This window comes from Rhodobacter sp. SY28-1, assembly GCF_005222785.1.
Lineage (GTDB): Bacteria > Pseudomonadota > Alphaproteobacteria > Rhodobacterales > Rhodobacteraceae > Tabrizicola.
The window spans coordinates 390,375-502,379 of sequence record NZ_STGH01000003.1 but is presented as its reverse complement, the minus strand read 5'-3'; the positions used below and the strand labels follow the sequence as shown (position 1 = coordinate 502,379).

At 65.7% G+C, this 112,005-nt stretch carries 112 protein-coding genes (2 of these 112 running past the window's edge); 62 read left to right on the top strand and 50 right to left on the bottom strand.

Annotated elements, in window-relative coordinates:
* The 3 genes from E8M84_RS16605 to pdxA form a co-directional block, all read left to right on the top strand.
* Positions 1-113, top strand: the 3' end of a protein-coding gene (locus E8M84_RS16605; protein WP_137112320.1) for an LPS-assembly protein LptD. The gene continues 2,026 nt to the left of window position 1, outside the view; 113 of the gene's 2,139 nt are visible here — the last part of the coding sequence; the start codon falls outside the window, past its left edge; its stop codon occupies positions 111-113.
* Between the two features lie 71 nt (positions 114-184).
* Positions 185-1,387: a peptidylprolyl isomerase gene (locus E8M84_RS16600; RefSeq protein WP_137112319.1), complete on the top strand. Its 1,203-nt coding sequence runs from the start codon at positions 185-187 to the stop codon at positions 1,385-1,387.
* Complete coding sequence (pdxA, locus tag E8M84_RS16595) at positions 1,384-2,340, top strand: 4-hydroxythreonine-4-phosphate dehydrogenase PdxA (RefSeq protein WP_137112318.1); 957 nt, start codon at positions 1,384-1,386, stop codon at positions 2,338-2,340. Before E8M84_RS16600 ends, pdxA begins: the two co-directional genes overlap by 4 nt.
* On the opposite strand, the gene E8M84_RS16590 is transcribed toward pdxA, so the two are convergent.
* The 3 genes from E8M84_RS16590 to E8M84_RS16580 all read right to left on the bottom strand — a co-directional run bounded on the left by E8M84_RS16590 (position 2,337) and on the right by E8M84_RS16580 (position 4,518).
* Positions 2,337-2,879, bottom strand: coding sequence for an RSP_2648 family PIN domain-containing protein (locus tag E8M84_RS16590; protein WP_137112317.1), 543 nt, complete (start codon positions 2,877-2,879; stop codon positions 2,337-2,339). The two genes, pdxA and E8M84_RS16590, sit on opposite strands and share 4 nt — an antisense overlap.
* Positions 2,876-4,093, bottom strand: a complete 1,218-nt coding sequence (locus E8M84_RS16585) for an RSP_2647 family RNA methyltransferase (RefSeq protein WP_137112792.1) — start codon at positions 4,091-4,093, stop codon at positions 2,876-2,878. The genes E8M84_RS16590 and E8M84_RS16585 overlap by 4 nt, the downstream gene beginning before the upstream one ends.
* Before the next feature lie 143 nt (positions 4,094-4,236).
* Positions 4,237-4,518 carry a hypothetical protein gene (locus E8M84_RS16580; RefSeq protein WP_137112316.1) on the bottom strand — a complete coding sequence of 94 codons (282 nt, stop codon included), beginning with the start codon at positions 4,516-4,518 and terminating at the stop codon, positions 4,237-4,239.
* A gap of 236 nt (positions 4,519-4,754) precedes the next feature.
* On the opposite strand from E8M84_RS16580, the gene edd reads away from it, so the two are divergent.
* Together edd and E8M84_RS16570 are read left to right on the top strand one after the other, a co-directional pair.
* Positions 4,755-6,560: a phosphogluconate dehydratase gene (gene edd, locus E8M84_RS16575; RefSeq protein WP_137112315.1), complete on the top strand. Its 1,806-nt coding sequence runs from the start codon at positions 4,755-4,757 to the stop codon at positions 6,558-6,560.
* 48 nt (positions 6,561-6,608) lie between these two features.
* Positions 6,609-7,250: a bifunctional 4-hydroxy-2-oxoglutarate aldolase/2-dehydro-3-deoxy-phosphogluconate aldolase gene (locus E8M84_RS16570; RefSeq protein ID WP_137112314.1), complete on the top strand. Its 642-nt coding sequence runs from the start codon at positions 6,609-6,611 to the stop codon at positions 7,248-7,250.
* Here the strand turns inward: E8M84_RS16570 and E8M84_RS16565 are convergent.
* Positions 7,240-7,515: a hypothetical protein gene (locus E8M84_RS16565; protein ID WP_137112313.1), complete on the bottom strand. Its 276-nt coding sequence runs from the start codon at positions 7,513-7,515 to the stop codon at positions 7,240-7,242. The two genes, E8M84_RS16570 and E8M84_RS16565, sit on opposite strands and share 11 nt — an antisense overlap.
* Positions 7,502-10,285 (bottom strand): glutamine-synthetase adenylyltransferase, encoded by a 2,784-nt coding sequence (locus tag E8M84_RS16560; RefSeq protein WP_137112312.1) that lies wholly within the window; start codon positions 10,283-10,285, stop codon positions 7,502-7,504. Before E8M84_RS16560 ends, E8M84_RS16565 begins: the two co-directional genes overlap by 14 nt.
* Before the next feature lie 98 nt (positions 10,286-10,383).
* Here E8M84_RS16560 and E8M84_RS16555 point away from each other — a divergent pair, with 98 nt between their 5' ends.
* The 4 genes from E8M84_RS16555 (at position 10,384) to E8M84_RS16540 (ending at position 12,813) form a co-directional block, all read left to right on the top strand.
* Positions 10,384-10,851 (top strand): YbaK/EbsC family protein, encoded by a 468-nt coding sequence (locus E8M84_RS16555; RefSeq protein WP_137112311.1) that lies wholly within the window; start codon positions 10,384-10,386, stop codon positions 10,849-10,851.
* A 120-nt stretch (positions 10,852-10,971) separates the two neighbouring features.
* Complete coding sequence (locus tag E8M84_RS16550; protein WP_137112310.1) at positions 10,972-11,457, top strand: DUF2852 domain-containing protein; 486 nt, start codon at positions 10,972-10,974, stop codon at positions 11,455-11,457.
* Positions 11,458-11,592: 135 nt separating this feature from the next.
* A complete protein-coding gene (locus E8M84_RS16545) occupies positions 11,593-12,420 on the top strand; it encodes an arginyltransferase (RefSeq protein WP_137112309.1) in 828 nt (275 codons plus the stop codon).
* Positions 12,421-12,813: a VOC family protein gene (locus tag E8M84_RS16540; protein ID WP_137112308.1), complete on the top strand. Its 393-nt coding sequence runs from the start codon at positions 12,421-12,423 to the stop codon at positions 12,811-12,813.
* Here the strand turns inward: E8M84_RS16540 and E8M84_RS16535 are convergent.
* From E8M84_RS16535 to E8M84_RS16520, 4 genes are read right to left on the bottom strand one after another with little or no spacing between them, the layout of a single operon-like run.
* On the bottom strand, positions 12,797-13,243 hold the full coding sequence (locus E8M84_RS16535; RefSeq protein WP_137112307.1) for a DMT family transporter: 447 nt from the start codon (positions 13,241-13,243) through the stop codon (positions 12,797-12,799). The genes E8M84_RS16540 and E8M84_RS16535 overlap by 17 nt on opposite strands.
* Entirely contained in the window at positions 13,236-13,448 is a 213-nt protein-coding gene (locus tag E8M84_RS16530; RefSeq protein ID WP_137112306.1) for a 4-oxalocrotonate tautomerase family protein, read from the bottom strand. Before E8M84_RS16530 ends, E8M84_RS16535 begins: the two co-directional genes overlap by 8 nt.
* Before the next feature lies 1 nt (position 13,449).
* Positions 13,450-13,830, bottom strand: a complete 381-nt coding sequence (locus E8M84_RS16525) for a nuclear transport factor 2 family protein (protein ID WP_137112305.1) — start codon at positions 13,828-13,830, stop codon at positions 13,450-13,452.
* Positions 13,830-14,438: a glutathione binding-like protein gene (locus E8M84_RS16520; RefSeq protein WP_137112304.1), complete on the bottom strand. Its 609-nt coding sequence runs from the start codon at positions 14,436-14,438 to the stop codon at positions 13,830-13,832. The genes E8M84_RS16525 and E8M84_RS16520 overlap by 1 nt, the downstream gene beginning before the upstream one ends.
* 85 nt (positions 14,439-14,523) lie before the next feature.
* Between E8M84_RS16520 and E8M84_RS16515 the strand changes: the two genes are divergently transcribed.
* From E8M84_RS16515 to E8M84_RS16505, 3 genes are all read left to right on the top strand, one after another.
* Positions 14,524-14,910, top strand: coding sequence for a helix-turn-helix domain-containing protein (locus tag E8M84_RS16515; protein ID WP_240790429.1), 387 nt, complete (start codon positions 14,524-14,526; stop codon positions 14,908-14,910).
* Between the two features lie 111 nt (positions 14,911-15,021).
* The gene (locus E8M84_RS16510) at positions 15,022-15,624 is read left to right on the top strand and encodes a TRAP transporter small permease subunit (protein ID WP_137112303.1); all 603 of its coding nucleotides are present in this window, start codon (positions 15,022-15,024) and stop codon (positions 15,622-15,624) included.
* Positions 15,621-17,405, top strand: coding sequence for a TRAP transporter large permease subunit (locus E8M84_RS16505; protein WP_137112302.1), 1,785 nt, complete (start codon positions 15,621-15,623; stop codon positions 17,403-17,405). Before E8M84_RS16510 ends, E8M84_RS16505 begins: the two co-directional genes overlap by 4 nt.
* Positions 17,406-17,458: 53 nt before the next feature.
* Here the strand turns inward: E8M84_RS16505 and E8M84_RS16500 are convergent, their stop codons facing one another.
* Positions 17,459-18,565: a TRAP transporter substrate-binding protein gene (locus E8M84_RS16500; protein ID WP_137112301.1), complete on the bottom strand. Its 1,107-nt coding sequence runs from the start codon at positions 18,563-18,565 to the stop codon at positions 17,459-17,461.
* A 207-nt stretch (positions 18,566-18,772) separates the two neighbouring features.
* Here E8M84_RS16500 and E8M84_RS16495 point away from each other — a divergent pair, with 207 nt between their 5' ends.
* The 6 genes from E8M84_RS16495 to E8M84_RS16470 all read left to right on the top strand — a co-directional run bounded on the left by E8M84_RS16495 (position 18,773) and on the right by E8M84_RS16470 (position 24,292).
* Entirely contained in the window at positions 18,773-19,183 is a 411-nt protein-coding gene (locus E8M84_RS16495; protein WP_137112300.1) for a VOC family protein, read from the top strand.
* A gap of 96 nt (positions 19,184-19,279) precedes the next feature.
* Positions 19,280-20,194: a sodium:calcium antiporter gene (locus tag E8M84_RS16490; RefSeq protein ID WP_137112299.1), complete on the top strand. Its 915-nt coding sequence runs from the start codon at positions 19,280-19,282 to the stop codon at positions 20,192-20,194.
* A 318-nt stretch (positions 20,195-20,512) separates the two neighbouring features.
* A complete protein-coding gene (locus tag E8M84_RS16485; RefSeq protein ID WP_137112298.1) occupies positions 20,513-22,267 on the top strand; it encodes an acetolactate synthase 3 large subunit in 1,755 nt (584 codons plus the stop codon).
* Between the two features lie 70 nt (positions 22,268-22,337).
* Positions 22,338-23,339, top strand: a complete 1,002-nt coding sequence (locus tag E8M84_RS16480) for an acyltransferase family protein (protein WP_137112297.1) — start codon at positions 22,338-22,340, stop codon at positions 23,337-23,339.
* A gap of 33 nt (positions 23,340-23,372) precedes the next feature.
* Positions 23,373-23,933, top strand: a complete 561-nt coding sequence (gene ilvN, locus E8M84_RS16475; protein ID WP_137112296.1) for an acetolactate synthase small subunit — start codon at positions 23,373-23,375, stop codon at positions 23,931-23,933.
* Positions 23,934-23,938: 5 nt separating this feature from the next.
* Positions 23,939-24,292, top strand: a complete 354-nt coding sequence (locus E8M84_RS16470; RefSeq protein ID WP_137112295.1) for a hypothetical protein — start codon at positions 23,939-23,941, stop codon at positions 24,290-24,292.
* A gap of 64 nt (positions 24,293-24,356) precedes the next feature.
* Here E8M84_RS16470 and E8M84_RS16465 read toward each other — a convergent pair whose 3' ends face one another.
* The 3 genes from E8M84_RS16465 to E8M84_RS16455 all read right to left on the bottom strand — a co-directional run bounded on the left by E8M84_RS16465 (position 24,357) and on the right by E8M84_RS16455 (position 27,637).
* Positions 24,357-25,130, bottom strand: coding sequence for an enoyl-CoA hydratase-related protein (locus E8M84_RS16465; RefSeq protein WP_137112294.1), 774 nt, complete (start codon positions 25,128-25,130; stop codon positions 24,357-24,359).
* Between the two features lie 63 nt (positions 25,131-25,193).
* The gene (locus tag E8M84_RS16460) at positions 25,194-25,670 is read right to left on the bottom strand and encodes a cytochrome c-type biogenesis protein (RefSeq protein ID WP_137112293.1); all 477 of its coding nucleotides are present in this window, start codon (positions 25,668-25,670) and stop codon (positions 25,194-25,196) included.
* Complete coding sequence (locus E8M84_RS16455) at positions 25,667-27,637, bottom strand: heme lyase CcmF/NrfE family subunit (protein WP_137112292.1); 1,971 nt, start codon at positions 27,635-27,637, stop codon at positions 25,667-25,669. The genes E8M84_RS16460 and E8M84_RS16455 overlap by 4 nt, the downstream gene beginning before the upstream one ends.
* A gap of 176 nt (positions 27,638-27,813) precedes the next feature.
* Here E8M84_RS16455 and rocF point away from each other — a divergent pair, with 176 nt between their 5' ends.
* Positions 27,814-28,737, top strand: coding sequence for an arginase (gene rocF / locus E8M84_RS16450; RefSeq protein ID WP_137112291.1), 924 nt, complete (start codon positions 27,814-27,816; stop codon positions 28,735-28,737).
* A 308-nt stretch (positions 28,738-29,045) separates the two neighbouring features.
* Here rocF and E8M84_RS16445 read toward each other — a convergent pair whose 3' ends face one another.
* Positions 29,046-29,315, bottom strand: coding sequence for an usg protein (locus E8M84_RS16445; RefSeq protein ID WP_137112290.1), 270 nt, complete (start codon positions 29,313-29,315; stop codon positions 29,046-29,048).
* A gap of 192 nt (positions 29,316-29,507) precedes the next feature.
* On the opposite strand from E8M84_RS16445, the gene gyrA reads away from it, so the two are divergent.
* The 5 genes from gyrA to gluQRS all read left to right on the top strand — a co-directional run bounded on the left by gyrA (position 29,508) and on the right by gluQRS (position 35,225).
* Positions 29,508-32,222 (top strand): DNA gyrase subunit A, encoded by a 2,715-nt coding sequence (gene gyrA / locus E8M84_RS16440; protein WP_137112289.1) that lies wholly within the window; start codon positions 29,508-29,510, stop codon positions 32,220-32,222.
* Positions 32,212-32,502 (top strand): hypothetical protein, encoded by a 291-nt coding sequence (locus E8M84_RS21545; RefSeq protein WP_170971970.1) that lies wholly within the window; start codon positions 32,212-32,214, stop codon positions 32,500-32,502. Before gyrA ends, E8M84_RS21545 begins: the two co-directional genes overlap by 11 nt.
* Positions 32,503-32,615: 113 nt before the next feature.
* Complete coding sequence (locus tag E8M84_RS16430; RefSeq protein ID WP_137112287.1) at positions 32,616-32,993, top strand: DoxX family protein; 378 nt, start codon at positions 32,616-32,618, stop codon at positions 32,991-32,993.
* Between the two features lie 64 nt (positions 32,994-33,057).
* Positions 33,058-34,389 (top strand): methylenetetrahydrofolate--tRNA-(uracil(54)-C(5))-methyltransferase (FADH(2)-oxidizing) TrmFO, encoded by a 1,332-nt coding sequence (trmFO, locus tag E8M84_RS16425; RefSeq protein WP_137112286.1) that lies wholly within the window; start codon positions 33,058-33,060, stop codon positions 34,387-34,389.
* Entirely contained in the window at positions 34,377-35,225 is an 849-nt protein-coding gene (gene gluQRS, locus E8M84_RS16420; RefSeq protein ID WP_137112285.1) for a tRNA glutamyl-Q(34) synthetase GluQRS, read from the top strand. The genes trmFO and gluQRS overlap by 13 nt, the downstream gene beginning before the upstream one ends.
* Positions 35,226-35,260: 35 nt before the next feature.
* Here gluQRS and hisI read toward each other — a convergent pair whose 3' ends face one another.
* Positions 35,261-35,632, bottom strand: a complete 372-nt coding sequence (hisI, locus tag E8M84_RS16415; protein WP_137112284.1) for a phosphoribosyl-AMP cyclohydrolase — start codon at positions 35,630-35,632, stop codon at positions 35,261-35,263.
* A gap of 61 nt (positions 35,633-35,693) precedes the next feature.
* On the opposite strand from hisI, the gene E8M84_RS16410 reads away from it, so the two are divergent.
* Positions 35,694-36,137 (top strand): iron-sulfur cluster assembly scaffold protein, encoded by a 444-nt coding sequence (locus E8M84_RS16410; RefSeq protein ID WP_137112283.1) that lies wholly within the window; start codon positions 35,694-35,696, stop codon positions 36,135-36,137.
* Positions 36,138-36,271: 134 nt separating this feature from the next.
* On the opposite strand, the gene E8M84_RS21810 is transcribed toward E8M84_RS16410, so the two are convergent.
* The 5 genes from E8M84_RS21810 to E8M84_RS16390 all read right to left on the bottom strand — a co-directional run bounded on the left by E8M84_RS21810 (position 36,272) and on the right by E8M84_RS16390 (position 41,843).
* A complete protein-coding gene (locus E8M84_RS21810) occupies positions 36,272-36,394 on the bottom strand; it encodes a hypothetical protein (RefSeq protein WP_276607129.1) in 123 nt (40 codons plus the stop codon).
* A 109-nt stretch (positions 36,395-36,503) separates the two neighbouring features.
* The gene (gene recG / locus E8M84_RS16405; RefSeq protein ID WP_137112282.1) at positions 36,504-38,588 is read right to left on the bottom strand and encodes an ATP-dependent DNA helicase RecG; all 2,085 of its coding nucleotides are present in this window, start codon (positions 38,586-38,588) and stop codon (positions 36,504-36,506) included.
* Positions 38,585-40,702: an NAD-dependent DNA ligase LigA gene (ligA, locus tag E8M84_RS16400; RefSeq protein ID WP_137112281.1), complete on the bottom strand. Its 2,118-nt coding sequence runs from the start codon at positions 40,700-40,702 to the stop codon at positions 38,585-38,587. The genes recG and ligA overlap by 4 nt, the downstream gene beginning before the upstream one ends.
* A gap of 58 nt (positions 40,703-40,760) precedes the next feature.
* Complete coding sequence (gene ctrA / locus E8M84_RS16395; RefSeq protein WP_137112280.1) at positions 40,761-41,468, bottom strand: response regulator transcription factor CtrA; 708 nt, start codon at positions 41,466-41,468, stop codon at positions 40,761-40,763.
* Positions 41,469-41,564: 96 nt separating this feature from the next.
* Positions 41,565-41,843: a DUF1153 domain-containing protein gene (locus E8M84_RS16390; RefSeq protein ID WP_137112790.1), complete on the bottom strand. Its 279-nt coding sequence runs from the start codon at positions 41,841-41,843 to the stop codon at positions 41,565-41,567.
* Positions 41,844-41,967: 124 nt separating this feature from the next.
* Here E8M84_RS16390 and mnmA point away from each other — a divergent pair, with 124 nt between their 5' ends.
* Together mnmA and E8M84_RS16380 are read left to right on the top strand one after the other, a co-directional pair.
* Positions 41,968-43,104 (top strand): tRNA 2-thiouridine(34) synthase MnmA, encoded by a 1,137-nt coding sequence (mnmA, locus tag E8M84_RS16385; protein WP_137112279.1) that lies wholly within the window; start codon positions 41,968-41,970, stop codon positions 43,102-43,104.
* Positions 43,105-43,108: 4 nt separating this feature from the next.
* Positions 43,109-43,603 carry a DUF2059 domain-containing protein gene (locus tag E8M84_RS16380; protein ID WP_137112278.1) on the top strand — a complete coding sequence of 165 codons (495 nt, stop codon included), beginning with the start codon at positions 43,109-43,111 and terminating at the stop codon, positions 43,601-43,603.
* On the opposite strand, the gene lpxB is transcribed toward E8M84_RS16380, so the two are convergent.
* The 12 genes from lpxB to pyrH all read right to left on the bottom strand — a co-directional run bounded on the left by lpxB (position 43,563) and on the right by pyrH (position 55,596).
* A complete protein-coding gene (lpxB, locus tag E8M84_RS16375; RefSeq protein ID WP_137112789.1) occupies positions 43,563-44,681 on the bottom strand; it encodes a lipid-A-disaccharide synthase in 1,119 nt (372 codons plus the stop codon). The two genes, E8M84_RS16380 and lpxB, sit on opposite strands and share 41 nt — an antisense overlap.
* Before the next feature lie 91 nt (positions 44,682-44,772).
* Complete coding sequence (locus E8M84_RS16370) at positions 44,773-45,576, bottom strand: LpxI family protein (protein WP_276607128.1); 804 nt, start codon at positions 45,574-45,576, stop codon at positions 44,773-44,775.
* Positions 45,573-46,379, bottom strand: a complete 807-nt coding sequence (lpxA, locus tag E8M84_RS16365; RefSeq protein WP_137112277.1) for an acyl-ACP--UDP-N-acetylglucosamine O-acyltransferase — start codon at positions 46,377-46,379, stop codon at positions 45,573-45,575. Before lpxA ends, E8M84_RS16370 begins: the two co-directional genes overlap by 4 nt.
* An 8-nt stretch (positions 46,380-46,387) precedes the next feature.
* Entirely contained in the window at positions 46,388-46,849 is a 462-nt protein-coding gene (fabZ, locus tag E8M84_RS16360; protein WP_137112276.1) for a 3-hydroxyacyl-ACP dehydratase FabZ, read from the bottom strand.
* 76 nt (positions 46,850-46,925) lie between these two features.
* Positions 46,926-47,387 carry an OmpH family outer membrane protein gene (locus E8M84_RS16355; RefSeq protein ID WP_170971969.1) on the bottom strand — a complete coding sequence of 154 codons (462 nt, stop codon included), beginning with the start codon at positions 47,385-47,387 and terminating at the stop codon, positions 46,926-46,928.
* Positions 47,388-47,488: 101 nt separating this feature from the next.
* The gene (gene bamA, locus E8M84_RS16350) at positions 47,489-49,831 is read right to left on the bottom strand and encodes an outer membrane protein assembly factor BamA (protein WP_394347428.1); all 2,343 of its coding nucleotides are present in this window, start codon (positions 49,829-49,831) and stop codon (positions 47,489-47,491) included.
* Positions 49,832-49,993: 162 nt separating this feature from the next.
* Complete coding sequence (gene rseP / locus E8M84_RS16345; protein WP_137112273.1) at positions 49,994-51,322, bottom strand: RIP metalloprotease RseP; 1,329 nt, start codon at positions 51,320-51,322, stop codon at positions 49,994-49,996.
* Positions 51,322-52,506 carry a 1-deoxy-D-xylulose-5-phosphate reductoisomerase gene (gene dxr / locus E8M84_RS16340; protein WP_137112272.1) on the bottom strand — a complete coding sequence of 395 codons (1,185 nt, stop codon included), beginning with the start codon at positions 52,504-52,506 and terminating at the stop codon, positions 51,322-51,324. The genes rseP and dxr overlap by 1 nt, the downstream gene beginning before the upstream one ends.
* A gap of 4 nt (positions 52,507-52,510) precedes the next feature.
* Positions 52,511-53,317, bottom strand: a complete 807-nt coding sequence (locus E8M84_RS16335; RefSeq protein WP_137112787.1) for a phosphatidate cytidylyltransferase — start codon at positions 53,315-53,317, stop codon at positions 52,511-52,513.
* A complete protein-coding gene (gene uppS / locus E8M84_RS16330) occupies positions 53,317-53,991 on the bottom strand; it encodes a polyprenyl diphosphate synthase (RefSeq protein WP_137112786.1) in 675 nt (224 codons plus the stop codon). Before uppS ends, E8M84_RS16335 begins: the two co-directional genes overlap by 1 nt.
* 82 nt (positions 53,992-54,073) lie before the next feature.
* Positions 54,074-54,640, bottom strand: coding sequence for a ribosome recycling factor (gene frr, locus E8M84_RS16325; protein ID WP_137112271.1), 567 nt, complete (start codon positions 54,638-54,640; stop codon positions 54,074-54,076).
* A gap of 233 nt (positions 54,641-54,873) precedes the next feature.
* Positions 54,874-55,596, bottom strand: coding sequence for a UMP kinase (pyrH, locus tag E8M84_RS16320; protein ID WP_137112270.1), 723 nt, complete (start codon positions 55,594-55,596; stop codon positions 54,874-54,876).
* A 92-nt stretch (positions 55,597-55,688) separates the two neighbouring features.
* Between pyrH and miaA the strand changes: the two genes are divergently transcribed.
* From miaA to E8M84_RS16290, 6 genes are all read left to right on the top strand, one after another.
* Positions 55,689-56,555 (top strand): tRNA (adenosine(37)-N6)-dimethylallyltransferase MiaA, encoded by an 867-nt coding sequence (gene miaA / locus E8M84_RS16315; protein ID WP_240790428.1) that lies wholly within the window; start codon positions 55,689-55,691, stop codon positions 56,553-56,555.
* Positions 56,556-56,757: 202 nt separating this feature from the next.
* Positions 56,758-57,531: an AraC family transcriptional regulator gene (locus tag E8M84_RS16310; protein ID WP_240790427.1), complete on the top strand. Its 774-nt coding sequence runs from the start codon at positions 56,758-56,760 to the stop codon at positions 57,529-57,531.
* Between the two features lie 227 nt (positions 57,532-57,758).
* Complete coding sequence (locus E8M84_RS16305) at positions 57,759-59,393, top strand: ABC transporter substrate-binding protein (protein WP_240790426.1); 1,635 nt, start codon at positions 57,759-57,761, stop codon at positions 59,391-59,393.
* A gap of 85 nt (positions 59,394-59,478) precedes the next feature.
* Positions 59,479-60,567 carry an ABC transporter permease gene (locus E8M84_RS16300; protein WP_137112267.1) on the top strand — a complete coding sequence of 363 codons (1,089 nt, stop codon included), beginning with the start codon at positions 59,479-59,481 and terminating at the stop codon, positions 60,565-60,567.
* A 13-nt stretch (positions 60,568-60,580) separates the two neighbouring features.
* On the top strand, positions 60,581-61,990 hold the full coding sequence (locus E8M84_RS16295) for an ABC transporter permease (protein WP_137112266.1): 1,410 nt from the start codon (positions 60,581-60,583) through the stop codon (positions 61,988-61,990).
* 4 nt (positions 61,991-61,994) lie between these two features.
* Entirely contained in the window at positions 61,995-64,094 is a 2,100-nt protein-coding gene (locus tag E8M84_RS16290; RefSeq protein ID WP_137112265.1) for an ABC transporter ATP-binding protein, read from the top strand.
* Between the two features lie 35 nt (positions 64,095-64,129).
* On the opposite strand, the gene E8M84_RS16285 is transcribed toward E8M84_RS16290, so the two are convergent.
* Positions 64,130-64,741: a lytic transglycosylase domain-containing protein gene (locus E8M84_RS16285; protein WP_137112264.1), complete on the bottom strand. Its 612-nt coding sequence runs from the start codon at positions 64,739-64,741 to the stop codon at positions 64,130-64,132.
* Between the two features lie 210 nt (positions 64,742-64,951).
* Here E8M84_RS16285 and ssb point away from each other — a divergent pair, with 210 nt between their 5' ends.
* The 8 genes from ssb (at position 64,952) to E8M84_RS16245 (ending at position 70,883) form a co-directional block, all read left to right on the top strand.
* Positions 64,952-65,488 (top strand): single-stranded DNA-binding protein, encoded by a 537-nt coding sequence (gene ssb / locus E8M84_RS16280; protein WP_137112263.1) that lies wholly within the window; start codon positions 64,952-64,954, stop codon positions 65,486-65,488.
* 93 nt (positions 65,489-65,581) lie between these two features.
* Complete coding sequence (locus E8M84_RS16275; RefSeq protein ID WP_137112262.1) at positions 65,582-65,959, top strand: SUF system Fe-S cluster assembly protein; 378 nt, start codon at positions 65,582-65,584, stop codon at positions 65,957-65,959.
* Between the two features lie 90 nt (positions 65,960-66,049).
* Positions 66,050-66,670, top strand: coding sequence for a SatD family protein (locus E8M84_RS16270; RefSeq protein ID WP_137112261.1), 621 nt, complete (start codon positions 66,050-66,052; stop codon positions 66,668-66,670).
* Positions 66,663-67,478, top strand: coding sequence for a DUF3307 domain-containing protein (locus tag E8M84_RS16265; protein ID WP_137112260.1), 816 nt, complete (start codon positions 66,663-66,665; stop codon positions 67,476-67,478). Before E8M84_RS16270 ends, E8M84_RS16265 begins: the two co-directional genes overlap by 8 nt.
* A gap of 23 nt (positions 67,479-67,501) precedes the next feature.
* Positions 67,502-67,861 carry an iron-sulfur cluster assembly accessory protein gene (locus tag E8M84_RS16260; RefSeq protein ID WP_137112259.1) on the top strand — a complete coding sequence of 120 codons (360 nt, stop codon included), beginning with the start codon at positions 67,502-67,504 and terminating at the stop codon, positions 67,859-67,861.
* Between the two features lie 114 nt (positions 67,862-67,975).
* Complete coding sequence (gene tpiA, locus E8M84_RS16255) at positions 67,976-68,719, top strand: triose-phosphate isomerase (RefSeq protein WP_137112258.1); 744 nt, start codon at positions 67,976-67,978, stop codon at positions 68,717-68,719.
* A gap of 59 nt (positions 68,720-68,778) precedes the next feature.
* Positions 68,779-69,708, top strand: coding sequence for a DMT family transporter (locus E8M84_RS16250; protein ID WP_137112257.1), 930 nt, complete (start codon positions 68,779-68,781; stop codon positions 69,706-69,708).
* On the top strand, positions 69,708-70,883 hold the full coding sequence (locus E8M84_RS16245) for a cytochrome P450 (protein WP_137112256.1): 1,176 nt from the start codon (positions 69,708-69,710) through the stop codon (positions 70,881-70,883). The genes E8M84_RS16250 and E8M84_RS16245 overlap by 1 nt, the downstream gene beginning before the upstream one ends.
* Before the next feature lie 134 nt (positions 70,884-71,017).
* On the opposite strand, the gene E8M84_RS16240 is transcribed toward E8M84_RS16245, so the two are convergent.
* Positions 71,018-71,479 carry an Lrp/AsnC family transcriptional regulator gene (locus tag E8M84_RS16240; protein WP_137112255.1) on the bottom strand — a complete coding sequence of 154 codons (462 nt, stop codon included), beginning with the start codon at positions 71,477-71,479 and terminating at the stop codon, positions 71,018-71,020.
* A 143-nt stretch (positions 71,480-71,622) separates the two neighbouring features.
* On the opposite strand from E8M84_RS16240, the gene E8M84_RS16235 reads away from it, so the two are divergent.
* The 5 genes from E8M84_RS16235 (at position 71,623) to E8M84_RS16215 (ending at position 75,648) form a co-directional block, all read left to right on the top strand.
* A complete protein-coding gene (locus tag E8M84_RS16235) occupies positions 71,623-71,928 on the top strand; it encodes a DUF2849 domain-containing protein (RefSeq protein ID WP_137112254.1) in 306 nt (101 codons plus the stop codon).
* 7 nt (positions 71,929-71,935) lie between these two features.
* Positions 71,936-73,606, top strand: coding sequence for a nitrite/sulfite reductase (locus E8M84_RS16230; protein ID WP_137112253.1), 1,671 nt, complete (start codon positions 71,936-71,938; stop codon positions 73,604-73,606).
* A complete protein-coding gene (locus E8M84_RS16225; RefSeq protein ID WP_137112252.1) occupies positions 73,596-74,348 on the top strand; it encodes a phosphoadenylyl-sulfate reductase in 753 nt (250 codons plus the stop codon). Before E8M84_RS16230 ends, E8M84_RS16225 begins: the two co-directional genes overlap by 11 nt.
* The gene (locus tag E8M84_RS16220) at positions 74,345-74,749 is read left to right on the top strand and encodes a DUF934 domain-containing protein (RefSeq protein ID WP_137112251.1); all 405 of its coding nucleotides are present in this window, start codon (positions 74,345-74,347) and stop codon (positions 74,747-74,749) included. The genes E8M84_RS16225 and E8M84_RS16220 overlap by 4 nt, the downstream gene beginning before the upstream one ends.
* Before the next feature lie 77 nt (positions 74,750-74,826).
* Positions 74,827-75,648: a ferredoxin--NADP reductase gene (locus tag E8M84_RS16215; RefSeq protein WP_137112250.1), complete on the top strand. Its 822-nt coding sequence runs from the start codon at positions 74,827-74,829 to the stop codon at positions 75,646-75,648.
* A 197-nt stretch (positions 75,649-75,845) separates the two neighbouring features.
* Here E8M84_RS16215 and E8M84_RS16210 read toward each other — a convergent pair whose 3' ends face one another.
* Entirely contained in the window at positions 75,846-76,340 is a 495-nt protein-coding gene (locus E8M84_RS16210) for a hypothetical protein (RefSeq protein WP_137112249.1), read from the bottom strand.
* Between the two features lie 208 nt (positions 76,341-76,548).
* Here E8M84_RS16210 and infC point away from each other — a divergent pair, with 208 nt between their 5' ends.
* Complete coding sequence (gene infC, locus E8M84_RS16205) at positions 76,549-77,088, top strand: translation initiation factor IF-3 (RefSeq protein WP_137112248.1); 540 nt, start codon at positions 76,549-76,551, stop codon at positions 77,086-77,088.
* A 40-nt stretch (positions 77,089-77,128) separates the two neighbouring features.
* Here the strand turns inward: infC and E8M84_RS16200 are convergent, their stop codons facing one another.
* The 6 genes from E8M84_RS16200 to E8M84_RS16170 form a co-directional block, all read right to left on the bottom strand.
* Positions 77,129-78,133, bottom strand: a complete 1,005-nt coding sequence (locus tag E8M84_RS16200) for a molybdopterin-binding protein (protein WP_137112247.1) — start codon at positions 78,131-78,133, stop codon at positions 77,129-77,131.
* A complete protein-coding gene (locus tag E8M84_RS16195) occupies positions 78,133-79,119 on the bottom strand; it encodes an XdhC family protein (protein ID WP_137112246.1) in 987 nt (328 codons plus the stop codon). The genes E8M84_RS16200 and E8M84_RS16195 overlap by 1 nt, the downstream gene beginning before the upstream one ends.
* Positions 79,120-79,211: 92 nt before the next feature.
* On the bottom strand, positions 79,212-81,542 hold the full coding sequence (locus E8M84_RS16190; protein ID WP_240790425.1) for an OmpA family protein: 2,331 nt from the start codon (positions 81,540-81,542) through the stop codon (positions 79,212-79,214).
* A gap of 148 nt (positions 81,543-81,690) precedes the next feature.
* Positions 81,691-82,941, bottom strand: coding sequence for a VWA domain-containing protein (locus E8M84_RS16180; protein WP_137112244.1), 1,251 nt, complete (start codon positions 82,939-82,941; stop codon positions 81,691-81,693).
* On the bottom strand, positions 82,941-83,846 hold the full coding sequence (locus E8M84_RS16175) for a MoxR family ATPase (protein ID WP_240790424.1): 906 nt from the start codon (positions 83,844-83,846) through the stop codon (positions 82,941-82,943). The genes E8M84_RS16180 and E8M84_RS16175 overlap by 1 nt, the downstream gene beginning before the upstream one ends.
* On the bottom strand, positions 83,843-84,778 hold the full coding sequence (locus E8M84_RS16170; RefSeq protein ID WP_346763695.1) for a LysR substrate-binding domain-containing protein: 936 nt from the start codon (positions 84,776-84,778) through the stop codon (positions 83,843-83,845). Before E8M84_RS16170 ends, E8M84_RS16175 begins: the two co-directional genes overlap by 4 nt.
* Before the next feature lie 91 nt (positions 84,779-84,869).
* Here E8M84_RS16170 and E8M84_RS16165 point away from each other — a divergent pair, with 91 nt between their 5' ends.
* From E8M84_RS16165 to E8M84_RS16155, 3 genes are all read left to right on the top strand, one after another.
* On the top strand, positions 84,870-86,090 hold the full coding sequence (locus E8M84_RS16165; protein ID WP_137112241.1) for an acyl-CoA dehydrogenase: 1,221 nt from the start codon (positions 84,870-84,872) through the stop codon (positions 86,088-86,090).
* A gap of 105 nt (positions 86,091-86,195) precedes the next feature.
* On the top strand, positions 86,196-87,233 hold the full coding sequence (locus E8M84_RS16160) for a glycosyltransferase family 2 protein (RefSeq protein ID WP_137112240.1): 1,038 nt from the start codon (positions 86,196-86,198) through the stop codon (positions 87,231-87,233).
* A gap of 182 nt (positions 87,234-87,415) precedes the next feature.
* On the top strand, positions 87,416-88,309 hold the full coding sequence (locus tag E8M84_RS16155; protein ID WP_137112239.1) for a phosphoadenosine phosphosulfate reductase: 894 nt from the start codon (positions 87,416-87,418) through the stop codon (positions 88,307-88,309).
* On the opposite strand, the gene E8M84_RS16150 is transcribed toward E8M84_RS16155, so the two are convergent.
* Positions 88,306-88,713 (bottom strand): lysozyme inhibitor LprI family protein, encoded by a 408-nt coding sequence (locus E8M84_RS16150; RefSeq protein WP_240790423.1) that lies wholly within the window; start codon positions 88,711-88,713, stop codon positions 88,306-88,308. The genes E8M84_RS16155 and E8M84_RS16150 overlap by 4 nt on opposite strands.
* 88 nt (positions 88,714-88,801) lie before the next feature.
* On the opposite strand from E8M84_RS16150, the gene pyrC reads away from it, so the two are divergent.
* The 3 genes from pyrC to E8M84_RS16135 all read left to right on the top strand — a co-directional run bounded on the left by pyrC (position 88,802) and on the right by E8M84_RS16135 (position 92,335).
* Positions 88,802-89,842, top strand: coding sequence for a dihydroorotase (gene pyrC, locus E8M84_RS16145; RefSeq protein WP_137112238.1), 1,041 nt, complete (start codon positions 88,802-88,804; stop codon positions 89,840-89,842).
* Positions 89,843-89,929: 87 nt separating this feature from the next.
* Positions 89,930-90,607, top strand: a complete 678-nt coding sequence (locus E8M84_RS16140) for an orotate phosphoribosyltransferase (protein WP_137112237.1) — start codon at positions 89,930-89,932, stop codon at positions 90,605-90,607.
* A 219-nt stretch (positions 90,608-90,826) separates the two neighbouring features.
* A complete protein-coding gene (locus E8M84_RS16135; RefSeq protein ID WP_394347427.1) occupies positions 90,827-92,335 on the top strand; it encodes a replicative DNA helicase in 1,509 nt (502 codons plus the stop codon).
* Between the two features lie 152 nt (positions 92,336-92,487).
* On the opposite strand, the gene E8M84_RS16130 is transcribed toward E8M84_RS16135, so the two are convergent.
* On the bottom strand, positions 92,488-94,383 hold the full coding sequence (locus tag E8M84_RS16130) for a cation-translocating P-type ATPase (protein ID WP_137112236.1): 1,896 nt from the start codon (positions 94,381-94,383) through the stop codon (positions 92,488-92,490).
* A 112-nt stretch (positions 94,384-94,495) separates the two neighbouring features.
* Here E8M84_RS16130 and alr point away from each other — a divergent pair, with 112 nt between their 5' ends.
* The 9 genes from alr (at position 94,496) to E8M84_RS16085 (ending at position 102,365) form a co-directional block, all read left to right on the top strand.
* Complete coding sequence (gene alr, locus E8M84_RS16125; RefSeq protein ID WP_137112235.1) at positions 94,496-95,545, top strand: alanine racemase; 1,050 nt, start codon at positions 94,496-94,498, stop codon at positions 95,543-95,545.
* On the top strand, positions 95,542-96,318 hold the full coding sequence (locus E8M84_RS16120; RefSeq protein ID WP_137112234.1) for an ABC transporter permease: 777 nt from the start codon (positions 95,542-95,544) through the stop codon (positions 96,316-96,318). The genes alr and E8M84_RS16120 overlap by 4 nt, the downstream gene beginning before the upstream one ends.
* Positions 96,315-97,061: an ABC transporter ATP-binding protein gene (locus E8M84_RS16115; RefSeq protein WP_137112233.1), complete on the top strand. Its 747-nt coding sequence runs from the start codon at positions 96,315-96,317 to the stop codon at positions 97,059-97,061. The genes E8M84_RS16120 and E8M84_RS16115 overlap by 4 nt, the downstream gene beginning before the upstream one ends.
* A 97-nt stretch (positions 97,062-97,158) precedes the next feature.
* Complete coding sequence (locus tag E8M84_RS16110; RefSeq protein WP_137112232.1) at positions 97,159-97,584, top strand: paraquat-inducible protein A; 426 nt, start codon at positions 97,159-97,161, stop codon at positions 97,582-97,584.
* A 112-nt stretch (positions 97,585-97,696) separates the two neighbouring features.
* Positions 97,697-99,052: a DNA repair protein RadA gene (gene radA, locus E8M84_RS16105; RefSeq protein ID WP_137112231.1), complete on the top strand. Its 1,356-nt coding sequence runs from the start codon at positions 97,697-97,699 to the stop codon at positions 99,050-99,052.
* 34 nt (positions 99,053-99,086) lie between these two features.
* Positions 99,087-99,722: a CvpA family protein gene (locus E8M84_RS16100; RefSeq protein WP_137112230.1), complete on the top strand. Its 636-nt coding sequence runs from the start codon at positions 99,087-99,089 to the stop codon at positions 99,720-99,722.
* A gap of 83 nt (positions 99,723-99,805) precedes the next feature.
* Entirely contained in the window at positions 99,806-101,269 is a 1,464-nt protein-coding gene (gene purF, locus E8M84_RS16095) for an amidophosphoribosyltransferase (protein ID WP_137112229.1), read from the top strand.
* On the top strand, positions 101,266-101,634 hold the full coding sequence (locus E8M84_RS16090; RefSeq protein ID WP_137112228.1) for an iron chaperone: 369 nt from the start codon (positions 101,266-101,268) through the stop codon (positions 101,632-101,634). Before purF ends, E8M84_RS16090 begins: the two co-directional genes overlap by 4 nt.
* 74 nt (positions 101,635-101,708) lie before the next feature.
* Positions 101,709-102,365, top strand: coding sequence for an SDR family oxidoreductase (locus E8M84_RS16085; protein WP_137112227.1), 657 nt, complete (start codon positions 101,709-101,711; stop codon positions 102,363-102,365).
* Positions 102,366-102,423: 58 nt separating this feature from the next.
* Here E8M84_RS16085 and E8M84_RS16080 read toward each other — a convergent pair whose 3' ends face one another.
* From E8M84_RS16080 to E8M84_RS16050, 7 genes are all read right to left on the bottom strand, one after another.
* Positions 102,424-103,530, bottom strand: a complete 1,107-nt coding sequence (locus tag E8M84_RS16080; RefSeq protein ID WP_137112226.1) for a cystathionine gamma-lyase — start codon at positions 103,528-103,530, stop codon at positions 102,424-102,426.
* 112 nt (positions 103,531-103,642) lie between these two features.
* Positions 103,643-104,542: an NAD(P)-dependent oxidoreductase gene (locus E8M84_RS16075; protein ID WP_137112225.1), complete on the bottom strand. Its 900-nt coding sequence runs from the start codon at positions 104,540-104,542 to the stop codon at positions 103,643-103,645.
* 29 nt (positions 104,543-104,571) lie between these two features.
* Positions 104,572-106,134 (bottom strand): trimethylamine methyltransferase family protein, encoded by a 1,563-nt coding sequence (locus E8M84_RS16070; RefSeq protein WP_137112224.1) that lies wholly within the window; start codon positions 106,132-106,134, stop codon positions 104,572-104,574.
* Complete coding sequence (locus tag E8M84_RS16065) at positions 106,131-106,961, bottom strand: oxaloacetate decarboxylase (protein ID WP_137112223.1); 831 nt, start codon at positions 106,959-106,961, stop codon at positions 106,131-106,133. The genes E8M84_RS16070 and E8M84_RS16065 overlap by 4 nt, the downstream gene beginning before the upstream one ends.
* The gene (locus tag E8M84_RS16060; RefSeq protein WP_137112222.1) at positions 106,958-109,393 is read right to left on the bottom strand and encodes an FAD-dependent oxidoreductase; all 2,436 of its coding nucleotides are present in this window, start codon (positions 109,391-109,393) and stop codon (positions 106,958-106,960) included. Before E8M84_RS16060 ends, E8M84_RS16065 begins: the two co-directional genes overlap by 4 nt.
* Positions 109,390-110,427: a zinc-binding dehydrogenase gene (locus tag E8M84_RS16055; RefSeq protein ID WP_137112221.1), complete on the bottom strand. Its 1,038-nt coding sequence runs from the start codon at positions 110,425-110,427 to the stop codon at positions 109,390-109,392. The genes E8M84_RS16060 and E8M84_RS16055 overlap by 4 nt, the downstream gene beginning before the upstream one ends.
* A protein-coding gene (locus E8M84_RS16050; RefSeq protein ID WP_137112220.1) for an FAD-dependent oxidoreductase crosses the window boundary here: on the bottom strand, positions 110,424-112,005 show its 3' portion. The gene runs 845 nt beyond the window's last position; only the last 1,582 of its 2,427 coding nucleotides appear in the window; its start codon lies off the right edge, out of view; it ends in the stop codon at positions 110,424-110,426. The genes E8M84_RS16055 and E8M84_RS16050 overlap by 4 nt, the downstream gene beginning before the upstream one ends.

The following is a 112,005-nucleotide window of genomic DNA, read 5'->3' as shown; positions in this document are numbered from 1 at the left end:
GCTTCACGTCATCCACTAGTGTAAACCCGACCACGGATTTCGGCCTGTCGCTGGATCTTGTCGGGTTCGGCAGCGGTGTGACCGGCGGGCCGGCACGGACCTGCAGGCAGTAGACAAGGTTGGGACGGGACAGCAGAAGCGGCGGGCCAAAGACCCGCGGGATTGAGGAAGAGCGGCGGAAACGATGAGAGTCTCGGTTCTGAAACGACAGGCGACAGCGGTCGCTCTGGCACTTGCCCTGGCCGCACCGGTTCTGGCGCAAGACCTGTTCACGCCCCGGCTTTATGTCAACGACCGGGTCATCACCAATTACGAAGTCGAACAGCGCGCCTTGTTCCTCCGCGTGCTGCGCGCCCCCGGCAACCCTGAGGAAGAAGCGCTGAAGGCGCTGACCGAAGACCGTCTGCGACAGACCGAAGCGGAACGGCTTGGCCTGAGACTGACCGAGGAAGAGCTGACCAGCGGCCTGACCGAATTCGCCTCGCGGGCGAACCTCACGGTCGAACAGTTCGTCGAAGAACTCGGCAAGGCCGGGATCGCCCCGGAAACCTTCCGCGATTTCGTCGCCGCGGGGCTTCTGTGGCGTCAGGCCGTGCGGGCACGGTTCCTGGGTCAGGTTCCGATCAGCGAAAACGACATCGACCGCGCGCTCGAGGCTTCGGCCCGTCCCCGCGCCCTGCAGGTTCTGGCCAGCGAACTGGTCATCCCTGCCCCCGAAGGCCAGGAAGAGGCCGCGATGGAACAGGCGCAGGAACTGTCCGACACGCTCAGCGGCGAGGCCGCCTTTGCCTCTGCTGCCCGGCGCTATTCGGCCGCTCCTACCGCGGGTGCGGGCGGGCGGCTTGACTGGCTGCCGCTGGCAAACCTGCCCGCGGCCATCGGCCAGAAGATCCTTGCGCTTGACGCGGGCGAGGTCTCCGACCCGATCGCCGTTCCCGGCGCGGTAGTCCTGTTCCTGTTGCGCGACGTGGCCATGGACACCAAGGCCGAACCGATCGCCGTCAACGTCGAATGGGCCGAATTCCTGGTGCCGAACGACGCCGCCGCAATCGCTCAGATCCTCGCCGAAAGCGACGAATGCAATGACCTTTACGGCCAGGCCAGTGGCCTGCCCGAGGATCGGCTGACCGTAACGAAATCGGCGCTTGAGGCGGTTCCTGGCGATGTCGCGCTGGAACTTGCCCGGCTGGACCCCGGCGAAGCCTCGACCGCGCTGACCCGTGGCGGCTTCCGGCGGCTTCTGATGCTTTGCGGTCGAGAACAGGTGCTTGAACCGGCCCCGACCCGCGACCAGATCCGCGAGCAGGTGATCAACCAGAAGCTTGAAGGCATGGCAGAAGGCTATCTGGAAGAACTGCGCTCGGCCGCCTTCATCCGCGAGCCGTGAGCGACACCATCCTCGTGACCTGCGGCGATCCGGCAGGGATCGGCCCGGAAATCGCCGCCAAAGCCTGGGCTGCGGGTGAGCGGTTCGTGTGGATCGGGGACCCCCGGCATCTGCCTGCAGGGACAGCATGGCACGAGGTGGCGGAAGGCGAAGGTCCGGGCGACGGCGCACTGGCGGTCCTGCGCCACGATTTCCCGGCTGCGGCCATCCCCGGCACACCCGATCCCGCCAATGCCGCCGGCGTCATCGCGGTCATCGAACGCGCCGTGCGTCTGGTTCAGGCAGGCAGGGCGGCGGCGGTCTGCACCGCCCCCTTGAACAAGAAGGCGCTGAAGGATGGGGCCGGGTTCGCCTTTCCGGGCCATACCGAATTCCTTGCCCATCTGGCCGGGGTTGACCGCGTGGTCATGATGCTCGCCTGCCCCGGCGTGCGCGTGGTGCCCGCGACCATCCATATCCCTCTGTCCGAAGTGCCGACCGCGCTGACCAGAACCCTGCTGGAGGAAACGATCCGCATCACCCATGCCGGGCTGGTCCGCGATTTCGGCATCGCCAATCCCCGGATCGCCGTGGCCGGTCTGAACCCGCATGCCGGCGAAGGCGGCGCGATGGGCTGGGAGGACGAGCGCATGATCCGCCCGCTTGTCGCGGGACTTGCGGCGGAAGGCATGGCGGTGACCGGCCCCTGGCCTGCCGACACGATGTTCCACGCCAAGGCGCGCGCGGGCTATGACGTGGCGGTTTGCGCCTACCACGATCAGGCGCTGATCCCGATCAAGACCATCGACTTTGCCGGGGGGGTCAACGTGACGCTGGGCCTGCCCTTCGTCCGCACGTCACCAGACCACGGAACCGCCTACGACATCGCCGGGCAGGGACTTGCCGATCCGTCCAGTCTCATCGCGGCCCTGCGGCAGGCGCGCGAGATGGTCGCGGCCCGACGCGCCCTCTAGGCACCAAGCGCCTTTCCCAGCCGATAGAGCCGCGCCCGCTTCAGCAGGCCCTTCAGCGCGACCGGCTGACCCGAGATCGCCTCGGCCTTGGCGCGCACCGCCTCGACGATCCGCACCATGACCTCGGGGTGCCGCGACTGCAGTTCCCACAGAAACCCATCCGGGTCGCGGCGGGAAATCCCTTCGGCGGCAAGCACATGGCCCGGGAAATCCTGCGCGTTGAAGGTGACGATGACATCCGCCCCGCTGGCGATGGCGCTGGCAAGGACATGGCGGTCGTTCGGATCGGGCAGGATCAACCGTGCCTCGATCTCGGGGTGATCCCGCACCCAGCCGAGGGGAAAGGCCGCGCGAAAGCCAGCAGCCTCGCCCTCGGCCAAGACCGGGGCATCCGTGCCGAGCTTTGCCGTGGCCAACACCCATTCGCGCAGGATGCGGTCCGAATAGACCGGCTGGTAAAGCCTCGCTTCGCCCGCGCCCTGCAGGATTTCGCGCAGGACAGTGGGATAAAGGACGCAGGCGTCAAGGACCGCCTTCATCCGTCCAGCCGGAATGCCAGCGCCTTGAGATATGAGCTTTCCGCCAGTTGTGGGAGCACCGGATGATCCGGCCCGGCAAAGCCCGTATGGATGATCTGCGCCCGGCGCCCACCCCGCCCGATACCCCGAGCGCTGGCGTTGCGGAAGGCCTGCAGGTCGGCGGCGTGCGAACAGGAGCAGAGGACCAGATACCCGCCCGGCGCCACCAGCGGGGCGGCCAGTCGCGCAATCCGCTCATAGGCGCGCAGACCCGCCTCCAACGCCGGTTTCGCGGGCGCAAATGCAGGCGGATCGCAGATCACCAGGTCGAACCGCGCACCCTCGGCCCCCAGCGCCTCCAGCACCTCAAAGGCGTCGCCCTGCCGTGTCGCGAAACGCTCGCCAAAGCCCGAGGCCTTGGCCCCCTGCCCCGCCAGGTCCAGCGCCGCGGCCGAGGCATCGACCGCCAGCGCGCTTTCCGCACCCCCCGCCAGTGCCGCAAGGGCGAAGCCGCCGACATGCGAAAAGACATCCAGCACCCGCGCGCCCTTTGCCAGCCGGGCGGCGAAGGCATGGTTCTCGCGCTGGTCGAAGAAGAGACCGGTCTTCTGGCCCCCCATCAGGTCGGCCATGTAGGTCGCCCCGTTCATCGGCACCGACAGCGGGCCGTTGACCGCAGGCCCGTGAACCACGCCCATCTCCTCGGCCAGACCCTCCAGCCCCCGCGCGCGACCCGAGCCGTTCTTGATTACTGTCGTCACACCAGTCACCGAGACCAACGCGGCAACCAGAGGCTCAAGCAGCGCCTCGGCCCAGGCCGCATTGGGCTGGATCACGGCCACATCGCCAAAGCGGTCGATCACCACACCCGGCAGGCCATCCGCCTCGGCATGGATCAGGCGGTAGAACGGCTGCGGATAAAGCCGCGCCCGATGCGCCAGAGCCCGACCTATCCGCGCCGCGAACCAGTCCCGGTCCACCACCGCCTCGGGATCGCGGTCCAGCATCCGCGCGATGATCTTCGACCGGGTATTGACCGTGACCAGACCCAATGGCCGACGTTCGCCATCCTCAAGAACCGCCAGCGCCCCCGGAGCTAGTCCCTGCGTCCGTCGGTCGGTCACCAGTTCGTCGGCATAGACCCAGGGGAAACCGTGCCGGATTGCCCGGGCCTCGGCCTTGGGCTTCATCCGCACGACCGGAGGGCCCTTCGGCGGGGTTTCCTGCTCTGTCATGTGATGCTCTCCGCCAGTTTCCGCGCTCATGCGCCCGATTAGCGGTTTTCCCGGATGGCGGAAAGGCAATCCGTCAGTCCAGAAGCATCAGCCCGCCCCGGCGGTTGGCCGGAACGGGCTGTTGATGGCAATGATGGTGCGGGTTACTTCGAGGTCACGTCGCAGGGTTGTGCCGCGCCATCCTTGGCCAGAACCAGTGCACGGTCCATAACCCGCTTGCCGCCCAGGGCGTTCTGCCAGCTGGTCGCCTGAACGGTCGCCACGTCCGAACCCGCGCCACAGGTGTCAATGGCGAAAAGCTCGGCACGGTTCGGGGCTTTGGCAGGGACAGCCTCCGGGTTGGCAGTCGGGGTCGAGGCGAAGACCATTGCGGAAAACAGCACGGTCGCAATCGAGGCGGGGACGAGGATCGTCGTTTGTTTCATCCTGATTTCTCCAGCAAGCAGGGGTGGTATGCGTTCGTGCCACCTTTGTTTGTTGGCTTTAGGGCTTGCTGCGGCAAAGATTCGGACGACATTCTGTCATTCTCATGCTGGGACGTGCGCCCAAGCGCCAATTGCCGCTTGAGTTGTGGAATTGGTGTCGATTCTAGGCCAATTCCCCATTGTTAGCGCTAACAGGTGGTGCTATAGCCACTCCATCGCAAAGCCAAGAGGAAGCCATGCCGCTCCACCCCGTCGTCGCCCGTGTCACCGACCGCATCCGCGCCCGTTCGACCGACGCGCGCGGAGCCTATCTTGACCGGATGGCAAGGGCGGTCTCGGCTGGACCGGTCCGCGCCCATCTCAGCTGCGGCAACCAGGCGCACGCCTACGCCGCGATGGGGACGGACAAGGACGCTCTGGTGGCGGCGAAGGTCCCGAACCTGGGGATCATCACCGCCTACAACGACATGCTTTCCGCCCATCAGCCGTTCGAGCGGTATCCCGACCTGATCCGCACTGCCGCCGCCAAGGCCGGGGTGACCGTCCAGGTCGCGGGCGGCGTTCCGGCCATGTGCGACGGGGTCACCCAGGGCCAGCCGGGAATGGAGCTGTCGCTTTTCTCCCGTGACGTGATCGCGCTCGCCGCCGGTGTCGCGATGTCGCACAACTGCTTTGATGCGGCACTGTATCTGGGCGTCTGCGACAAGATCGTGCCCGGCCTGATCATGGCCGCGGCCACCTTCGGCCATGTGCCTGCGGTCTTCGTTCCGGCCGGTCCGATGACCAGCGGCATTCCGAACGACCAGAAATCCAAGGTCCGCAACGCCTTTGCCGAAGGTCGCGCCACGCGCGAAGAACTGATGGCCGCCGAAATGGCCAGCTATCATGGCCCCGGCACCTGCACCTTCTACGGCACCGCGAACACCAACCAGATGCTGATGGAGTTCATGGGCCTCCACCTGCCCGGCGCAAGCTTCGTCAACCCCGGCACCCCCCTGCGCGACGCGCTGACCACCGCCGCCGTCGAACGCGCCGCCGCGATCACCGCGCTTGGAAACGACTTCCGCCCGGCGGGCGAGATCCTGGACGAACGTGCCTATGTGAACGGCATCGTGGGCCTGATGGCAACCGGAGGTTCGACCAACCTGGTGCTGCACCTGCCCGCCATGGCGCGTGCCTCGGGCGTGCTCCTCGACCTGCAGGACTTCGCCGACCTGTCCGAAGCCGTGCCGCTGCTCGCAAAGGTCTATCCGAACGGGCTGGCCGACGTGAACCACTTCCACGCAGCGGGCGGGCTGCAATTCCTGATCGGGCAACTCCTTGACGCAGGGCTTCTGCATCCTGACGCCAAGACCATCGCAGGCGATGGCCTGGCCTCCTACCGGCAGGAACCGATCCTCGACGCCGGCCGCCTGGCCTGGCGTGACGGTCCGCAGTCCAGCCTCAACGACAGGATCGTCCGCCCGGCCTCTGACCCCTTTGCGCCACAGGGCGGGCTGAAACAGCTGACCGGAAATCTGGGACGCGGGGTGATCAAGATCTCGGCCGTGGCACCCGAGCGCCACATCATCGAAGCCCCGGCCCGCATCTTCCACAACCAGAACGACGTGAAGGCCGCCTTCAAGGCTGGCGAGTTCACCTCGGATACCGTTGTCGTCGTCCGCTTCCAGGGGCCGCAGGCCAACGGGATGCCGGAACTGCACTCGCTGACTCCCACCCTGTCGGTCCTGCAGGATCGCGGGCTGAAGGTCGCGCTGGTAACCGACGGGCGGATGTCGGGCGCTTCCGGCAAGGTCCCGGCCGCAATCCACGTCGCGCCCGAAGCAGCGGCGGGTGGCCCGCTGGCCCGTCTCCGCGATGGCGACATCGTCCGGCTGGATGCGGTCGAAGGCACGCTTTCGGTGCTGGCCCCGGATTTCGACCAGCGCCTCGCCGTCACGGCCGACCTGTCGGACAACGAACACGGCATCGGCCGCGAACTTTTCGCCGCCTTCCGTCGCCATGTCGGGTCCGCCGATACCGGCGCCGCACTCGTTCTGTGACATTCGTAGGGTGGGCAGCATGCCCACCACCGCCTGAAGGAAATCGACATGACCCCTGCCCAGCAATCCCAGAAAGCCGCCGAGATCTGCCGCCTTGCCCCCGTGGTGCCGGTCCTGGTGATCGACGATATCGCCCATGCCCGCCCCCTGGCCGAGGCGCTGGTGGCCGGGGGACTGCCCGCGCTGGAAGTAACCCTGCGCACGCCGGTTGCGCTGGACGCGATCCGCGCCATGGCCGAAGTGCCGGGCGGCGTCGTGGGCGCCGGGACGCTGATGACCCCCGCCGACGTGAAAGCCGCCAAGGCCGCGGGTGCCACCTTCGGCGTCTCGCCGGGCGCGACCAACCGGATCATCGCGGCGTGCGAGGATGAGGGCCTGCCGCTTCTGCCCGGTGCAGCGACCGCGACCGAGATCATGCTGCTTCTGGAGAAGGGCTTTACCGTCCAGAAATTCTTCCCCGCCGAACAGGCCGGAGGCGCGGCCTATCTGAAGTCGATCGGATCACCGATCCCGCAGGTGAAGTTCTGCCCCACGGGCGGCATCAGCCTGAAGATCGCGCCGGATTACCTGAGCCTGAAGAACATCCTCTGCGTCGGCGGCAGCTGGGTCGCCCCGAAAGAGGCGATGGCGAAAGGCGACTGGGCCGAAGTGACCCGGCTCGCCCGCGAGGCCGCAGCCCTCAGCCGATAAGGCCCTGCCGCCCGATCCGGCCGCCCCTCCGCCGCGGGGCTGCCGGTTCGGCCAAAGCCTCGTGCAACACCGTTGACATCGGATGGTCGGGCGCGGTTCGCGCATAGGTGTCGATCAGGACCCGCGCGGCATCGGGCACCGACCGCCCGACCGGGATGGATAGCGCCCAGTCCATGAAGATCGACCGGCATTCGCCCGCCGTGATGCCGTCGATCCGGTAGCTTTCCCGCACCAGCCCCTTCGGGTCCGCCTCAGCCAGCTCCATCCCCTGTCCCTCCGTCCTGTCCGACCAGCCGGTCCACCGCCGCCTGAGCCGCCTCCACCGCCTGCGCCAGCATCCCCGCCAGCGCACCCGCATCCTCCGCGCCCACCTCGCGCAGGATGAAACTGCGGCCGCCCTCTCCGATGCTGTCGAAGTCCAGCGCTCGTTCGCTCAACAACCGCGCCGCCGCATGCAGCCGCCAGAACAGCCTGTAGGCTGCGCTCAGCGCCTGCACGTCCGAATCCGGCATGACGTCGCCCGCTGCCGCCAGTTGCCGCTCGACACTGCGCGCCGGATTGCCGGTCAGAAGCGCGCAGGTCTGGGCGACCAGCTCGACGTCCATCATCCGCCCCGGCCCGTTCTTCGCCTCCCACGCGCCCTGCGCGGGCTTTGCGGCCTGCAACCGGGCCCGCATCTCGGCGACATCGCTGCGGACGCCTGCACCCTTGCCCTTTGCCGCCAGCAGACTGCGCCGGAAGGTCTCCACATCCGCGGCCAGCGTCGGTTCGCCCGCCAGCACCCGCGCCCGGGTCAATGCCAGATGCTCCCAGGTCCAGGCCTCGGTTTCCTGATAGGTGGTGAAGCTTTGCAGGCTGGTCGCCACCGGGCCCGCCCGCCCCGAAGGCCGCAGTCGCATGTCGACCTCATAAAGCCGCCCCTCCGGCATCTGCGCCGTCAGCGCCGTGACCAGCGCCTGCGTCAGCCGCGAATAGTAGGGCCGCGTTGCCAGCGGCCGCGCCCCGTCCGAGGTCTCCACTCCCTCCGCGTCGTAGATCACGATCAGGTCCAGGTCCGAGCCCGCATTCAGCCGCGCGGCCCCCATCGAGCCCATGCCCAGGACCACAGCCCCCCGCCCGGGCATTGCCCCATGCTTGCGCGCGAAATCCGTGGTGACCTCAGTCCAGATGACACCCACCACCGCCTCAGCCAGATCGGCGTACTGCTTGCCCGCCTCGAACCCGTCGATCAGCCCGCGCAGATGGTGCACCCCCACGCGGAAATGCCATTCCTTCATCCAGCGCCGCGCCATATCCAGCCGCGCCTCGTAGTCCGATGCCAATCCCAGACGGGCCGACAGGTCGGCGCGCAGACCCGCCATCCCCGGCCAGTCGCCCCAGAAGCTGCCGCCGATCACCCCGTCCAGGACGCTGGCGTTGCGGGACAAATAGCGCGCCAAACCCGGGGCCGATCCGGCAATGTCGACGATCAGCTCGATCAGCGTCGGGTTCGCCTCGAACAGCGCGAAGATCTTCACCCCGGCAGGAAGCCCGGCAAGAAACCCGTCCAGCGCCACCAGCGCCTCGTCGGGGTTCGCCGCCCGGGCCAGTTCGCGCAACATGCGCGGCCGCAGCCTGCGGAAGATCGCCTGTGCCCGGTCGGATCGCAGCGCCGGATAGCTCTCCCAACGCCGGGTGATCTCACGCGCCGCATCGGACAGGTCCGGACCGGCTTCCGTCTCGCCGGGCGAGAAGAACCCTTCGGTCAGCCGATCGGTCCGCTGCAGGCGGTCCAGAAGGTCCCGGCGGAAATCGGCTTCGCCTTGACCGCAGAAGGCCGCGATCCGCGCCACGCCCTCGGGCGACGTCGGCATGGAATGGGTCTGCGCATCGTTCACCATCTGCAACCGGTGCTCGACCTCGCGGTGCGCCCGGTAGAGGTCGGTCAGTTCCCCGGCCACTTCCGGCGGCACCCAGCCCTTGGCCGCCAGCGCGGCAAGCCCCCCCACGGTCGTCCGGTCGCGCAGCGACGGATCGCGCCCTCCGGCGATCAGCTGGCGGGTCTGGGTGAAGAACTCGATCTCGCGGATGCCCCCCGCGCCCAGCTTCATGTTGTGCCCCTCGACCGTGATCGGCCCATGCAGGCCCCGGTGGTCTCGGATGCGCAGCCGCATGTCGTGGGCGTCCTGGATCGCCACGAAATCCAGATGCTTGCGCCAGACGAAGGGGGTGAGCGTCTTCAGGAACCTCTCCCCCGCCACCAGATCGCCGCCACAAGGCCGCGCCTTGATATAGGCCGCCCGCTCCCAGGTCCGCCCCTCCGCTTCGTAATAGGCCTCGGCCGCGGCCATCGACAGGCAGACCGGCGTCACGCTGGCATCGGGGCGCAGCCGCAGGTCGGACCGGAAGACATAGCCATCCGTCGCATCCGACAGGATCGCCGTCATCCGCCGGGTGACCTTGATGAACGATGCCCGCGCCTCCTGCTCCTCGCCCGGATAGCGGGTCTCGTCAAACAGGCAGATCAGGTCGATGTCCGAGGAATAGTTGAGCTCCCCTGCCCCCATTTTCCCCATCGCCAGCGCCACCATCCCGCCCGCGGTGGCCGCGTCGTCGGGCGTGGCTCCGGGCAGCTTGCCCCGCCGGATTTCCTCGGCGACCAGCGTGGTCAGCGACAGATGCACCGCCTTGTCCGCCAGCCGGGTCAGCGCCCCGGTCACCTCGTCCAGCGACCAGACCCCGCCCAGATCGCAAAGCGCCGCCAGCAGGGCCACCCGGCGCTTGGCCTCGCGCAACGCAAGCGGCAGGTCTTCGGCGGACAGGCCGTCAGGCGCGGACAGGGCCGTCTCCAGCGCCGCATCCGGTGCCTCGACCGCTGCGCGCAACCAGTCCCCCTCGCGCAGCATCAGGCCGCGCAAGTAGGGGCTGCAGCCTGCGGTGGCCGACAGAAGCTCCATCACTTCGGGCGCGAAGCCCTCAAGGTCGGCGCGCAGTCCGGCAGCGGCGGCGGGGTCGAAGGCGATCGGCAGGCGGGTGATGCGGGCGGCAAGGGTCATGGCGCGACCTTGCGGCGGCAGCGCGGGACGGTCAACACCCGCACCTGATTGACCAGAGGCAATGCGCCCGGTTAGCTCGCGACAAACAGGAGGCGCTGATGTCGAAATCCCTGGCCCGCGTGGTGGCGGCCCTGCAGTCCGCCGGGATCACCTCGCTCCCGGTCGAGGCAAAGGGCGAGATCCGCACTGCCGAAGCTGCCGCATCCGATGCCGGAGTCGCGGTCGACCAGATCGTAAAGTCGATCCTGTTCCAGGGGACCAGCGGCGGGCTGTTCCTGTTCCTGACCGCCGGCGGCAACCGGGTGGACACCGCCAAAGCCACCGCCCTGGCCGGTGAACCTCTGTCCCGCGCCGAGGTAGAGGTAGTCCGCCGCATCACCGGCTTCGCCATCGGCGGGGTCGCGCCGCTTGGCCACCTCACCCCCTCGCCCACCTTCCTCGACCCCCGGCTCCTGGACTTTCAGCAGGTCTGGGCCGCCGCCGGCACGCCGCGCCACATGTTCCGGACCACGCCTCAAGACCTCGTCCGCGCCACCGGGGCGACCATCGCCGATTTCACCGGATAGGCGGAAAGAAGCCTACGCCTTGCCAATGTGAAAATTCTTTACATACCCTCTTGCAGACGTGCCAGACTGAGGCCATCTTCCCCCATGTGAAAGACATTCACATAGATTGGAGACCCGCCGATGACCACCACCAACTACACCGCCCGGCCTGGCGGGTTTCGCAGCGCCCTTCACCGCGGCGAAGACTGGCTTGACGCCAAGGGCAAATGGGCCTGGATCGCCGCAATGGTCCTGGGCTTCGTCATCTTCTGGCCCTTGGGCCTTGCCCTTCTGGCCTACATGATCTGGGGAAAGAAAATGTTCGCACGTTCCTGCGGCCACCGCCGCGCCCATGGCCACGACCATGACCACCACTGGGGCCGCCACGCCATGCGCGCCGCCCAACCCACGGGCAACCGCGCCTTCGACAGCTACAAGGCGGAAACGCTGCGGCGCCTGGAAGAAGAGCAGGAGGCGTTCGAGGCCTTCCTGCAGCGCCTGCGCACCTCGAAGGACAAGACCGAATTCGACGCCTTCATGGAAGACCGCGCCCGCGCAAATTTGGCCCAGGACGCGACCGAAGCGCCTGCGAAGCCTGAAGGCGACGCCCGCCCCGGCGAATACTGATCCGACTTTCCTGATGCAATTCCGCCCCATCCCGCAGACTGCGGGGTGGGGCTTTTGCCATCCCCTCACACGCCCCTTGGCGGAACGCGGCTTGCTTGCTAGCATCGCCCCCAATCCGATCCTGATGAATGTCTGATGCGCCACTCGCTACCCCTGACGCCCCAGTTCTATGTGACGGCGCCGCAGCCCTGCCCCTACCTTCCGGGCCGGATGGAGCGGAAGTTGTTCACCGCGCTGCAAGGCGAACACGCGCAAAAGCTGAACGACACCCTGTCCAAGCAGGGCTTCCGCCGCAGCCAGAACGTCCTCTATCGCCCCTCCTGCGCCGAATGTTCAGCCTGCCTCTCCGCCCGCATCCGTGTGGCCGACTTCCAGCCGTCCCGCACGCAGAAGCGCATCCTGAAGCGGGTCAACCACCTGCGCCGCAACGCGACCAGCCCCTGGGCCACCGAAGACCAGTTCGCCCTCTTCCGCCGCTATCTCGACCATCGCCACGCCGACGGCGGCATGGCCGACATGGACATCTTCGAGTTTGCCGCGATGATCGAGGAAACCCCGATCAAAAGCCGCGTGATAGAATACACCCGCCCGCCGCAAGAAGGTGAAGGTGGACGCCCGCTCGTGGCCGTCTGCCTGACCGACGTCTTCGATGACGGGCTGTCGATGGTCTACAGCTTCTACGACCCCGACTACACTCACCTCAGCCTCGGCACCCATGTCATCCTTGACCATATCGCCATCGCGCGCGAGGCGGGGCTGCCGTATGTCTATCTCGGCTACTGGGTCCCCGGCAGCCGCAAGATGGGCTACAAGGCGGGGTTCTCGGCGCTGGAAATCTACAAGGGCGGAGAATGGGTCCCCGTGGGCGACGCGGCCGACCATGGCGCCGACCTGCATCCCCTGTCGGTTGACCCGATTGCCGAACAGGTCGCCCGGATCAGCCTGCCGGACACCCGGTTGTAAGTGCCCGCCCGCATTTCCGCCCTTGCCCTTGTGGTGCCGGACTATGACGCGGCCATTGCCTTCTATGTTGGCAAGCTTGGCTTTCGCCTGACCGAAGACATCGACCAGGGCCGCAAGCGCTGGGTCACGGTCGAACCTCCGGGCGGCGGCACCCGCCTTGTCCTGGCCCGCGCGGAAGGCGACTCCCAGACAGCTGCCATCGGCAACCAGGCCGGCGGCCGCGTGTTCCTGTTCCTGTCGACTGACGATTTCACCCGCGACCACGCTGCCATGCTGGCTGCCGGGGTGACCTTCGAGGAAGAGCCGCGCCACGAAGCCTATGGTAGTGTCGTCGTGTGGCGCGACCCGTTCGGCAACCGCTGGGACCTGATCGGCCCTAGCCGCGCTGGCTGAGATAGACCCCGACCGCCATCAGCCCCAATCCCGCCAACCGGGTCAGACTGACAGGTCGGGCGGCAAGCCCCATCAGGCCCGTCGCGTCGATTACCGCGGCGCTGACCAGCTGGCCCAGCAGCACGAACAGGATTGCATTCGCCAATCCGAAGCGCGGGGCAACGAAGGTGATCGACAGGATGTAGAAGGCGACCAGACACCCGGCCAGGAACAGCACGGGTGGCTGCCCCGGTAGCCGGGCCAGGGTTCCTGCCCCGCCCGTGACCATCAGCACGCCAAGTGCTGTGCCGAAGGCCACCGCGAACAGCACCACTCCGGCCGCGACGGGCGACCCGATCCGCTGCCCCAGATTGGCGTTGAGCGCGGCGAGAAGCGGGATCCCCACCCCCGCCGCGACCATCAGGGCCGCATCACGCGCGCCCTCACCCATGCGCCTTGACCTTCGCCCGGTACTCCTCGACCGGCAGGCCGCCGATCCCCCAGTCCTCCAGCGCGACCTCGTCGATCACGACAAAGGTCGTCGCAGGTGACTTGTCCAGCACCCTGACCAACAGGTCGGTGACCCCGGCGATCAACTCGGCCTTCTGCGCCGGGGTCGCCCCCTCGCGGGTGATCTTGATGTTCACGTAGGGCATCTCAACCCTCCTCTACATAGTGGAATACTTTCGAGATGATCAGCCAGCGCCCGTCGAGCTTGATGAGCGTCAGGAAGTCGGTGAAGAACCGGTCGCCGATCGTGCAGTGCAGCATGGCCCGGGCGGTCACCGGCCCGGCGAACTCGATCGAGACGATCTCGTCGCGCCGCACCTCGCCCTTCGAGGCGGGCGATATGCGTGCATCCACCACCAGGAAGTAGGTGGCCATGTCGCGGAAGAGGAGGGTGCCGTCCGTCACGCAGACGTATTGCGCCTGAGGATGGAAGACTTGCGCCAGCCGCTTGCTGTCCGCGAAGTGCAGGCCGTCGAAGTAGACGGCCAACACCGCGGCGACATCCTGGAAATCGCCAGAGATCGCCATCACGCCGCCAGCCCTTCCGCCGTCAGCACGCGCTGCACCGCCGGTCGTGCGCCCACGCGGGCCATGAACCCCGACAGCAGCGGCCAACGCGACAGCGCGATCCCGTTGAAATTGGCCCAGTTCGCGACCACGAAGGCATAGGCATCCGCGATGGTGAAATCCTCGCCCGTCAGATGTGGCCGGCCGTCCGAAAGCTTTGCCTCAAGCCAGTCCAGCTTGCCTGCCACGGCCTGCCGGGCAGCCTCTTTCTGCGCATCGGTCGAGGCGGCGTTGAACAGCGGTCCGAAGGCGATGTGCAGTTCGGTCCCGGTGAAGTTCAACACCTCGTTCACCCGCGCCCGGGCCATCGAGCCGGCTGTGGGCGCCAACCCCAGATTCGCCGCCCGATCCCCCAGGAACTGCAGGATCGCCGGACCCTCGGTCAGCACTTCACCCTCGACCTCCAGCGCCGGGACCTTGCCCTTCGGGTTGATGTCGCGGTAGTTCGCGCCGCTCGCCGTCTCGCCGTTTGCGGTATCGACCATCTCCACCGCGTAGTCCCCGCCGATCTCGGCCAGGATGATATGCGAGGCCATCGAGCAGGCACCCGGCTTGATATAAAGTTTCATCGTCGTCTCCTTTGGTTGTCGGACGGGCATTGGCTAGCCGATCAGATCACCTTTGGTAACGGGGTAACTTGCGGTAACGGCCAGAATGGAGTATCTCCTTGGTAACCTGCCCAAAGGTCCGACGATGACGCTGAAACGCCGCAAGAACCGCACCCCGCACCCGATGTGCCCGCTGTCCGACTGCATGGCCTTCATCGGCGGGGCCTGGACGCCAAACATCATCTGGTATCTCTCCTCGGGTCCCCGGCGGTTTTCCGAACTCCGCGCAGACATCCCGCTCGTCTCGGCCAAGGTCCTGACCCAGCGCCTGCGCGAGCTGGAAGAGCGGGGCATCCTGTCGCGCAGCGTGATGGACACGTCGCCCCCATCCGTCGAATACACGCTGACAGCCCTGGGATTGGAGTTCATGCCCGTGATCCAGGCCATCGCCGAGGTCGGCCAGCGGCTGAAAGACAAGGCCGCCGCCGCCTGACCCTACGGAATTCGGCTGACCGGCGGTTGAGTTCCTGGCACGACAGTCTAGATTGAACCCCTATTCATCGGCACGCCGGGCAAACCGGCGGCTGTACAGGGGGGGTTCTGGATGCAGGCATTGCTTGCCATCTCGCGCGGCATTGACCGCGCGAATGCCTTTATCGGAAAAGCCGTGATCTGGTTGATCCTGCTGGCGGTACTGGTCAGCGCTGGAAATGCGGTCAGCCGCAAGCTGTTCAACCTGTCCTCGAACGCCTGGCTGGAACTGCAATGGTATCTCTTCGGCGCCGCCTTCATGGGGGCCGCCGCCTATACGCTGCAACAGAACGAACACATCCGGATCGACGTCTTCTACGCCAGCCGCAGCCGGAAGACCCAGCACTGGATCGACCTTCTCGGTCACATCTTCTTCCTTCTACCCTTCGTGGCGCTTATGGCCTGGCTCTTGTGGCCGTACACCGTGCAGGCCTTCTTTTCGGGGCAGATTTCCACCAACGCGGGCGGCCTCATCATCTGGCCGGCACGCGCCATCCTGCTTGCAGGCTTTGTCATGCTGGTCTTCCAGGCCCTGGCCGAGATCATCAAGAAGATCGCCGTGATGCGCGGCTTGATGGAAGATCCCCACCCCTTCGTCTCGGCCCAGGAACAGGCCCTGCACGAAGTCGAGGAACTGGCCGCCGAAGTCCAAGCCGTCGCGGAGGCCAAGAAATGATCGAGCTCATCGCCCACAACATGGCTCCGATCATCTTCGTGAGCCTCGTCTTCTTCCTCCTCTATGGCTATCCGGTCAGCTTCGCGCTGGCCGCCAACGGGCTGATCTTCTTCGTCATCGGCGTGTGGCTCGCTCCCTATTCCAATGGCGAGATCACATTGGACTGGCCGCTTCTCGGCACCATGCCACAACGATTGTGGGGGGTCCTGTCGAACGAGACATTGCTGGCCATCCCCTTCTTCACTTTCATGGGCATCATCCTTGAACGATCCGGAATGGCCGAGGACCTTTTGGACACCATCGGCCAGCTGTTCGGCCCGATCCGCGGCGGGCTTGCCTTTGCCGTGGTCCTCGTCGGCGCACTGCTGGCCGCCACCACCGGCGTCGTCGCGGCATCCGTCATCGCGATGGGCCTGATCTCGCTGCCGATCATGCTGCGCTACGGCTATGACCGCCGCACGGCGACCGGGGTCATCGCCGCCTCGGGAACGCTCGCCCAGATCATTCCGCCGAGCCTCGTCCTGATCGTGCTGGCCGACCAGCTCGGCCGGTCGGTCGGCGACATGTACAAGGGCGCGCTGATCCCCGGGCTGATCCTGACCGGCATGTATCTGGGCTACATCTGCATGCTCGCGATCTTCCAGCCGCACAAGGTCCCTGCCCTGCCGCCCGAGGCACGGACACTCGGCGGAGGTGTAACCTCGCTGCTGGTCGCGCTCTCCGTGGGGGTCGGCATCAGCTATGCCGCGCATCTCTGGCTGTATGACAGCTGGGGCGCAAATGCCGACATCGCCGGAGCGACAGTCGGCACGATCGTCATCTATGTCTACGCCCTGATCGACCGTTACATGGGCCTGAACCTCCTCTCGCGCCTGGCGCAGCAGGTAATCATGGTGCTGATCCCGCCGCTGGCGCTGATCTTCCTTGTGCTCGGCACCATATTCATCGGCCTCGCCACACCCACCGAGGGCGGAGCGATGGGCGCGGTCGGCGCGATGATCCTTGCCTTCGCCAAGGGCCGCTTCAAGTTCCCGGTCCTGCAGTCCGCCCTGATCGCCACCACCCGCCTGTCGGCCTTCGTCATGTTCGTCCTGATCGGCGCGCGGATGTTCAGCCTGACCTTCTACGGCGTGAACGGGCACATCTGGGTCGAGGAACTGCTGACCGCCGTGCCAGGGGGACAATACGGCTTCCTTCTGGTCGTGAACGTCATCATCTTCATCCTGGGCTTCTTCCTCGACTTCTTCGAGATCGCCTTCGTCCTGATCCCGCTCTTGATCGCACCCGCCCAGACACTGGGGATCGACCTGATCTGGCTGGGCGTCATCATCGGGGTGAACCTGCAGACCAGCTTCCTCACGCCGCCCTTCGGCTTTGCGCTCTTCTACCTGCGCTCGGTCGCGGCCAAGGTGCCCTATCTCGACAAGGTGACCGGCAAGAAGATGGACGGGATCAAGACCGGCGAGATCTACAAGGGGGCCATCCCCTTCATCATCATCCAGGTGGTGATGATCTTTGCGGTCGTGTTCTTCCCGCAGATGGTGATGCACTACAAAGGTGTGGTGGTCGATCCCTCGACCATCGAGATCAAGGTGCCGACCCTGACCCCCCTCGCACCGGGCGCCTCTGGCGGGGCAACACCGGCTCCAGGTGGCCTCCCCGGACTGCCGGGCGCCCCGCAGCTTGGCGCGCCGAGCTTGGGCGGAACCCCACCTGCCAGTGGCGCTGCGCCTGCCCCGGGCGGCCTGCCCAAGCTTGGCGCCCCGGTGATAAACCCCTGACAGCAAAAGGCCCCGGAGTTTCCTCCGGGGCCTTTCTGTTCGATCCTCCAGGATCAGAGCTTGCCAGCCTGCTGCTGCGACATCATGAAGACGTCATAGTTGTACTCGGCAATCTGGGCGTTCAGGTAGGCGTCGCGACGGAACGCATCCTGGCTGTCCTTGATCTTCTTGAAGGTCGCGTTGGTGGCCGAAACCTCGTCGTAGGTCGACTTGGCGGCATCGAACGCGGCCGACAGAACGTCCTGCGGCAGCGGACGCAGTTGCGCGCCGTTGGCCACAAGCGATTTCAGCGCCGTCGGGTTCTTCCAGTCGTAGTTCGACAGCATGTCGTTGTTCGCCACCACGCAACCCGCCCGCAGGATGGACTGGTAGGCCGGGGTCAGCTCGTTCCACTTCGCCAGGTTGATCATCGTGGCGATGGCCGGGCCACCTTCCCACCAGCCGGGATAGTAGTAGTAGGGCGCGACCTTGTAGAAGCCGAGCTTCTCGTCGTCATACGGCCCGACCCATTCCGCCGCGTCGATGGTTCCCTTCTCCAGCGACGGATAGATGTCGCCGCCCGCGATCTGCTGCGGCACGACGCCCAGCTTCTCGATGACCTTGCCCGCAAAGCCCCCGATCCGCATCTTCAGGCCCTGCAGGTCTGCGACCGAGTTGATCTCCTTGCGGTACCAGCCCGCCATCTGGACGCCGGTGTTGCCGGCCGGGAAGGCGATCAGGTTCTGCGTGGCGTAGAACTCGTTCATCATGTCGATGCCACCGCCCTGGTAGAACCAGGCGTTCATCATCCGGGCGTTCAGACCAAAGGGCACCGCTGCGCCAAGCGCATAGGTCGGGTCCTTGCCCCAGAAGTAGTAGGGCACCGTATGGCAAGCCTCGACCGTCCCGGCCGACACGGCATCCGCCGCTTCCAGGCCCGGCACCAGTTCGCCTGCGGGGAAGACCTGCAGGGTAAACTTGCCGTCGGTCGCTTCCGAGACGAATTTCGACATCACGTCCGCAGCGCCGAAGATGGTGTCCAGCGACTTCGGGAAGGACGAGGTGACCCGCCAGGTCACGGTGGGCATTTCCTGGGCGATCGCGGGCGCAGCCAGCGTGGCCGCCCCGGCAGCCGCGACACCGCCGATCGAAGCCTTGGTCAGAAACGAACGTCTATCCATGCAGTTCTCCTCCACTGTGTTGCCCCGTTTCGCATCCCTTTCGGGTTGTCGGGATGACCGTGAGATAGACCCTATTTCCCGTCCCGCAAGATAGGAACCCCAAACCTGTCGCCACCCGCGAAAACTTACCCAAGGTCACCTTCTGCGGATGACCGCTTGGCATTCCGCCGCCGCACTGCACAATGTCGATGCCGAAACGGAGGCCCCATGTTCAGCTATGTCTCGCTTGGCACCCGCGACCTTGCGCGCGCCCTGCCCTTCTACGACGCGGTCCTCGCCCCCTTGGGCCACACACGAATCGAGGACTACGACCCCGAGGACCGCTCTGCCGCCTGGGGCCTTGACGATCCCGGGCCGCATCTGTGGGTCACCCAGCCCTTCGACGGCGCTCCGGCCACGCCGGGCAACGGGACCATGGTCAGCTTTCTGGCCCCCAGCCGGGCGGCGGTCGACGCCTTCCACGCCGCGGCCCTTGCCCATGGCGGCACGGATGAGGGCGCGCCGGGCCTGCGCCCGCAGTATGGCTCAAACTTCTATGCGGCCTATGTCCGCGACCCGGACGGCAACAAGCTGAACGCGGTCTGTTACCTGGCCGACACGGCAGCCGCCGCCCCCTAGGCAATTCCGCGCCCCACTTGCCGAAATCAGCCAGCTCGCCCCTTGCATTCCCCTGATTTCACCCAACCTTCCGCAAAAAGCAAAAGGGTGTGCCTCTTGACCTATTTCATGTTTGTCGTTGGCCTCGTCATCCTCGTGGCGGGGGGAGAGTTCCTGGTGCGCGGAGCCTCCGCAATCGCCCGCGCCTTCCACCTGTCGCCCCTCTTGATCGGCCTCACCATCGTCGGCTTCGGCACCTCGGCGCCCGAACTGATCGTCTCGGTCCAGGCCGCGCTGGCCGGGCAACCCGGCATCGCCATCGGTAACGTGATCGGGTCGAATATCTCCAACATCCTGCTGATCCTCGGCGTTTCGGCCCTGATCGCCCCCCTCATCATCCCCGGCCGCAAGCTCTGGCGCGACCTGGGCTTCATGCTGGGCGCAACGGCGATCGTCTGGACCATGCTCCTGAACGGGCAGATCACCCGAACCGACGGGCTGATCCTTATCGCCGGTCTTGTCGCCTTCCTGACCACGGCCTTCATCTCCGGCAGCGGCCACCCACCCGAGTCGGGAACCGAAACCTTCGGCCCGAACTGGAAGCCGTGGATCATGACCGGCGCCGGACTTGTGGGTCTTGTGATCGGTGCGCGCCTCCTCGTCGACAGCGCCACCTCCATCGCCCGCGACTTCGGGATTTCCGAAGCGGTCATCGGCCTGACCATCGTCGCTGTCGGCACTTCGCTGCCGGAGATGGCGACCAGCGTCATCGCTGCCTTCCGCAAGCACACCGAGATTTCGGTCGGCAACATCGTGGGGTCTAACATCTTCAACCTCTTCGGCATCCTCGGGATCACGGCTCTGGTCGCCCCGATCCCGGCCGAAGCCCGCTTTGCCGCCATCGACATGTGGTGGGTGACAGCCTCGTCCGTCGGCCTTGCCGTCGTGGCCTTCGCGCTGGGTGGCCTGCCGCGGATTGCCGGGGCGGGGCTCCTTGTCGCTTATGGGGCCTATCTGTTCTTCATCGGCTGATCCCCTTCGGCCCGGCTTTGCCGCACAAACCCGGGCCGATCCGCACTCTGTTCGGAAAATTGCGCAACGCGACAGACTGCCGCAAGAAAAGTTCAAAATCCGCGCCGCAATGCGACATTTTCGTATTGCAAATCCGGTTGACGCCCGGCATATCCCCGCCTACTGTTCCGACCGAACGTGAAGGGGATGGGCCAATGGCCAGACTTCTTGTCATCGTAGGAAGGACGCGCATGGGCCGGTAACGGTTGACCATAGTGGTTCCCATGCGCCCCCGAAGGAAACTCCGGGGGCTTTTTGTTGCGCTAAGGAGACGCGAAAATGTCGAAGCAGATGACCGGTGCGAAGATGGTGATCCAGGCCCTGAAGGATCAGGGTGTCGAGGTCGTCTTCGGCTATCCCGGCGGTGCCGTGCTTCCCATTTATGACGAGCTTTTCCTACAGAACGACATCCGCCACATCCTCGTGCGCCACGAACAGGGCGCGGTCCACATGGCCGAAGGCTATGCCCGATCCACCGGCAAGCCGGGCGTGGCGCTGGTGACCTCGGGTCCGGGGGCCACGAACGCCGTCACCGGCCTGACCGACGCGCTGATGGACTCGATCCCGATCGTCGTGCTGACCGGCCAGGTCCCGACCTTCATGATCGGCACCGACGGGTTCCAGGAAGCTGACACCGTCGGCATCACCCGGCCCTGCACCAAGATGAACTGGCTGGTGAAGGACACAGCGAAACTGTCCGAAACCATCCACCAGGCCTTCCACGTCGCCACCCACGGCCGCCCGGGCCCGGTGCTGATCGACATCCCGAAGGACGTGCAGTTCGCCACCTCCGACTATGTTCCCGCCGAAAAGGCCAAGGTCGCGCATTACCAGCCCCGGACCGAAGGCGACCCCGCCCGCATCGCCCAGCTGGTCGAGCTGATGGAACAGGCCGAACGCCCGATCCTCTACACCGGCGGCGGCGTCATCAACTCCGGCACCCGCGCCAGCGCGCTCCTGCGTGAACTGGCGGCCGAGACCGGCTTCCCCGTGACCTCCACCCTGATGGGCCTCGGCGCCTATCCGGCAAGCGGCAAGAACTGGGTCGGCATGCTCGGGATGCATGGTCTCTATGAGGCGAACCTCGCCATGCATGGTTGCGACCTGATGATCAACATCGGCGCCCGCTTCGACGACCGCATCACCGGCCGGGTCAAGGACTTCAGCCCCCGTTCGAAAAAGGCCCACATCGACATCGACCCCTCCTCGATCAACAAGGTCATCCATGTGGATGTCCCGATCGTCGGCGACGTGACCAAGGTCCTGGAGGAACTCCTCCGCCAATGGCGCGCGCGCGGCTCCAAGACCGACCAGCGTGGCCTTGCCTCCTGGTGGAAGCAGATCGACGAATGGCGGGCGGTGAAGTGCCTGTCCTACAAGAACTCCACCACCACGATCAAACCGCAATACGCGCTGGAACGGCTTGAGGCCCTGACCAAGGGCATGGACCGCTACATCTGCACGGAAGTGGGCCAGCACCAGATGTGGGCCGCGCAGTTCCTGGGCTTCGAGGACCCGAACCGCTGGATGACCTCCGGTGGCCTTGGCACCATGGGCTACGGCCTGCCCGCCAGTATCGGCGTGCAGATCGCCCACCCAGAGGCGCTGGTCATCAACGTCGCGGGTGAGGCGTCCTGGCTCATGAACATGCAGGAAATGGGCACCGCGATGCAATTCCGGGCGCCCGTCAAGCAATTCATCCTGAACAACGAACGCCTCGGCATGGTGCGCCAGTGGCAGGAACTCCTCCACGGTGAACGTTACTCGTCCTCGTGGAGCGAAAGCCTGCCCGATTTCGTGAAACTGGCCGAGGCCTTCGGCTGCAAGGGCATCCAGTGCAAGGACCCCAAGGACCTCGACGACGCGATCATGGAGATGATCAGCTACGACGGCCCGGTGATTTTCGACTGCCTGGTCGAAAAGCACGAAAACTGCTTCCCGATGATCCCGTCGGGCAAGCCGCACAACGAGATGCTCCTGGGCGAAGCCGACACCCAGGGCGTGATCGGGGCCAAAGGGGCGGTGCTGGTGTGACGTGCCCGGTCCCCGGACTCGGTCTGGGGACCGCCACCCGACACCAGAAGGAAGCAAAGTCAGACACCCGATGACCCCCACCGCCGAGGCCAGTCCAAAGACCCGCGACCTCTCGCTTGACGTCGCCAAAGGCCTTGGCATCATCATCGTGGTGATCGGCCATGCCTGGCGGGGGCTTGACAGCGCCGGGATGATCGGCAGCCCGGACCTGTTCCGCCTGATCGACACCCTCATCTACAACTTCCACATGCCGCTGTTCTTCCTTCTGTCCGGCATGACCTATCAAGCCTGGGCCCTGAAACGACCCTACCCCGAGGCCGCGCTCAGCCGTGTCACGCGCCTCCTGTGGCCGCTGGTCCTCTGGTCCTACATCTTCGTCGGCGCGCGCATCGCCGCCGGGGATGCCGCGAATACCGAGGTCAGCGGCTGGCAGAACCTCGCCTTCTTCCCGCTCCCCCCGCGTGACCATTTCTGGTTCCTCTGGGCGCTCTTCCTGCAACACCTCGCCGCCCTCGCCCTGATCCGCGCTGTAGGTCGCCCCCTGGGCGCCCCGGTCTGGGCAGCACTGGCCATCCTCCTCATCCTCGGCTCCAGCTTCACGCCCGTGGGCCTCAACCCCTGGACCTTCGGCGCCCTGACCTACGCCGGGGCCTTCCTCACCGGCCTCGCGCTGGGGCCTTCCGGCCTTCCCGTGCGCGGGCCTGCTGCCTTTGTCCTTGCCGCCGTCGCCTTTGTCGCCCTGCAAGCAGCAAGCTTCCAACTGCCCGCCTCACTCCTGACCACCCAGATCCTCGGCATCCTCCTCTCGCTTGCCTTCCTGGCCATGGTCCGCGCCGCCTGCGCCCAGGGCACCGGCCCGGCCCTCCGCCTTCTTGCCTTCCTTGGCGTCTCGTCGATGGGCATCTACCTCGCCCATACCATCTTTTCTGCCGGCACCCGCGTCGTGCTCTCCCGCCTGACCCAGGACCTCTCCCTGCACATGATCGCGGGCACCCTGGCCGGGATCATCGGCCCCCTCCTCATCTACGCTCTCATCCGCCGCTTCGGCCGTCCCGCCTGGATCGGCTTCTAGCCTGCACAGACCCAACAGAAGACAGGAACCACCATGTCCGCACTGAACATCAAGAAGGGCTCCTCCAGCCATTCCGCCTACGATCTCCGCGCGACGAACAGCGAGATCGAGGAGAGCCACACCCTCGCCGTCATCGTGGAAAACGAACCCGGCGTCCTGGCCCGGGTCATCGGCCTCTTCTCGGGCCGCGGCTACAACATCGACAGTCTGACCGTGGCCGAGGTCGACCACACCGGCCACCGCTCGCGCATCACCATCGTCACCCGCGGTACGCCGGCGGTCATCGACCAGATTGAGGCACAGCTTTCCCGCATGGTCCCGGTGCACGAAGTCCACGACCTGACGATGGAGGGGCCATCCGTCCAGCGCGAACTGGCGCTTCTCAAGGTGGCGGGCACGGGAACTGCCCGGGTCGAGGCGCTGCAACTGGCCGAGATCTTCCGCGCCAAGGTGGTGGACTCGACGCTGGAAAGCTTCGTCTTCGAAATGACCGGCACGCCCGACAAGATCGACGCCTTCGCCGACCTGATGCGCCCGCTCGGCCTTCTGGAAATCGCCCGCACCGGCGTCGCCGGTCTGAAGCGCGGGGTGTGACCCGGATGCGGGTGCTTGCGGCTATCCTGGCACTGTCACCCGCTGCAGCCTTCGCAGAAGCCTATCACGACTACGGCTCTCCCGAACAATGTGGCGCCTACGAAGAGGCCGCCTATGATCGCGAGACTTGGTTTCCCGGCGGCGAAGGCGGTCAGGTCAGCCTGACCGACCCGCAACCCGTCCGTGGCCTGAATGCCATGCTGTTCGAAGGCACGATCACCGAAGAGGGGTTCTCGGATCCAGCCGGCCGCGTGCTGACCCTCCGCGGCCCGCTCCAATCGGCGACGGGCACTCTGGCGGATGAGGTGGTCGTCATCATGACCGACACCGGCATCCGCATACTGCAACGCTGCCCCTGACCCAGGCTGCGCTCCATGGCCTGAGCCCCGACACCCCAAGAATTTTCGCCGAAAATTCCTGGGCCTACCGCCCGACAAACCGCGGCGCGCGCTTCTCCTGAAACGCCGCCACCCCTTCGCGGAAATCGTCCGAGCCCCCGCAGACCCCCTGCAATCGCGCCTCGACGGCCAGTTGCGCCTCCAGGCTCTGGTCGAACGCCCCGCGCAGCGCCTGCTTCAGCGCGGCATAGGCTCCGGTCGGCCCCGACGCCAGCTTGGCCGCCCGCCCCGCCACTACCTCAGCGAACCGCTCATCGGGCACAGCTTCCCAGATCATCCCCCAGGCCTCGGCCTGCCGCGCGCTGACCGGTTCCGCCAGCAGCGCCGCCCCCATCGCCCGCTGCAATCCGACCCGCCGGGGCAGGAACGACGTGCCCCCCGCATCCGGGATCAGCCCGATCCGGGTGAAGGCCTGGATGAAGACCGCGCTTTCGGCCGCAATCACCAGATCGCAGGCCAGCGCCAGGTTCGCCCCCGCCCCCGCTGCCACACCATTCACCGCCGCGATCACCGGGACCGGTGCCTCGGTGATCGCACGGATCATCGGCACATATTCGTCGTTGAGCGTGGCCTCGAACCCAGCCGCGTCCAGACCTGAGGCATCGCTCAGGTCCTGGCCGGAACAGAAGCCCCGCCCCGCCCCCGTCAGCACGATCACCCGCGCCGCATGGCCCGCCAAAAGGGCCGCCGTCAGCTCACGGCGCAACTCGCGGTTCAGGGCATTCATCACCTCGGGCCGGTTCAGCGTGACGCGATGCACACCGCCAGCCGTTTCCACCGTCACCAGATCAGCCATCATCCGCCCTCCCGCCTTTGCGCCACCCTAGCGAGGCGCGACCCGGGGCCAAAGGCGAACGCGGCGTCACTCCTTCAGGATTTCCCGCACCCGCGCCTCTTCCTCGGTCGACAGCGCAGCCTCGGGCATGGTGCGCCACCGACGCGCCGCCGTCATCGCCACACCGATCCCGGCCAGCAGCAGCGCGGGCCCGGCCAGCCAAAGGATCAGGTTCGCCCCTTCGGCCGGAGGGTTGAACAGCACCCCCTCGCCATAGCGCGCGACGATGTAGTCGATGACATCCTGGTCACTGTCCCCCGCCAACAGCCGTTCCCGGATGATGATCCGCAGGTCCCGCGCGATGGGAGCGTTCGAATCGTCGATCGTCTCGCCCTGGCAGACCGGACAGCGGATGTCGCGGCTGATGTCACGCGCGCGGGCCTCCAGCACTGGGTCCGCCAGCATTTCGTCCGGCTGCACGGCGGCCACGGGCGATGCCAGCAGCAGCAACGCAAGGACGTAGGATGGGCACTCTGCCCACCACCGCTTGAGGAACAGCGTCATTCCGCAGGCACCCCCGCAGGCATCCGCCGCGCGCCCGCCGCTACCCGATAGCGCCGGTCCGTCAGGCTCAGAACCCCGCCAAGCGCCATCAGGATGCAGCCTGCCCACAGCCAGTTGGCAAAGGGCTCGATATAGCTGCGCACCGCCCAGCCCCCGCTTTGCTGCCGGTCGCCCAGCACCAGATAGATGTCGCGCAGGAAACCGTAGTCGATGGCGGCCTCGGTCGTCGGCATCTGCGCCACCGGGTAGATGCGCTTTTCCGGGTTGAGCACAGCGACAAGCGCCCCGCCCCGCGTGACGGTCATCGTCGCCATGGTCGAGGTGTAGTTCGGCCCCGCGACCTCTTCGACCTTGTCGAGACGCACGTCATAGGCCCCAAGCGGGAAGGTCTCACCCTCCTGCACCACCCGGATATCCTCAAGCTTCCAGGCCATCATCGCGGCCACGGCAAAGATCGTCACCCCCAACCCCAGATGCGCCGTGGCCTTGCCCCAGTCCGCCCGCGGCAGGCGTGTCATCCGTGCCAGCCGCACGCCCACTCCCTCGCGCCCGGTCCGTGCCCACAGGTCGGTCAGCGCGCCGAACACCACCCAGGCCCCCAGCGCCAGCCCGACCGGCCCCAGCGCCGACCGTCCCGTCTGCATCGCAAAACCCAGCGCCCCCAAAGCCAGCGCCAGCACCAGCGCCGGGATCAGGCTCCGCATCGACCGCTCGACCGAGCCGCGCTTCCACGCCAGCATCGCCCCCACCGGCAGGATCAGCGCCAGCCCCACCATGAACGGCGTGAAGGCCGCGTTGAAGAAGGGCTCACCCACCGACAGGTCACGCCCCAGCAACATTGTTCCCACCAGCGGCCAGATTGTCCCGATAAAAACGACAAACGCCGCCACCGACAGCAGGATGTTGTTCGCCACCAGCGCGCTTTCGCGGCTGACCAGACTGAATACCCCCCGCGCCTCCAGCGCCCCGGCGCGCAGCGCGAACAGGATCAGCGCGCCCCCGGTGAACAGTCCCAGGATCATCAGGATGAACACGCCCCGCTCGGGGTCGTTGGCGAACGCATGGACGGATGTGATGACCCCCGACCGCACGATGAAGGTTCCGATCAGGCTGAACCCGAAGGCCATGATCGCCAGCAGGATCGTCCAGGCCTTCAGACTCTCGCGCTTTTCCACCACGATGGAACTGTGCAACAGCGCCGCCGCCAGAAGCCAGGGCATGAAGCTGGCGTTCTCCACCGGGTCCCAGAACCAGAACCCGCCCCAGCCCAGCTCATAGTAGGCCCACCAGGACCCAAGCGCGATGCCGATGGTCAGGAACACCCAGGCGGCCAGCGTCCAGGGCCGGACCCAGCGCCCCCAGGCCGCATCGACCCGGCCTTCGATCAGAGCCGCCACCGCGAAGGAAAACGCCATCGAAAGCCCGACATAGCCCAGATACAGGAAGGGCGGATGAAACGCCAAACCGGGGTCCTGCAGCAGCGGGTTCAGGTCCTGCCCGTCCAGCGGAGGCAGCGCCAGCCGCCAGAACGGGTTCGACGTCAACAGCAGGAACAACAGGAACGCCACACCGATCAGCCCCTGCACTGCCAGCACCCGCGCCTTCAGACGAGCAGGCAGCCCGCCCCCGAAAGCCGCCACCGCCGCGCCATAGATCGCCAGGATCAGGACCCACAGCAGCAAGGACCCCTCGTGGTTCCCCCAGACCCCCGACACCTTGTACAGCATCGGCTTCAGCGTGTGCGAATTCGACACCACCACCGCCAGCGAGAAATCCGAGACAACGAAGGCCCAGGTCAGCGCCGCAAAGCTTGCCGCGACCAGCACCAGTTGCAGCCCCGCCGCGGGCCCGGCCAGCGCCATCAGCCGCGCATCTCCGCGCTGCGCCCCCCACAACGGCAACGTGGCCTGCACCAGCGCCACCATCAGCGCCAGGATCAGCGCGAAATGCCCAAGCTCGACGATCATGACCAGATCTCCTTCGGCTTACATGATAGGGCGGCGGCCCCCCGGGCGAAAGCCCTGCGCCCTTCCGCCGCGCCCACGCTCCAGTTTGCCAGCCCGAACCCGCCGATCCCGCCGAAATGCCGGTTGCCACCCGGCCAGCCGCCCCGCTACACCCTGACCAAAGACCGGAGGTTCCCATGCCCAGATGTATCCTGATCGGCGCGCCCATCGACACCGGGCAAAGGCGCCCTGGTTGCCTGATGGGCCCCGCTGCCTACCGCGTCGCCGGGATCGCCCACGAAGTCAGCGCCGAAGGCCACGGGGTCGAGGATTGGGGCGACCTCAGCCTTCCTGACCTCAAACCCGTCACCTGCCCCAATCCTGTCGTGCACGATCTACCTGAAACCGTGGCCTGGGCCGAGATCCTGATGGACCGCGTCGACGACGCGCTCAGCCAGGGCGGCTTCCCGATCATCATGGGCGGCGACCACTCTCTTGCCCTTGGGTCCGCAGCCGGGGCCGCCGCCTTTGCCGCCCGCCAGGACCGTCCGCTCTTCCTCCTCTGGCTCGACGCCCATTCCGATTTCCACACGCCGCTCACAACCACCTCCGGCAATCTCCACGGCACCCCCCTTGCCTACATCGCCGGCCGCGACGGGTTCGACGCCTTCCCGCCCTTCCCCGCCCCCGTCCCCGCGCACCGCATCTGCATGTTCGGCATCCGCTCGGTCGACCCGGCCGAACAGGCCGCGATGCTGGAGCGTGACATCTTCGTCAACGACATGCGCGTGATCGACGAACGCGGCCTCGTCGCTCCCCTGCGCGAATTCCTCGACGCGGTCCGGCGCGACAACGGCATGCTTCACGTCTCGCTCGACGTCGACTTCCTCGACCCCTCGATCGCCCCGGCCGTCGGCACGACAGTCCCCGGCGGCGCCACCTTCCGCGAGGCGCATCTGGTGATGGAACTCCTCCACGAAAGCGGCCTTGTCACCTCGCTCGACCTCGTCGAACTCAACCCCTTCCTCGACGACCGCGGCATGACGGCGCGGCTGATGGTCGATCTTGTGGGCAGTCTTATGGGCAAGAAGGTGTTCGACCGCCCAACCCGATCGAAGTAGCACGGCCACCCCACATCTTGCGGTCGGCAAGGGCTCGAAATCGTGATCTGGCGTCTGTATATACAGATGCATCTACAGATGTATCTACAGTATATATAGTGATACCCCGACACCCATGATTGTCTCCACAACCGCAGCAATCGGCCCAAGAGCCAGAAGCACTCCGCAACAGTCACCGTTTGACGGACGCATTGTTTCGCCACGAAACCAGATAAACGAACGGAGCGGCGACAGCCTGCCTGCTTCTGACGCCCGCGCCATCAACCAGCCTCACAGATCGGTCGATCCTTGCCTGATCCGGGTGGCGTTCAGTGCAGCTTGAACTCGCCCACCACGTTCCGCCATTCCCCCGGCGCGATCAGTTTCCGGTGCGTGAAGCGGACCGAATGCAGCGGGCCTTCGATCTTTTCCTGCCAGAACTCGATGAACTGGAACAGCTTCGGGTAATCCGGCGCCAGATCATACTCCTGCCAGATGAAGCTGTTGAGAACACTGCGATAATCCGGCATCCGGTAGTACAGTTCGGCTGTGGTCAGCCCATAGCCCTTCAGCATCAGTTCCGTCTCTCGTCCGACCATGCGGATCCTCCTTTCTGGCGGTCCATGACAGAATCATGACAAAGCCGAATTAAAAATCAATGAAAACAGTATGTTGTCACTCATCCTTGATGGCTGCCAAACCCCCTGCAACCCGCCATTGCACCCCATAGCTAGGATGGTGTATCTTCCCGCCTGCTAAATCTTGATCCCGCAAGGAAGGCGCGCGCCCTCATGGCCGATACCCCGGAAGATACTGATAAAAAAGAAGAAAGCCCGGAGCGTCCCAGCTGGCACGGCCCTCAGGTCGACATCGCGGCCGAGATGAAGACCGCCTATCTCGACTACGCGATGAGCGTGATCGTTTCGCGGGCAATTCCCGACCTGCGCGACGGTCTGAAACCCGTCCACCGCCGCATCCTGTTCGCCATGCAGGAATCGGGCAACACGTACGACAAGGCCTACCGCAAATCGGCCCGTCCCGTGGGCGACACGATGGGGAAATACCACCCCCATGGCGACTCTGCGATCTACGACGCGCTGGTGCGGATGGCGCAGCCTTTCAGCATGTCGCTCCCCCTCCTCGACGGCCAGGGCAACTTTGGCAGCATGGATGGCGATAACGCCGCCGCCATGCGCTACACCGAAGTCCGGATGGACAAGCCTTCCGCCTTCCTGCTGGCCGACATCGACAAGGAAACTGTCGACTTCCAGGACAACTACGACGGCAAGGACAAGGAACCCACCGTCCTTCCCGCCCGCTTCCCGAACATGCTGGTCAACGGCGCGGGGGGCATCGCGGTCGGCATGGCCACGAACATCCCGCCGCACAACCTGGGCGAAGTGATCGACGGCACACTGGCGCTGATCGAAAACCCCGACATCTCCATGGAGCAGCTGATGGAGATCATTCCGGCCCCCGACTTCCCGACGGGCGGCCAGATCCTCGGCCGCTCAGGCGCGCGGAAGGCATACCTGGAAGGTCGCGGCTCGGTCATCATCCGCTCCAAGACCCACATTGAGGAGCTCCGCAAGGACCGCTGGGCGATCGTCATCGACGAGATTCCCTACCAGGTCAACAAGGCCACAATGATCGAAAAGATCGCCGAGCTTGTCCGCGAAAAGCGCGTCGAGGGCATCGCCGGGATCGCCGACGAATCCGACCGGATCGGCGTGCGCGTGGTGATCGAACTCAAGCGCGACGCGACGCCCGACGTGGTGCTGAATCAGCTCTTCCGCTTCTCGACCATGCAGGTCAGCTTCGGCTGCAACATGCTGGCCCTGAACGGCGGGAGGCCAGAACAGCTGACCCTTCGCGATTTCCTCAGCTATTTCATTACCTTCCGCGAAGAGGTTGTTGCCCGGCGCACCGCCTATGAACTCCGCAAGGCGCGTGAGCGCAGCCATGTTCTTTGCGGCCTCGCCGTGGCGGTTTCGAACGTTGACGAAGTGGTGGCGACGATCCGCGCCTCGGCAACCCCGGCGGATGCGCGCGAACAGCTCATGACGCGGCGCTGGCCCGCCCATGAGATCGCGCCGTATATACGCCTGATCGACGACCCGTCGCATCCGATCAACGAGGATGGGACCTACAACCTGTCCGAAGTCCAGGCCCGCGCGATCCTGGACCTGCAGCTCCAGCGCCTGACGCAGCTTGGTGTAAAGACGATCACCAACGAGCTTGAGGAACTGGCCGCCAAGATCAAGGACTACCTCGACATCCTCGGCAGCCGCGACCGGATCATGGCGATCATCTCGGACGAACTCCGCGAGGTCAAAGCCCTCTTCGCTGTCCCCCGCCGCACCGAGATCACCGACTGGTCCGGCGACATGGAAGACGAGGATCTGATCGAACGCGAGGATATGGTCGTCACCATCACCTCCGGCGGCTACATCAAGCGCACCTCCCTGGCCGAGTTCCGCGCCCAGAACCGGGGCGGCAAGGGCCTGTCGTCGATGCAGACCAAGGACGACGACGTGGTCACCACGCTTTTCGTCGCAAATACACACACTTGGCTCTTGTTCTTCACAACCGATGGCATGGTCTACAAACTGAAGACCTGGCGCCTGCCCCTTGCGGGCCGCACCGCCAAGGGCAAGGCTCTTGTCAACATCCTTCCCATCCAGAACGGCATCTCCATCGCCGCCCTGATGCCCGTCGACGTGCCGGAAGAAGACTGGGGCAACCTCCAGATCGTCTTCGCGACCTCTGACGGCGACGTCCGGCAGAACGACCTTTCGGACTTCACCAACGTCAAGCGCAACGGCAAGATCGCGATGAACCTGCCCGAGGGTGTCTCCCTCGTGAACGCCGCCATCGCCGACGACCAGGACGACGTGATGCTGGTGACCGAAGCCGGGCGCGCCATCCGCTTCTCCACCACCGAGATCCGCGTCTTCAAATCCCGCGGCTCCACCGGCGTCCGCGGCATCCGTCTGGCTGACGGCGACCACGTCGTCTCCATGTCGATCATCCGCCACTTCGAAGCCACGCCCGAGGAACGCGAAGCCTACCTCAAGCAGCGCCGCCTGATGGCCGGGATCACCGAGGACGACACCGACGACGAGGAAGAAACCGTTGCGGTAGGACAGCTTAGCCCCGAACGCTATGCCGAGATGTCCGCAGCCGAGGACCTGATCCTGACCGTCACCAAGGGCGGCTCGGGCAAGCTTTCCTCCAGCCACGACTACCCCGTCCGGGGCCGTGGAGGCATGGGCGTCAAGGCGATCTCCCCAGGCCCGCGCGGCGGGCGGATCATCGCCTCCTTCCCCGTCGACCTCTCCGACCAGATCATGCTCGCCACCTCCACCGGCCAGTCGATCCGAACCCCGGTCGAGCAGGTCAGCTTCCGCTCCCGCAGCGCAGGCGGCGTCAAGGTCTTCGCCGTCGCCGCGGATGAGGAAGTCGTCTCGGTCGCGCGTGTGGCCGATCAGGGCGATGAGGCTTGACCAGCGCCTCGCAGCCCTCGCGGCTGCGGGGGAGACCGTGACCTACGGCGAGCTCGCCCGTGAGCTCGGCCTCCGCATGGCCGACCTCACCGCCCAGCTTGAAGCCCTGATGGAGGAGGACGCCGCCCAGGGCCGCCCCTTCCGCGCCGCCCTCCTCCGCCAGCGGATCTCGCCCGACCACCTGCCCGCTCCCGGCTTCTTCCAGAAGGCTGCCGAGCTCGGTGCGATGATCGACGATCCGCTCGCCTTTGTCCGGGACCAGCGCCGCTGCCTGCGCTGACCTGCGCACCGGCGCACAATTCCCCTGCCCCAGCACAGAATTTGCACAAATCCGAACCCGTGCAACATGCGTCCATCCGGCAAAAGACCGGGAACACGCGCTCAAGGGATACCATGGAACAGCTCAAGGCCTACTCGCCCCTCATCGCCCGCCTGCTGATCGGCGGCTTCTTCCTCCTCGCCGGTGTCGGCAAGATCGGTGACGTTGCCGGAACCGCTGGCTACATCCAGTCGGTCGGCCTGCCCGGCTTCCTCGCCTGGCCCGCAATCATCTTCGAGATCGCCCTCGGCCTGGCCCTGATCGTCGGCTACCAGACCCGCCTCGCTGCCCTGGCAGGCGCCGCCTTCTGCATCTTCACCGCCGTCTTCTTCCACAACAACTTCGCTGACCAGATGCAGATGGTCATGTTCCTCAAGAACTTCTCGATCGCTGGCGCCTTCCTGATGTTCTTCGCGCACGGCGCGGGCAAGCTGGCCCTCGACAAGGCCTGAACCTTCAGCCGGGGGCACATACCCCCGGCTTCCCTTTTCCGGCGATCCGGCCTAAATCCGGGCCATGACCGAACCCTTGCAAATCATCGGCGGCGGCATGGCAGGCTCGGAGGCCGCCTGGGCCGCAGCAAACCTTGGCGTTCCCGTGGTGATCCACGAGATGCGGCCCAAGGTCGCCACCTTCGCGCACCGGACCGGCGACTTCGCCGAGATGGTCTGCTCGAACTCCTTCCGCTCCGACGACCACGAACGCAACGCCGTGGGCCTGATCCATTGGGAGATGCGTCAGGCCGGCAGCCTGGTGATGGAGATGGCGCAGCAACACCGGCTTCCCGCTGGCGGTGCCTTGGCCGTCGACCGCGACCCCTTCGCCCGTGCCGTCACCGAAAAGCTGAAGTCGCATCCGCTGATTTCCACGTCTTATGAGGAAGTTACCGAACTCCCCTCATCCGGAAACTGGATCATCGCCACCGGCCCGCTGACCAGCCCGTCCCTTGCAGCCTCAATCCGCGCCGCCACCGGGGCCGAGGCGCTGGCCTTCTTCGATGCCATCGCCCCTATCGTATATACAGAGTCCATCGACATGTCCGTCGCCTGGCTGCAAAGCCGCTACGACAAGGGCGAGACCGAGGATGAGCAAAAGGCCTACATCAACTGCCCGATGACGCGGGATCAGTACGAGGCCTTCATTGACGCGCTCCTGGCGGCAGAGAAGACCGAGTTCCACGAAGGTGAGACCGCAGGCTACTTTGACGGCTGCCTGCCCATTGAGGTGATGGCCGAACGCGGTCGCGAAACACTCCGCCACGGCCCGATGAAGCCGGTGGGCCTGACCAACGCGCACAAGCCCGATGAAAAGGCCTATGCCGTGGTTCAGCTGCGCCGCGACAACAAGCTGGGGACGCTTCACAACATCGTCGGCTTCCAGACCAAGATGAAATACGGCGCGCAAACCGCTGTTTTCAAGATGATTCCGGGGCTGGAGAACGCCAGTTTCGCCCGCCTGGGCGGCATTCACCGCAACACCTTCATCAACTCGCCCACGCTGCTCGATGCCCAGATGCGGCTGAAGTCGCGCCCGTATATACGCTTTGCCGGCCAGATCACCGGGGTCGAAGGCTATGTCGAATCTGCCGCGATGGGATTGCTCGCGGGCAGAATGGCCGCGCACGATCTTCTCGGGCGCGAGCTTTCCCCGCCGCCTGCCGAAACCGCGATGGGGGCGCTTGTCACCCACATCACCGGCGGGGCCGAGGCCAAGACCTTCCAGCCGATGAACGTGAACTTCGGCCTCTTCCCCCCCATCGAGGCGAAGGGTGGCCGCAAAGGACGCCACGACCGCTACAAGGCTTACACGGACCGGGCGAAGCAGGCGTTCACGGAATGGCTTTCGTAACCCGCTTCGCCCCCAGCCCGACTGGCCCCCTGCATCTCGGCCACGCCTATTCCGCGATCCTGGCCCATGACATGGCCCGCGCGGCCGCGGGACAGCTCCTTCTGCGGATGGAGGACACCGACCTTGAACGTTGCAAACCGGACTGGGACGATCTGATCCAGGAAGACCTGCGCTGGCTTGGTCTTACCTGGGACGGCCCGATCCACCGCCAGTCCGAACACATTGCCAGCTACAATACACGTCTCGAAGCCCTTGACGGCAAAGGCCTGCTCTATCCCTGCTCCTGCACCCGCTCCGACATCCGCGCCGCCCTCTCTGCCCCACAGGAAGGGGTCGCCTTCAACGTCTACCCCGGCACCTGCCGCCCTCGTGGGATGGAGACCCGCAAGCCCGGCGACGCCCTGCGCCTGAACCTGACCGCCGCACTGGACTTGCTGGCTTCGGCCGACCTGAGCTTCACCGAGACTGGCCCGGCCCATGCCGGCCAGCACCGCGTCGACCCTGATCAGGCACAGCGGCAGATCGGTGACGTGGTCCTGTCGCGCAAGGGCGAGGATATCGTGGCCTACTTCCTCGCCTCGGCCTTCGACGACGCTGACCAGGGCGTGACCCATGTCATCCGGGGCGAGGACCTGTTCGAGTTCACCGCCGTCCAGGTGATCCTGCAGCACCTGTTCGGCCTGCCGACGCCCGTCTACCATCACCACCGCCTGATCCGCGACGATCAGGGCAAGCGGCTGGCCAAGCGTGACGATGCGCGGGCGATCCAGAAGTACCGGGACGACGGCTTCACCCCCGCCGACATCCGGCAAATAGTCGGATTACCAAATCCTTAACGTCCGCGCCCAAGGCTTTGATTTCGCGCAAGGTCTCAGCTTTGTCCACCGTGGACAGGCTGCATGATCTGCACCTCTTCCCCGTCCCGAACCGCCGTATAGAAACACGACCGCCGGTTCGTGTGACAGGCCGGCCCCTCCTGTTCGACCAGCACCAGCAGGCAGTCCCGGTCGCAATCGACCCGCAGTTCCACCAGCCGCTGGTGGTGCCCCGAAGTCTCTCCCTTCACCCAGAACGCCCCCCGCGACCGCGACCAATAGGTGACCTTCCCGGTCTCCAGCGTCGCCGCGACCGAGGCCGCGTTCATCCAGGCCACCATTAGCACCTCGCCCGACGCCGCATCCTGCGTCACGCAAGGCACCAGCCCCGAGGCATCATACTTTAGTGTGGCCGGGTCGAAGGACATGGGCTTCTCCTTGGCAGTCAGTCGGCGCGGGTCTACATAAGGGGTCAGCCGAGGGATTACCATGAGCGACAGCGACCTCATCAAGCTCTACTCCGCCCGCATCCTGGGGCTTGCCGCCGACATCCCGCATCTCGGCCGTCTCCCCACGCCGCAAGGCACCGCCCGCCGCCGCTCGCCCCTCTGCGGTTCGACGGTGACGGCCGACGTGGTCGTTCAAGACGGCCGCATCGCCGACTTCGCCCAGGACGTGAAGGCCTGCGCCCTGGGCCAGGCCTCGGCCGCCGTGCTGGGACAGGTTGTCATCGGCCGTACCCTGCCCGAACTGTACGCCGCCCGCGACGCCCTTCGTGCGATGCTGAAAGAGGGCGGGCCGGTTCCCGCAGCGCCTTTCCAGGGCTACGAGGTCCTCCTCCCTGCCCGCGACTACAAGAACCGCCACGCCTCGATCCTTCTGGCTCTGGAAGCCGTCTGCGAGGCGATGGAGGCCGCCCAGGCCGCTGCCTAGCGACTGCCGCAAAAAAAACCGCCGCACATCCAAAGGGATGGCGGCGGCAGTGGCGCGTCTGGAATGGCGGACGGTGGCCAGGCAATGGCGGGGAAGACCGTCACCCTTGGGGGACAGAGCGCGGGGCAGAAACCTCAGGCAAGACCGGGCAGCGACAAGACTGCGAACAGGATCACGAACAGGGCAGCAAGTCCGACAAGATCCTCAAGAGCCCCGCTGGGCGTCCGGGCAATCAGGCTTTTCATGGCGTCTTTCATCGTGATCTCCATGCTTGTTGCCCGATTGTTCTCATATCGTCGGCAACCTGTAAAGAACTTTTTAAGAACATTAGCGAACAAAGCGCGACAGCCAGCGAATCGAGCCCTGTCAGCCGACCGCCATCAACCGGATCGCACGGTCCTGGTCCATCAGCCACAACAACGCCCGCACCGCCTGCCCGCGCGGGCCGGACAGGTCGGGGTCGTCATGCATCAGCTTGCGCGCGTCCGTCTGTGCCAGCGCCATCAGCGAGGCCTGCCGCTCAAGATCGGCAATGCGGAACCGCGGCAGGCCCGATTGGGCCGTCCCGATCAGATCGCCCGCCCCCCGCATCGCCAGGTCCTCTTCGGCGATGCGGAACCCGTCCTCGGTGTCGCGGATCGTCGTCAGCCGCCGCATCCCCGTTTCGTTCAGCGGGGACTGGTAGAGGAGCAGGCAGGTCGAGGCAGCCTCCCCCCGCCCGACCCTACCGCGCAGCTGGTGCAACTGGGCCAGTCCGAAGCTTTCCGCCTGCTCGATGACCATGATCGTCGCATTGGGGACGTTCACCCCGACCTCGATCACCGTGGTCGCCACCAGAACCGAGGTCTCTCCCGCCACGAACCGCGCCATCGCCGCGTCCTTTTCGGACGGAGGCATCTGGCCATGGACGAGCCCGACCCGGTCACCAAGCGCGGCCCGCAGCACCTTGAACCGCTCCTCGGCGCTGGCATAGTCGACCACTTCGGATTCCTCGACCAGAGGACAGACCCAATAGGCCTGCCTGCCTTCGGCCACTGCCTTGCGCAGGTGATCCACCACCTCGTCCAGCCGCTCGGACGACACCATCGCCGTGCGGATCGGCTTTCTCCCGGCCGGCTTTTCGTCCAGCACCGAGACATCCATGTCGCCATGCGTCGCCAGCGCCAAGGATCGCGGAATCGGCGTTGCCGTCATCACCAGCACGTCGACCGCTTCGCCCTTGGCCCCAAGCTCCATCCGCTGGGCGACGCCGAACCGGTGCTGTTCATCGACGACGGCAAGCCGCAAGTCCCTGAATTCCACATCCTTCTGGAAGACGGCGTGGGTCCCCACCAGAATCGGGATGCGACCCGCCGCAAGGTCCTCCAGCTTCATCGCCCGATCCGCGCCCCGGTCGCGGCCGGTCAGCAGTTCCAGCCGCACCCCCGCTGCCCGGGCCAGGGGGGCCAGCCCCTCGAAATGCTGCCGGGCCAGGATTTCCGTGGGGGCCATCATCACGCCCTGCCCACCGGACTCGACCGCGATCAGCAGCGCCTGGAAGGCCACCAGGGTCTTGCCCGCACCCACATCGCCCTGCAGAAGACGGTTCATCCGCAACGGTTGCGCCATGTCCCGGGCGATTTCCGCCACGGCCCGGACCTGCGCGCCGGTCGGCGCATAAGGCAGACTTTCCAGCACCTTGGCGCGCAAAGCTCCTGCTCCTTGCGTCACGATTCCCTTGCCCTTCCGGATGCGCGCCCGGGCGATGGCCAGTGTCACCTGATGGGCAAACAGTTCGTCATAGGCCAGGCGGACCCGGGCCGGATGGGTCATCGCCAGTGCAGCCGGACCCTCGGGCCCATGCGCCGCCGCCAGCGCCTGTGCCCAGTCCGGCCAGCCTTCGCGCTGCTTCAGCCCCGCGTCGATCCATTCCGCCAGGATCGGCAACCGGGTCAAAGCCCCGGCCACCGCCTTCGCCACAACCCGCTGCGTCAGGCCCGCTGTCAAGGGGTAGACCGGCTCATAGGCCGGGACCTCGCCCGCCTCCTCCAGCCGCAGAACATGGTCGGGGTGCACCATCTGCGCGATGCCGTCGAAGAGTTCGACCTTTCCCGACACCAGCCGCCGCTGGCCCGTCGGCAGCAGGCGCTGCAAGGCCTCGGCCCGCGCGTGAAAGTATACGAGCAGAAACTCAACTTTCCCGTCCCGCACATGCACCCGATACGGCCCGCCCTTGCGGCGAGGCGGGACGTGCTGGCCGATCTCGACTTCGACCGTCAGGGTCGCGGGCGGCACCACGTCCCGCACAGACCCGCGCAAAGCCCGGTCAACGCCCGAATGCGGCAGAAGGTAGAACAGATCCTTCGGCCGGGTCACACCCAGCCCCTCGAAAGCCTTTGCCGCCTTCGGCCCGACGCCCGGCAGGGTCTCCAGCCCGGCAAAGAGCGGGAACAGGACCTCCGGGCGACTCATCCGCCGATCAGCCGCAGCCAGGCGTCCTCGTCGATGATCTCGATGCCCAGCCGCTCGGCGTCCTTGGCCTTGGAGCCCGCGCCCGGCCCCGCCACGACCAGATCGGTCTTCGCGCTGACACTGCCCGCGACCTTGGCGCCCAGGGCTTCGGCCCGCGCCTTGGCTTCGGCCCGGGTCATCTTTTCCAGCGAGCCGGTGAAGACCACGGTCTTGCCCGCGACGGGACTGTCCACCACCCCCCGCGCCTGAACAGGCTGGATCGTCAGTTGCGCTGCCAGCGCGTCGATGGCTGCCCGTTCCGCCGGGTTCTGGAACGCATCGACCAGACTTTGCGCCATCACCTCGCCCACCCCGTTGATCGAGGTCAGTTCGGCCCAGTCCGGCGTGCCCGGGGTGGCCCTGGTGATCGCGGTCTCGAACGCTTCCCAGTTGGTGTAGTGGCGCGCAAGAAGGCCCGCGGCGACCTCGCCCACATGGCGGATGCCGAAGGCGAAGATCAGCCGGTCCAGCGGGATGGTGCGACGCACCTCGATGGCGGCAAACAGCTTGGCGGCCGACACCTCGCCAAAGCCCTCTCGATTCTTCAGCTTTTGCAACGGGTTGTTGGCGTCCCTTTCGGCAAGGGTGAAAATGTCCGCCGGGGTCTTCACCGGCAGGATCGGGTCCTTGAAGAACATCTCGACCTGCTTGGCCCCCAACCCCTCGATATCGAAAGCCCCGCGTGAGACGAAGTGTTTCAACCGCTCCACCGCCTGCGCCGGGCAGATCAGGCCCCCGGTGCAGCGACGGACGGAATCGCCTTCCTCCCGATGCGCGGGGCTGCCACATTCCGGGCAGATCTCCGGGAAAACATAGGGTTGCGATCCGTCCTTGCGGCGCGACAGATCGACATCGGCCACTTTCGGGATCACGTCGCCGGCGCGGTAGACCTGCACCCAGTCGCCGACGCGGATATCCTTGCCGCCCCGGATCGCCTCGCCCCGGGAATCGCGCCCGGCGATGTAGTCCTCGTTGTGCAGCGTGGCGTTCGACACCACCACGCCGCCGACGGTGACCGGCTTCAACCGCGCGACCGGCGACAGCGCCCCGGTGCGGCCGACCTGGATGTCGATCCCCAGAAGCTCGGTCCAGGCGAGTTCAGCCGGGAACTTGTGCGCAATCGCCCAGCGGGGGGTGGAGGAGCGAAAACCGAGCCGCGCCTGCAGGCCCAGGTCGTTCACCTTGTAGACCACCCCGTCGATGTCATATTCCAGCGTCGCCCGCAGCGCCTCGATCCGCCGATATTGGTCGAGCAGTGCCTCCGGCCCATCGCACAGCGTGGTCAGCGGGTTGGTCTGGAACCCCAGCGCCGCCAGCCGGGCAATGGCCGCGGACTGGGTCGTGGCAAGCGGGGCCGAAAGCTCTCCCCAGGCGTAGGCGAAGAACCGCAAGGGCCGGCTTGCGGTGATCCGCGCGTCAAGCTGGCGTAGCGATCCCGCCGCCGCATTCCGAGGATTGGCGAAGGTCTTGTCGCCTGCAGCGGCCTGCCGGTCATTCAGCGCCGCAAAATCGGCGTGCGACATGTAGACCTCGCCCCGCACTTCCAGCACCTGCGGCGCGTCGCCGGTCACGCGTTGCGGAATATCGGCAATCGTGCGGGCGTTCTGCGTCACATCCTCGCCCACCTCGCCGTCACCCCGGGTCGCCGCCTGGACAAGCATGCCGTCTTGATAGCGCAGCGAGAGAGAAAGCCCGTCAATCTTCGGCTCGGCGGTGTAGCTGACTTCACCGGTCAGGCCCAGGAAGCGACGGATGCGGTCGTCGAATTCGGCCACCTCCTCGGCGGCGAAGGCGTTCTCCAGCGACAGCATGCGGACCCGGTGCGGAACCTTGCCGAACCCCTCGGCCACCGTCGCCCCGACCAGATCCGACGGCGAATCCGCCCGCTTCAGGCCGGGAAAGCGCGCCTCGATCGCCAGATTGCGCCGCTTCAGCGCGTCATATTCGGCATCCGAGATTTCGGGTGCGTCCAGCGTGTGATAGGCGGTGTTCGCGGCGGCCAGTGCCTCGGCCAGCCGGGCAAGCTCGGCCCGTGCTTCGGCCTCAGTCAGTGTCTCGACCGCCTTCTCCGTCATCCCCGCCCCCCGGTGCCCATCGGCGAAAGGTTAGGCGGCGGGGCTGCGAAGGTAAAGATCAGGCGCTGGCCGCAAGCTTGGCCTGCCCACCCGACGGATCGCGCAGCACATAGCCACGGCCCCAGACGGTTTCGATGTAGTTGTCACCCCCCGTCGCCTCGGCCAGCTTCTTGCGCAGCTTGCAGATGAAGACGTCGATGATCTTCAGTTCGGGCTCGTCCATCCCGCCGTAGAGATGGTTCAGGAACATCTCCTTGGTCAGCGTGGTGCCCTTCCGCAGGGAGAGAAGCTCCAGCATCTGGTATTCCTTGCCGGTCAGATGCACCGCCTTGCCTTCGACATCCACGGTCTTGGCATCGAGGTTGACCGACACCCGCCCGGTCTTGATGACCGATTGGCTGTGGCCCTTGGACCGGCGGATGATCGCGTGGATGCGGGCGACCAGTTCCTCACGGTGGAAGGGCTTGGTCAGGTAGTCGTCGGCCCCAAAACCGAAGCCTTTCAGCTTGTTCTCGGTATCATCCGCGCCCGACAGGATCAGGATCGGGGTTTCCACCCGCGCCTGCCGCACCTGACGCAGGACCTCATGCCCGCTCATGTCCGGCAGGTTCAGGTCCAGAAGGATCAGGTCATAGTCGTACAGTTTCGCCAGATCGATCCCGTCTTCGCCCATATCGGTGCAATAGACGTTCAGGTTGGCATGGGTCAGCATCATTTCAATGCTGCGCGAGGTCGTGGGGTCGTCCTCTACAAGCAGAATACGCATCGTTCAAAAAGCTCCGCTCCGGTGGTCATCGTTAACGATTTTGCCGGGCAATGGTTAACCGACCGTTACTATGCCAGAGCGCGAATCTGAATCCATCTAAAGTTGTCTGTATTTCCGGATCGCCGTGACTTTCAGGCCATCCTCGCCATGCTTCAACGCCGCTGACCGCCAGAGACCGAACTCTTCCTCGGACAGGGCATAGCGTTCCAGCGCTTCCTTTTCGGGGATCAAGCCATAGACCACCGCCTTGACCACCACCGCCTTCCGGCTGGCCACCCAGCGGCGGGTGTCGCCCGGGGGCAGGTCGGCCCGGGTCAGAATGCTGCCATCCGGCAGGGTCACCTGCCTTGGCCCGTCGACTTTCTTGAGAAACATCACGGTTCCCTCGCTCATTTCTGGCAGAATGACCGAACAGGCTTAATCAATCCTGAAACAGGGGATTGAGAGTGCACAGCATTTTCATATATTGCCCATCATTCCCGTAACCCGGACAATCGTGATGCCCCGCGACCTCGCGCTCAACTCTCTTGGCCTGCCGAAACCCCCGTCCGAGACGCGGGTTGTCGTCGCCATGTCGGGGGGTGTCGACAGCAGCGTGGTGGCCGCGATGCTGGCCGAGGAAGGCTATGACGTCGTAGGCGTCACGCTGCAGCTGTATGACCATGGCGCGGCGCTGGCGAAGAAAGGGGCCTGCTGCGCGGGCCGCGACATCCACGATGCCCGCCGCGTGGCCGAAACGATGGGCTTTCCGCATTACGTCCTCGACTACGAAAACACCTTCCGCGAGGCGGTGATCGAGGAATTCGCCGATGCCTATCTGGCGGGTGCCACGCCCGTCCCCTGCATCCGCTGCAACGAACGGGTGAAGTTCAAGGACCTTCTGGCCACCGCCAAGGATCTTGAGGCCGACTGCATGGCCACCGGGCACTACATCCAGCGCAAGCTTGGGGCCTCGGGACCCGAGCTGCATCAGGCCGCCGACCCCGCGCGGGATCAAAGCTATTTCCTGTTCTCGACCACGCCGGAACAGCTGTCCTACCTGCGCTTCCCGCTGGGCCATCTTGCCTCCAAGGCCGAAACTCGCGCGCTTGCGGCGAAGTATGGCCTGCCTGTCGCGGACAAGCCCGACAGCCAGGACATCTGCTTTGTCCCGAACGGCAACTACGCCGCCGTCATCGAAAAGCTGCGCCCCGGTGCCGCCGATCCCGGCGAAATCGTCGACCTCGACGGCACTGTCCTGGGTGAGCACCGGGGCGTGATCCACTACACCATCGGCCAGCGCAAGGGCCTGGGGATCGGCGGCCTGGGCGAACCCCTTTATGTCGTGAAGCTTGATCCCGAGACGCGCCGCGTCATCGTCGGGCCGAAGGCCGCGCTGTCGACCCGGATTATTCCGGTCAAGGAAATCAACTGGCTGGGCGACACCCCCTTCGACAGCCGTCCGGAGTGGCCACTGCACGTCAAGGTCCGCTCCACCCGCCCCCCGCGCGAGGCGATCATCCGCCCCACGGGCCCAACCACCGCCGAGGTGGAGCTTCTGTCCCCCGAAGACGGGGTCAGCGCCGGGCAGGCGTGCGTGTTCTACGCCCCCGAAGGCAGCCGCATCTTTGGCGGTGGCTGGATCTGGAAAGGATGACCCGTTGAAACACCTGGCCCTCGCCGCGCTGCTGGCGCTGCCCCTGCCCGCCCTTGCCGAAACCCGGGAAGAGCGGGTGGCCGTCGCCACCGAATATGTCGACCTTGCGCTGCAGGGCTTCGACATGTCGGCGGTGATCGAAAACATGTACCAGCCGATCCTGCAACAGGTTGCGGCAGGTGGGCAGACCCTGAGTGACGAACAGGTCGCGCAGATCCGGCAGCTTTATCTGGACACTTTCACCGAACCGATGACCACGCTGATGCGCGATCAGGCGCAGATCATGGCCGACATGATGACCCTGGGCGAGATCACCGCGCTGCGCGACTTCTACGCCACGCCCGAGGGCCGGTCGGTCCTGGCCAAGCTGCCGCAGCTGACGGCGGCGCAGCAGCCGGGCGTGATGGCGCTGATCAATGACAAGATGACCGGGCTGATGCCGCAGGTCCTGGCCATCGTCAACGGCGAAGCGCCCCCAGCACCGAACGCGCAGCCCTGAGGCCAGGGGCCTCACCGCCCTGCCCCAGCCGCTGCATCGTCACTGCCATCGCCTCTTTCTGCGCCGTCGGGTCGGCCAGCACCGCCTCCAGTGCCGGGGCAATGGCATCGGCGCGGCAGGCGGGGCCCAGGAATTCCGGGACGATGCGCGTCTCGCTGACCAGGTTGACCAGCGTCACCGTGTCGATCAGCGACGCGCGTTGCATCAGCCACCAGCTGACCCAGTGCATGTCATAGGCGATCACCATCGGGCAGCCATTCGCCGCCAACTCCAGCGACACCGTCCCCGAGGCCGCCAGCGCGACATCCGCTGCTGCAAAGGCACCCCGCTTGGCAGCGGCATCCTCGATGATCTGCGGCGCGACGGGCCAGGTGGAGGTCAGGTCCCGCACCAGACCCGCCACGCCGCGCACGGTCGGCAAGGCCACACGCAGGTCCGGATGACGGGCCTTCAGGCGACCGATCACCTCACCGAAGACCGGGGCCAGCCGGGACACCTCGCTGCGCCGCGAACCGGGTAGGACGAGGATCAGCGGCCCCTCACCCGCAAACCCCGCCCGCTCCTCTGGCGATGCAAGCGGTTCGGCCACAACCGGATGGCCGACGAAATCGCAGGTCATGCCGGCCGCGGTCATATAGGGCGGCTCGAAGGGCAAGAGCGCCAGCACATGGTCGATCACCCCCGCCATCTTCACCGCCCGACCCGGTCGCCAGGCCCAGACGGACGGCGCGACATAGTGGATCGTGCGCATTTCGGGCCGCGCTGCCTTGACGATCTTCGCCACCCGCAGGCAGAAATCCGGGCTGTCGATCGTCACCAGCGCCTCGGCGCCCGAGGCAAGGGCCGCCTCTGCCGCCTCACGAATCCGGCGCTTCAGGTGGCGATACTTCGGCAGCACCTCGGCGATGCCCATCACCGACAGTTCCTCCATCGGGAAAAGGCTCTCCAGCCCCTCGCCCTGCATCAGCGGCCCGCCGACGCCCGCGTACTCCACTGGCCCCATGGACCGCAGCCCCGCCATCAGCGCCGCCCCAAGCCGATCACCCGAAGGCTCCCCAGCGATCAGGAACAGTTTCAACGGACCGCTCATCGCAGGTCTTCGACCGCTCTTCGCTGCGCCGCGCCCTGCGAAGAGCACTGCGAGAGCCAAGCGATGCGCCCGCCGCGGATCATCCCCGCGCCCAGAGGAAAAGGCCCAGGTCCCGCGCCAGCCGCTGCATCTCGCTCAGGTCCAGACAAATGACCGACCCGGCCTCGAAGGCGATCCCGCCCAGGCCTGCCACCGCAGCCGCGCGCAAGGTATCCGGCCCGATGGTCGGCAGATCGATCCGGCGGTCCTGACCGGGCTTCGCCGCCTTGTAGAACACGCCCCGCCCCCGCGCCGGGTCGGGCCGCAACGCGCCGATCCCTGCCACCTGAGCGAGCAGGACATCGGTGCCGGGAAGCGCCTCGACCCCCAGGCACAGCCCCTGCGCCACCACGGCCCCCTGCCCGACATCCACCGCGCCAAGCGCCGTGACAATCGCCGCAGCCCGGTCTGCATCGGCCTCGTCCCGCGCCGAGACGGTGCCCGCCAGAACCCCTGCCCCCGGCAACAGCGCGGGCGCAATCGTCTCGACGCCCACGACCGCGAAGCCGAACTCCTCGAAAATGCCGATCACCGCGCGCAAGGTCGCATCGTCGCCCGCCGCCATCGCCTGCATCAGCCGTGGCAAAAGGCCCGCTGTGCCCTCATCCAGCAGCGCCGGGTCCAGCCTCGGGCGCGTCACCGCCCCGGCAAAGACAACCTGGCCCACGCCATCCCGTTCCAGCGCGCGCAGGAAGGGTACCAGCCGTTCGACCCGGAAGGTCAGATCGACCGTCAGCCCCTCGGGCGCGAACCCGTCCATCGCGGCGACAAGCGGAGCCTCAGTCATCGCCGCCGCCAGCGCTGCAGGCAACCGCCCCTGTCCTGCTATGACCGCCGTCTTCACCGGCCGCCCTTCGGGGTCAGGAAGCTGCGGTCGGACTTCGACAGGATGAAATCGGCAATCTCGCGGACCAGGGGATTGTCGCTCTCCTCGGCCAGTTTGCGGGCGCGGTCCAGGAAACTGCCGTCTTCCTGCGCCAGCGTCTGATAGGCGGCCCGCAAGGCGGTGATCCCGGCGCGGTCCACGCCCCGCCGCTTCAGACCCACCAGATTCAGCCCGTCCAACTCACCCCGAGGGGCCTGCACCAGGCCATAGGGAATGACATCGTTCGTGACCATCGTCACCGCTCCGATGATCGCGCCCTGGCCGATGCGCACCCATTGGTGCACGCCGGACAACCCGCCCACGATTACGTCGTCCCCCAGCACGCAATGCCCCGCGATGGCCACGTTGTTCACCAGGATCACCCGGTCGCCGATCTGCGCATCGTGCCCGACATGGGCCCCGGTCATGATCAGGACATCGTCGCCGACACGAGTCACCCCGCCGCCGCCATCTGTCCCCGTGTTCAGCGTCGCCGCCTCGCGGATCCGGCAGCGCTTGCCCACGATCAACCGCGTATGCTCGCCGTGATACTTCAGATCCTGCGGCACTTCGCCCACCGTGGCGAAGGGAAAGATCACCGTCTCGTCGCCGATCTCGGTCCAGCCCGTCACCACCGCATGTGACTTGATCTCAACCCGCGCACCCAGAACCACCTCGGGCCCGATCAGCGAGAAGGGACCGACCACGCAGCCCTCACCGACGACCGCGCCGGTCTCGACCACGGCAGAGGGATGGATGCGCGCCGATGGATGAATGAACATGCCCCGGCTCACGCCTTCGCAACGTCGAACATCGCCATGAACGTGGCCTCGCAGGCCAGCTCGCCCTCGACCATCGCGCGGCCTTCGAACTTCCAGACCCGGCCCCCGCCACGCAGCGCCTTGACGTGCAGCTCCAGCACATCGCCCGGCACGACCTTGCGACGAAACTTCACCCCGTCCACGCCCATGAAGAAGACCTTGGCATTCTTGTCGACCAGATCCATCGACAGCCCGACCAGGACACCGCTTGTCTGCGCCATCGCCTCGATGATCATCACGCCGGGAAAGATCGGCATGCCCGGGAAATGGCCCTGGAACTGCGGCTCGTTCAGGGTGATGCACTTGATGCCGACGCAGGACTCGTTGATCACGATGTCCCGCACCTTGTCGATCAAGAGGAATGGATACCGATGCGGAATGATCCGCTGGATCAGGTCCAGATCGGCATGTGTCGCAGCAGCAGCATCCATTGTGTCACCCCTTCCCGGCCTTCAACCAAACGGCTTTCGGTCTAGCTAGCAAGTCGCGCAGGATGGCACAAGTTGGTCAGGGTGCCGGTGCGGGCTTCTCTGCCAGCGCGACATTCACCCGCGCGATGGCTTCCTCCGTGATGTCCACCGCCGACAGCGACAGGATGACAAGGTTCTTGTCCAGAATCGCCGTCGCCTTCTTGTCGCTCAGAAGCTGGCCCAGAACCGGGACGGCGACGTCAAGGAACGCCTTCCGGTCCTTGTCGCGCCCCTCGGTCAGACGGCTGGCCTTTGCATCCTGCTCGGCGCGGATGCGTTCCACTTTCTCGTCGAAGGCCGCCGCCTTGGCGGCGAAATCCTCGGGCGTCAGGGTTGCCCTGGCGTCGGTCAGCGCACGTTCCTCGGCGACCAGTTCCGCCTCGATCTTGCGGTTCTCCTGCTCAAGCGCGGCAGAGGCCGCACGCTCGCGTTCGACCACTGCCTTGCCGAAATCCGATTCCAGAAACAAACGATCCTGATCCAGCGTCAGGAGCGGCACCGGCGCCTCCTGCGCAACAGCCGGAGGCCCGAATGCCACCAGACACGCGAAGACGCAGGCCCGCAACCAGCCGGGCCCGTTTCCGCGCCGCCCGCCCATCGTCAGAACTTGGTCGAGACGGTCAGGTCGAACGACTGTTCCTTGTCGTAGTCTTCCTTGACAAGGGCGCGGCTGAAGTTGAACCGCAGCGGACCAATCGGGGTCGTCCAGAACACGGACAGGCCCACCGTAGCACGCGGGTTGAATCCGTCATCAACCGTTCCGCCTGCCCCAGCGGTGTTGTCCAGGCTCCAGACCGAGCCGACGTCGAAGAACGCCCCACCCGTGATGCCGTATTCTTCCGGCAAGCCCAACGGGAAGTCCGCCTCAAACCGCGCGACAGCGAACATGTTCCCGCCAAGCGCATCCTGGTCGGTAGCGCCCAGATCGCGCGGCCCGATCCCATTCGGTTCGAACCCGCGGATCTTGCCACTCCCGAAGAATCGGTCGGTCACACGCGTGACATTGCCCCCCAATGATGTGATCGCCCCGCCTTCGAAGATCGCGCGCAGCGTCACTTCCTCGTTCAGCACCTTGGTTTCGGCCAGCGCCAGCGCCGTAGTCTCGATGTATTCGTTGTCGCCGCCCAGCCCCGCGAATTCCTGACCAAAGCGCAGCAGAACCCCGCCTTTCGGGTTCAGGCCCGTGATGCGGTTGTCGAATTCGTACGTGTAGCCCACTGACACTGTCGTCAAAGCGCCTCGCGCCTCTTCAGCCTGGATAATCGGCGAGTCGCCCTCATAGTTGAACAGCTTGTCCTCGGCGACGCCGATCCGCAGGTCGAGGGTCGACTGCTCGCCGACCGGAAAACCGATGCCGGTGGTGAAGCCGATGTTCCGCGTGTCATAGACCGAGAAGTCGGATTCCGAGGTCCGGTAAAAGGCGCCGATCGTAAAGCTCAGATCCCGGCCCAGGAACGCCGGTTCGGTGAAGCTGAAGCTGGAATTCTGGTTGCTGTCGGCGGTCGAGATGGATGCCGACAATCTCTGGCCGCGTCCAAGGAAGTTGGTTTCCGAGAACCCGACATTGATACCGGTCCCGGTCGCCACGGAATAGCTCAGGCCAAAGCTCAGCGAGCCGGTCGGCTGCTCTTCGACGTCGACGTTGACGACGACCTGGTCCGCTGCGGACCCCTGTTCGGCGTTGACCTGCGCATCCGAGAAGAAGCCGAGCGCCCGGATGCGTTCCGCCGCCTGGCGGATTTCGCGCGGGTTGAAGGGGTCGCCTTCGCTGGTGCGGAACTGGCGCCGGATCACCTGGTCCAGCGTGGTCGTGTTGCCTTCGATGTCGATCCGCTCGACGAACACCCGCTCGCCGCGCACGATCGCGAACTCGATGTCGACCGCCTGGCCCCGGTCATTGCGGGTGATGCGCGGCTCGACGCGGATGAAGTTCAGCCCCTTCTTCAGGGCCAGAGTCTCCATCCGGGTGATGTTGTTGTCGATCAGGAGCGGGCTGTAGGTCTGCCCCGTCCGGATCTTCTGTACCGCCTCGAATTCGGCCGCGTCCAGCCCCTCGACCTCGGACACCGTGCTGATGTTGCCGATCGTGTAGGGCAGGCCTTCACGCACCGTGAAGGTCACGAAGGTCGCGTCCCGCTCGCGGCTGACTTCGGCGCTGGCATCCAGGATCTGGAAATCGATATAGCCGCGCGACAGGTAGAAGTCGGTCAGGACCTTGCGGTCCAGCTCCAGCCGCTCGGCGACATAGGTGTCGCGCTGGATCAGGTTGCGCAGGAACCCGGCCTGCTTGGTTTCCAGGACCTGCCGCAGACGGCGATCCGAAAAAGCCTTGTTGCCGACAAAGGACAGCCGCTCGATCTCGACGACGCGGCCTTCGGTGATCTCGAACACCAGGTCGACCCGGTTGTCATTGCGCCGGATGATCTTCGGCGTCACCTGCGCCGCGAGACGACCCGCCACGCGATAGGCCTCGGCAATGGCGGCAGCGTCCGATTCCGCCAGCGCCGGCGAATAGACACGGCGCGGCTGCGACTGGATCAGTTCGGCCAGCCGTTCATCCTTCAGGCGCTTGTTGCCCTCAATGCTGATCACGTTGACGATCGGGTATTCCTGCACCCGGATCAGCAGCGTCGATCCCTGTGGCACCAGCTCGACAGTTTCGAACAGATTCGAGTTCAGGATTCGCTGATAGGCGTCGTTCAGCTGCGCCGCCGAAACCTCTTCGCCGCGCTTGATTCCGGCATAGTTGAGGATGGTCGCCGCATCGACCCGCTCATTGCCTTCGATGGTCACGTTCGAAAACGAAAAGACCTGCGCGAAGGCCGGATGGAGGAACGGCTGCGAAACCGTTGCGGCGCCGATGAAAACCGCCGTCGCCAGCAGACGAGCCCTTGACCTTGCCCGGGCAGACCGCCCCTTGGCCACGCTCTGGGTCATCCGCATAGTACATCCTCGCCGAAATTATTCTTTCCGGACTGGTTACCGGGAAAGCAAAGCTTTGTCAAAAGCCTGCGGTCCTTGTGGATAACTTTGCAAGATGTTGTGGTATAACGGCAAAGGTGGGCGGACCGGGTGCGCCCAGCCAATCCGGACGTCAGGACCGTGCTACTGGCAAAGCAGGTCGCGGCTCAGTCCGAACAGCATGATCGACAGGACCACTGTCAGACCGACCGTCATCAACACCCGCAGCGCGCGTTCCGACGGTTTCCGCCGTGTCACGGCCTCGTAGGCGTAGAACACCAGATGCCCGCCATCCAGCACCGGGATCGGGAACAGGTTGAGGATTCCGACGCCCAGCGACAGGATCGCCAGCATGCTGACGAAACTGACCGCACCGTTCCGCGCGGCATCGCCCGCCGTCTCGGCCATGCCGATGGCCCCCGACAGGTTGCAGCTGCTGATCGCCCCCTGAATCATGTGCGACAGCCCGGAAAAGGTCGTCGTCGTCATCAGCCACATCGACTGCGCGGCACCCGTGACGGCCTCCCACGGGCCGACGCTGCGGACGGCAGGTTCGAAGAACATCCCCGAGTACAGCCCAAGCAGGTAACGTTCGGTGAACCCGCCATTGCCGTCATCGACCGTCCGGATGCGCGGGGTCAGCGTAAGGTCAAACGTCTCGCCATTCCGCCAGACCGTCAGGGTCACCGGCTGCCCCTTGCTGGCCGCGACGATCTCGGGAAGCTCCGAGAACACCCGGACGTCCTTGCCGCCGGCCTTCAGGATCACATCGCCTTCCTGCAGACCAGCGTCGATGGCGGCTGACCTGATCTGCACCTCGCCAATGATCGGCGCCTGCGGATGCGGACCCGAGACCACGATCTCATCCGTCCCGCGCCGCACTGTATAGGCCAGCTCGGTCTTGCCGACCGCCGCATCCGCGGCAGCGTTGAACGCCTCCCAGTCCGGCGTCGACTGGCCTTCGACCGCAAGGATCACGTCCCCTTCCGCCAGCGCGGCCCCGTCGTAGGGGATCGGCCGGATCTTTCCCACTGTCGGCTCGGCCGTCGGGATTCCAACCGCAAACGCAAGCCCGGCCAGAAGCACGAACGTCAGGATGAAGTTGAACACCGGACCCGCGGCCACCGTCGCCGCGCGCGCCCAGAGCGGGGCACCGGCCATGGTATGCCGCCGCTCCTCCGCCGAAAATCCGGACACGTCACTCGATCGGACCGAGGACGCATCCGCATCCCCAAGAAATTTCACATACCCCCCGAACGGGATCGCCGCGATCTGCCATTTCGTGCCACGCTTATCCGTGCGGCTGAACAGGACCGGCCCGAAGCCCACCGAGAACACCTCGGAATGGATGCCCGACCAGCGACCCACGATGTAGTGGCCGTATTCATGGACGAAGACGATCACCGACAGCGCGATGACGAAGAACACCACCGTCCAGGCCGTACCGCCAAGAGCCGCAACCACCGATTCCATCACCTTGCTCCTGCCACTACGCCCGCGATCTCGCCCGCCCTGACCCTAGCCAGATGGTCCATCGCCTGCACATCCTCAAGGGTCATCTGCCCGATGTCCCTGCTCAATTCCCCGTCAAGCGCCGCCAGCACCCGCTCGACCACCTCGGCCATCTGCATGAAACCGATCCCGCCCGCCAGGAAATGATCCAGCGCCACTTCCTTCGCCGCGTTGAACGCCGCCCCCGATAGCCCGCGCCGCGCCATTACCTCGCGCGCCAGTCGAAGGGCCGGATAGCGCTCCAGGTCCGGCGCGCGGAAGGTCAGCGTCGCGATCTGCGCCAGATCCAGCCGCGCCACCGGCAGATGTGCCCGGTCCGGCCAGTTCAGCGCATAACCGATGGAATGGCGCATGTCGGGCGCCCCCATATGCGCCATCACCGCCCCGTCCCGATAGCCGACCATCGAATGGATCAGGCTTTCGGGGTGGATGATGACCTCGACCTGATCGGGCGCGACGCCAAAGAATTCCCGTGTTTCAATGACTTCCAGCGCTTTGTTGAACATGCTGGCCGAATCGATGGTGATCCGCTGCCCCATCGCCCAGTTCGGATGCGCCAGCGCCTCCTTGACCGTGGCCTTGGCCAGCGCCTCCAGCGGCCAATTCCGCAACGCGCCCCCGCTGGCGGTCAGGATGATCCGCTCGACCGCAGCGATATCTTCGCCGACCAGCGCCTGGAAGATCGCCGAGTGTTCGCTGTCCACCGGCAGGATACGCGCGCCATGCCGGGCCGCCTCGGCCATCAGCAGCGGACCTGCCGTCACCAGGCTTTCCTTGTTGGCCAGGGCCAGCGTCGCGCCATGCCGCAGGGCGCGGAACCCGGGCGCAAGCCCCGCCGCGCCGACGATGCTGCTCATCACCCAGTCCGCAGGCCGATCGGCCGCCTCGGCAATCGCCTCCGGCCCCGCGGCCGCCTCGATCCCCGACCCCGCAAGCCGCTCGCGCAACTCAGGCAATTCCGAAGCTTCAGCGCAGACCGCCACTTCGGCCCGCAGTGCCCGCGCCATCTCGGCCAGCCGTGTAACATTGCGCCCGCCCGTCAGCGCAACGACACGATAGCTGTCCGCCCCGCCCGCCCGCTCCAGCAGATCCACCGTCTGTTCGCCGATCGAGCCCGTGGCCCCGAAGATCGAGATGCTGCGCACCCGGTCAGCCCCCGAACAGCCCGGTGACCGGGACGAACAGACCCAGCCCAAGCAGGAACACCATCGCCCCGATCAAAGCGTCAAAACGGTCCAGTACCCCGCCATGCCCCGGAATCAGGTCCGAGGCATCCTTGACCCCCGCCCGCCGCTTGATCCAGCTTTCCGCGATGTCCCCCATCTGCCCGGCAAAGGCCACCAGGGCCGAGACCGGGACCAGAAGCCAGCTCGCCCCTGTCCAAAGCACCACGGCCAGCCCCATCAGCGCCGCGCCGACCCAGCCGGCCACCGTGCCCGACCAGGTCTTCTTCGGGCTGATCGCCGGCCAGAATTTCGGCCCGCCGACCGTGCGGCCAACGAAATAGCCCAGCACATCCGAAGCGACGACCACCGCCACCAGCCACAGGATCGCCCCGCTGCCCCCGGTCTGGCGCAGATCGACCAGGCCGTAGCCCGCCAGCATGATCGCCAGCGCATAGGCCCCCGCCAGACGCCGGTCGCGGCGCGGTGTCAGGATCAGGGCGGCCGAGGGAATGGCCACGAAGAGCGCCGCGACATCTGTCCTGAGCAGAAGCGCCGCAAGAAGCGCCGCCGCGGCACCCACCGCCAGCGTCACCGGCGACCGCCGCCGCGACGGCGCCGTCATCGTCGCAAGTTCCCAGATCATCACGCCGGTCAAGGCCACGACCAGTGCTGCAAAGGCCGTACCGCCCAGCCAGATTTCCACCGCACCCACCGCCACCATCACGATGGCCGACAGGATGCGCGTCCGCAGGTCCGCCCATTTGCCCGCAGCTGCCGGGCCGGGCTCCATCATCGCAGAACCCCGCCAAACCGGCGCTGCCGATTGGAGTAGCGTTGCACGATGGCAGCCAGTTCCTCGGGCCCGAAATCCGGCCAGAGCGTTTCGGTGAACTCGTATTCGGAATAGGCCGCCTGCCAGGGCAGGAAGTTCGAGGTCCGCGTCTCTCCGCTGGTGCGGATCACCAGATCGGGGTCCGGCAGACCGCCGGTGTCCAGCCGTTCGGAAAACGCCGCTTCGGTCATGTGCTTGGGGTCCAGAAGCCCCGCTGCCGCCATTTCGGCCACCTTCTTCACCGCCCGCACGATCTCGTCCCGGCCGCCGTAATTGATCGCCACGGTCAGGTTCAGCCGGTCCAATCCGGCTGTCCGCGCCTCGATCCCCGCCATCATCCGCTGCAACTTGGGGTCCAGACGGCCGCGGTCGCCGATGAACCGCATCCGCACGCCCGCCTTGGCCAGCCGGTCCGCCTCACGCTCGATATAGCGGGCGAAGATCGCCATCAGGCCCAGGACTTCCTCGGTCGACCGCTTCCAGTTCTCGGTCGAAAAGGCATACAGCGTCAGCCACTTGATCCCAAGGTCAGGGGCCGAGCGCACGATCTCGCGTACCCGTTCGGCGCCCTTGCGGTGACCCACCAGCCGGGCCCAGCCCCGGTTCGTGGCCCAGCGGCCGTTGCCATCCATGATGATCGCCAGATGGTTGACCGGCCGCGCAACGGCCTCCACCTGCAAGTCCTTCGACAATCGCCGCCCCTCCGCCTGCAGGTCAGACCTGCATGATTTCCGCCTGCTTGGCCTCCAGCGCCTTGTCGACTGCGGCAATCGCCTTGTCGGTCAGGTCCTGCACTTCGTCGGACCAGAACTTCTGGTCATCCTCGCTCATGCCCTGGGCCTTCGCTTTCTTGATCTGATCCATCCCATCACGCCGCACGTTGCGAATCGCAACCTTGGCGCTTTCGGCATATTGCGCGGCAACTTTGGTCAATTCACGGCGGCGCTCTTCGTTCAGTTCGGGGATCGGCAGGCGGATCAGCGGGCCGTCGGTCACCGGGTTGATCCCGATGCCACTTTCACGGATCGCCTTCTCCACCTTCGAGATCATGCCCTTGTCCCAGACGTTGATGACGACCATCCGCGGCTCGGGGACGTTGACCGTGCCCAGCTGGTTGATCGGCGTCATCTGGCCATAGGCATCGACCATGATCGGCTCGACGATCGAGGCCGAGGCGCGACCGGTCCGCAGGCTGGCGAATTCCGTCTTCAACGCCGCCATCGCCCCATCCATCCGCCGCTGGATGGCGTCGGTGTCGATTTCCAGGTCTTCATGTGCCATGGCTCAGGTCCTTCACTTCGCTGCGGGTTTCCCGCGATTTTGCGCTCTATAGCAGAGCGTCGGCGGCCCGGTATAGGCCAAAGCTCCTTACCCGTCCGACGGGTGAGTCGCCGTGCAAGGTCAACGCCACGCTCGGCCGACAAGCGCCCGACGGAAACCCGACGCATGCCAGACAGATGCCAGACGCTTCACATCCCGTTAACCGGCCAGATTAACCCAGCGTTCGCAGGGCCTTAGCCCTGAACCCGGGTATAGGTCCCCTGCCCCGCCAGGATTCCCCGGAACCCGCCCGGCTCATCCAGCGAGAAGACGATGATTGGCAGCGCATTGTCCCGCGCCAGGGCGATGGCGGTGGCGTCCATGACGCCCAGATGCTTCTCCAGCACCTCGTCATAGGTCACATGGTCATACCGCTTGGCGTCCGCATGCTTCTTCGGGTCCTTGTCATAGACCCCGTCGACCTTGGTGCCCTTGAAGATCGCCTGACAGGCCATCTCGTTCGCCCGCAGCGTGGCCGCCGTATCGGTGGTGAAATAGGGGTTCCCGGTCCCGGCCGCAAAGATGCAGACCCGCTTCTTTTCCAGGTGCCGCACGGCCCGGCGGCGGATGTAGGGCTCGCAGACCTGATCCATGGGTATCGCGCTGATGACCCGAGTGAATACGCCCAGAGCCTCCAGCGCAGATTGCATGGCCAGCGCGTTCATCACCGTGGCCAGCATCCCCATGTAATCGGCCGTCGTCCGCTCCATCCCCTGCGCACTGCCCTGCAGGCCGCGGAAGATGTTGCCGCCGCCGATCACCATGCAGATCTCGACCCCAAGGTCACGGACCGACTTTACCTCCTCGGCGATGCGGGTGACGGTCGGCGGGTGCAGGCCATAACCCTGGTCGCCCATCAGCGCCTCGCCCGAGATCTTCAGCATCACGCGGTTGTACTTGGTGGCTGTCTCCGGCATGGGACCCCTGCATTTCGTTTTATGTTTGGACTGGGCCGCAAAATGTCGCAAAACCGCGTCGGGTTCAACTGCCGATCGGGGCGGGGTTTCGGGTGAAGATCGACAGCATATCGCGTGAGGCACCCGTCCTGATCGCGGGCCCCACAGCCAGCGGCAAATCTGCCCTGGCGATGGCCCTTGCATCCCGCGATGGCCGCCTGATCGTCAACGCCGATGCCCTGCAGGTCTATGCCAACTGGCGCGTCCTCACAGCCCGGCCCTCGGCCTCGGACGAGACCGCCCTGCCCCACGCGCTTTACGGCCATATTGCCCGGGAAGACGGCTACTCGGTCGGCCACTGGCTGCGCGAGGTCGCGCCTCTTCTGTCGCGGCCCGTGGTGATCGTCGGGGGGACGGGTCTGAACTTCAATGCCCTGACCCGGGGCCTGGCCGAAGTGCCCGCGATCCCGCCGGAGGTTCGGGCCGAAGCCAATTCCCGTCGCGCGACCGAAGGGCACGCAGGCCTGCTGGCCGAACTGGACGCAGCCACGGCGGCCCGGATCGACCGTCTGAACCCCGTCCGCGTCCAGCGCGCCTGGGAGGTCCTGCGCGCCACCGGACGCGGGCTTGCCAGCTGGCAGGACGACACGCCCGCCCCGCTGTTGACGCTGAATCGGGCGGAGGCACTGGTCCTGGTCCCCGATGTAGCCTGGCTGAACGACCGGATCGACCGGCGTTTTCACCAGATGTTAAGCGCCGGCGCGTTGGATGAGGCCCGCGCCAACCTCACGGATTGGGACCCGACCTTGCCGTCGTCCAAAGCAATCGGCGCACCGGAACTGATCGCCCATCTGCGGGATGAAATGCCCCTGACGGACGCCACCGACGCAGCCATTCTTGCCAGCCGCCATTATGCCAAAAGGCAGCGAACCTGGTTCAGATCGAACATGGGGGCGTGGCGCAAGCTTTCCCTTCCCTGACGGATACTTGCGGGGCGAAGCTTACGCGGTTCTGTGCTTTCCCACAGAGTTATGCACAGGAATATGCAACAATGGTGGATAACTTCAGGTCCACCCTTCCGATTTTGCTTGGGCCGGGAACTTGCCACTGCTTAACTACTGGGGTGAGCGCCTCTGCCAAGGGATTTGCCGCCAAATGATAAAGCCTGCCGCCGTTTCATCCTTGCGTCTTGTCGCCATTCCCCGCCTCGCCTCTGGTGGCCGCTGGCGCGTCGAAGCCATGCGTTCCCTGTCCGAACCCTGCCTCTTGTGGTTCACCAAAGGACAGGGCCGGATCACGATCTCGGGGGTGACGCGCGGCTACACGGCACATAATGCGGTTTTCATCCCCGCGGGCGTCATGCACGGCTTCGAAGCCGGCCCTCAGGTTTTTGGCACCGCGGTCTTCTTCGGACGCGATCCGAAGGTCGTTTTGCCGAAAACTCCGCAGCATCTGCGCATCCGCGAGGTCCATGCCCAGCAGGAGGTCAACGTCCTGCTTGATTCGATCCTGCGCGAGATTGAAAGCGACACCCCTGCCCACGAACGCGCAACCGAGGCCTATGTCGGCCTCCTCGGCGTCTGGCTGGAACGGCAGGTCCGCAAGGCCGATCCGTTCGAAGGTCCGCGCCACGACGCGACGCGCCGTCTGGTCGCACGCTACACCGCGCTCTTGGAGCGGAACTTCCGGACCGGGATGAACGTGGCGGATTTCGCCGCCGCGCTGGGCGTGACTCCCACCCATCTGACCCGTTGCTGCAACGCCGCCTGCGGTCGCCCGGCCTCGGCCCTTCTGCAGGACCGCCGCATCTTCGAGGCGCGGAAACTTCTGTCGGAAACCCGCATTCCCGTGGGCAGGATCGCCGAGCAGTTGGGCTTCAACTCACCCGCCTACTTCACCCGAGCCTTCCAGCACGTCACCGGCAAGTCACCAACCGCCTTCCGCCGCGCGGGCTGAGCGCCGTCCGGCGTCAGCATGCCCCGGATTCGACCAGAAGATGTCGCTAACGCGATATCGATTGTCGAAAGCAGCCGTTGACGGATTGTCGAAAAAGATGCGCAATGACCTTAGGGGAGTGCAGATTGCCGTGACGGTCCAACCGCTTTGAAAAAGGCTGCTGGACCGCGACGGCAGAACAGTATGCGCTGCCGCAATCAAAGAAAAAAACTCGCAGGGAGACAAAGATGAAAGACCTGAATATCGGATCTGAGCTGCATCCTGCGGCACAGATGTATGCCAGTGAATACGCCGACGGCAAGCTTAGCCGCCGCGAGTTCCTGACCCGCACCACCGCGCTGGGCGTGTCGGCGGTTGCAGCCTATGGCCTGATCGGCCTGTCCGCCCCGGCCCAGGCCCAGGAGGCCAAGGTCGGCGGCTCGATCCGTGTCGCGATGGAAGTGAAGGGCACCAAGGACCCGCGCCTGGCCGACTGGCCGCAGATCGCCAACATCTACCGCGGCTGGCTGGAATACCTGATCCAGTACAACAACGACGGCACCTTCGAAGGCCGGCTCCTGGAAAGCTGGGAAGCCAATGAGGATGCGACCCAGTACACGCTGAAAGTCCGCCAGGGTGTCACCTGGAACAACGGCGAACCCTTCACCGCCGACGACGTGGTGCGCAACTTCGCCCGCTGGACCGACGGCAACGTCGAGGGCAACGCGATGGCCTCGCGCTTCCCGGGTCTTGTCGACGAAGCCACCAAGACGCTTCGCGAGGGCGCCGTCGTCAAGGTTGACGACTCGACGGTGCAGCTGAACCTGACGGCGTCGGACATCGCCGTCGTGGCAAACCTGTCGGACTACCCGGCCGCCGTCGTCCACGCGTCCTTCCAGGATGGCCAGGACCCGGCCAGCAACCCGATTGGCACCGGCCCCTACATCCCGCAGGAAGTCTCGGTCGGCCAGCGCGCGATCCTCGTTCGCGCTCCGAACCACACCTGGTGGGGCGGCACCGCGCCGTTGGACGAGATCACCTATGTCGACTTCGGCACCGACCCGGCCGCGATGGTCGCGCTCTTCTCCTCGGACGAGGTGGACGCGAACTATGAATCGGTCGGCGAATTCATCGACATCCTCGACGGCATGGGCCTGGTCAAGGAAGAGCTGACCACCGCCTCGACCATCGTGGTGCGGATGAACTCCTCCTCGGACCTTTACAAGGACAAGGCCGTCCGTTCGGCAATCCAGCTGGCGGTGGATCCGAACGTGGTGCTGGAACTGGGGTACAACAACCTCGGCAAGACCGGCGAGAACCACCACATGTTCCCGATCCATCCGGAGTATCCCGAACTGCCGGCGCAGACCATCAATCCGCCAGGACTGATGCCGGCGCTGGAAGCGGCCGGTCTGAAGGATGCCGAATTCGAGGTGATCTCGCTCGACGACGGCTGGGAAGCGGCGACCACGGCCGCGGTTCAGGCCCAGCTCAAGGACGCTGGCATGAACATCAAGCATACGGTCATGCCGGGTTCGACCTTCTGGAACGACTGGCAGAAGTACCCCTTCTCCTCGACGACCTGGAACCACCGCCCGCTCGCAGTGCAGAACATGAGTCTTGCCTACACTTCGACCGGCTCGTGGAACGAGACTGCGATGGCCAACCCCGAGTTCGACGCACTGATGGCTCAGGCTCTGTCGATTGCCGACGCTGACAAGCGCCGGGAACTGGCTGCGAAGATGGGGACGATCCTTCAGGAAGAAGGCTACATCATCAACCCGTTCTCGCGGTCCCTGTTCAGCCACCACAAGGAAGGCTACGCCGGCCTGGCCCACCACCCGGCCTTTGAGCACCACCACTACAAGTGGTCGACGGTCTGATTGACTAGACCTGCCGAAAACGAAGAAGGGGCGCGCCCGGCGCGCCCCTTCCTGGGGGCTTCTTCCTAAAATCAAGGGGACCGGCATGGGACTGTTCGTGCTGCGACGGCTGGGAGTGATGCTCCTGACGGCCATCGCCCTGACCTTTGTGGTCTTCTTCCTGACCAACCTGCAGCCCAACCTGGAAAAGCTCGCGCGGACCGAAGGTTCGGTGCGCATGACCGAAGAGGCCGTGCAGGACTGGATCGCCCAGAACGGTCACTCCGGGTCGGTCCTTCTGCGCTACGGCCAGTGGCTCGGCGTGGTGCCGGGCTGGACTTACACCGACGAGAAGGGCCAGATGCGCGGCCGCTGCTTCGAGATCGGCGAGGACCCCGCCGCCGCCCCGCGCTACTGCGGACTTCTGCAGGGTGATTGGGGCTTTTCGACCTTCTTCAAGACGCCCGTCATGGATTCGCTTGGCGACAAGCTGGCGGCGACCGGCTGGCTGATGCTGGCCGTGATGCTGGTCATGGTGCCCTCGTCGCTGATCCTGGGTGTCCTGTCGGGAATGCGCGAAGGCTCGGCGACCGACCGGACGTTGTCGACCTTCTCCATCGCCTCGACCGCGACGCCGGAATATGTGTCGGGGGTCGTGCTCGTGGCGCTTTTCGCCACGGCAGCCACCGGCATCTCGCCGATCCTCGCCGAATACGGGTTGATCGAACCGAAGAAGACCCTGTTCCTCGCCTCGGCCACGTCGGCGATGGACGACATCACCTTCTGGAACTTTGCGCTGCCGGTGATGACCATCGCGCTTTACGGCATCGGCTATATCGCCCGGATGACCCGGGCCTCGATGACCGAGGTGATGACGCAGCAGTATATCCGCACCGCCCGGCTGAAAGGCGTCCCCTTCCGCACGGTGGTCATGCGACATGCGCTGCGAAACGCGCTGATCGCGCCCTTCACGGTCATCATGCTGCAGTTTCCCTGGCTTTTGAACGGGGTGGTCATCGTCGAAAGCCTGTTCAACTACAAGGGCTTCGGCTGGACGCTGGTGCAGGCCGCCTCGAACAACGACATCCCGCTGCTTCTGGCCTGTTCGGTCGTGGCCGTGGTCGTCGTCCTTCTGACGCAGCTGATCTCTGACATCGGCTATGTCTTCCTGAACCCCCGCATCCGGCTGGCCTGAGGAGGGAACGACCATGGATACCCTCACCTGGACAGGATCGGCGGGCGCGGTTCTACTGCCGGTGTTCCAGATCGCTCTGCTCGCGCTGGCGCTGTCTCTTCTGGCCAAGCTTCTGTTTGTCCTTGCAGGCCTTGACGGGCCGCAGCTGCCCGGTCCCGACGGTGCCGCGGCCGTCCGCTCCCCCGGTTTCTTCGCAAGCCTCGGCATCCGCTACAGCTTTCTTGCCGCACTGGCCGCAATCTTCTGCACGCTTGCGGCAGGGGCGGTCATGCCATCACCGCTCGAGGCCGGAATCCTCGGCTCCATGGCGGTTCGGTTCTGGCCGGTCTGGCTTGCACTGGTTGCCGTCTTCGTCCTGTCGATACGGTTCCGGCGGAAACTGGGCCTGTATGGCAAGCTCTTTGATTCGACAGTCGGGATGATCGGCTTTGCCATCGTCATGTTCTGGGTGTTCACCGCAATCTTCGCCGACACGATCATCACCCAGGACCCGTTTGCCCAGCTTTCCGGCCTGAAGAACAAGCCCCCCGGAGTCGCCGCGCCCGACAGCGCCTATGGCTGGTACCTTCTGGGCGGCGACCACCTGGCCCGCGACGTTTTCAGCCGCATGGTGATGGGCGCACGCGAGGTTCTGAAGATCGCCCCCGCCGCCACCCTGTTCGCCTTCATGGTCGGCATCACCCTCGGCCTGCCCGCTGGCTATTTCGGCGGAAAGCTCGACACCTTCATCTCGTTCCTGGCGAACCTCGTCCTCGCTTTCCCGGTGATCCTCTTGTTCTACCTTCTGGTCACCCCGGAAATCCGCGACACCGGCATCCCCATCGTGCTGGCCGCACTGCTGTTCCTGTTCCCGATCATCTTCCTCTGCACGCTCTGGAACAGCCGCTACTACACCAACCCGCCGCGCCGAAACCTCTATGTCGGTATCACCCTGGTCATCGGCCTATGGGCCTATTCCGGCCTCGCCTTCAACATGGACCCGCTCGGTGTCTGGTCGATGGAGCCGAACATGCTGAACGTCTTCGTCTCGGTCGTGTTCGTGAACTCGCCCGGCGTGTTCCGGATCGTGCGGGGCCTGGTGATGGACATCAAGGCGCGGGACTATGTGGCGGCGGGCCAGACCCGGGGCGAGGGTCCCTGGTACATCATGCTGTGGGAAATCCTGCCCAACGCCCGCGGACCCCTGATCGTCGATTTCTGCCTGCGGATCGGCTACACCACGATCCTTCTCGGCACCCTTGGCTTCTTTGGCCTCGGCGTCTCGCCCGACAGCCCGGACTGGGGCTCGACCATCGACGACGGGCGCAAGCTGCTGAACCTGTTCCCGCACCCAGCCCTGGCCCCTGCCCTTGCGCTGATGAGCCTCGTCCTCGGCCTGAACCTGTTGGCCGACGGGTTGCGCGAAGAAAGCCTGAAGGATTGATGCCATGACAGCCCCCGCCCCCGATACCCCTTGGGACCCGTCGCAGCCGATCCTGGAAATCGAGCACCTGTCGATTTCCTTCTTCACCCGCCTGCGTGAAATCCCCGCGGTGATGGACTTCTCCTGCACCGTCATGGCCGGCGAGGCGATGGGCCTGGTCGGCGAATCCGGCTGCGGCAAATCCACCGTCGCGTTGGCCGTCATGCGGGAACTTGGAAAGACCGGCCGCATCGTCGCCGGGTCGATGAAGTTCAAGGGCCGCGACCTGGCGAAAATGAGCGATGAGGAACTGCGCCACATCCGCGGGTCCGAAATCGCGATGATCTACCAGGAGCCGATGGCGTCCCTGAACCCGGCTATGAAGGTCGGGGCGCAGTTGGCCGAAGTGCCGATGCTCCACTCCGGGATGTCCAAGGCCGAGGCCTGGAAGCTGGCCCGGCAGATCGTCGCCGACGTGCGGCTCCCCGACCCTGACCGGATCATCAACGCGTACCCGCACCAGCTGTCTGGCGGCCAGCAGCAACGTATCGTCATCGCCATGGCGCTGATGGCCAAGCCCGCGCTGTTGATCCTCGACGAACCCACGACTGCGCTGGACGTCACGGTCGAGGCCGGGATCGTCGATCTGGTCAAGGAACTGGGCGAGAAATACGGCACCTCGATGCTCTTCATCAGCCACAACCTTGGCCTGGTGATGGATGTCTGTGACAGGATCTGCGTGATGTATTCCGGTGAGGCGGTTGAAACCGGCAGTGTCACCGAAGTCTTCGACAAGATGCGCCACCCCTATACCCAGGCGCTGTTCCGTTCGATCCCGCTGCCTGGCGCCGACAAGAACGCCCGGCCCCTGATCTCGATCCCCGGCAACTTTCCCCTGCCCCACGAACGTCCCAAGGGCTGCAACTTCGGGCCGCGCTGCGACTATTTCGAAAAGGGCCGCTGCGACGAGATGGACATCCCGATGTCGCATATCCCGGGCGATGACCGCCACGACAGCCGTTGCCTCCGCTGGCAGGAAATCGACTGGTCCGCGCCCCCCACCAAGCGCGAGGTCAAGGAAAAGGCCGAAATCGGCCGCGTGGTTCTGAAGATGGAAGACCTGCGCAAGTATTACTCCGTCTCGGGTGGCGCCTTCGGAGGCGGCGCGAAGAAGGTGGTCAAGGCCAACGAAACCCTGTCCTTCGAGGCGCGCGAAGGCGAGACCCTGGCCATCGTCGGCGAGTCTGGCTGCGGCAAGTCGACCTTCGCCAAGGTGTTGATGGGGCTGGAAACGGCGACATCGGGCTCGATCATGCTCTTTGACGAAAACGTCCAGTCCACGCCAATTCAGAAACGGAACACCGACACCGTCTCCCAGGTGCAGATGGTGTTCCAGAACCCCTTCGACACCCTGAACCCCTCGATGACCGTGGGCCGCCAGATCATCCGGGCGCTGGAGATCTTCAACTTCGGCAAGTCCGACGCCGAACGGCACCAGCGGATGCTGGAGCTGCTCGACCTGGTGAAACTCCCCCGCGCCTTCGCCGAACGGATGCCGCGCCAGTTGTCCGGCGGTCAGAAGCAGCGCGTGGGCATCGCGCGGGCCTTTGCCGGCGGGGCCAAGGTCGTGGTGGCCGACGAGCCGGTCAGCGCGCTGGACGTTTCTGTCCAGGCCGCCGTGACCGACCTGTTGATGGACATCCAGCGCGAGAACAAGACAACGCTGCTTTTCATCAGCCACGACCTGTCGATCGTCCGCTACCTGTCGGACCGGGTCATGGTGATGTATCTCGGCCATGTGGTGGAAATGGGCACGACCGATCAGGTCTTCTCACCCCCCTACCACCCCTACACCGAGGCGCTGCTGTCGGCCGTCCCGATTGCCGACACCAGGGTGGAACGCAAGCGGATCGTGCTGGAAGGCGACATCCCTTCGGCCATGAACCCGCCGCCCGGTTGCCCGTTCCAGACCCGCTGCCGCTGGAAATCCCAGGTTCCGGGGGGACTGTGCGACCGTGAGGTGCCGCCAGTGCAGGTGCTGGAGGGCGGTCACCAGATCAAGTGCCACCTCTCGCGCGAGGTGCTGGCGACGATGGAGCCGGTGATCAAGATCGCGGCGGAGTGACGAGACGGCGTAGGGTGGGCAGACTGCCCACCGCCCTAACCTAGGATCGCCTTCACATAGCCCTTGGTCTCTTCGAAGGGCGGAATGCCGTTGTGCTCTTCGACAGCCCCCGGACCGGCGTTGTAGGCGGCTAGCGCCAGCTCCCAGGTGCCGAACTTGTCGAACATCATTCGCAGGTAGCGCGCGCCACCCTCAAGGTTCTCTTCGGCATCGTTGATGTCGACGCCCAGATGCTGGGCCGTCTCGGGCATCAGCTGCGCCAGCCCCGTCGCCCCTTTGGTCGACACCGCAACCGGGTTCCAGCCGCTTTCCTGCTGCACCAGCCGGAGGAACAAGTCTTCCGGCACGCCATGCTTGCGCGCTGCGGACTTGGCGACTTCCAGATACTCGCCCTTGTAGCTGCCGCGGTACGCAGGAATGCCCTTGGCGTCGGCGATCTCTTCGCCCTTCTTGTACTTGGGCGTCAGCTTGACCGATCCGCTGTATTGCTTCGACAGTTTCTTGTCGATCAGCTCGGACTGCGACTTGAACAGCGCGCTGCGGGACTTGGTCGAGCCGGACAGGTTCAGCCCTTCGGCAAGGCCAGCGCTTGCCAAACCAGAGGCCATGATGGCCGCCAGAGCTGTCCGGCAGACAATCTTCTGCATCCCGAAATCCATACCCACACCGCTCGCGCAGTCTTGACGCGACCGGCTGGACTATAGCCAGTTCGTCCCGATTTTCCAGTCGCGATTTCGCAGGCATTCCGGACCCTGCCGCCCCAGTCCAATGGCTTGGTTGCAGCCGCCCGGAACCCCGGTATAGGTTTGTTAACCATCCGCGGCGAAGCTGCCCGGAGACCAGCAAGGGAGATTCGCATGGCGGGGTCGGTCAACAAGGTTATTCTCATCGGCAACCTCGGCCGCGACCCCGAGGTGCGCAGTTTCCAGAACGGCGGCAAGGTGGTGAACTTGCGCATCGCCACCTCGGAAACCTGGCGCGACAAGCAATCGGGCGAACGGAAAGAGCGGACCGAATGGCATTCGGTCGCGATTTTCAACGAAGCACTGGCCAAGATTGCCGAGCAGTACCTGAAGAAGGGCAGCACTGTCTACATCGAGGGCTCGCTTGAAACCCGGAAGTGGCAGGACCAGTCCGGCCAGGACAAGTACACCACGGAAATTGTCCTGCGTCCCTACAACGGCAACCTCACGCTGCTTGGCGGCCGTGGTGATGGCGGCTCGGGCGGTGGCGGTGGCGCCTATGATGATCGTGGCGGCTATGATGAGGGTGGCCAGGGCGGCGGCTACGGCGGCTCCTCAGGCGGCAGCCGTGGCGGCTTTGGCGGCGGCTCGGGTGGCGGCGCGGGCGGTGGCGGCGGCCGGTCCGATCTCGACGACGAAATCCCGTTCTGATCCGACCCGGCATCGATGTCCGGCGCCACTGGACCTTGACCCGACCATTCCCTATATAATCGGTCAACATACCTAACGCGTCGGGACGACCACATGCAGGACCAGACCTCCGTCCAGACGGCGGGCCCGACCGAGGGCCAGCCGCTGATCAAGCCCTCTTCGACCGATCATCCGCTCTACCCCGAGATCGTCGAGGCCTGCCGCACGGTGTTCGACCCGGAAATCCCGGTCAACATCTTCGATCTGGGCCTCGTCTACACGATCGAGATCGGCCCCGAGAACGAGGTCGAGATCACCATGACCCTGACCGCACCTGGCTGCCCCGTCGCCGGAGAGATGCCAGGCTGGGTTGCCAATGCGGTCGAACCCCTGCCGGGGGTGAAACACGTCGACGTCAACATGACCTTCGACCCGCCCTGGGGCATGGACATGATGTCCGATGAAGCCCGGCTCGAACTGGGGTTCATGTAGAGTAAAGCCTTCAAGCTGAAATTGCATCTATTTAAGCCTTAAAGCTGAATTTCTTTGAAGTTCAGCTCTTGGCATGCTAAACGATGCGTCATGAGCGACGCAGCAGTCCTGACCGGCGATCTGATTGGCTCGCGAAAGTCCGGGCAGCAAGCCACTGACCGTGCGCTTGCTGCCATTGCCGACACGGCAGGCCAGTTTGCTGCGCCTTTCACTCGATATCGCGGCGACGGCTGGCAGGCTCTCCTGGTGCGGCCAGAACTGGCCCTGCGTTTCGCCCTGATCGTGACGGCCCGCCTGCGCGCGCAGAACGCCCCGTTGACACGCTTCGGCATCGGTATCGCCGAGATTGCGACTGACCGTGCACCGTCGCTTGGGGCCGAAACAGGCAACGCCTTCGTGCTCTCGGGCGAGACGCTGGACCAGATGCCCAGGCGGGCAGAGTTTGCGATTGCAAGCACCACCCGACAGCTTGGTGCGATCACCTCGGCTGCGGCGCGACTGGCCGATCAGGTAGCCCGGAAGTGGACCCCGCAACAGGCAGAAGCCATGGTGATGGCTCTGGCCTTGGACGAGCCGTCAGGTCTTTCCATAGCGCAGTCGCTCGGCATAAGCCCGGCAGCGGCCAGCTACAGATTGCAGGGCGCAAACTGGTGGGACATAAAGGCGGTCGTTTCTGCCTTCGAAGCCGAACTGAAAGCCGCCGATGACTGAAACCTTCATCGCCCTCCTTTTCGCCCACACCCTCGCCGATTTCGTGTTCCAGACCAACTGGATGGTGGCCAACAAGCGCACTCCCTTGGCGCTGGGCCTGCACCTCGTCATCGTCTACGCAACCGCCGTCGCCGCCACCGGATCGCTGCATCCGGCACTTCTGGTGCTGGCCCTTGTCCATATCGCGATCGACGTCGGCAAGCTGGTCCTGGTCTCGGTCTGGAAAACCTCGGGCGGCCTGGCACCGTTCCTGATCGACCAGTCCCTGCACCTTGCCACCCTCATCACCCTCGCCCTCTGGCTTCCCGACCTCTGGGCCAACGGCTTCTGGGCTCCCGGAGCCATCGTGACCGGCGATGACGGCGGCATCCTGGGGACCGGCCTCTGGTCCGAAGCGGTGCCGCTGCCCGTCAGCCAGCTCCCGTCGCTGATGGTCCTGCTGACCGGCCTCATCCTCGCCACCCGCACCGGCGGCTTCGCGGTCGGGCTTCTGATGCAGCCTTTCGCTGCAAACCTTCCGGCCGACATCGCCGCCGAGGGTCTGCCCGGGGCGGGCCGGTTGATCGGCCTACTAGAACGCGGGCTGATCTTCGTCCTTGTCCTCATCGGTCAGCCGCAGGGCGTGGGCCTGCTGATGGCCGCCAAGTCGATCCTGCGCTACGGCGCGGTGAAAGAGGATCGCGCCCTGTCCGAATATGTCATCATCGGCACGCTTGCCTCGTTCGGCTGGGCCCTTGTCGTCTCCTTCGCGACCGTCGCCGCACTTGGTCATCTGCCCCCGCTTGGAATTCCGGCGCAGACACCTTAAGTTACCGGCAAAGGAGTCCATCCATGTTCGGCATTCCCGGCAAAGCCGCTGTCACCCTGACCCCCGCTGCAACCGGCCAGATCGCCCGGCTCATGGCGCGCGAAGGCAGCCAGGGCCTGCGCATCGGCGTCAAGAAGGGCGGCTGTGCGGGGATGGAATACACGATGGAATACGTCACCGCGATCAATCCGCTGGACGAGGTGGTGGAACAGGACGGCGCGCGGGTGATGATCGCGCCCATGGCCCAGATGTTCCTGATCGGCACCGAGATCGACTATGAAACCGGCCTTGTGGAAAGCGGCTTCAAGTTCCGCAATCCCAATGTGGTCGAGGCTTGCGGCTGCGGGGAATCGATCAAGTTCCGCGACGCGCCCGGCGCCTGACCCAAGGCAGGTTGGCTTGACGCGGGGGCAACGAACGGATTGTTGCCGATCTACCGCCTTTTCCTTTCCGGACATACACGCTAGGCGTGTCTGGACTGCACAAGGAAACGACAGATGAAGAAACTTGCCGCCGGAAACTGGAAGATGAACGGCACCCGGGCTTCGCTGGACGAAGTGACGGCGCTGCTTGAGGCCCATCCCGATCCGGCTTGCGAGATGCTGCTTTGCCCGCCCGCAACCCTGATCGCCGCCATGGCCAACACGGCAGCCGGCACGGCACTGAAGGTCGGGGCGCAGGACTGCCATCCGAAACCGATGGGCGCACATACCGGCGACATCTCGGTGGCGATGCTGCGCGATGCGGGCGCGACCCATGTCATCGTCGGCCATTCCGAACGCCGCACCGACCATGGCGAAACTGACGCCCTGGTCCGCGCCAAGGCCGAAGCGGCTGTCGACGCGGGCCTTACCGCCATCGTCTGCATCGGCGAGACCGAGGCCGAGCGCGACTCTGGCAAGACCCTTGCCGTGATCGGCACCCAGATCGACGGGTCCATCCCCGGCGGTGCGACTGCGGCCAATCTCGTCATTGCCTACGAACCTGTCTGGGCCATCGGCACCGGCCGCACCCCGACGCTGGCCGAAATCGCCGAAGTGCACAGCTTTCTGCGCGGTCGCCTGCGCGGTTTGATCGGGACCGAGGCCGAGGGCGTCCGCATCCTTTATGGCGGCTCGGTCAAGCCGTCGAACGCCAGCGACATCTTTGCCGTGCCGCATGTCGATGGCGCGCTGGTCGGTGGCGCCAGCCTCAAGGCCGCAGATTTCGGTGCGATCGTCGCAGCGCTGTCGGCCGCCTGACGACATCCCCTGTCGCGGATGGATCAGCCCGTCTGCGACAGGATGCCTAACCTGCGCGCATGACAGACATTTCCTCCGATGCGCGACGGTCACTTCTGACCGCCAACCTCATCTGCCTGGCCTCGATGGTGGTCTGGGCCGCAGGCCTGCCCGCGGCCGATCTCATCATCCCGCACATGCCTCCCGTCGCGCTGACCGCCGCGCGCACCACGCTGGCGGCGCTCGTGCTCCTTCCGCTCTGGATCGCGGCCGAGGGCGTGGCCACCGTGACCAAAGCAAACTGGACACGGGGCGCCTGGGTCGGCTTCGTGACCCTGGGCCTAGCCTCTTTCTTCGTCATCATCGCCCTGCAGTTCAATGACCCTGTCACGGTGGCCATCGTCTCTGCCGCGATGCCCGTAATCGGCATTCTGCTGGAATGCATCGCCGACAAGCGCCCCTTCACCCGTGCCCTGGCCATCGGGCTTGTATTGTCACTCGTTGGCGGCCTGATTGCCGTCAGCGGGGCCGAGGGCGAGGTCGATTTCGGCCTTGGCGTGCTTGCCGCGCTCGCCTCGGTCATCCTCTACACCTGGGGCTCGCGGGAAACGGTCAAGGCCCTTCCCGAACTGTCCGCACTTGGTCGCGTTGCGATAACGGTCTCCGGTTGCGCCGTGGTTGCCCTGATCGTCGCCGCAGCCGACGGGCTCCTGCGGGGCAACTGGCCGAACTGGAGTGCGATCGGCTTGCCAGAATTCACCGGGCTTGCGATCTTCGGCATCGGTTCGATGGCGATCAGCCAACTTTTGTGGATCATTTCCGTAGGCCGGATCGGGATTGGTGCCGCCTCGATGCACATGAACGCGGTGCCCTTCTACGTCATGCTGATGGTGTTCATCCTTGGCGGCCCGTGGAGTTGGGCGCAAACTGCCGGTGCAGCGATCGTGGTGACCGGGGCCTTGATCGCCCAGGGCCTGATCGGTCCGGCTTTGGCCAATCAGAGGACGTGATGCTCTCCCTGCAGCAATCGCCCAAGGACCCTGCCTTCGTCCAGAACCCCTACCCGTTCTACGAACGCGCCCGTGCCGCCGGACCTTTCTTCCACTGGACCGACTATGCCCTCGTCTGCACCGGCAACGCCGCGGCCGTGAACGCGATCTTCCGCGACCGCCGCTTTGGACGTGAGCCGGTGGACCCCCTGCCGATCCCGCCCCACCTCGCCCCCTTCTACGCGGTCGAGGCCCATTCGATGCTGGAACTGGAACCGCCCCGCCACACCCGGCTGCGCAACCTCGTCCTGCGGGCCTTCACCTCGCGCCGTATCGCGGGCCTCGCCCCGGACATCGCCGCCCTGTCGACCGAACTTGCAGAAGCCTGCCCGAAGGGCGACTTCGACCTTCTGAAAACCTTCGCCCAGCCCCTGCCCGTCCGCATCATCGCACGTCTCCTCGGCGTGCCCGAGGCGATGGCCCCGGACCTTCTCTCTTGGTCGAACGCGATGGTCGGCATGTACATGGCCGGCCGCACGCGGCAGATGGAGGACAAGGCGGTGGCCGCGACCGAGGCTTTCGTCGCCTTCCTCCGCTCTTACGTCGACGAACGCCGCGCCAAGCCCGCCGACGACCTCATCACCCAGCTGATCGCCGCCGAAAGCGAGGGCGAGAAGCTGTCCACAGACGAGCTCATCGCCACCTGCATCCTTCTTCTGAACGCCGGGCACGAGGCGACAGTCCATACCATCGGCAACGGCGTGAAGACGCTTCTCGAAACCCGAACACCGCTCACCGCGCTCGCCCCCGACCACATCGAGGGCACCGTCGAGGAAATCCTCCGCTTCGATCCCGCGCTGCACATGTTCACCCGGCATGCCTATGAGGACGTCGAGGTGATGGGCCACACCTTCCACCGCGGCGACCAGGTGGGCCTGCTTCTCGCCGCCGCGAACCGCGATCCCGGCGTGTGGGAAAACCCCGACCATTTCCTCCCGAAGCGGCCGGTGAAACCGCACGCCAGCTTCGGTGCAGGCCTCCACTTCTGCGTCGGCGCCCCTCTGGCCCGGCTGGAACTGCAGGTCGCCCTGCCGATCCTGTTCCAGCACCATCCAGACCTTAGACTGGCCGAGGCACCCGCTTACGGCGACGTCTACCACTTCCACGGCCTGCGCGAACTGCGCGTCACCGCCTGACAAGGTCTTTCGCTTCTGCAAGTATCCTCTGCGGGTTTGGGGGGCGAAGCGCCCCCAACGCCCGAGGAGAAGCGCGCAGGCGCGCCGACGAGACAAAGGACTTGCGCGTCAGCGCTCCATAAGAAAACCGCGCGTCACAGGGGAAGCACTGTCGTCGACTTGATCTCTTCCATGCTCAACAGCGCCGTCACATTATAGATCCGCACCTCGGAAATCAGCGCCTGGTAGAACGTGTCATAGGCCCGCGCATTCTTCACCCGCACCTTCAGGATATAGTCGATATCCCCCGCCAGCCGATGCGCCTCCAGCACCTCGGGCCGCTCGCGCAGCGCTTTCAGGAACTTCCGCTGCCACTCCGCCTCATGCTCCGACGTCCGGATCAGCACGAAGAAACAGGCCTCCAGCCCCAAAGCCTCCGGGTCCAGGATCGCCGTCGTCCGGGTGATGACCCCCTGTTCGCGCATCCGGCGGATCCGGTTCCAGACCGGCGTCTTCGAAGACCCCACCTTCCGGGCGATTTCATCCAGCGACTGCTCGGCATCACTCTGCAGTTCCGACAGGATTTTCCGGTCCAGATCGTCTAGCGCGGCGCTCATTCCTGAATTCTCCCCTTTCGCGGAACATCGGTTCCCCTCTGGATCACTATCGGAACACATGTCCTTATCTGCAAGCCTCTCTGGTCCCGGAAGGGGAAAATATTCTATATTCCACTACAGATTTCCTGATCGCCGAGGGCATGATGAGCCGCCGCTTCACTCCGAAGATCGTGACCGCCAACCGCCTGCGGGAAGGCGATGTCGTCTACCTCAAGGCGGACGACAGCTGGTCTCTCCTCCACCACGAGGCGGAACTCATCGAGGACGAGGCGCACGCCCAGATGCGCCTTCTGCACGCAGCGGCGCAGAAGCTGACCATCGTCGGCGCCTATCTGGCAGATGCCCGGCCCGGCCCGAACGGCCCCGAACCCACCCATTTCCGCGAGGAATTCCGCACCCGCGGTCCCTCCAACTACAACCACGGCAAGCAAGCCGACCTGGCCAGCTGAGGGCGCAATGTATTCCTACTCCGACTTCGACGAAGCCTTCGTCCGCGCCCGCGTCGCGCAGTTCAGCCAGCAGGTCGACCGCCGCCTGGACGGCAGCCTCACGGAAGACGAGTTCCGCCCGCTCCGCCTGATGAACGGGCTCTACCTGCAGCTCCACGCCTACATGCTGCGGGTCGCAATCCCCTACGGCTCCTTGAACCCCGGCCAGATGCGCCAGCTCGCCTACATCGCCGACACATGGGACAAAGGCTACGGCCACTTCACCACCCGGCAGAACATCCAGTTCAACTGGCCGAAACTGCCGGACGTGCCCGCGATCCTGTCGGCGCTGGCCGATGTGGAAATGCACGCGATCCAGACCTCGGGCAACTGCGTCAGGAACGTCACCGCCGACCACTTCGCCGGTGCCGCAGCGGATGAAATCGCCGACCCGCGCCCCTATGCCGAGCTTCTGCGCCAGTGGTCCACCGACCACCCGGAATTCCAGTTCCTGCCGCGCAAGTTCAAGATCGCCATCACCGGCAGCCCCAACGACCGCGCCGTGACCAAGGCCCACGACATCGGCCTGCGTATGGTCCGCAATGCCGCCGGAGAGCCGGGCTTTGAAGTCATCGTTGGCGGCGGCCTTGGCCGGACCCCGATGATCGGCGTCACCGTCCGCGACTTCCTGCCCGAGGCCGACCTGCTGCCCTATGTCGAAGCGGTCCTCAGCGTCTACAACACGCTCGGCCGCCGCGACAACAAGTACAAGGCGCGGATCAAGATCACCGTGCATGAGACTGGCAAGGAAGCGATCACCGAAATGATCGAAGCCCGCTTTGCCGAGCTTCGTCCCCTGTTCGGCGGCAACGACCAGAAACTCCTGGCCGACATCCGCGACGCCTTTGCGCCCCCCGCCTTCCGCAACGCGCCCACTGACGCCTACGATGCTTTCTACAAGGCCGACCCGACCTTCCGGTCCTGGGCCGACACCAACCTGACCGCGCACCGCAACGCGCAATACGCCATCGTCACGATCAGCCTGAAGGCCCACGGCCAGACCCCAGGCGATGCCTCCTCCGACCAGATGAGGCTCATCGCCGATCTCGCTGAAAAATATGGCCATTCCGACCTGCGCATCAGCCATGAGCAGAACGTCATCCTGCCGCATGTCCACAAATCAGACCTGCCCGCGCTGCATGCCCAGCTGGTGAAAGCCGGCCTCGGCACAGCCAACGTCGGCCTCCTCTCTGACATCATCGCCTGCCCCGGCATGGACTACTGCGCGCTGGCCACCGCCCGCTCGATCCCGGTCGCGCAGGAACTGGCCACCCATTTCGAGGCGCTGAAGCTGGAACACGAAATCGGCCCGCTGAAGATCAAGATCAGCGGCTGCATCAACGCCTGCGGTCACCACCATGTCGGCCATATCGGCATCCTCGGCCTCGACCGAGCGGGTGTAGAGAATTACCAGATCACCCTTGGCGGTGACGGCACCGAAGACGCGGTGGTCGGCGAAAAGACCGGGCCCGGCTTTGCCTACACCGAAATCGTCCCTGCCATCGAACGCATCCTCCGCGCCTACCTGGACCTCCGCACTGAACCGTCAGAGACCTTCCTTCAAGCCTTCAAGCGGGTCGGGATGGAGCCGTTCAAGGTCGCACTCTACGACACGGAAGACGCCCAAGATGCCGCGTGACGGCCGCCACGACGGTCCGGTAGCCGAGCGTGTCGCGACGCTGAACGCGCGCTACAAGCACCACTCGGCGACCGCCGTCCTTGAGCATGCGCTGAAGGACGACGATCTGGGCCGCGTGGCCCTTGTCTCGTCGTTCGGGGCGGAATCCGTCGTGCTCCTCCACCTCGTCAGCGTCATCGCCCCGGAAACGCCGGTCCTCTTTGTCGACACCAAGATGTTGTTCCAGGAAACACTCGACTACCAGCGCGAGCTGGCCGAAAAGCTGAACCTCTGCGACGTCCGCACCATCCGCGCCAACCCGGCCCGCGTCAGCTTTGAAGACCCAGATAACACGCTGCACCAGTTCAACACCGACAGCTGCTGCAACGTCCGCAAGGTCGAGCCGCTGGAACGCGCGCTTGCCCCCTTTGACGGCTGGATCACCGGGCGCAAGCGGTTTCAGAACACCGACCGCGAGGCGCTGCAGTTCTTCGAAAACGAGGGCGACCACCGGATCAAGGTCAACCCGCTGGCCCATTGGGGCCGCGAGGACCTTGAGGAATACATGGTCGAAAACCGCCTGCCCCGGCACCCGCTGGTCGCGAAGGGCTACCCCTCCATCGGCTGCGCGCCTTGCACGAGCCCGGTGAAGCCGGGCGAAGACCCGCGCGCGGGCCGTTGGCGCGGGCAGTCCAAGACCGAATGCGGCATCCATTTCATCGACGGCAAGGCCGTGCGCACCCCGAAGGAGAACGCGGCATGAGCGTGATCGTCACTGACACCGGGTTTTCCCCGGCCACCCAGCGCGAGATCGTGACGCTGGCCGATCTGACCGACCAGACCGCCGTGGACCTGTCGAACACCGACGACCCGCAAGCGCTGGTGGGGCGGCTGGACCAGCTGACCCTGATCCGCGTGGCCTTCCCCGCCTTCAACGACGGTCGCGCCTTCACCATAGCCCGCCGCCTGCGCGAGATGGGCTACAAGGGTCAGCTTCTGGCCTTGGGCCCGGTCATCTCCGACCAGTATGCCATGCTGCGCCGGGTGGGGTTCGACGGGGCCGAGATCCCCGATGACCTCGCCGCCCGGCAACCGGCGGACCAGTGGAAGTTCCGCGCGGCCGACTGGCGCGCGCATCACTATCAGGCCCGCCTGCGCGCCTGATTCACCCTGCCCCGAGATTTGGCCGCAGGGGGAGAGGCTTCCCTTGCAGCCCCCGCTCGCCTATGGAGGGCGAAACGATGAATGAGACCGTGACCATGGACGCCGCCCGTCAGAAACCCCACCTGCCCGATGCGCAGACCGTGACCACAGTCCGGCACTGGACTGACCGGTTGTTCTCCTTCCGGGTCTCGCGCCCCGCCACGCTGCGGTTCCGGTCGGGGGAGTTCGTGATGATCGGGCTTCTCAATGACGACGGAAAGCCGCTCCTGCGCGCCTATTCGATCGCCTCGCCTTCGTGGGATGAAGAGCTGGAGTTCTACTCGATCAAGGTGCCCGACGGCCCGCTGACCTCGCGCCTGCAGCACATCCAGCCTGGGGACGAGATCATCCTGCGGCCGAAGCCGGTTGGGACGCTGGTGCTTGACGCGCTCCTCCCTGGCAAGCGGCTGTGGTTCCTGGCGACCGGGACCGGGATCGCACCCTTCGCGTCCCTCATGCGGGACCCGGAGGTCTACGAGAAGTTCGACCAGGTCATCATGATGCACACCTGCCGCGAGGTGGCGGAGCTGGAGTATGGCCGGCAGCTTGTCGAGGGGCTGCAGGACGACCCGCTGATCGGCGAGATGGTGCAGGGCAAGCTGCGCTACTATCCGACGACGACGCGGGAAAGCTTCCATCACATGGGGCGGGTCACCGACAACCTGGCCGCGGGCAAGGTCTTCGCGGACCTAGGGCTGCCGAAGATGAACCCCGAGGAAGACCGGGCGATGGTCTGCGGGAGCCTTGCCTTCAATGTCGATGTGAAGGCGATCCTGGAAGGGTTCGGGCTGCGGGAAGGCGCGAACTCGGACCCGAAGGAATTCGTCGTGGAGAAGGCCTTCGTGGGCGACGGGATCTGATCTGTCCACGGTGGACAAAATCTGATCCACCCATGAGATCAATGACTTGCCGTTTCGCGTTAGGGCGATCTTAACCTTTGGAAATCCGGGCCGCAGGGGCGATCCTGTGGCCCGTTTTCCTGCCGCCCAGGGTCACGCAAGGAAAAAGGCCGCGAGCAGAACTCGCGGCCTTTCCAGCTTCGGCGGGTGCCGAAAGATTACATGCCAAGCGCGGTCTTGACCTGGGCGACGGTGTCGGCAACCAGCGCCGGGTTGGCGCGAGCGGCTTCGACAGCGGTCTTCAGGGTGGCCTTGGTCGCGTCGTCCAGCGCCGAGCCGTCGATGAGCGCGACAACGGCGTCGGCGTTGAAGTTGGCCGGATCCAGAGCGGCAGCAGCGTCGGTCACGGCCGCGGCAGCGCCTTCAGCGGCCTCGGTGGTCGCTTCGACAGCGCCTTCGACAGCCTCGGTTGCGGCTTCGGTGGTGGCGGCAGCAGCGGCAGCAGCTTCGTCAGCGGCAGCCTGGGCAGCGGCGGCAGCCTCTTCGGCAGCCTTGGCGGCGGCTTCCTCGGCGGCTTTCGCGTCAGCTTCTGCCTGAGCGGCGGCGGCGGCGGCAGCAGCTTCCGCTTCTTGCGCGGGCTTGTAGCTGAACTGATAGTAGCCGCCAGCTGCAAGAAGGACGACGATGGCGCCGATGATTACGGTTCTGTTCATGTCATATTCTCCTATGACCGGGGCCACGGGCCCGGATGCGGGTCATATGGCAGCTTGGACGGCGAATGAAAAGACCGGCAGGTTCCCTCGTACGGAAAAAGGCCCAAAGCCGAAGGAATCTTGACAGAACTCCGGTGTGCCGGGTTGCAGACCGGGCCGCCGTCGCCTAAATTGCCGCCGCTAAATCAACCATCCAAGGACGACAGCCATAGCCCGCAGACCCCACAATGCCCCGCCGCAACGCGAAACCGGTCCCCGCATCAACGACCGCATCCGCGCTCCGGAAATCCGCCTGATCGGCGCGGATGGCGAAAACGTCGGGGTCGTCACCCCGGCCCGGGCGATGCAGATGGCCGAGGAAGCCGGACTGGACCTGGTTGAGATCTCGCCAACCGCCGTGCCGCCGGTCTGCAAGATCATGGACTTCGGCAAGTTCAAGTACGAGACGCAGAAACGTGAGGCCGAAGCCCGCAAGAAGCAGAAGATCATCGAGATCAAGGAAATCAAGTTCCGCCCGGGCACCGACACGCATGACTATGACGTCAAGATGCGGTCCGTGCTGAAGTTCCTTGGCGAAGGCGACAAGGTGAAGGTCACCCTGCGCTTCCGCGGCCGCGAAATGGCGCACCAGGAACTGGGTCTGGAACTGCTGAGGCGGGTCGAGTCCGATGTGGCCGAAGCCGGCAAGATCGAATCCATGCCCAAGCTGGAAGGCCGGCAGATGGTGATGATGATCGGGCCGAAATAGGCCCGCTACGGTTGGACCTGCGCAGACCCAAGAATTCCAGCTAAGATTTTTGGGTCGCTTCGCGTGGTCTGCCCCGCGTCGGGATTTCCTTCAGAAGCCCTCCCACCCCCATTCCCGCGATGTCCTCCGCGGTGACGGGAACACCACAAATCACACGCTCCATCACCCAGTCGGCGCCGTTCAGGGCCGGGCTGCGGACACAGCCTGGCAGCCCGATGACCGGGGTGCGGTGCAGCTGGCCGATGAACAGAAGATTGCCGGGGTCGACCGGCATGCCAAAACGGTCGATCCGCCCCCCTGCACAGCGGACCGCGCCGGGGGCAACGTCATTGGGGTCGGACGTCGCCGAGGCGGTGAGAATCAGGATCAGGTCCGCCCCGGTGATCGCGGCGAGTGTCGCGGCAACCGCATCCTCGCGGTGCGGGGCATGCAGGTGCGCGGTCAGTCCGGCCCCGAGGGTGGCAAGCCGGTTGGTGATTGCCCCGGGGTCCAGCGTGCGGGCGGCGGGATCGGTGTGGGTTTCGACCAGAACGACGCGGGTCAGACGGGGCGGGCAGAGGCGCAAGGCACTCCCCCCGGAAGCGCAGGCGGCCGCGACCGAGTCCGCAGCGACACCATAGGCGATGACCTTGACGGTGGCGGCCATTTCCCCCGCAGCCAGCCGTTGCCAGCGCGGAACGGTGGCCAGCGTCAGCATCGGGTCGACTGCGTTCAGCGCATCAACCTTTGTTGCGTCTATTTCAACAATCCCAGCCGTCCGGGCATGAATATTGACCCGTCCGGTGCCGACCGGGCGCAAGTCCAGGCCCGCGGCCTGTGGGTCGGGGACCAGCGCCTGCGCAATGGCAAGCGCGGCGGCATCCTCGTGCAGGTCGGTCGGGTCAAGGCGGGCCACGATCACCTCGCCGCGGCCCGTTGCCTGTAGCCGGGCAATGTCGCCCGCGCCCAGCGTGCAGCCCTTGCGCAACCGGCCTTCGGGCAAGGCCACGGAATGGGCAAGGATCGCGCCTTCTGCTTCCGACAGGGGAACAGGACCGAAGCGCATTACTTCCGCAGGGTCTGGGTGATCTGCGCCATGACGCTGACGGCGATTTCCGCCGGGGTCTTGGCACCGATATCAAGGCCGACCGGGGCGTGGATCCTGGCGATCTGGTCCGGGGTGAACCCGGCTGCGGTCAGACGCTCGACCCGCTTGGCATGGGTGCGGGTCGACCCGAGGCAGCCCAGGTAGAAGGCGGGCGAGGTCAGGGCGAAGCGGATGGCGGGGTCGTCGAATTTCGGGTCATGGGTCAACGTCACGATGGCGGTGCGGGCGTCGGGTTGCAGCTTCTCCAGCGCCTCGTCGGGCCAGTCATCAAGGATGGTTTCCCCCGGGAAGCGGTCAGCCGACCCGAAGGCCGCGCGCGGGTCGATCAGGGTGGGGGCATAGCCGCAGGTCCGGGCGATCTGGAGGAGGGGTTGCGCGATGTGGACCGCGCCGATGACGATCAGGCGAAGCGGCGGGTTGTGGATGGCGATGAAGCGGCCGTCCTCCTCCATGCCCGAGCGGTCGGACTTGAAGCGGGCATCGGTGGCAGGGTCATCCCCTGGCGCAACAAGGCGGCGGTCCCAGGTGGCGGGGGTGGTGACGACGGCCAGCGCTTCCGGCCGTGCACGGGCGGCGACAAGGTCGGCGAGCATCGCCTCGGGCAGCGCCTCGGGCCCCTCGCCCACGGGTTCCACCAGGACGCGGATGGTGCCGCCACAGGCGAGGCCGGCGGCAAAGGCGGTTTCATCGGAAACGCCGAAGGTCAGGACACGGGACTTGCGGTCGGCCAGAGCGTCAAGCGCCTCGGTGATGACCGCGCCCTCGACGCAGCCGCCCGAGACGGAGCCGAGCATCTCGCCCTCGCCCGAGATGGCAAGCTGGCTGCCGGCCTGGCGGGGGGCCGAGCCCCAGGTCTCGATCACGGTGGCAAGGGCGGCGCCACGGCCGGCGCGGTGCCAGTCAAGCGCGGCTTCGGGGATGCGGTCGTGGGCGGCGTGGTCCATGAAACAAGTATGCGTCCGCGCGGCTGGCGATGCCATAGAAATGAACGCGCCGCGGGGGGACCCGCGGCGCGACTTTGGTATGGGGGTGCGGCTTAGCCGCGGCTGGCCGTGCGCAGAAGCGGCGTGATCACCTTGACCTCGACCCGGCGGTTGCGCGGCTCGTTCTCAAGGGTGTCGATCAGCAGTTCCGTCTCGCCATAGCCCTGGACGACCATGTTCTCCGGCGGGATGTCGAAGTATTCGGTCAGGGCCAGAGCCACCGATTCCGCGCGGCGGTCGGAGAGGGCGAGGTTCATCGCCGCCTTGCCGGTCGCGTCGGTGTGGCCTTCGATCAGGAAGACCTCGGCCGGGTTCTCCTCCAGCAGTTCCTGCATGACGCGGCCAAGGTCGGCAAGATTGCGGGCCTCGCTGGCCGCAACCGCCGCCGAGCCGATGGCGAAGGTCACCGGCTCGACGTCGATGGTGGCAGCCAGCGCGCGGACCTCGGGGATCTCGCGGATCTGGCGCAGGCTGAACTTGCGGCCTGCACGGTCGGCCTCCAAGGCGGCAAGCTCGCGCTTCAGGGCGGTATCGTCGTCCTTGGACGAGATGACGATCCGCTTCTGCGGCTTCGGCAGGTCGCGGATGACCACGATTTCCTCGCGTTGCAGATCGTCGATCAGCACGATCTCGCGGCCAAGGTCGTCATAGGTCGCCCGGCGCAGCACGCGGCCGGTCGCATCGCGGATGGTCACGACCTGGGTGCCATCAGCGCGCTGTACGATCGTCCGGGTCGAGCCGTCCTTGAACGTCTCGGTCCGCACGGTCGAGCCGGGGCGGCGGATCACGGTGTCGTCGTCCTTCAGCACGCGGTAGGTCCCGTCGGGCTGCAGCACGATCACACGGTCGCCGGTGTTCGACACGACGCGGCTGTCGCCCGGCCCCATGGTCGAGACCGTGGTGTCAGCCGCAGCAGCGCGGTTGTTCTTGATGATCGCACCTACGGCAAGTGCACCAAGAACCAGCAGACCGGCCTTTTCCAGATCGGACAGACCGCTTTTCTTGCCACCGCTCAATTCGACCGGGGCTGCGGCAAATTCCTGATCCGAGGTCCGCACGCCATCGGCGGCGATCGCGGTTTCAGTGATCGACGAGATCAGGTCGTCCGGCGCTGGCATCAGCGTGACCGTGCCATCCTCGGCTGCCGGAGGTGCACTCGTGATCATTTCGGCGGCCGCAAGCGCCGACGGGTCGATGGCCGTCGGGTCGGCGGTCAGAAGCTCGGTCAGCGTCTCGACCTCGCCTTCGGTCACTACCGGGGTGTCGACCGGGACGACTTCCACTGCCGGATCGGGTTCGGCAACCATCAGCCCGGCAGCCGGGTCGACGAAGACGCCTTCTGGGTCGATCGCCAGTTCTTCCTCGGCGGCCTCAACGGCCAGGGTGGCGGTTTCCTGATCCACCACTTCGCCGGTCGAAGAGTCGATGACCCCTTCGGTGGGCACTTCGGTCTCGACGACCAAGCCCGGAGGCGGGCTTTCCTCAAGCGCTGCGCCGTCCAGCGGTTCGTCGACAACAGCAGCTTCGGCCACTGGTTCCTCAGTGGCAGGTTCTTCTGCAACCGGCTCTTCCGCCACGGGCTCTTCAGCCACAGGCTCTTCCGCTACGGGCTCTTCGGCAACAGGCTCTTCGACGACCGGTTCTTCGGCAGGCGCGACTTCTTCGACTGCGGGTTCTTCTACCGGAGCGACTTCGGGCTGAGCAGCAGCCTCTGCTTCGGCAGCGGCAGCGGCCTCATCGGCGGCGGCCTGCGCGGCAGCTTCCGCATCTGCAGCAGCGGCGGCAGCAGCCTCAGCGGCGGCTTGCTCTTCGGCGGCTTTCTGGGCAGCGGCTTCGGCTTCGGCCTGGGCGGCGGCTTCAGCCTCGGCCTGCATCGCGGCTTCCAGGGCGGCGGCCTCTTCCGCAGCCTTGGCGGCAGCAGCGTCGGCATCGGCCTGGGCTTGGGCGGCAGCTTCCGCAGCAGCGGCGTCAGCTTCGGCCTGGGCGGCAGCTTCGGCGGCAGCAGCGGCTTCGGCCTCGGCAGCGGCCTGAGCATCAGCCTCGGCCTGGGCGGCGGCTTCGGCAGCGGCAGCCGCTTCTGCTGCTTGCGCCGCCTGTGCTTCCGCTTCGGCGGCGGCAGCGGCTTCGGCGGCTGCAGCATCAGCAGCGATGCGCGCATCGACTTCAGCCTGCAGCGTCTCGGCCGCAGCCGGGTCGGTTGCCTTTAGGGCTTCGATGATCGCGGTGATATCGCAGTTTGGGTCGGAAAGCGCGACGCACAACGTGGTTCCATCGGCTCCGGACACCGAGCCATCCTCGTTCAGCGACTGCGCGAAGGCCGGCATCGTTGCCATCGGGCTGATGGCCACCGACAGGGCCGTTGTGGAAATCAGAAGCTTTCTCATTACCGTTCCTCATTGTGACGGGCTGACTGCAACGCGGACGATTCGTATCCGGTTCCCTCATCAGCCCCGATGCCCGTAACAAAGGACGCTTTCCGCTGATATGCGATATCACCGACCTGCAAAGTGATACCCTTGCGCGAAGTGCCGCCTAACCCCTGATCAGGGCCAAGAGACGGTCGCGTTCCCCCCGATCACCCGGTTCCGAAATCGCCTGCCCCAGCGCCTCCAGCGAGGCGATGGAGTGCCCGGCGCGGAAGCTGTCGACGTGGGGCAGGATCGCACGGATGCCCTGCGCCTTGGGGGCAAAGCCGGTCCAGCGCAGCAGCGGGTTCAGCCAGATCAGGCGGCGGCAGGACAGGTGGAGGCGTTCGACCTCCTTCGCCAGCAGGACGGTGTCGTCGCGGTCCAACCCGTCGGTGATAAGGAGGACCACCGCACCCTGCCCCAGCACCCGGCGTGACCAGTCGCGGTTGAAGGCGTGCAGCGACTGGCCGATCCGGGTGCCGCCGGACCAGTCCTGCGCCTCACTGCCTGCGGCTTTCAGAGCTGCGTCCACATCGCGGGCGCGCAGGTGGCGGGTGATGTTCGTCAGCCGCGTGCCGAAGGTGAAGGCGTGGACCTTGGCCCAGCCCTGCCCCTTCCGGTTGGCGACGGCGTGTACGAAGTGCAGGACCATGCGGCTGTAGTCGGCCATGCTGCCCGAGATGTCACAAAGGACGACAAGGTTCGGCCAGCGGGTGACCGGGGCCTTGAATTTCAGCGTGGTGAGTTCCCCGCCATGCCGCATCGCCTCACGCAATGTGCGACGGGCGTCGATGCGGGCGGTAAGGGTGCTTGGCGCACTGCGGCGGGTTTTCAGGGGTTGGACGGGAAGCGCGAGTTTGGCCAGCATCCGCTTGGCCTCGGCGATCTCCGCCGCAGACATCTGTTCGAAGTCGAGCGTCTTCAGGCGCTCCTCTGCTGACATGGTGGCTGTAGCGTCAATCTCGATCTGGTCGCCTTCGGGCTGCTCCTCAGGGGCCGGGGGAAGCTGGCCGTCAAGCAGGGCTTCGGCCGCGCGTTTCTCGGCTGCCTCGGCGGCGCGGTCCTCCTGTACGCCGTGGACCTGCGGCAGCATCAGCGACATCATATGGTCGAGATAGCGCGGGTCGCGCCAGAACAGGCGGAAGACCTGGGCGAAAGTGCTGCGTTCCTCGGGGCGGGAGACGAAGATGGCCTGGAGGGTGAAGTAGAAATCCTCGCGCCGGTCGAAGCCTGCGGCGGCGACGGCGTTCACGGCATCAAGGGTACGGCCGGGGCCGACGGGAAGGCCCACCTTGCGCAGCGCGCGGGCGAAATGGGCGATGTTGTGGGCAAGCTTGCCGTCTTCGGGGATGTCGAGGGGCGCGTAGGTGGCCATCAGGCTGGCACGAGTTCGCGTTTCACCTCGTCCAGCAGGCGCTTGGCCTCGGATCCCTGCAGTTTCTGGATGTCGTCCTGGTATTTCAGGATCGCGCCGAGGGTGTCGGAGATGACTTCGGGCGACAGCGCGATGACGTCGAGGGCGAGGAGGCATTTAGCCCAGTCGATGGTTTCCGCCACGCCGGGGCGCTTGAACAGATCCTCACGCCGCAGTTTCTGGACGAAGGCGACAACCTCGCGGCTGAGGGTTTCCTGGGCTTCGGGCGCGCGGGAATGGAGGATGTCGAGTTCACGGTCGAAGCTGGGGTAGTCGACCCAATGGTAGAGGCAGCGCCGTTTCAGGGCATCGTGCACCTCGCGGGTGCGGTTCGAGGTCAGGATGACGATGGGCGGCTCGGGGGCCTTGATGGTGCCAAGCTCGGGGATGGTGACCTGGAAGTCGGAGAGGGCTTCGAGGAGGAAGGCCTCGAACGGTTCGTCCGTGCGGTCAAGTTCGTCGATGAGGAGGACCGGCGCGCCGCCGGGTTGCGGGCGCATCGCGGCCAGAAGCGGGCGTTCGATCAGGTACTCTTCGGTGAAAAGCTCGGTCTTCAGCTGGTCGCGGTCCGACGTGCCCTCGGCGGTGCGGATGGCGATCATCTGGGCGGCGAAGTTCCATTCGGCGACGGCAGAGGCGGCGTCGAGGCCTTCGTAGCACTGCAGGCGGATCAGGCGACGACCCAAGGCAGCGGCGAGGGTCTTGGCGATTTCGGTCTTGCCGGTGCCGGCCTCGCCTTCCAGAAACAGCGGGCGGCCGAGTTTCAGGGAGAGGAAGACCACCGTCGCAAGCGCGCGGGAGGCGACGTAGCCCTGTCCGGAGAGGAGCGTTTCGACGGCGTCGATGCTGGCGGGGAGTGCGGTCACGGGGCCTCCGGATTTGGAGGCAGAGTGGCGGCTGCGCCCAAGGGGGTCAAGGCGGGATCGGCGGCCTCGGCCTGCAACCATAGTCGTAGAGACCGCAGCGGCGCACGGTCGGGACGGGTGTCGGGCCAGACCAGGTAGTAGGAGCCAAGCGCGCGGATCGGGGGGCCGAAGATGGGGACAAGGCGGCCCTCGGACAATTCGCGCTGGATGAGAAAGGTAGGGATCAGGGCCGCGCCCATGCCGTGGATCGCGCCCTGGGTCAGGGTGGCGAACTGGTCGAACATCATGCCCGGCGGGCGCAGGCCGGGGTGGCCGTGATGGGCAAGCCAGCGGCCCCAGTCGCCGGTGCGGCTTTCCAGATGCAGAAGCGGGTGGTGCAGGAGGTCCGTGGCGGATGCGAGCGGCGGAAAGCCGGGGGCGGCGACGGCGAGGACCTCTTCGTCCATGAGTTTCAGGTAGTGGACGCCGGGCCAGTCCTGGCGACCATAATGGATTGCGGCGTCGAAGGGGGTGGTGGCAAAGTCGAAGGGTCTTAGCCGGGTCGACAGGTTGACCGTGACTTCGGGATGATGTTGCGCAAACCGGGCGAGGCGCGGGGCGAGCCAATGCATGCCGAAGGCGGGAAGGATGGCGAGGTTGAGGCTGCCCCCGGTCGGATTGGCGCGCAAGGTGATCGAGGCGGAGGCCAGCAATTGCAGGGCCTTCCTGACCTCGGCCACATAGTCCTGCCCGGCGGGCGTCAGGCGCAGACGCTGGCGTTCGCGGATCAGGAGCGGGACCCCGAGTTGCGCCTCCAACCCCTGCAGCGCGCGGCTGATGGCGCCTTGGGTGAGGCTCAACTCCTTCGCCGCCTCGGACGCGGTGCCAAGGCGGTCAACAGCTTCAAGCGCCATAAGCGCAGGGATCGGCGGCAGGTAACGGCGGGGGAGCATTATGAGTTTCCCTCATGAACCCGTGCAGGCCTTTCGATAGCCTGCCTGGCCCTTTTCTGCAATGATGCCGGTCAAGCGATGGAGGTCCAAGATGCTCGACACCCCGAAACTGAAGGCCAAGGACGCACCCGATCTGGGTCGCTTCGACTGGGAAGACCCGTTCCGGCTGAACGACCAGCTGACCGAGGAAGAGCGGATGCTGCGCGATGCGGCGCGGGACTATGCGCAAGCGAAGTTGCAGCCACGCGTCATCGCGGCCTACCGGGACGAAACGACCGACCCGTCGATCTTCCGCGAGATGGGCGAGATGGGGCTCCTGGGCGTGACGATCCCCGAGGAATACGGCGGGCTGGGTGCCAGCTATGTCGCCTACGGTCTGGTGGCGCGGGAAGTCGAGCGGGTCGATTCGGGCTATCGGTCGATGATGTCGGTGCAGTCCTCGCTGGTGATGTATCCGATCTACGCCTACGGGACCGAGGCGCAGCGGCAGAAGTATCTGCCGAAGCTCGCCTCGGGCGAGTGGATCGGCTGCTTCGGCCTGACCGAACCCGATGCGGGGTCGGACCCGGCGGGGATGAAGACGACCGCGAAGAAGACCGCGAACGGCTATGTCCTGAACGGCGCGAAGATGTGGATTTCCAACGCCCCCATCGCCGATGTCTTCGTGGTCTGGGCCAAGTCCGAGGCGCATGGCGGCAAGATCAAGGGCTTTGTGCTGGAAAAGGGCATGAAGGGCCTGTCGGCTCCGAAAGTGGGGGGCAAACTGTCCTTGCGCGCCTCGATCACCGGCGAGATCGTGATGAAGGACGTGGAAGTGGGCGAGGACGCTCTGTTGCCGCATGTCGAGGGGCTGAAGGGGCCGTTCGGCTGCCTGAACCGGGCACGCTATGGCATCTCGTGGGGCGTCATGGGGTCGGCCGAGTTCTGCATGCATGCGGCGCGGCAGTATGGCCTTGACCGCAAGCAGTTCGGCAAGCCCATCGCCGGGACGCAGCTGTTCCAGCTGAAGCTGGCCAACATGATGACCGAGATTTCGCTGGGCCTGCAGGCGTCCTTGCGCGTCGGGCGGCTGATGGACGAGGCCAACGCCGCGCCGGAGATGATCTCCATCGTCAAGCGCAACAACTGCGGCAAGGCGCTGGACGCCGCCCGCTGGGCGCGCGACATGCATGGCGGCAACGGCATCCAGGAAGATTTCCAGATCATGCGCCACATGGTGAACCTGGAAACGGTGAACACCTACGAGGGCACGCATGACGTCCATGCGCTGATCCTGGGCCGGGCGATCACCGGGGTTCAGGCTTTCTTCTAGGTTGGCCGCCCTTCCCTGCCCGTGCTAGGCCTTGCAGGCGTGGCGCGGGTGGAGAGGTCGGATGCCTCCGGCGGGGATATTTGCAGACAGAAAATGGGGGCGGCTGTGAGGATCACGGCCGTCCTTTGCGTCAAGAACGAAGGCGCGTTCATGTTGGAGTGGCTCGCGCATCACCGCGCGGTCGGAATCACGGATTTCCTTGTCTTTTCCAACGACTGCACGGACGGCACCGATTCGATGCTGGACCGGCTGGAGGCTTTGGGCTGGCTGACCCATGTACGCAACCCCGGGCCGCATCCCGAGGGGCCGCAGTGGTCGGCGCTGAAACGCGCAGACAAGCATCCATTGGTGACCGGGGCGGAGTGGCTCTTGCCGCTGGACATCGACGAATTCGTCAACGTGCAGGTAGGCGACCGGACGATCCCGACCCTTCTGGCCACGGTGCCGGAGGCGACGGCGATCACGCTCACCTGGCGCGTCTTCGGCAATGCGGGCGTGGTCACCTATCAGGACGCGCCAGTGATAGAAACCTTCACCCGTGCCGCGCCTGCGGTCCTGCACTGGCCCTGGCGGGCACTGCTGTTCAAGACGCTGGTCAGGAACGATGGCAGCTACGGCAAGCTTGGCGTCCACCGGCCCCGTGCGCCGGTCGAGGCGAGGATGACAGGGCAACACTGGGTCGACGGTTCAGGCCACCGCTTGCCTGCAAGCTTTCATCGCGGGCGCATCTTCTCGGATGTCGGACGCGACCCCTACCGGCTGGTGCAGCTGAACCATTACCCGCTGGGAGCCGTCGAGAGCTTTGTGCTCAAGCGTGACCGGGGGCGTGGCGTGCATGCGGACAGCGGTCTGGATGCGGGCTATTGGGTCGAGCGGAACTTCGATGCGGTCGAGGATCGGTCGATCCTGGGCCTGGACAGCCGGGGCCTGCGCGAGGAGTTGCACGCGGATGCGGTGTTGGGGCCGCTGCATGCCGCGGCGGTCGACTGGCGCCATGCGCAATTCCGCAGACTGATGCAGGAAGATGGCTGGCGCAGCCTTTACGGTCAGCTTCTGATGACCGGCCCGACCCGGGTTCTGGACAGGGCCGAAGCCGAGTCGATCTGGAAGCCTTATATCGGCGGCCCCTCCAAGAAAGATTGAGCGGTTCGCAGACCGATCATCCCCCGGTTGTCGATTGTTCACGACCTTGCGAATAATGGCGGCCCGGCCACAAGGAAACAATCCGATACCACCACAAGGCCTTGTCGCGGCCAAAATCTCTCGCCAAGGTCGAGCAAAGGCGAAGTCCATCGCCCGCAACTGCTGAAAACTGAACGCAAACCATGTCCGATCCGTCTTACAGCCCCGACTGGCAGCAGCCGATGCTGGCAATCGCCGAAGGCGACGGCGACTTTCTGCCTTTGGGGCAGAAGCACTATGCGTTCTTTGCCGAGGAGCGGCCGGAGCTTCTGGTCACCTTCGAGGATGCGGCCACCCTGCGGGAGCGTGAGGACAAGCTGCCCGAGCACTACGCGCTCGCCAAGGCGCGGGGCTGGTCGATCCTGACGATCCTCGCCGAGGGCGAGACCTGGTGGCGCGACCCGGCGGTGTTTCGCTATTTCGACCGGCTGGCCGATGACGGGTTCCTGGAGGATTTCGACCGCGTGGTCTTCTATGGCGCGGGGCCTGCGGGCTATGCGGCCGCGGCCTATTCGATCACCGCGCCGCAGGCCGAACTGGTGCTGATCGCCCCACGCGCGACGCTGGACCCTGCGCTCGCTGGCTGGGACGAACGCCACCGGATCGCGCGGCGGATCAACTTCCGCGGCCGCTATGGCTATGCGCCGGACATGACGGAAAGCGCCAGTCGCGTCTGGCTGATCCATGACCCGCTGCACCAGCCCGATGCGATGCATGCCGCGCTGTTCCAGCGGCCCTGGGTCACGCCCCTGAACGCCCGCTACACTGCCGAAGGCACCGAAGACACGTTGCGCGAGATGAAGGTGCTGGACCGGATCATCGAGGCCGCGATGGAAGGCAAGATGAGCGAGGAGCGGTTCTCCTGGCTCTGGCGCGCGCGGCGGTCGAATGGCAGCTATCTGCGTGCGGTCCTGGCGGCGGCGCGGCTGTCGGGGCACCCCAAGCGCGAGATCAAGATCTGCCGGTCGGTCACCGCCCGTCTGAACGCGCCCCGCTTTGCCCGGAGGCTGGCAGAGCTGACGGGCGAGACGGTCTAGCCGCCGTAACCGTCCAGCATCCCTTGCAGATGGCCAATGCGTTCCTCGGTCAGCGCACGCATGCAGCCATAGACCAGAAGCGGCTCGGCACTACCGCCGCGCATCGCGAAGCCCTCTGCCTCGCAGGCCTTGTCGCGGAAGGTGATCCAGGCCCGCTGCGCCTCGCGCAGGGTCGCAACCCCGCTGCCCAGTTCCTTCGGCAGGTCGGCATCCAGCTGCGTATAGGTCGCAACGACCTGCTTGTAGACGGTGTTCAGCCGTCCATCCGCCTCTTCCCAGTCCTGATAGGCGCACTGATTCAGGTCGGATTGCGCCATTGCGGTCGAACAGTCGATCTCTTGCGCGGTGGCAGGAACGGCGGTCAGGCCAAGGGCTGCGACAAGACGGATCAGGCGGCGGGTCATCGGGGGCTCCTCTTTTCCGCGATCCTGAGACATTCCTCGCCGCGTTGCCACTGGTAACGAGGTCGGGTTTGCGCTACCTCGCGGGGCCATGACCACACTGACGATCCGCCGCCCCGACGACTGGCACCTGCACCTGCGCGATGGCGCGATGCTGCAGGCCGTGCTGCCGGAAACCGCCCGCCATTTTGCGCGCGCCATCATCATGCCGAACCTCGTGCCGCCGGTGGTGACGCTGGACGACGCGGTGGCTTACCGCGACCGCATCCTGGCCGCCCTGCCCCAGGGCATGACCTTCGAGCCGCTGATGACGCTGTACCTGACCGAAGGCACGGACCCGACCGATGTCGAACGCGCCGCCGCCTCGGGCCTGGTGAAGGCGGTCAAACTCTATCCGGCCGGCGCCACGACGAACTCGCATTCCGGGGTGCGCGACCTCACGAAGGTCATGGCCGTCCTTGAGACCATGGCGCGGATCGGCCTGCCCTTGTGCACTCACGGCGAAGTCACCGATCCCGAAGTCGACATCTTCGACCGCGAGGCGGTGTTCATCGACACGGTCCTCGCCCCCTTGCGCCGCCGCCTGCCCGAGCTGCGCATCGTAATGGAGCACATCACGACCGAGGAAGGCGTCGCCTACGCGGCGGACGGCGGGGAGAACCTCGCCGCGACGATCACCACGCACCACATGATCATCAACCGCAACCATATCCTCGCGGGCGGGATCAAGCCGCACTATTACTGCCTGCCGGTCGCCAAGCGCGAAAAGCACCGGCTGGCGCTGCGCAAGGCGGCGACCTCGGGCAGCCCGCGCTATTTCCTTGGCACCGATTCTGCCCCGCATGTCGACGCGCTGAAGGAACATGCCTGCGGCTGCGCGGGCTGCTTCACCGCGACGAACACCCTTTCGCTTCTGGCGCATGTCTTCGAGGAAGAGGGCGCGCTGGACCGGCTGGAGGGCTTCACCTCCCTGCACGGCCCCGCCTTCTACCGCCTGCCGGTGAACACCGCGACAGTCGCCCTGGAAAAGCGGGCCGAACCCTGTGTCTGGCCTGACAAGATCGTCTCCGGGGCTGGCCCCGTCACCGTCTTCCAACCCGGCTTTCCCGTGCACTGGCACGTTCTGACCTGACCGCTCCTCGTCGACTTTGTCGCTCGTCGCTAGCCCGCGACGAGAAGCCGAAGGCGCGACGCACGAGCCTGCCCGAAAGGACCCTGCATGATCCCCTCGACCTTCCCGCCGAAAGAGGAAATCGCCCGCCTGACCGCGCGCGCGCTCTTGGAAATCAAGGCCGTCCACTTCAATGCGGAAACCCCCTTCACACTCGCCTCGGGCCTGCCAAGCCCCACCTACATCGACTGCCGCAAGCTCATCAGCTACCCGCGCATCCGGTCGACCCTGATGGATTTCCTGGCCGTAACCGTCATGCGCGAGGCCGGGTTCGAGGCTTTCGACAACATCGCGGGTGGCGAGACGGCGGGCATCCCCTTCGCCGCACTGGTGGCCGAACGCCTCGCCCTGCCAATGACTTACGTCCGCAAGAAACCCAAGGGCTATGGCCGCAACGCCCGAATCGAAGGCGCGATGACCGAAGGCCAGCGGGTGCTTCTGGTCGAGGACCTGACCACGGATGGCGGCTCGAAGCTTTCCTTCGTCGACGCGATCCGCGAAACCGGGGCCACCTGCGGCCATACGGCGGTGATCTTCTACTACGGCATCTTCCCCGATACCGAGGCGAAGCTCGGCGCACATGGGGTGAAGCTCCATCACCTCTGTACCTGGTGGGACGTCCTGACCGAAGCCCGTTCGCAGGGAGTCTTTGACGACAAGACGCTGACCGAGGTCGAAAGCTTCCTTCGCGCCCCCCGTGCCTGGCAGGACGCCCGCAAAGCCTGATTCCCCGACAAACCCACTCGCACGGGAAACAATCGCATCCACTAGGACCTGCCGCCCGCGCAAGTCCTAGCTTGCCGCTTCATCGCATGGGCAAGATGTGGTAGGATCAAATCTTGTGGATAAGCGGGTTATGCACAGCTTACCCCCAATCCATTCCACCGCCGGATATGCTAGGCGGTGCTCTCGATAAAAAGCAGTCAAAACCGGCAGGGGAAACAGATGACCGAGATCACCGCACTGAGGCCGATGGTTCCGGCCGCAGCATCGGCTGCATCCGACAGCGAGGTCCTGCCGCACAACATCGAGGCCGAGCAGCAATTGCTGGGCGCGATCCTGACCAACAACGACATCTTCGACCGGGTGTCCTCGGTCGTGAAGTCCGAGCATTTCTTCGACCCCGTCCACCAGCGGATTTTCGAGATCGCCGCGGCACGCATCCAGAAGAACGCGCTGGCGTCGCCGGTGACGCTGAAAGCCTTTCTCGACGACGACGCCGGGCTGAAGGAACTGGGCGGCCCAGCCTACCTCGTGCGTCTGGCGGGGGCGGCGATTTCCGCCTATGCGGCGCGGGACTATGCGCAGATGGTCTATGACCTGGCTGTCCGGCGCGAACTGATCCAGCTGGGCCGCGACATCGCCGCACAGGCGGCCAAGGTCGAGGTGGCAAGCGAACCCAGGGACCAGATCATCGAAGCCGAACAGCGGCTCTACAAGCTGGGAGAACAGGGTGTCGCCGAGCGCGGATTTCAAAGCTTTCTCAAGGCGGTAACCGATGCGGTTAACGTGGCCAACGCGGCCTATCAGCGGGATGGGGGCCTTGCCGGGATCTCGACCGGTCTCATCGACATGGACAAGAAACTCGGCGGCCTGCACCCTTCGGACCTTCTGATCCTTGCCGGGCGCCCGTCGATGGGCAAGACCTCGCTGGCCACCAACATCGCCTTCAACATCGCCAAGGCGCACAAGCGTGGGCGGCTGCCGGACGGGGCTGAGGGCTCGGTCGAAGGCGGCGTCGTCGGGTTCTTCAGCCTTGAAATGTCGGCCGAACAGCTTGCCGCCCGTATCCTGTCCGAGGCCGCCGAAGTGCCCTCCGAACAGATCCGCCGCGGCGACATGACCGAGACCGAGTTCCGCCGCTTTGTCGAGGCCGCGAAGGCGCTGGAGGCCTGCCCGCTTTACATTGACGACACGCCCGCCCTGCCGATTTCCCAGGTCGCGGCGCGCGCGCGGAGACTGAAGCGGACGCATGGGCTCGATGTCCTCATCATCGACTACCTGCAGCTTCTCAAGGGCTCGTCCAAGGACAACCGGGTGCAGGAAGTCTCCGAAATCACTCAAGGCCTCAAGGCGATTGCGAAGGAACTTAACATCCCGGTCATCGCGCTGTCACAGCTCTCCCGCGCAGTGGAAAGCCGCGACGACAAGCGCCCGCAGCTGTCGGACCTGCGGGAATCGGGGTCGATCGAGCAGGACGCCGACGTGGTGATGTTCGTCTTCCGCGAGGAGTATTACCGCGAACGGGAAAAGCCGGGCGATCATGAGCTGGAGAAGATGGCACAGTGGCAGGCGTTGATGGAATCGGTCCATGGCAAGGCTGAAGTCATCATCGGCAAGCAGCGCCACGGCCCCATCGGCACAGTGGAACTGTCCTTCGAGGGCCGCTTCACCCGGTTCGGCAACCTTGCCAAACCCTGGCAGGGGTCAGGCGGGCCGGACGTGGGCTTCTGACCCACGATCCGCGCCTGCCCCGCATTTGCCCATGGGAAAATACTCTCGCCGGAGGCTCCGCGTTCTGACGCCCCGCGCAGCACCGGTTCGATGTCCGCGCCAGCACCGTCCGCAGGGGCTCGATGCCCCCAAGGACGGTTCCCCGTCTGCGGTCAGGCCCGCGCGCGGATCGGGTCGGCCAGCAGCCTGAGGCCGTTCAGCACCACCAAAAGCGTCCCGCCCTCGTGGCCCAGGACCGCAAGCGGCAGAGGCAGATCGAAGAACAGGCTGCCGGTGACCAGGACCACCATCGCCCCGATGGCGATGGTCAGGTTCTGCCGGATCACCCCGGCGGCGCGGCGGGCCAGGCGGCGCGCTGCGGCAAGCTTGCGCAGGTCCTCGGCCATCAACGCCACGTCCGCCGCTTGCAGCGCCACTTCGCTGCCCGCGACCCCCATCGCGACGCCGACATCGGCCCGCGCCAGCGCCGCCGCGTCGTTCACCCCGTCGCCAATGAAGGCCACCTTGCCGCGCTTTGCCGCCGCGTCGACCAGGGTCACCTTGTCGCCCGGCAGAAGGCCGGCGTGAATTTCCTCCGGCACAAGCCCCAGCCGCGCGCCGATCCGGGCCGCGACTGCGGCGCGGTCGCCGGTCATCAGCAGGATATCGGTGCGCCCCCCTGCCTTCAGCGCAGCCACCGCCTCGCCCGCCGTCTCGCGCGGCTCATCGGCAACGGTCACCGCCCCGATGACCCGCGCGCCACGCCCGACCAGCACCAGCGTCTCGGCCCCGTCGATCAGCGCCGCCACCTCGGGCGGCATCGCCGCCCCCATTCGCTCCAGCATCCGGACATTGCCCGCCCAGATCGGCCCCGCGCCATCCGCCCCGATGATCCCCTCGCTGGGATGCGACCGGACGTCCCGCACCTCGGCCACAGCCAGGCCACGCTCCGCCGCCTCCCGCCGGATCGCCGCCGCGATGGGGTGTTCCGACTGCGCCTCCAGCCCGGCCGCAAGCGCAAGGAACGCATCCTCCCCCCCCTCCAGCGCCAAGACATGCGTCACTGAAGCCTGTCCCGTGGTCAGCGTCCCCGTCTTGTCGAAGGCAAAGGTGCGCACCTCGGCCAACCCCTCCAACGCCGCCCCGCCCTTGAACAGGACCCCGCCCCGCGCCGCTGCCGAGAGCGCCGACAGGATCGCGGCCGGAACCGAGATCACCACGGCGCAGGGGCTGGCCGCGACCAGTAGTGTCGCCGCCCGATAGAGCGCCTCGCCGGGATCATGCCCCAGGTAGCGAAAGGCGAACCAGGACAGGATCGAGCCCGCAAGCACCGCGACGGTATAGCGCTGGCCGAACCAGTCGGAGAACCGTTCCGAGGGCGACTTCATCGCCTGCGCCTCGGTCACCAACTTAATCATCTGCGCCACGGTGCTGGTCGCCAGACCCCGCACCACTTCAACCGTAAGGATGCCGTCCAGGTTCACCGTCGCTTCGTGCACCGAATCGCCGATTGCCTTGCGGACCGGCGCCGATTCCCCGGTCACCGTGCTTTCGTCCAGATGTCCATCGCCCAGCACGACGCGTCCGTCCACCGGCACCCGCGCCCCGGGGCGCAGAATCACCCGGTCCCCCGGCACCAGATCCCGGACCGGCACCTCGACCACACCGTCCGGCCCGTCGCGAAGCGCCGTCTCGGGGCGCAGTTGCATCAGTGCCTCGACCGCACGCCGCGCCTTGCCCATCGAGCGATGCTCCAGCGTCTGCGACAGCGAGAACAGCGCCAGCAGCACGGCCCCCTCCAGCGCCGCACCGACCGCCGCCGCAGCCAGCGCCGCGACCACCATCAGAAGGTCGATGTCCAGCCGGTGGTCATGCCATAACTCACCCAGCGCAGTGCGCAGGGGTGGGAGCCCCCCGGTCAGAAAGGAAAGCCCCAGCGCGGCCCAGACCAGGCCCTGCGGCAGGGGCTGCAGAAAGGCGTCCAGTGTCGCAAGCCCAAGCCCGATCCAGCACAGGACCGTCAGGTACAGGTCGGCGTCCTCGGCTTCGTGGTCATGCTCGGCAGACATGCGGCGCTCTCCCCCGTGCGGGCACCGTCGCCCAGCCGGACCGAAAGGGCAAGCGCCTGCCGGACCCGAGGTTTTCCCTTGACCCCGGTCCCGCCCCGGTCGAAACAGCCGCATGGCAAGCGGAACCCTCACGATTGATCTCGACGCGATTGCCGCGAACTGGCGCGCGCTGGACCGGATGTCCGGGCCAGGCGTGCAGACCGCGGCAGTCGTGAAAGCGGATGCCTATGGCCTGGGCGTGACCCGCGTGGTGCGGGCGCTGGCCAATGCGGGGGCGCGGCGCTTCTTCGTGGCTCTGGCCGAGGAAGGCGCGGCCGTCCGGCAGGCGCTGGGACCCGGGCCGCAGATCGCGGTCCTGTCCGGTCACATGGCGGGCGATACCGAGATGATCCATGATCTCGACCTGACGCCGATGCTGAACAGCCTGGACCAGATCACCCGGCACCTGGAATCGCTGCCTGGCCATCCGTTCGGGGTGCAGCTTGATACCGGCATGAACCGCCTTGGCGTCGAGATGCTGGAATGGCAGGCCGTAGCGCCGATCCTTGTCGATGCGGGGCCGGAACTCCTCATGAGCCACCTCGCCTGCGCCGATGAGCCTGACCATCCGCTGAACGCCGCCCAGCTGAAGGCGTTCCACGAGATGACCGACGGCACCGGCCTGCCGCGCAGCCTGGCGGCGACCGGCGGCATCCTTCTTGGCCCGCGCTATCACTTCGACCTGACCCGCCCCGGCGTCGGCCTCTATGGCGGCCTGCCGCATCAGGCGGCTCTCCCTGTGGTCACGCTGTCGCTCCCGGTGATCCAGACCCGCGAAGTCGCGGTGGGTGAGGCGGTGGGCTACGGCTGCACCTGGGTGGCCGAGCGGCCCTCGCTTATCGCCACCGTCTCGGGCGGCTATGCCGACGGTCTGCTGCGCAGCCTGTCCGGCAAGGCGCAGCTTTGGGACGGCGACACGCCTTGCCCGCTTGTCGGCCGCGTCTCGATGGACCTGATCACCGTCGACATCACCGACCTGCCGGAAGTGCCGCGTGCGCTGGACATCCTGGGGCCGAACCAGTCGGTCGACGCGCTGGCCGGGATTGCGGGCAGCATCGGCTATGAGATTCTGACCTCGCTGGGCGCGCGCTATACCCGCCGCTACCAGGAACGCCCGGCATGACGGCGGTCCTCGGCGCGCTTGGCCGCCCGGTCCTGCAATCCGTCGCTGCTGTCGGCCGCGTGGTCCTGTTCGCAGGCGCGATCCTCGGCCATATCCTGCGCCCGCCCTTCTATCTGCGGGAACTTGGCCATTCGATCCTGCAGATCGGCTGGTATTCCCTGCCCGTCGTCGGCCTGACCGCGATCTTCACCGGCGGCGCACTGGCCTTGCAGATCTACGCCGGAGGCAGCCGTTTCAACGCCGAATCCGTCGTTCCCTCCATCGTCGCGATCGGCATGACGCGGGAACTTGGCCCGGTCCTCGGCGGGCTGATGGTCGCCGCAAGGGTGGCGTCGTCCATCGCGGCCGAGATCGGCACGATGAAGGTCACCGAACAGATCGACGCGCTGGTCACCCTTTCGACCAACCCGTTGAAATACCTTGCTGTCCCCCGCGTCGTCGCCGCCACCCTGTCGATGCCGGTGCTTGTCGCCGTGGGCGATGCCATCGGGATCATGGGTGGCTGGCTGGTCGGGATCACGCGTCTGGATTTCAACTCTGCGGCCTACATCAAGAACACCGTCGATTTCCTGGAGACCTGGGACGTGGGCTCCGGCCTTGTGAAGGGCGCGGTCTTCGGCTTCATCGTGGCGCTGATGGGCTGCTATCACGGCATGAACTCGGCCCGCGGCGCACAAGGGGTTGGCGCGGCCACGAAATCCGCGGTGGTCTCGGCAAGCGTGCTGATCCTGGCCGCGAACTATGCGCTGACCGAACTGTTCTTCACCTCATGATCGCGCTTTCAGACGTCCACAAATGCTTTGGCGACAACCGGGTCCTGCAGGGGGTCAACCTGGAGATCGCCTCGGGCACGTCGATGGTCATCATCGGCGGGTCGGGCACGGGGAAGTCGGTGCTGCTGAAATGCATCCTCGGTCTGGTGCGCCCCGATCAGGGGACGATCACGCTGGACGGGCAGGATGTGACGAAAGCCGACCGGGACGCCTTTCTTGCCCGCTTCGGGATGCTGTTCCAGGGCGGGGCGCTGTTTGACTCGCTGAAGGTCTGGGAAAACGTCGCCTTCCGCCTGGTGCGTGGCCCGAAGGCGCTGCCAAAGGCGCAGGCGCGCGAGATCGCCATCGAAAAGCTGCGCCGGGTGGGCCTGAAACCCACTGTCGCCGACCTGTACCCGGCCGAGCTTTCGGGGGGCATGCAGAAACGCGTGGGCCTCGCCCGCGCCATCGCGGCGGAACCGGAGATCATCTTCTTCGACGAACCCACCACCGGCCTCGACCCGATCATGGCCGGCGTCATCAACGACCTGATCCGCGAGATCGTGACCGAGATGGGCGCCACCGCGATGACGATCACTCACGACATGTCCTCGGTCCGGGCGATTGCCGACAACGTGGCGATGCTGCATGGAGGCGTGATCCGCTGGACAGGGCCGGTTTCGGAAATGGACGCAACCCCAGACCCTTATGTGCAGCAGTTCATCCACGGAAGGGCCGATGGACCCATCGAAAGCGTTCGCTAGACCTTGTCCAAGATTGCCTTTCTCTTCTGCAAATATCCCACGGGAGGTCTGGAGGGTGTGAAACCCTCCAGTCCGCCGCCAGCCAAGGGGACCGCCGGTGAAATACCTCAACCTCGCCCTCCTCATCCTCTTCCCCATCGCCTGGTTCGCCCCCCTGCTACGGGCCGCGCTCCTGCCGATCTTCGGGATGGACGAGATCAGTGTCATCACCGGCCTGCAATCTCTGTGGGAATCCGACGCGGCACTGGCGCTGGCGGTCACCTTACTTGCGATCTTCGCGCCCTATGCCAAGACCATCGGCCTTGCACTCCTCCACTGGAACCTCCTGTCGCCCAAGACCCTCCCGGCGCTCGAAATCCTCGGCAAACTCGCCATGGCCGACGTCTTCCTGATTGCGATCTACATCGTCATCGTCAAAGGCGCGGGCTATGTCACCATCGAGACCGGCTGGGGCCTCTATCTCTTCACCGGCTGCATCCTGGCCTCGATCCTGGTGTCCTGGAAATCGAAACCGGCGACCTGACCGCGCGGCCGTTCAAATTCCTTACTCAAGGAATTTGCCAAGAATTTTGCTTAAAATTCTTGTCTTGCCCATGCCTTGATCCTGCCCAAATGACCCGTCACTGTCGCGCCCTATGAAACAGACCGCCGCTTTCACCTGCACTGTCTGCGGTGCCGCCTATCGCAAATGGGCCGGCAAATGCGACGCATGCGGCGGATGGAATACGATCATCGAAGAGGCGCCGCTGTCCACCGGACCAAAATCGCTGGGCGCCAAGGGCCGGGCGATCCCGCTGACCGACCTTGCGACCGAGGAAGCCCCGCCCCCTCGCGCCTCATCGGGCATTGACGAGTTGGACCGCGTGCTTGGCGGCGGCCTTGTCCCGGCGTCAGCGATCCTCGTTGGTGGCGATCCCGGCATCGGCAAGTCGACGCTCCTTCTGCAAGCCACGGCAAGCTTTGCCCGCAAGGGGCTGAAATGCCTGTATATATCGGGCGAAGAGGCTGCGGCTCAGGTCCGGATGCGGGCGCAGCGGCTGGGCCTCACGGATGCCGCCGTCCGGCTTGGCGCGGAAACCAATCTGCGCGACATCCTCACGACGCTGGATGCCGAACGCCCGGCGCTGGCCATCATCGATTCGATCCAGACCATGTGGCTTGACCAGGTCGAGGCCGCGCCCGGCTCGGTCTCCCAGGTCCGCGCCGCCGCACATGAACTGGTCACTTTCGCCAAGCGGCGCGGCGTGGCGGTCATCCTTGTCGGCCACGTCACCAAGGACGGCCAGATCGCTGGCCCCCGGGTCGTCGAACACATGGTGGACACTGTCCTTTATTTCGAAGGTGAGCGCGGCCACCAGTTCCGCATCCTGCGCGCGGTGAAGAACCGCTTTGGCCCGGCGGACGAGATCGGCGTCTTCGAGATGACGGGCGGTGGGCTGGCCGAGGTCCCGAACCCCTCCGCGCTGTTCCTGGCCAACCGCGACAATCCCGCCCCCGGATCGGCAGTCTTTGCCGGGATCGAGGGCACAAGGCCGGTCCTGACCGAGATCCAGGCGCTTGTCGCCCCCTCCACCCTCGCCAGCCCGCGGCGCACTGTCGTCGGCCTCGACGGGGGCCGCGTGTCGACGATCCTCGCCGTGCTCGAGGCGCGCTGCGGCATCCCCTTTGCCGGGCTGGATGTGTTCCTGAACGTCGCGGGCGGATTGCGGGTGTCAGAGCCCGCCGCCGACCTTGCCGTCGCAGGGGCGCTGCTTTCCGCGCGTGAAGATGTGGCGATCCCGCCCGACATGGTGCTTTTCGGCGAAATCAGCCTGTCAGGCGCGCTTCGTCCGGTCGGGCAGACGGAAAACAGGTTGAAAGAAGCCTCGAAACTTGGTTTCTCACAGGCGACTGTGCCGTCCCATTCGAAATTCGAAGGGGCCGCAGGCATCAAGGTCCGGCAGATGGCCGACCTGACGGCCTTCGTGGGCGAAATGTTCGGGGCAGGATAAGCCCTTGCAAGGAATGGGAATGGGGACGTAACCGATGGAAAACCTGACCGCAGTCGATGGGGCCGCCGCGCTTATCATCGTCATTTCGGCCATCCTTGCCTTCTCGCGCGGGCTGGTGCGTGAGCTGATGGCGATCCTTGGCTGGATCGGCGCCGCCATCGCCGCCTACTACTTCGCCCCTGGCGTGCAACCGCTGGTGAAAGAGCTGCCCGTCGTCGGCGAGTTCCTGTCCGACAGTTGCGAGCTTTCCGTGGTCGCGGCCTTCGCCGGGGTCTTCGTGATCGGTCTGATCGTCGCCGCTCTCTTCACCCCGCTCTTCTCGGGCGCGGTCCAGCGCTCGGCCATCGGCGGCGTCGACCAGGCGCTTGGCTTCCTGTTCGGCGCGGCGCGCGGTGTCCTTCTGATCGCCATCGCCTTCATCGTCTACGACCGCGTCCTGTCCGACCAGCGGATCGAGATGATCGACAATTCGCGCACGGCGCTGGTCTTCGCCAACTTCCAGGCCCAGATCGACCAGAACATCCCGTCGGATGCGCCGGGCTGGATCGTCGACCGCTACAATGACCTGACCAATGTCTGCGCCCCGGGCGGTGCCCCGGTGATCCAGAGTGCGCCGGCGACCGAGGCCCCGGCTGGAACCGAGCCCGCTGCGCCCGCAACCAACCCGTGATGCGGAACTGGCGTTTCGGGGCGTGACAGCCCCGTGACGCTGCCGTAAAGAGCGGGCCAAGGTTCTGGACAGGATTCGGACGCATGGCCCCCTTCCGCTCTCACCCCTTCGATGACGACAAGCTGAAGGAGGAGTGCGGCATTTTCGGCGTGGTCGGCGTGGCCGACGCGTCGAACTTCGTGGCCCTTGGCCTGCATGCCCTGCAACACCGGGGGCAAGAGGCGGGCGGGATCGTCAGCTACCACCCCGATCACGGCTTCAACTCGGCCCGCCGCTTTGGCTATGTCCGCGACAACTTCACCAAGGCCGAGGTGATGGATACCCTGCCCGGGTCGCTGTCGATCGGCCATGTCCGCTATTCCACCGCCGGGTCCAAGGGCGCGACCGCGATCCGCGACGTGCAGCCTTTCTTTGGTGAATTCTCGATGGGCGGCTGCGCCATCGCGCACAATGGCAACCTGACCAATGCCGCCGCGCTGCGCCGTGAGCTGATCGAGCGTGGCTCGATTTTCCAGTCCTCCTCGGACAGCGAATGCATCATCCACCTGATGGCGCGGTCGATCCAGAAGAACCTCTCCGAACGCATCAAGGACGCCTTGCGCCGGGTCGAGGGGGCGTTTTCGGTCGTGGCAATGACCCGCACCAAGCTGATCGGCGTCCGCGACCCCCTGGGCGTGCGCCCGCTGGTCCTGGGCCGTCTGGGCGATTCCGGCTGGGCACTGTCGTCTGAAACCTGCGGGCTCGACATCATCGGTGCCGATTTCGTGCGCGAGATCGAACCCGGCGAAATGGTGGTGATCGAGGGCAACAAGGTGGATTCGACCCGCCCCTTCACCCCCGCGAAAAGCCGCTTCTGCATCTTCGAAAACGTCTATTTCAGCCGCCCCGACAGCATCATCGGCGGCCGGTCGGTCTATGAAACCCGCCGCCAGATCGGCGTGGAACTGGCCCGAGAAGCCCCGGTCGATGCCGACCTCGTCTGCCCGGTTCCGGACAGCGGCACCCCGGCGGCCATCGGTTACAGCCAGGAATCGGGCATCCCCTATGCGATGGGGATCATCCGCAACCAGTACATGGGCCGCACCTTCATCGAACCCACCGACCACATCCGCAACATGGGCGTGCGCCTGAAGCTGAACGTCAACCGTGCGCTGATCAAGGGCAAGCGGGTGATCCTGGTCGACGACTCGGTCGTGCGCGGGACGACCAGCCGCAAGATCAAGGACATGATCCTTGAGGCCGGCGCCGCCGAGGTCCACTTCCGCATCGCCTCGCCCCCAACCGCCTGGCCCTGCTTCTACGGCGTCGATACGCCGGAACGCTCGAAACTCCTCGCCGCGACGATGAGCGAAGACGAGATGCGCGACTGGATCGGGGTGGATTCCTTGAAGTTCATCTCCCTCGACGGCCTCTATCGCGCCGCTGGTGAGGCCGAAGGCCGCAACGCCGCCGCCCCGCAATACTGCGACGCCTGCTTCTCGGGCGACTACCCCGTGGCCCCCTCGGACAAGATCGAGGAAGGGTTCGAGATGAAGGCGGCGGAGTGACGGCAGAGATCGACGCCTACCTCGCCGCCCTGCCCCCCGATCAACGGGACGCCCTGACCAGCCTCCGCGCCCGCCTGAAGACCCTCCTCCCCGACCACCATGAAGTCATGTCCTACGCCATGCCCGGCTTCCGCCAGCCCGGGCCCAAGGGCAAGATGGTCGTGGGCTACGCAGCCTTCGCGCGCCATCTTGGCCTCTACCCCCATTCCGGCACGGTGATCCCGCAGATCGACTGCGCCCCGTTCAAGACTTCGAAATCTGGCGTCCTCTTCACCCGTGACCACCCCCTCCCCGACGCCCTCCTCCAGAAGATCATCGCAACCCGCCAGGTCGAGCTTGCTGCGGGCTATGGTCGCAAGACCTGACGCACCCTTGCCATTTGCCCATTTCAAAAATACTCCCGCTCGGCGTGCTTCGACGCCGCCAGAGGAACTGCCCCATGACCCAGAAGATTGCCCTCGTCACCGGAGCCTCGCGCGGACTTGGCGCGGCCCTTGCCGAACAACTGGCCCTACGCGGCTGGCATGTTGTGGCCGTGGCGCGCACGGTCGGCGGGCTGGAGGAGCTGGACGACCGCGTGAAGCGCACCGGGTTGCCGGGGGCCGGGGGCCTGACGCTCGCCCCGATGGATGTGACCAATGACGATGCGATGCGGCATCTCTGCCGGTCCATCCACGATCGCTGGGGCGGCCTGAACCTGTGGGTCCACGCCGCGATCCATGCGGCCCCCTTGGCGCCGGCGGGCCACATCGACCAGAAGGACTGGGAAAAGTCGCTGGCCACCAACGCCCGCGCGACGGGGATGCTGATCCCGATGGTAGAGCCGTTGCTGCGTGCCCATGACGGCACCGCGCTGTTCCTGGACGATCCCCGCGCCGGTCAGCCCTTCTTCAGCGCCTATGGCGCCAGCAAGGCCGCCCAGATGGCCCTGGCCCGCAGCTGGCAGGCCGAGAGCGCGAAACACGGCCCCCGCGTCCTGATCGCCGAGCCCGCAGGCCTGCCCACCGCAACGCGTGCCCGTTTTTTCCCGGGAGAAGACCGGACGAAACTGGCTGATCTTCAGGCTGAAGCCGCGCGGATTCTCGATACGTTGTAGGATCGGGCCTCAAATTTCTTCGAAGGAATTTGCAGGACTTCTCGAAAAGTCTTGCGCCCTACCCCGCCAGCGCGCCCTCGATGGCCGCCCACAAAGTCTCGACAGGCTCCACGCCCACCGACAGCCGGATGAACCCGTCTGCCACCGCATCCCCCCAGCGCGCCCGGCGTTCGGCGGCCGTGTGAACCCCGCCAAAGCTCGTCGCCTGTTCGATCAGCGGGCAGCGGGCCAGGAAGCCCTCTGCCTCCGTCTCCCCGGCCAGTTCGAAGCCGATCAGGAATCCCCCATTCGCCATCTGCGCGCCCACCGCCTTGTGCGAGGCATCCCCCGGCAGCCCCGGATAGCGGACGCCCCGCACCTTGGGATGCGCTGCCAACCGTTCCGCGATCACCGCCGCCGAAGTGCACATCCGGGAAAGCCGCACTTCCAGCGTTTCCAGCCCCCGGTGCACCAGATAGGCCTCGAACGGTCCGGGGACGGACCCCGATTGCCGCCGCCATTCCCGCACCCGGGCCATCAGGTTGGCATCCCGCCCGGCCACATGGCCAAACAGCGCATCCGAATGCCCCGCCGGGGCCTTGGTATCGGCGGCCACCACCAGATCGGCCCCCAGATCCAGCGGCCGCTGGAGAAGCGGCGTCATCGTCGTGTTGTCGGTGATCAGCAGGGCGCCTGCGGCATGAGCCTTCTTCGCCAGCCCGGCGATGTCGACCACGTCGAGGCCCGGGTTCGAGGGCGTCTCGATGTAGATCACCTGAAAGCCGCTGAAATCATGGTCGGCCATCTCCAGCGTCGGGACCTGCACCACATCCACCCCGTAGACTTGGAGAAGGTCGCGCCCCAGAAGGCGGGTCACATAATAGCCGTCCGAGGGGATCATCACCTTCGCTCCGGCCTTCAGGCAACAGACCAGCGCCGCCGTGATCGCTGCCATGCCCGAGGGGAAGCTCACCACCTCCGCCGCTTCCAGGATCGACAGCTGCGCCTCGACCGCGTCCCAGGTGGGCTGGCCGGAGCGGCCGTAGTAGTGTGCGGCCCCCTGCGCCTGCGGCAGGTGGAAGGTCGTGGCGACCGAGATCGGGGGGACGACAGGCTCGCCCAGGGCAAGGCCCGCCTTCCGGTGGTGAAGCAGGCGGGCGATGCGGGCGTCGGTTTCGGCGGTCATGAAAGCTCCCTGGGTGTCCACAGTGGACAATCGCGGCATCCCTTGCGTTATCAAGGGCTTGGATGCGGATGTTTACCGAACCTTAACCCGCGCCCCCGGCACCCTCAAGCCATCATTCCAGCCGCGCCGGGAAGCCCGGGGCGCGAAGATCGGTGCCCAGAAGGTCCTCAAGCAGCTTCGCGATCATCGGTGACTGCGCCTCGCCGCCATAGGCCGCCTTGGCCGCGATATAGGTCTGGTTGGTCATGCTGGCGAGGTCCAGGGGCACCCCGAACTCCTTGCCGAACCCCAACGCAAACCCAAGATCCTTCAGCGCCAGGTCGATGTTGAATGCGATGTCATAGGACCCGTTCAGGATCAGCGCGCCTTCGGTTTCGTGCACGAAACTGTTTCCGGAACTGGCCGCAATCGCGTGCCAGGCCTGCCCCAGGTCCAGCCCGCCCCGCTTGGCCAGCATCAGCGCCTCGGACGTGGCCTTCAGATGGATGAAGGCCAGCATGTTGGTGATGACCTTGATGATCGAGGAGGACCCCAAGGGACCCATGTGGAAGATCCGGTCGCCCATCGCCTGCATCGCCTTGTAATGCAGGTCGTACAGATCCTTGTCCCCGCCCGCCAGCATGGTGATCCTGCCCTGATAGGCCAGATGCACTCCGCCGGTGACGGGAAGCTCCATCATCCGCACTCCGGCCTCGGCAGCGACGGCGGCGAGTTTCAACACCTCGTCGCGGCCCAGCGTCGACATCTCCACCCAGCTTGCCGCCTTGCGCATCTGCGGCAGGATGTTCCGCAGCACCTTTTCCGAGACAGCGGGCGACGGCAGGCAAGTGATGACATGGTCAACCGAAGCCGCCAGATCCTCGGCACTGGAGGCCAGTACTGCGCCATTCGCCACCAGGGGCTCGGCCAGTTTCGGGTTAAGGTCAAAGACCGTGACCTTGAAGCCGTCCTTCAGCAGACAGCCCGCACAGGCCGCGCCAAGGTTGCCAAGACCGATGTATCCGTAGTGCATTTGCGCCTCTTTCCCATGCCTTGGCAGGCTTACTTGAAGTAGATGTTGAACCGCTTCCGGACGGCCGCATCGATCTCGGCGTCCACACGGCACCCGGCCTTGGCCAGGATTTCGTTCTTCCGCGCGATGGCCGTGTCGAGCAGCAGCGGCTTACCCGCCTCGTTCCACTCCTTCGGCGACATCCGGTTGGCGGACTTGGGGTAGATGTATTCGGTCTGCATCAGCTTCAGCGTCTGGTCCGATCCGAGGTAGTGGCCGGGGCCACCGAGGCAGACCTGCTTCATCGCGTCGATGCTTGTGCTGTCGGGCGTCACGTCGATCCCGCGCACCAGACGCATGGCCTGGCCAAGCAGGTCATCCCCAAGCACCAGTGACTCCAGGCAGAAGCCGAGGAGCGAGGCATGCATCCCCACAGCCTCATAGCACATGTTGAGCCCCGCCAGACCGGCGAGAGAGTTGGTGATCCCCTGCTCCCAACCCGCCTGCATGTCGGGAAGCTTGGAATCGCTGATCCCCGAGGCCGCCCCGCCCGGCAAGTCGTAGAAGCGGTGCATCTGCGCGCATCCGGCGGTGAGAAGCGCCTGCTCCGCCGACCCGCCTGACATGGCGCCCGTTCTCAGATCGGAAACAAACGGCCAAGTCCCGAAGATCGCCGGCGCGCCGGGCTTGATCGCGTTGACGTAGACCACGCCCGCCAGACATTCGGCCACCGCCTGCACGATGGCAAGCGCAATCGGTGCGGGCGCGGTGGCCCCGGCCTGCCCCGCACTGAGGAGCAGCATCGGCATGCCGCGACGGATGCAATCTTCCATCGTGATGCAGCTTTCCTCGGCGAACTTCATCGGCGGAACGACGAAGCAGTTGGAATTGCTGACAAAGGGCCGCTCCAGCCACTTCTCCTCCCCCCCCGCCACCATATGCAGCATTTCGAAACAATCGGCGACGTGCGACGGGTCCGAAAACGAGGTGCCGACGTGCTTCGTGGTCCCGGCAAGGCAGCCGTAGAGGGTGTTGAGGTCCATCTCCTTGTTGTCGACCACGTCGCGGCAGACCATCGTGCGCTGGTAGAAATGGATGTTGTCCAGGTTGTCGACCAGCCGCGCCGCGTCATAGAGGTCTTGCGCCGTGCTTTCGCGATAGTCGAGCGTCACCGGATCGACGATATGCACCGCCGCCCCCGCCGTGCCGTAATGAACATTGGTGCCGGTCAGGTGCAGGTCGTGCTTGGGGTCACGCGCATGCAGGGTGATGTTGCGTGCGGCGACGGCCAGCATGTCCTCGACCAGCGCACGGGGAAAGCGGATGCGGCCATCATCGCCCAGGATCGCGCCCGCTTCGGTAAGAAGTTTGCGCCCGGACTCAGGGGCTTGGCTGAGACCGATCTGTTCCAGCGCATCCAGGGCCGCGGCGTGGATCTGCTGCACTCCGGCCTCGGTCAGGGGCTTGTACTGGCCGCCGGGAAGACCCGCGCGGACGGGTTTCACGTCATCGGCCAAGGGGGCGGCGCGAAGGGCCACGCGGGCCTGACGGCCACCGCTGCGACGGGCACGGGCGGGTTCGCAGGTCTCGCCGATATCGGACAGGTCGGTCATTGGGCTGATCCCTTGAGAAGAAGTGCGTCGATTTCGTCACCGCTGGCAGTGCCCGCAAGCGGCGCGAAGGAACCGTGCTCCAGCATCGCGCTGACGCTGTCGCGGATGGCGGCATGGGCCAGGCGGGCAATCTGGCTGCCGGTGGAGATGCGACGGATCCCGAGTGTCGCCATTTCGGCGACAGTAAGCGTCTTGAGCGGCCCGGCAGCGAGGGCGTTCACCGGCTTGGTCACCGACGCAAGGATCTGCGCCAGTTCGGCCGGTCCGGGGGGCACGGGAATGTAAAGCAGGTCGGTTCCGGCGTCCTGAAACGCCTGCAGGCGGCGGATGCCCTCGGACAGGTCGTAGGTCCCGTTCATCACCCCATCGGCCCGGGCGCAAAAGATGAAGGGGCGGTTCAGGGCGCGGGCCGCGGCGACCCCGGCCCGGATACGTTCCACCGCCAGATCAAAGGCATAGGCGGGATTGCCGGGGACCATCTGCGTATCCTCGACGCTGATCCCGGACAAGCCAACCTCACCCGCCAGACGCACGGTTTCGGCAACCGCATCCGGGCTGTCGCCAAAGCCGTTCTCGAAATCGCCCGAGACCGGCAGGTTGGTGGCGGCGATCAGATCGGCGGCATGGGCCAGCGCCTCGTCGCGGGTCACGCCGCCAAGGTCCGGGCGGCCCAGCGTGAAGGCGTGGGCGGCGGAGCTGGTTGTCAGAGCCTTGGCACCAAGCGCCGCCATCATCTTCGCGCTGCCCCGGTCCCAGGGGTTTGGAATCACGAAACAACCGGACTGGTGCAGGTCGTGAAAGGCCTGGTGGCGGGTGGCCAGGGTCATGCCTTGATCCTTTCGGACTTCGGATCGTGCATCGGGACAAGGCTGGCGATGGCGTCGTGCCGCTGACCTGCGACTTCGATCTGATAGGTGGAGCCGAGGATGTCCTCATCCGACTGCCCCCTGGCCGGGACATAGCCCATCCCGACAGCCCCGCCGAGGTAGTGACCGTAGTTGCCCGAGGTGACAGGCCCGACGATTTTCCCATCGCGAACAATGGCTTCGTTGTGGAAGAGCAGCGGTTCGGGGTCCTTCAGGCGGAACTGGACCATGCGGCGGTCAAGACCCTGCTGTTCCTTCAGCAACACCGCGTCACGCCCGATGAAGGCCGGTTTCTTGCGGCTGACGGTGAAGCCGAGACCGGCTTCCAGGACGTGGTCCTCATCGGTGATGTCGTGGCCCCAGTGACGGTAGGCCTTCTCGATCCGGCAGCTGTCCAGCGTATGAAGGCCGCAGAGCTTGAGGTCCGGTGCGGCCTCCATGAGGGCCTCAAAGACATGGGCAGTCTGGTCGGTCGGTATATACAGCTCCCAGCCAAGCTCGCCGACATAGGTCACGCGATGGGCGCGGGCGAGGCCCATGCCGATCTCGATTTCTTGCGCAATGCCAAAGGGATGCGCGGTGTTGCTGAAGTCCTTCGGTGAGACCTTGGCCAGCACCTCGCGCGATTGCGGGCCCATCAGGCAGAGGACGGATTCGGCGGCGGTGACGTCGGTGATGACAGCGAAGTCGTCGCCGACATGGGCGCGCATCCAGGCGAGGTTGCGCTGCAGCGTCGCGCCGGGGACGACGGCCAGATAGGCGGTCTCGGACAGGCGGGTCACTGTAAGGTCGGCCTCTATTCCCCCGCGTTCATTGAGAAACATCGTATAGACGATGCGGCCCGGGGCCACGTCAACTTGCGCCGAGGAGATGCGGTTGAGAAATGCGCAGGCATCGCGGCCCTCGATGCGGATCTTGCCGAACGAGGTCATGTCGAAGAGGCCCGCAGATGTGCGGACCGCCATATGCTCGGCACGCTGGTTGTCGAACCAGTTCTGCCGCTTCCAGGAGTAGCGGTAGTCCCGCTCTTGCCCCTCGTTCGCAAACCAGTTGGCGCGTTCCCAGCCTGCGACTTCACCGAACACCGCGCCGCGGGCTTTCAGGTGCTCGTGGATCGGCGAGCGGCGGACGCCCCGCGAGGTAACGACCTGACGGTAGGGGAAGTGGTCGGCGTAGAGGAGGCCGAGGGTTTCAGAGACGCGTTCCTTCAGGTAGCGGCGGTTCTTCTGGAACGGCTGCGCGCGTCGGATGTCCACCTCCCAGAGGTCGAAGGGCGGCTCGCCTTCGGTGATCCAATGCGCCAAGGCCTGACCCGCGCCGCCAGAGGAGACAATGCCGATGGAATTGTATCCAGCCGCGATCCAGTATCCCTGCACCTCGGGCGCCTCGCCCAGGTAGTAGCGGTCATCGGGGGTAAACGACTCCGGCCCGTTGAAGAAGGTATGGATGCCCGCGGTCTGGAACAGCGGCATCCGGTTCATTGCGTGTTCGAGGATGGGCATGAAATGGTCCCAGTCCTCGGGCAGGGTGTCGAATTCGAAGTCCTTGCGGATGCCCTCCATCCCCCAGGGCTTGGCCTTGGGCTCGAAGGCCCCCAGCATCATCTTGCCGGCGTCCTGCTTGTAATAGGCGCATTCGTCCGGCACGCGCAGGACCGGCAAATCCTTAAGCCCGTCAACGGGTTCGGTGACGAGGTAGAAGTGTTCGCAGGCATGCAGCGGCAAGGTGACGCCGTTCTGCGCCGCCAGGTCGCGTCCCCACATCCCGCCACAGTTGACGATGACATCGGCCTCGATATGCCCCGGACCTTCGGCGGTCTCGTAGTCGACACCAGTGACACGACCGCCCGCCGTGGTGACCTTTGTCACCAGCGTGTTCTCGAAGATCTTCGCGCCCCGCATACGGGCGCCCTTGGCCAGCGCCATCGCGATATTCGCCGGGTCGCATTGTCCATCCAGCGGCAACGCCACGGCCCCCACAACCCCGTCGATGTTCAGGTGCGGATACTTCGCCTTCGCCTCTTGCGGCGAAATTTCATGCACCTCGACGTCGAATATCCGCGCGACCGTGGCCTGACGCAGCAACTCCTCATGCCGCTCTTTCGTCAGCGCAACGGAAATCGACCCGACCTGCTTCATGCCCGTGGCAACGCCAGTCTCAGCCTCCAGCCCACGATACAGGTCCGCCGAGTATTTTGCCAGCCGCGTCATGTTCGCGCTGCCCCGAAGCTGGCCGATCAGCCCCGCCGCATGCCAGGTCGTGCCCGAGGTCAGCTTCCGCCGCTCCAGGAGCACAACGTCAGTCCAGCCGGCCTTGGCCAGGTGATAGGCCACGGAACAGCCAGAGACCCCGCCCCCGATGACGACGGCTCGCGCTTTCGAGGGGATGGTCATGGCTGCGGCTCCGAGGGAACGAGGACAAGTTTTCCGGGATAGCGTCCGGCGGCCAGATCGGCCTGCGCCTGCGCGATGTCGCGGAGGGGGTAGGTTTTCGACACCACGGGGCGCAAGCGGCCCTTGTTGATGATGGTCACGAGGCCCGCGAAGACCTCGCGCGGTTGGTGAGTGGCGCCGTACAGGGTCAGATCATTCAAGTAGATGCTGCGCAGATCCCCCGTGACGGTCGGCCCGGCTACCGCACCCGACGTGGCATAGCGTCCGCCGGGGCGCAGCGCGTCGAGCCGGTCCTGGAACCCCTCGCCGCCCACGATGTCGATCACAACGTCGAAAGACCGCGCCGGTGGTGTCGCTTCGCGCGCCAGAATCGCGGCTCCCAGGTCGCGCAACGGGGCCGATTTCGCCGGGCTGCACTGGGCCGTGACCTCGGCCCCGCGCAGCAGCGAAAGCTGGACGGCGGCAAGACCGACCCCGCCCGAGGCGCCGGTGACCAGAAGCCGTTCCCCCACCGCGACCCCAGCGCGCGACAGAAGGTTGTGCGCCGTCCCGTAGGCACAAGGCATCGCGCCGATCTCGATGTCGCTCAGCGGCGAGGCGGAGACGTCGTACAGATGACGCGCCTTGACCACGCAATACTGTGCGAAAGCCCCGTCGTACTCCGACCCGATAGAGACGAAGTTGATCGGGTTTTCCTCGATCGGCTCGTGCTGGTTCGTCGGGCAGATGACACGCGCACCCAGCGGCAGCCCCTCGACCCCAGCGCCCAGCACCACGATCCGCCCGCAAAGGTCGGACCCCTGGATGCGGGGAAAGGCCAACTCTCCCGACCAGCCGGACTTGCGGTCCTCGCTGCCGTACCAGCCTGACCTGGTGTTGATGTCTGTCATGTTGACGCCCGCGGCCAGCACCTTGACCAGCACTTCGCCCGGGCCGGGCCGTGGCACGGGAAGGTCATCGCGCCAGACCAGCTTTTCCGGCCCGCCATGGCCGACAAGCTGCACACCCGACATGGTTGCGGGCAGGTCGGTCATGCCCGGATACGTTCGTTCTTCGCTTCCCAGGCCGGGCCTTCGGGCAGCACCGTGGCTTTCACCCGGTCGCCGAAGATCTCCACCTCGACCTCCGTCCCCGCTACGCACAAGTCCGCCCGCAACATCCCCAGCGCCATCGAGTGACCCACCCGATAGCCCCAGGCGCCCGAAGTCGTCTCGCCCACCACCTGTCCCTGATGCCAGAGGGTCGACATGTAAGGCGCGTCGCACTCGCCCGCCTCGACTTTCAGCGAGACGAAGCGCTTTTTCACCCCGCGCTGTTTCTCGGCCTGCAGCGCCGCCTTGCCGGGGAAATCGTGGTTCCAGTCGATGAACCGCTCCAGCCCGCCTTCCAGCAGGGAATAGTCGGTCGAGAGGTCGCCCTTCCAGGCCCGGTAGCCCTTCTCGATCCGCAAGGAGTTCAGCGCCTTCATGCCAAAGGGTTTCGCCCCGCCCGCCAGCAGCGCATCCAGGATCGCCGGGGCATCGGCCTTGTCGCAGTGGATTTCCCAACCCAGCTCACCCGCAAAGGACACACGCACCAGCGCAACATCCTTGCCTGCGACCTTCGCGTCGTACTGAACCGACAGCCAGGGCTTCGTCAGGTCGGCCTCGGCGATCCCCGCCAAAAGCGCGCGCGACTTGGGCCCGGTCACGATGAAGCAGGACACCGCGTCAGTATGATCCTCGATCACGCAACCTTCGGGCAGGCCCTTCCGCAGCACGTCCGCGTCATGCCACTGCGCCACGGCGGCGGTGATCAGGCCCACCTGATCCTCGCCATGCACCATGCAGGACATCTCGGTCACGATGCGGCCGCGCTCGTCGGCGAAATAGACAAGGCCGATCCGCCCCTCGGCCGGCAGGCGCGAGGCTGTAAGGCTGGCCACATGCGCCCGCGCCCCCGGTCCCTTGACCAGCAGACGTGAGAAGCCCGGCAGGTCAAGGACGCCCACGCCATCGCGCACCGCCTCGCATTCGGCCTTGATCCGCGCCTCCCACGGGCCCTTGCGGCCCCAGGTCTGCGTTGCCTCCCAGCTGGTGTCGTCGCCCGGCGCGGCATACCACTCCGCCCGCTCCCAGCCGTTGTAGGGTGCGAACTGGGCACCCAGCGCCTTCAGCTTGTCATGGACGGGCGAGAGCTTGCGGTCGGGCGCGGCAGGCCAGCGCGCCATCGGGAAATGCATCCCGTATTCGTGGCCATAGACCTCTTTGCCCTTCTCGACCAGATAGTCGTGATCCTCCCACCCGGTGAACCGGCGCGGGTCGCAGGACCACATGTCCCATTCGGTGCCGCCTTCCGTCACCCATTCCGCCAGCACCTTGCCCGCGCCCCCCGCCTGGCAGATGCCGAATGTGAAGACGCAGGCCTCGAAGGCATTGGGCACCCCCGGCATCGGGCCGATCAGGGGGTTTCCGTCGGGGGTATAGGGGATCGGGCCGTTGATGACCTTGGTCAGGTTGGCCTTCTGCAACAGCGGCACGCGGGCCATGGCGTCGTTGATGTGCCATTCCAGCCGCTCCAGATCGTCGGGGAACAGCTGGAAAGAAAAGTCCTCGGGCATCGGGTCGTCCGGC

Bases quoted from the DNA above. Each gene is read 5' to 3' on its own strand.
- E8M84_RS16600 (WP_137112319.1), top strand. From the start codon at position 185: ATGAGAGTCTCGGTTCTGAAACGACAGGCGACAGCGGTCGCTCTGGCA.
- E8M84_RS16590 (WP_137112317.1), bottom strand. From the start codon at position 2,879: ATGAAGGCGGTCCTTGACGCCTGCGTCCTTTATCCCACTGTCCTGCGC.
- E8M84_RS16585 (WP_137112792.1), bottom strand. From the start codon at position 4,093: ATGACAGAGCAGGAAACCCCGCCGAAGGGCCCTCCGGTCGTGCGGATG.
- E8M84_RS16580 (WP_137112316.1), bottom strand. From the start codon at position 4,518: ATGAAACAAACGACGATCCTCGTCCCCGCCTCGATTGCGACCGTGCTG.
- edd (WP_137112315.1), top strand. From the start codon at position 4,755: ATGCCGCTCCACCCCGTCGTCGCCCGTGTCACCGACCGCATCCGCGCC.
- E8M84_RS16570 (WP_137112314.1), top strand. From the start codon at position 6,609: ATGACCCCTGCCCAGCAATCCCAGAAAGCCGCCGAGATCTGCCGCCTT.
- E8M84_RS16565 (WP_137112313.1), bottom strand. From the start codon at position 7,515: ATGGAGCTGGCTGAGGCGGACCCGAAGGGGCTGGTGCGGGAAAGCTAC.
- E8M84_RS16560 (WP_137112312.1), bottom strand. From the start codon at position 10,285: ATGACCCTTGCCGCCCGCATCACCCGCCTGCCGATCGCCTTCGACCCC.
- E8M84_RS16555 (WP_137112311.1), top strand. From the start codon at position 10,384: ATGTCGAAATCCCTGGCCCGCGTGGTGGCGGCCCTGCAGTCCGCCGGG.
- E8M84_RS16550 (WP_137112310.1), top strand. From the start codon at position 10,972: ATGACCACCACCAACTACACCGCCCGGCCTGGCGGGTTTCGCAGCGCC.
- E8M84_RS16545 (WP_137112309.1), top strand. From the start codon at position 11,593: ATGCGCCACTCGCTACCCCTGACGCCCCAGTTCTATGTGACGGCGCCG.
- E8M84_RS16535 (WP_137112307.1), bottom strand. From the start codon at position 13,243: ATGGGTGAGGGCGCGCGTGATGCGGCCCTGATGGTCGCGGCGGGGGTG.
- E8M84_RS16530 (WP_137112306.1), bottom strand. From the start codon at position 13,448: ATGCCCTACGTGAACATCAAGATCACCCGCGAGGGGGCGACCCCGGCG.
- E8M84_RS16525 (WP_137112305.1), bottom strand. From the start codon at position 13,830: ATGGCGATCTCTGGCGATTTCCAGGATGTCGCCGCGGTGTTGGCCGTC.
- E8M84_RS16520 (WP_137112304.1), bottom strand. From the start codon at position 14,438: ATGAAACTTTATATCAAGCCGGGTGCCTGCTCGATGGCCTCGCATATC.
- E8M84_RS16515 (WP_240790429.1), top strand. From the start codon at position 14,524: ATGGAGTATCTCCTTGGTAACCTGCCCAAAGGTCCGACGATGACGCTG.
- E8M84_RS16510 (WP_137112303.1), top strand. From the start codon at position 15,022: ATGCAGGCATTGCTTGCCATCTCGCGCGGCATTGACCGCGCGAATGCC.
- E8M84_RS16505 (WP_137112302.1), top strand. From the start codon at position 15,621: ATGATCGAGCTCATCGCCCACAACATGGCTCCGATCATCTTCGTGAGC.
- E8M84_RS16500 (WP_137112301.1), bottom strand. From the start codon at position 18,565: ATGGATAGACGTTCGTTTCTGACCAAGGCTTCGATCGGCGGTGTCGCG.
- E8M84_RS16495 (WP_137112300.1), top strand. From the start codon at position 18,773: ATGTTCAGCTATGTCTCGCTTGGCACCCGCGACCTTGCGCGCGCCCTG.
- E8M84_RS16485 (WP_137112298.1), top strand. From the start codon at position 20,513: ATGTCGAAGCAGATGACCGGTGCGAAGATGGTGATCCAGGCCCTGAAG.
- E8M84_RS16480 (WP_137112297.1), top strand. From the start codon at position 22,338: ATGACCCCCACCGCCGAGGCCAGTCCAAAGACCCGCGACCTCTCGCTT.
- ilvN (WP_137112296.1), top strand. From the start codon at position 23,373: ATGTCCGCACTGAACATCAAGAAGGGCTCCTCCAGCCATTCCGCCTAC.
- E8M84_RS16470 (WP_137112295.1), top strand. From the start codon at position 23,939: ATGCGGGTGCTTGCGGCTATCCTGGCACTGTCACCCGCTGCAGCCTTC.
- E8M84_RS16465 (WP_137112294.1), bottom strand. From the start codon at position 25,130: ATGATGGCTGATCTGGTGACGGTGGAAACGGCTGGCGGTGTGCATCGC.
- E8M84_RS16460 (WP_137112293.1), bottom strand. From the start codon at position 25,670: ATGACGCTGTTCCTCAAGCGGTGGTGGGCAGAGTGCCCATCCTACGTC.
- E8M84_RS16455 (WP_137112292.1), bottom strand. From the start codon at position 27,637: ATGATCGTCGAGCTTGGGCATTTCGCGCTGATCCTGGCGCTGATGGTG.
- rocF (WP_137112291.1), top strand. From the start codon at position 27,814: ATGCCCAGATGTATCCTGATCGGCGCGCCCATCGACACCGGGCAAAGG.
- E8M84_RS16445 (WP_137112290.1), bottom strand. From the start codon at position 29,315: ATGGTCGGACGAGAGACGGAACTGATGCTGAAGGGCTATGGGCTGACC.
- gyrA (WP_137112289.1), top strand. From the start codon at position 29,508: ATGGCCGATACCCCGGAAGATACTGATAAAAAAGAAGAAAGCCCGGAG.
- E8M84_RS21545 (WP_170971970.1), top strand. From the start codon at position 32,212: ATGAGGCTTGACCAGCGCCTCGCAGCCCTCGCGGCTGCGGGGGAGACC.
- E8M84_RS16430 (WP_137112287.1), top strand. From the start codon at position 32,616: ATGGAACAGCTCAAGGCCTACTCGCCCCTCATCGCCCGCCTGCTGATC.
- trmFO (WP_137112286.1), top strand. From the start codon at position 33,058: ATGACCGAACCCTTGCAAATCATCGGCGGCGGCATGGCAGGCTCGGAG.
- gluQRS (WP_137112285.1), top strand. From the start codon at position 34,377: ATGGCTTTCGTAACCCGCTTCGCCCCCAGCCCGACTGGCCCCCTGCAT.
- hisI (WP_137112284.1), bottom strand. From the start codon at position 35,632: ATGTCCTTCGACCCGGCCACACTAAAGTATGATGCCTCGGGGCTGGTG.
- E8M84_RS16410 (WP_137112283.1), top strand. From the start codon at position 35,694: ATGAGCGACAGCGACCTCATCAAGCTCTACTCCGCCCGCATCCTGGGG.
- E8M84_RS21810 (WP_276607129.1), bottom strand. From the start codon at position 36,394: ATGAAAGACGCCATGAAAAGCCTGATTGCCCGGACGCCCAGCGGGGCT.
- recG (WP_137112282.1), bottom strand. From the start codon at position 38,588: ATGAGTCGCCCGGAGGTCCTGTTCCCGCTCTTTGCCGGGCTGGAGACC.
- ligA (WP_137112281.1), bottom strand. From the start codon at position 40,702: ATGACGGAGAAGGCGGTCGAGACACTGACTGAGGCCGAAGCACGGGCC.
- ctrA (WP_137112280.1), bottom strand. From the start codon at position 41,468: ATGCGTATTCTGCTTGTAGAGGACGACCCCACGACCTCGCGCAGCATT.
- E8M84_RS16390 (WP_137112790.1), bottom strand. From the start codon at position 41,843: ATGTTTCTCAAGAAAGTCGACGGGCCAAGGCAGGTGACCCTGCCGGAT.
- mnmA (WP_137112279.1), top strand. From the start codon at position 41,968: ATGCCCCGCGACCTCGCGCTCAACTCTCTTGGCCTGCCGAAACCCCCG.
- lpxA (WP_137112277.1), bottom strand. From the start codon at position 46,379: ATGTTCATTCATCCATCGGCGCGCATCCATCCCTCTGCCGTGGTCGAG.
- fabZ (WP_137112276.1), bottom strand. From the start codon at position 46,849: ATGGATGCTGCTGCTGCGACACATGCCGATCTGGACCTGATCCAGCGG.
- bamA (WP_394347428.1), bottom strand. From the start codon at position 49,831: ATGCGGATGACCCAGAGCGTGGCCAAGGGGCGGTCTGCCCGGGCAAGG.
- rseP (WP_137112273.1), bottom strand. From the start codon at position 51,322: ATGGAATCGGTGGTTGCGGCTCTTGGCGGTACGGCCTGGACGGTGGTG.
- E8M84_RS16335 (WP_137112787.1), bottom strand. From the start codon at position 53,317: ATGGAGCCCGGCCCGGCAGCTGCGGGCAAATGGGCGGACCTGCGGACG.
- uppS (WP_137112786.1), bottom strand. From the start codon at position 53,991: ATGGATGGCAACGGCCGCTGGGCCACGAACCGGGGCTGGGCCCGGCTG.
- frr (WP_137112271.1), bottom strand. From the start codon at position 54,640: ATGGCACATGAAGACCTGGAAATCGACACCGACGCCATCCAGCGGCGG.
- pyrH (WP_137112270.1), bottom strand. From the start codon at position 55,596: ATGCCGGAGACAGCCACCAAGTACAACCGCGTGATGCTGAAGATCTCG.
- E8M84_RS16305 (WP_240790426.1), top strand. From the start codon at position 57,759: ATGAAAGACCTGAATATCGGATCTGAGCTGCATCCTGCGGCACAGATG.
- E8M84_RS16300 (WP_137112267.1), top strand. From the start codon at position 59,479: ATGGGACTGTTCGTGCTGCGACGGCTGGGAGTGATGCTCCTGACGGCC.
- E8M84_RS16295 (WP_137112266.1), top strand. From the start codon at position 60,581: ATGGATACCCTCACCTGGACAGGATCGGCGGGCGCGGTTCTACTGCCG.
- E8M84_RS16290 (WP_137112265.1), top strand. From the start codon at position 61,995: ATGACAGCCCCCGCCCCCGATACCCCTTGGGACCCGTCGCAGCCGATC.
- E8M84_RS16285 (WP_137112264.1), bottom strand. From the start codon at position 64,741: ATGCAGAAGATTGTCTGCCGGACAGCTCTGGCGGCCATCATGGCCTCT.
- ssb (WP_137112263.1), top strand. From the start codon at position 64,952: ATGGCGGGGTCGGTCAACAAGGTTATTCTCATCGGCAACCTCGGCCGC.
- E8M84_RS16275 (WP_137112262.1), top strand. From the start codon at position 65,582: ATGCAGGACCAGACCTCCGTCCAGACGGCGGGCCCGACCGAGGGCCAG.
- E8M84_RS16270 (WP_137112261.1), top strand. From the start codon at position 66,050: ATGAGCGACGCAGCAGTCCTGACCGGCGATCTGATTGGCTCGCGAAAG.
- E8M84_RS16265 (WP_137112260.1), top strand. From the start codon at position 66,663: ATGACTGAAACCTTCATCGCCCTCCTTTTCGCCCACACCCTCGCCGAT.
- E8M84_RS16260 (WP_137112259.1), top strand. From the start codon at position 67,502: ATGTTCGGCATTCCCGGCAAAGCCGCTGTCACCCTGACCCCCGCTGCA.
- tpiA (WP_137112258.1), top strand. From the start codon at position 67,976: ATGAAGAAACTTGCCGCCGGAAACTGGAAGATGAACGGCACCCGGGCT.
- E8M84_RS16250 (WP_137112257.1), top strand. From the start codon at position 68,779: ATGACAGACATTTCCTCCGATGCGCGACGGTCACTTCTGACCGCCAAC.
- E8M84_RS16245 (WP_137112256.1), top strand. From the start codon at position 69,708: ATGCTCTCCCTGCAGCAATCGCCCAAGGACCCTGCCTTCGTCCAGAAC.
- E8M84_RS16240 (WP_137112255.1), bottom strand. From the start codon at position 71,479: ATGAGCGCCGCGCTAGACGATCTGGACCGGAAAATCCTGTCGGAACTG.
- E8M84_RS16235 (WP_137112254.1), top strand. From the start codon at position 71,623: ATGAGCCGCCGCTTCACTCCGAAGATCGTGACCGCCAACCGCCTGCGG.
- E8M84_RS16230 (WP_137112253.1), top strand. From the start codon at position 71,936: ATGTATTCCTACTCCGACTTCGACGAAGCCTTCGTCCGCGCCCGCGTC.
- E8M84_RS16225 (WP_137112252.1), top strand. From the start codon at position 73,596: ATGCCGCGTGACGGCCGCCACGACGGTCCGGTAGCCGAGCGTGTCGCG.
- E8M84_RS16220 (WP_137112251.1), top strand. From the start codon at position 74,345: ATGAGCGTGATCGTCACTGACACCGGGTTTTCCCCGGCCACCCAGCGC.
- E8M84_RS16215 (WP_137112250.1), top strand. From the start codon at position 74,827: ATGAATGAGACCGTGACCATGGACGCCGCCCGTCAGAAACCCCACCTG.
- E8M84_RS16210 (WP_137112249.1), bottom strand. From the start codon at position 76,340: ATGAACAGAACCGTAATCATCGGCGCCATCGTCGTCCTTCTTGCAGCT.
- E8M84_RS16200 (WP_137112247.1), bottom strand. From the start codon at position 78,133: ATGCGCTTCGGTCCTGTTCCCCTGTCGGAAGCAGAAGGCGCGATCCTT.
- E8M84_RS16195 (WP_137112246.1), bottom strand. From the start codon at position 79,119: ATGGACCACGCCGCCCACGACCGCATCCCCGAAGCCGCGCTTGACTGG.
- E8M84_RS16190 (WP_240790425.1), bottom strand. From the start codon at position 81,542: ATGAGAAAGCTTCTGATTTCCACAACGGCCCTGTCGGTGGCCATCAGC.
- E8M84_RS16180 (WP_137112244.1), bottom strand. From the start codon at position 82,941: ATGGCCACCTACGCGCCCCTCGACATCCCCGAAGACGGCAAGCTTGCC.
- E8M84_RS16170 (WP_346763695.1), bottom strand. From the start codon at position 84,778: ATGCTCCCCCGCCGTTACCTGCCGCCGATCCCTGCGCTTATGGCGCTT.
- E8M84_RS16165 (WP_137112241.1), top strand. From the start codon at position 84,870: ATGCTCGACACCCCGAAACTGAAGGCCAAGGACGCACCCGATCTGGGT.
- E8M84_RS16155 (WP_137112239.1), top strand. From the start codon at position 87,416: ATGTCCGATCCGTCTTACAGCCCCGACTGGCAGCAGCCGATGCTGGCA.
- E8M84_RS16150 (WP_240790423.1), bottom strand. From the start codon at position 88,713: ATGACCCGCCGCCTGATCCGTCTTGTCGCAGCCCTTGGCCTGACCGCC.
- pyrC (WP_137112238.1), top strand. From the start codon at position 88,802: ATGACCACACTGACGATCCGCCGCCCCGACGACTGGCACCTGCACCTG.
- E8M84_RS16140 (WP_137112237.1), top strand. From the start codon at position 89,930: ATGATCCCCTCGACCTTCCCGCCGAAAGAGGAAATCGCCCGCCTGACC.
- E8M84_RS16135 (WP_394347427.1), top strand. From the start codon at position 90,827: ATGACCGAGATCACCGCACTGAGGCCGATGGTTCCGGCCGCAGCATCG.
- E8M84_RS16130 (WP_137112236.1), bottom strand. From the start codon at position 94,383: ATGTCTGCCGAGCATGACCACGAAGCCGAGGACGCCGACCTGTACCTG.
- alr (WP_137112235.1), top strand. From the start codon at position 94,496: ATGGCAAGCGGAACCCTCACGATTGATCTCGACGCGATTGCCGCGAAC.
- E8M84_RS16120 (WP_137112234.1), top strand. From the start codon at position 95,542: ATGACGGCGGTCCTCGGCGCGCTTGGCCGCCCGGTCCTGCAATCCGTC.
- E8M84_RS16115 (WP_137112233.1), top strand. From the start codon at position 96,315: ATGATCGCGCTTTCAGACGTCCACAAATGCTTTGGCGACAACCGGGTC.
- radA (WP_137112231.1), top strand. From the start codon at position 97,697: ATGAAACAGACCGCCGCTTTCACCTGCACTGTCTGCGGTGCCGCCTAT.
- E8M84_RS16100 (WP_137112230.1), top strand. From the start codon at position 99,087: ATGGAAAACCTGACCGCAGTCGATGGGGCCGCCGCGCTTATCATCGTC.
- purF (WP_137112229.1), top strand. From the start codon at position 99,806: ATGGCCCCCTTCCGCTCTCACCCCTTCGATGACGACAAGCTGAAGGAG.
- E8M84_RS16085 (WP_137112227.1), top strand. From the start codon at position 101,709: ATGACCCAGAAGATTGCCCTCGTCACCGGAGCCTCGCGCGGACTTGGC.
- E8M84_RS16080 (WP_137112226.1), bottom strand. From the start codon at position 103,530: ATGACCGCCGAAACCGACGCCCGCATCGCCCGCCTGCTTCACCACCGG.
- E8M84_RS16075 (WP_137112225.1), bottom strand. From the start codon at position 104,542: ATGCACTACGGATACATCGGTCTTGGCAACCTTGGCGCGGCCTGTGCG.
- E8M84_RS16070 (WP_137112224.1), bottom strand. From the start codon at position 106,134: ATGACCGACCTGTCCGATATCGGCGAGACCTGCGAACCCGCCCGTGCC.
- E8M84_RS16065 (WP_137112223.1), bottom strand. From the start codon at position 106,961: ATGACCCTGGCCACCCGCCACCAGGCCTTTCACGACCTGCACCAGTCC.
- E8M84_RS16060 (WP_137112222.1), bottom strand. From the start codon at position 109,393: ATGACCATCCCCTCGAAAGCGCGAGCCGTCGTCATCGGGGGCGGGGTC.
- E8M84_RS16055 (WP_137112221.1), bottom strand. From the start codon at position 110,427: ATGACCGACCTGCCCGCAACCATGTCGGGTGTGCAGCTTGTCGGCCAT.